This window comes from Psychrobacter vallis (assembly GCF_904846715.1).
Taxonomy (GTDB): domain Bacteria; phylum Pseudomonadota; class Gammaproteobacteria; order Pseudomonadales; family Moraxellaceae; genus Psychrobacter; species Psychrobacter vallis.
Window position 1 is genome coordinate 1 of record NZ_CAJHBU010000004.1, and the last position, 115,343, is coordinate 115,343.

Genomic DNA, 115,343 nt, shown 5'->3' on the forward strand with positions numbered 1-115,343 from the left:
ATATAAACTATTTATAAATTAATACTAATCAATATCGATAAAATGCCACTTTTCAGCCGTTGATAACTGCGTATAATCGATAACTATAACGAGAATAATCACCCCTCCCTGTAAGGATTACGATATGACTTTAGCAACTGCTGGCGCGCGTTTTCGCAGTGCCCTGAAACAAAAGAACGATAACAATCAACCCTTACAAATTGCTGGTGCGATTAACGCCTATACCGCAATGATGGCAACGCAAGTCGGTCACCAAGCGTTGTATCTCTCTGGGGCAGGCGTCGCCAATGCCTCATTTGGCCTACCTGACCTAGGTATGACCAGTTTGGACAACGTCTTAGAAGATGCATGCCGCATTACCGATGCCGTAGATACACCGCTATTAGTAGATATCGATACAGGCTTTGGTGGCGCGTTCAATATTGCCCAAACCATCAGAAAAATGGAAAAGGCAGGTGTGGCGGCGGTACATATAGAAGACCAAGTCGCGCAAAAACGCTGTGGTCATCGCCCTAATAAAGAAATCGTTAGTATCTCAGAGATGGTCGATCGCCTAAAAGCCGCGCTAGATGCCAAAACTGACCCTGATTTTGTGGTAATGGCACGTACTGATGCCTTGTCCGTTGAAGGACTAGACGCGGCGGTTGAGCGCGCTGTTGCCTTTGCTGAGGCAGGCGCAGACATGATCTTTGCCGAAGCCCTAACCGATATCGAGATGTATCGCAAGTTTACGGAAGTATTAGATATTCCCGTGTTAGCCAATATGACTGAGTTTGGTCAAACCGATTTATACACCACCGATCAATTATATGGTGTGGGTGTTGATATGGTGCTGTACCCGCTGTCAGCGTTTCGGGCGATGAACAAAGCAGCATTGAATGTCTATCAGCATTTAATAAATGATGGCACGCAAGAAAAAGTCGTTGATACCATGCAGACCCGTATGGAGCTATATGACTTCTTAAACTATCATGAGTTTGAGCAAACGCTAGACAAATTGTTTGCCGATAACAAATAAGTATTTCTCACTTCACTTTAACCAACCTCTAAAAAAGCCACCAATAAAAGGATTTTAATCATGGCAGCACAGAAAGAACTTTCAGGCGCAGGTCTTCGTGGACAAGTCGCTGGTAAAACCGCACTCTCAACCGTCGGAAAATCAGGCTCTGGTCTGACTTATCGCGGTTATGACGTGTCGGAGCTGGCGGACAAATGCATTTTTGAGGAAGTGGCCTACTTGCTACTTTATGGCAACTTGCCAACGCAAAGTGAGCTTGATGCTTATCAAGCCAAGCTAAAAACCCTGCGGGGTCTGCCGCAAGCGCTCAAAGATGTGCTTGAGCGTATTCCTGCCAGCGCCCATCCCATGGACGTATTACGTACGGGCTGCTCGATGCTTGGTAACCTTGAGACCGAGACAGACTTTGCCGAGCAAAATGATCAAACCGATCGCATGTTGGCGGTGTTCCCATCCATTATCAACTACTGGTATCGCTTTACCCATGACAACGTGCGTATCGAGACAGAAACAGACGATGAAACCATTGGCGGTCATTTCTTACATCTGCTAAAAGGTGAAAAGCCAAACGAGCTACACACCAAGGTCATGAACGTTTCACTTATCTTGTATGCTGAGCATGAGTTTAACGCCTCAACTTTCACCGCTCGCGTGTGTGCGTCTACGCTGTCTGATATCCATTCTTGTATCACAGGCGCGATTGGCTCACTGCGTGGTCACTTGCATGGCGGCGCGAATGAGGCGGCGATGGATATGATTGAAGGCTTTGGCTCAGCGGATGAAGCTGAAACCGAGATGATGGCGATGCTGGCACGTAAAGACAAAATTATGGGCTTTGGTCACGCTATCTATAGTGAATCAGATCCGCGTAACGTGGTCATCAAAGAATGGGCTGAAAAATTGGCCGCTGACGTTGGCGATACCGTGCTATACCCTGTCTCAGTGCGCTGTGAAGAAGTCATGTGGCGTGAGAAAAAATTGTTCTGTAATGCTGACTTTTTCCATGCTTCCGCCTATCACTTTATGGGTATTCCAACCAAACTGTTCACGCCAATTTTTGTGTGTTCGCGCTTGACTGGTTGGGCATCACACGTGTTTGAGCAACGTGCCAACAACCGTATCATTCGCCCAAGTGCGGAATATATCGGTGAAGAGTTGCGTTCTGTTCCTGATATGAGTGCGCGTTAAGTTGTCAGGATAGAAATATTAAAGGTGTTTTTATCATCTTGCTAAGACGAGCGATTTTTTAAAAATCGCTCAACTTGGCTGTTTTTTGGAAATAGTTCTATGAAAAATAATAAAAATAAATGCTGGGCTGGATATTTTGGTGACTGTGAAGGTGAAATTACTGCTGAACATTTAATCTCAAAATCTCTTTTTCCTGAAGGAATAGTTTTTGTAGAAGGGTTTGATTGGTGTGAAAATATTAAAAAAGTTGGAGTTAACTCACTGACTCGTAAGATTTTATGTAAAAAACATAATAATGACTTTTCGATTTTAGATTCAGAAGCAAAATATGCAATTAATTGCTTTGCAAAAGGGAAAACAGAAAGACCAATTGATGGTTTTCTATTTGAGCGATGGCTATTAAAAACTGCAATAAATTTGAGTGTTGATAGTAATTTTCATATTGGAATAGGGTTTACTGATTCAGAAAAAGGTTATCCATCACCCTATGCTGTTGCACTCGCCTTAGGTAAACAGCCTTTCGCATATAAAATGGGCATATATTTTTTAGAAAATAAAGAAGGCTACTTGAACAATCCAACTGAACAATTAATGATGCCAATAACTATGGATAATGAAATTGGGTTGTTTTTATTTGGATTACGAGGTGCAAATTTACTATTAAACCTTACTCCGGCTCATGAAGTCCCAAAATTATCAAGTATAGGTCTTTATGAAAGTTTGCCAGTAGAGGTTAAGGACAACAAACCTATTTATAGACCTCAAGGCTTTACTAATATGAATATTGAAAGTGGACTCATTCATTCTATAGAGTTTTCTTATATATAAAAATTTACTCCTTTTTTTCTTCTATTCAAATCAGCCAACCGCCAAAGGTGACTTATGGACAACGCTTTAGTACAGCCAATGAACGATGAATTTAAAAAACCCCTTCCCGATACTGACCTTTATTACTTTGACACCCGCGAAGCTGTCGAGCGTATCGAAGCGGGTGCTTATGACAAGCTACCATTCTGCTCAAAAGTACTGTGTGAAAACCTCGTACGTCGTTGTCCGCCAGAAGATCTGACGGCGGCGCTCAAGCAGCATATCGAAGGCAAACAAGATCTAGACTTTCCTTGGTATCCTGCCCGCGTGGTTTGTCATGATATCTTAGGGCAGACGGCCTTTGTTGATTTAGCAGGTCTACGTGATGCCATCGCTGAACAAGGTGGCGATCCCTCTAAAGTAAACCCTATCGTGCCAACTCAGCTCATCGTCGACCATTCACTAGCCGTTGAACATGCCGGCTTTGAAGAAGACGCGTTTGAGAAAAACCGCGCTATCGAAGAACGCCGTAATGATGACCGCTTTCACTTTATCAACTGGTGTCAGTATGCCTTTGACAATGTCAACGTCGTACCGCCCGGTAATGGCATCATGCATCAGATTAACTTAGAAAAAATGTCACCAGTCGTCCAAGTCGTACAAAATAAAGCCGGTGAACAAGTGGCCTTTGCCGATACCTTAGTCGGCACAGACAGCCACACCCCCATGGTCGATGCGCTGGGCGTGATCTCAATCGGGGTTGGTGGACTTGAGGCCGAAAGCGTCATGTTGGGCAATCCCTCGTATATGCGCCTGCCGGATTACGTTGGTGTTAAGCTAACGGGCAAATTGCAAAAAGGCATTACCGGTACTGATCTCGTACTTGCGATGACCGAGTTCCTGCGTGATGCAGGTGTGGTATCTACTTATATAGAATTCTTTGGCGAAGGCGCGCGCCAACTGAGCGTTGGTGACCGCGCTTCTATCTCCAACATGACCCCTGAATATGGCGCGACTGCCGCGATGTTCTATATCGATGAGCAAACCATCGACTATCTGCGTCTGACTGGTCGTTCTGAGCCTCAGATCAAATTGGTTGAGCAGTATGCTAAGCAAACTGGTCTATGGGCTGATGGCATGGAAAACGCTGAGTATGCACGCGTGCTTGAGTTTGATTTGTCAGCCGTTGTGCGTAATATGGCAGGCCCGTCGCGTCCACATGCACGCGTATCGACCACGGATTTGGTTGCCAAAGGCATTGCTCATGGCGCTGATGAAAAACTACCTGAACCAAAAGACGGCCTGATGCCAGATGGTGCAGTCATTATCGCTGCTATCACCAGCTGTACCAATACCTCAAACCCGCGCAACATGGTTGCCGCTGGCCTCGTCGCACGTAATGCCAATGCCAAAGGATTATTGCGCAAACCTTGGGTGAAATCCTCATTAGCGCCCGGCTCAAAAACCGTAAAAATGTACCTAGAAGAAGCAGGCCTTATGCCTGAGCTGCAAGAAATTGGCTTTGATGTGGTTGGTTTTGCCTGTACCACTTGTAATGGCATGAGCGGTGCGCTTGACCCTGATATCGAAAAAGAAATCATCGACCGTGATTTATTTACCACGGCTGTACTGTCTGGCAACCGTAACTTCGATGGTCGTATTCATCCGTATGCTAAGCAAGCATTTTTAGCGTCGCCACCACTGGTGATCGCTTATGCCATTGCAGGTAACATTCGTTTTGATATCGAAAAGGATTCATTGGGTAAAGACCACAATGGTAATGACGTGTATCTAAAAGACATCTGGTTCGATGATGACGAGGTAGATGCAATCGTCGCCAAAGCGGTGAAACCAGAGCAATTCAATGCTGTATATATCCCGATGTTCGATGAAGCCAAAAAAGACACAGGCAAAGCGTTAAGTCCTTTATATGACTGGCGTGATCAGACCACTTATATTCGCCGCCCACCGTATTGGGAAGGCAAAATGGCAGCGATGAACAAACTAAAAGGTATGCGCCCACTAGCAGTATTGGGTGACAACATTACCACTGACCACATGTCACCGTCCAATGCTATCTTAAGCGATTCAGCTGCTGGCGAGTATTTGGATACTATGGGCTTGCCTGCCGAGGACTATAACTCATATGCTACCCATCGCGGTGACCATTTAACCGCGCAACGGGCGACTTTTGCCAATCCTAAGCTGTTGAACGAAATGGTACGCGATGGCATTGATAGTAAAAGCGGCGAGATCATTCAAGGCTCGCTGGCTCGTGTGGAGCCCGAAGGTCAAGTCATGCGTATGTGGGAAGCCATCGAAACCTATATGAATCGTGAACAGCCGCTTATCATCATCGCAGGTGATGGCTATGGTCAAGGCTCAAGCCGTGACTGGGCTGCCAAAGGGGTGCGCTTGGCTGGCGTGGAAGTAGTCGTCGCAGAAGATTTTGAGCGTATTCATCGTCAAAACTTGGTGGGTATGGGTGCGCTACCGCTACAGTTTGAAAAGGGAGTCACACGCGATACGCTGCACATTGATGGTACAGAAGTGTTTGATGTCGTGGGTGAGGTTTCTGCTGGCGGGCTGATGACGCTGGTGATTAACCGTGCTGACGGTAGCAAACTTGATGTGCCTATCATTTGCCGTTTAGATACCGCAGATGAAGTAAAAATGTACAACGCGGGCGGTATGTTACAACGCTTTGCCAAAGAGTTTATCGATGGCACGTTGGATATTGCTTAGCTTTTTAGCACGATAAGATAGTAATTGTAATAGAGCCGATGTTGTATAACCTGTTTATATAACATCAGTTTTTTCGTTGATAGTAATGACTATTTGTATGATACTTTATAGAAATCATTACTAAGAGAGACTCTATGAAAATTATCAGCTTTTCTGAAGCAAAAAGAGACTTTCAAGCTGTCTTAGATACAGTTATTGACGATGCTGATCCGCTCATTATAGGTCGTCAAAATGATAGTGACGCGGTTATCATGTCGCTTGCTCATTATAACAGTTTGATGGAGACACTTTATTTGTTAAAGTCGCCTGCTAATGCCGCGCATTTGGCAGAATCTATTGCCCAATACCAAGCTGGCAAGACAACCATGCATGAGCTGGTTTATACGGAAGATGATAGTAAAAAGCCTACAGATGGCGCAACTGAAAATGCGTAATGCTCAAAAAGGATATGATAATGAGTCAGTAATTAGCATGGACGGATTACGTGTACTGGCAAACACAAGATAAAAAAACGTTAAAGCGTATCAATAAAATCATCAATGACTGTAAATGTGGCCCATTTGAAGGTATCGGTAAACCTGAACCTCTAAAAGAAAACCTATCAGGATTTTGGTCACGGCGTATTGATGAGGCCAATCGGCTCGTGTATGTCGTCGATGATAACTATCTGACAATTATCTCTTGTCGTTATCATTACTAGTTGAATGGCAATAAAGGTAAATAGCTCCATTATCTAGATTTTACTCAACATTCATCAGTAATTTATGCATAATAAGGCTTTTATTTATTATTGTAGATCGTTGAGGGATTTATGGGTTGGTTCAAACTGTTAATTGCATGTGTCGTATTATATCTGGGTCAAAGCTATTATTTATTGTCATCCAGCCATGTAGAAAAGTTCTTGTTTGATCATAATACACTGGCTATGAATGACCCAGTTGCCGCTTGTGGTAACTATAGTAATGATGTGATGGTGATGATTAATCATACGACGCCAGAGGGCACATGGGAGGTAGAAGGCGGTAAAGATGAGATGTGCGGCTATATGCGCCAAGCCCAAGCCGCGTTGGTCGTGATGCAAGCGAATACTTCGGGGCACTTTGAAAACATGTTAGTGAATACAAGCTTCCCTTGGCAAAACGCCCGTACCAGTTATGATGAAATCAGTAATGTAAGAATGGGCTCAATGGGTTCAATCAGTAGTAAAACACATGACACCCTCGAAATTAAAAGAACGCTGACTGGTTTAGAGATAGTTTCTGTCACTTCTACTGGCGGGCCGTCGAATCTAACCAGATAACGAAAGAATTTATCGAAGGCACGCTAGATATTGTTTATGAGCAGTATCGGGCGGGTCAGGTTAAGAAGATCGTGCTAAAGTATCAATTTAACGTCGCGATAGAAATTTTCGTGTGCCCCTACCATTAATAAAGTCAAAACCAATTCACCATCATCAATTTGATAAGCTAGTAGCGTTAACTGCTTGACCATTTTAAACTTATAAACACGTACAGCGGACAAGTCACCTGCCTTTTGTGTACCTAGATTAGGGTCATCAACGATGGCACGTATAGCGTCATCTAAATCAGACTTTTGATTTTTGTGTAATTTTTTAACGGCTTTTTTAAAACTATGTGATTGAACAATACTTAAAGATGGCTTCATTATTTTCCCAATATAAACTATCCAAATTCGAAAGGCTCAACCATACCAGCATCGACTTCTGCTTTGGCAATTAATAGCTGGCGCACAAATTCATAGGATAGGTCAGGATTATCTTCCATAATTTGACCGATAGTCGCCCAATGTTCAATTTGCTTTGGTGGTGTACGATGTTGAGCTTTTGCAATTGCATGCGCTTTGTCGACTAACGATCGATCGAGTCGGATACTGGCTGTTGCCATGATACTCTCCTAAATAAGTTAAAACTCAGTAAGTTATACTGTTGTGGCATTTTACCACAATTATTAGATATTACCGAATCCCATTCTGATAAACTGAAAAAGGACTTTCTATAATGACCGAATCAAATCAACCTTTCGCCCCGCAAATCTCCATCCCCGCTACCTATATGCGCGGTGGTACTTCAAAAGGCATGTTCTTTAAATTGTCTGATTTGCCAGAACGCTGTCAGAAAGCAGGCAGCGACCGTGACCATTTCTTATTGCGAGTTGTCGGTAGCCCAGATCCATATGGCAAACAAATTGACGGCTTGGGTAATGGTACGTCTAGCACGTCAAAAACGGTTATTTTGTCACCAGCAGATAGCGATGACCATGATGTCAACTATCTGTTTGGACAGGTGAATATTGCCAAGCCTATGATTGATTGGAGTGGCAATTGTGGTAATTTAACCGCTGCAGTTGGTGCTTGTGCGATCAACATGGGTCTGGTGGCAAGTGATCGTATCCCTGCTAACGGCATTTGCGCGGTACGTATTTGGCAGCAAAATATTGGCAGTACGATTATTGCTCATATTCCTGTTTATACCGATGCTCAAGGTAAGGTACAAGTACAAGAAACCGGTGATTTTGTGCTCGATGGTGTAACTTTCCCAGCGGCTGAGATCAAAGTTGAGTTTATCGATCCAGTCGATTCCTCAAGCGACATGTTCCCTACTGGTCATTTAGTCGATAATTTTGAGGTTCCTGATATTGGTCGCTTTGAGGCAACTTTTATTAGCGCAGGTATTCCTACTATTTTCTTAAGAGCTGCAGATTTAGGCTTAACGGGTACAGAAGTACAGAGCGATATTAATAGTGACACTGCTTTACTAGAAAAGCTGGAAACCATTCGTGCTCATGGCGGCGTAGCGATGGGTTTATTTGATGATATCAGTGAGGCACAAACTCGCCAGCATACGCCAAAACTGGCTTGGGTTGCACCGCCGAGCAGCTATACGGCGTCCAGTGGTAGCCAAGTGTCTGCGGAAGATATTGATTTTCTCGTACGAGCGATGAGCATGGGACAATTGCACCATGCCATGATGGGCACAGCAGCCGTCGCCATTGCCGCAGCCGCAACGACGCAAGGGACACTTGTGAATCAAGCGGCTGGTGGTAGCCAATCCAAACAACAGTTGTCTGAGGTGCGCTTTGGTCATCCATCTGGCACATTATTGGTTGGCGGGAAAACTGAGCAAGTCGATGGGCGCTGGCAAGCCAAAAAGGTATCGATGAGCCGCTCAGCACGCCGTATCATGGTGGGTGAAGTCTTTATTCCTGCTGATAGTTTTTAATCAGTAATCAGGGTATCGAGAAATGAATAGAAACCTATATAAGCAGTCATTTACCTTGAGTAATTCACCGGATTATAATTGTCCTAAGTGTAATATTGGACTTCTACGTATTCAGAAAGATAGTTTTAATAAATATACAACCTGTGACTTAGATGAGATGCAGAAACATCCCGATTTTGAACCAGAGTGGATTGAATATGTTTTTAACTGTGTCTTTGAATGTAATAATGATAGATGTGAAGGCAAGGTACTATGTACAGGACATGGAAGTGTGGGTGCCGATATAGATGTTGATGATTATGGACAACAACATCAAGAGTGGGATGATTATTATCGCCCGTTATTTTTTCATCCAAACCTCAATTTAATTACTATCCCAGAAGATACGCCTACTGATATCAAAAAAATCCTCAACCAGTCATTTGAATTGTTTTTTACTTCTCCTTCTGCAGCAGCTAATTTAGTAAGAATAGCTATTGAAGGTATTCTTACAGATCAAGGTGTAAATCTGTATTCTAAAAAAGATGGAAGTAAAAAAATATCTTTACATAGTAGGATCGAGGATCATCTACCAGATAAATATCAAACTATAAAAGAGCATTTTGAGGCTGTGAAATGGTTGGGTAACGCTGGAAGTCATTCAGGTGAGGAGTTAACTCCAAATAATACTATGGATGCTTACGAACTGATTGAATACATTCTCTCTCAGGTGTATGCGCCCCCTACCAATAATCTAGATGAATTAGCGAAAGAGATAAACGGTTCAAAGGGTCCAAAAAAGAGAGTTTTTCTCTAATTCTAAAAGTGAGCTTTATACAAAATAATATGCCAACACCTTCTCAAACACGCCCTGTACCCTTAGATAAAAAGCCTCCCGTCGAGAAAAGAGAACGGCGAGCCTTATTGTGGGATATTCTCAAAAAACTTGCCGTCTTTGCCGCACCTTACAAAACGTTGATTATTGCCACCCTCATTTTGACAGTACTTGGCTCATTTACCGCGCAAGTCAATGCCTTTGTGCTGCGTTATGCGGTCGATACCTTGACTGAAATCGCTACCTTGTCCGATCCTTGGGCGGCTGGCGTACGGATGTTAACGATCATCAGTGCGGTGTTATTAACAAAGGAGATATTGTCGATATTTATCTCTTTTGGGCAACGCTTTTTTGGTGAAAAAATTCGTATCAATCTATCGCGGGATTTATCACAAAAAATCATCGAGCGTATTTTGACGTATCGCATGGCGTTTTACACCAGTAGCGAGAATGACAGCGGCAAACTGCAAACCCGTATCGATTTGGGTGTCAGCAGTCTGACGACCTTAGTCCAAAACTTCTTTATCGACATGCTACCGCTGTTTGCCAGTGCGATTGTCTCGCTCGTTATTATGTTTTCGACCAATTTTTGGATCGGTTTGGTTGGTCTGATCATCATTCCGATTTACTTCTTTATCAGCCAAAAACAAGCCAGACGTTTGCAAGGGTTTCGTCGGCAGATGCGAGGGTTTCGAGAAGCCAAAAGCGGTTTGGTGATTTCCCTCATTAACTCTATTAGCGTGGTCAAATCCTTTGTTCGTGAGCCTATAGAGGCCGAAAAACACCTCGCCATTCAAAAAGACATGACCGACAATCAGCTGCGTATTCGTAGCATTGGTTTTATTTATGATGCAATAAAGACCTTTATTGAACAAATAGGCGTGGTGGTGATTATTTTGCTCACCTCTTATTTTGTGTTAAAAGGCGAGATGACCATCGGCATGATTTTATTTCATGTCATGCTGTTTCAGAACGTCGCTGCCCCTATCCGGCAGCTGCACCGTATCTATGATCAAATCAATAATGCGCTGACTTATGCTGAAGGGTTTTTTGATATATTGGAAGATGATGAGCAAGTTGAAAATATCAATGGCATAAAAAACCCCGATCTTAAAGGTCATATCGAGCTGAAAAATGTCGATTTTACCTATCCCAATGGCACACAAGCGCTAAAAGACGTCAGCTTCACCATCAAACCCAATCGCATTACTGCGCTAGTCGGGTTGAGCGGCGCTGGCAAGAGTACTATTATTAGCCTATTGGTAAAATTCTATGAACCAGATTCTGGCAAGATTTTGTTAGATGGACGTGACCTAGCCGACTGTGATACCCATGAGTTACGCCAGCGAATCGGTTTGGTGCTACAAAGCAATCATATTTTCTCAGGGACAATCAGTGAAAATATTCGTTATGGCAATATCGAGGCAAGTGACGAAGATATCATTGTCGCTGCCAAAAAAGCCTCGATTCATGACCAAGTCATCAAACTGGCAAACGGTTATGAGAGTACGGCAAAATCCCTGTCTGGTGGTCAGCAGCAGCGTATTGCGCTGGCAAGGATGTTCCTAAAAGATCCGCCCATTGTGTTTCTGGATGAGCCGACCGCCAGTCTCGATGCCATTGCCAGTCAACAGGTGAAAAAAAGCTTGGATTTAATCAAAAAAGACCGCACAGTGATTATGGTCTCGCATAACATTGCTCAAATCATTGACGCCGATGACTTAGTGGTAATAGAAAACGGCCAAGTGGTCGAGACTGGCACGCACGAAGAACTATATGAAAAAGGTGGGAAGTACTTTGAGATATTCAGTGCCATGTCTGATAGTTTAAACTTGGACAAGATCAGTCAAACTATCAATGGTTGATAGGCGTTTATATCGTTATAATGCCATCTGTTTGCAACATCGCAAGGTGTCACCTTTATTTACTATCAATTAATTATCAATAATTGATTTGCCAAAAGCTGCTGAATTATGACCTGTGAATTTTCTATCAAAACATTTGATGAGCTGACCTCAGTTGATCTTTACCATATCCTAAAAGCGCGCTCACAAGTATTTGTGGTCGAACAAAACTGCGCTTATCAAGACATGGATGAAGTGGACTTTGATTGTCTGCATCTTGTTGCCCATCAAAATGAGGCCTTGGTGGGTTATTGCCGCATTATTCCACCTGAATTTAATAAGTTAAAATCCAATCTGTCTGTAGCCGATCCTACTATTAAAGCGAGCAATACCGCCATGCCTGCCATCGGTAGAGTACTTGTGCTGGCAGAGCACCGAGGTGAGGGTCTAGCAAGGCAAATAATGACCCATGCCATCGCGTCTTGCCGTAAGAAATATGGCAAAAAACGCCCTATTATTCTCTCTGCGCAAGCCTATTTGCTCAGCTTTTACGAGTCTCTGGGTTTTGTGCCTGAAGGCGATCATTATCTTGAGGATAATATTGAGCATGTAAAAATGGTTCTGCACGTTGCCAAAAAAACCAAAGTGCGCAAAGAGCAAACAGGTACGGCCACCACCGCGACCAAAGTCATCAGCTTTTTGCTGTTTATTATGGCCGCTTTGTTTATTTTGGGTCTGCTGTACTTGATGATTTAAACAGTTGATGAATTAGCTGGCTCGAACGTTTTTTATGTCATCACGCCGCCACGCAGCAAACCGTTACTGTCTGCTATTATTGCCCACTACCACGGTATGGACTCACCTGCCCAATCAACGAAACTGCCTGATTGCGCGGCTGTCATACGGCTCAGCACTTCTAATAAGCATTCAGCACTATAGGCTGGCGAGAATAACTGTCCGTCAGCCACGTTGCCTTGAAACGGTGCTGACAATTGGGTATTTACCGTACCCGGCTGCATGACCACGACGCACACGTCTTTGAGTGATCTGCTCCACTCGATACTCAGATTTTTCATACCCATATTCAACGCCGCTTTACTCATGCGATAGCTGTACCAACCGCCCAGCTGATTGTCACTGATACTACCCACACGTGCCGATATCGTCGCAAAAACAGCTGGATTGTCATTACTACGGCAAGCGCTCGCCAATAGTGGTTTGATGTGTTTGGCAATGAGCAGGCTTGCCAAGGCATTTACTTGCATATTCTGCAAAAAAAACTCAGTCTCAACCTGACGCAGCGCTTTCTCTGGTTGCTGCGTTGCCGTGTGTAATAGCCCTGCACAATTGATAGCCCAGTCAATATGCGTGGTGTGCTGGCGGATGACATCGACTGCTTGTTTGATGCTCTGTTCATCGCAGATGTCCATGGGTATCCAGTGCAGATTTTCCGCAGCAAAATCAGGCACATTTTTATGATACGTCGCAAAAACTTGGCGGCTTTCTTTTTCACTAGTGCTGTCTACTAACTGTTCCACCATGGCTCTGCCGATGCCGCCCGTACCACCGATGACTAGACACGTTTTATGATTCATAACGATTCCTTTTTTTGATTATTGTTAACGGCGTCTTATGAGATTTGTCATTAATATTGTCCTGTTATGACCAATTTTGGCGTATTTTTATCAGATTTACCATGACAAAAAGGTATAAAACCTCAATTATATATACGCTACAATATTCAAAAACTGCCTACCAAATGAACGCTTTTATACGGATGTTATCGCCTATGCTATCTCCCCAAGATCAATTGACTGAGCTGGTACGCACGCTTGAGACTCAGCATCATGTCTTTGCCACTGACCCGCTGCTCATCACCGAGAAACTACAAGGCGAGGATGGCAAACCGATGCAAAAATTGCAGCGCAGGGCATCGCGTATCGACAGTAATGGCGCTATGGCACAAGTGCTGGGTAAGATTGAGGGTCGTATCAAAGGCATCATGGTTGTCATGAGCGTGGTGTGGTGTCTGTCAGGGTTTTTGGGATTATTTACGTTATTACAGACCAACGTGGTCAATTTCTTTTATGTATTGGTCTGCCTGCTGGGCTTTCATACGATCATGTTGGTAGGCTGGCTGCTACTGACATTGGTCAATCGAGGCAAACCCTCATCGAATTGGTTTGCCAGTTTTGTGAGTCCCAGTTATCTTATCCGTGGTAAAGACGATGTGACGAAGGCGGCAGTCGACTTGTATGAACGTCAATTACAGCACAGCGGTATGCGCTGGTATCTTGGAAAATTTAGTCATCAGTTATGGCTGGCCACGTTAACAGGTATGCTACTGGCGATCATATTTTTATTAGTCGTACGTCAGTATAGCTTTAGCTGGGAGTCAACCCTACTCTCCGATCAGGCGCTCATTACGTTGACTCAGATACTTGGCTGGTTACCAAGCATGGTGGGATTTGATGTACCGGACAATGCCTCCATCGTACAGAGCCGATTGGTGACCGAGGCGATGTCACTCTCTGTGGCACGGCAATGGGCGGGCTTGTTGGTGGGCAGTTTATTGCTGTACGGTATCGTGCCGCGAGCGATAGCATGGATGTTTTGTGCACTCATGTTTCGCCGTAAAAAAATGCGTTTGGACATCAAACAGCCTTATTATCAAAAAATACTAAACTTTTGGCAACGTCATGTCGTGGATGCCGATGATTTTAAGCAAGCACCAGCGCCTATCGCCCCAAAAGCCACGGTCAGCGCTGGTAAGAAACTTGTTGCCTTACTAGAATATCCGTCAGCGCAAGACAATTGGTGGCAATCTGGTGTTGGTGATGATCTGCATGACAATAGTGACATTGAGAACTTCGGTATCATTGATGATCGTGAAGACATGGCACGGTTGAAGACGTACTTAGACCATAATCCTGTACAAGTGTTGTTGGGCATTCATAGCAAAGCGCTGCCTGACCGCGGCACGCTACGTAAACTTGACCAAATCGCCAGTCATGCAAAAGATGGGTTGATTGTGCAGTTGCTTAATGAGGCTAGTTTGAGTGAAGATGAAGCGGATCAAGAAGGCGCTGAAGTTGAATTAGCGTCATCAGACCATAAGAACGTTCGTGACCAGCAGTGGCAAACCGCACTCTCCGCTCGAAAAATAGGTTTGGTCAATAGCCATGGTTAATTAGAGTTTAGCCAGATTTTTACTATCAATATAAGACGCTATTATGAATAATGACAATAAAAAAGAGTACCTCAAGCCTACTGGTCTCTTTGCAGACAAAGCTTACGAGGCAGTTCCTGATGACTCAAAACCGCCTGTGACTCAGTCAATGCCGACTCAAGATAGCACGGAGGGTAATCAAAACTTATCAACTGAGATATCAACATCAGATACAATGAAAAACATGACCAAAAAAACCATTGCCAGTGGTGAAGCGCTCAAATTGGCCGTCGTCGGTCATACCAATACTGGTAAAACCTCAATACTGCGTACTCTATTACGTGATGTCTATTTTGGTGAAGTAAAAAACGAAGCCGCAACCACGCGCCACGTCGAGCAAGCACGGTTGACAGACAGTCAAACAGGTGAAGTGTTGGTGGCATTGTATGATACTCCCGGTTTAGAAGACGCCTCAGGACTTATGGATTGGCTAGAAGACAATACCGCCAGTCGCCGTGATGGAATCGAGCGCTTGCAGCAGTTTTTGGCGTCAGATATTGCCCAAGGTGCAGCCAGTGTTGCTTCTCAGGGTTATGACTTGCAGGGCGATGACTATAGCCAAGAAGCCAAAGTGATTCGTCAGTTGTTGGCAAGTGATATGGCCATCTACGTGGTAGATGCTCGAGAGCCTGTATTGGGTAAGTATAAAGATGAGTTGGCGATTTTGTCATGGGCAGCAATACCCGTTATGCCTGTCTTTAATTTTACTGACAGTCAGGATGCCAATATCGACGAGTGGCAGACCATGCTGGCAAGACGAAATCTACATATCTCGACGCGCTTTGACTCGGTGGCTTTTGAGTTTGAAGATGAGATGCGGCTATGGAAAAACCTAGCCACTATGCTCACCCACTCTGAAATGCTGGAACAGCTTATGGCGCGGCGTACCGAAAATTGGGCACAGCTGTATGACGAAGCCCATATTATCATTGCTGATTTTTTATTAAATGTGGCGGCCTTTGTGCGCGAGATTGGTGAAGACGATGACCCGATGCCCGTTTTGCAGCAAATGCAAGAAGCCGTTCGGCAAAGTGAGCGCACGATGCAGCACGGTTTGCTCAATTTATACAAGTTCTATGACAATGCAGTGGCAGCGACCCCGCTTGAATTGCAAGCATATCAGCAAGATCCGTTTGATCCTGAACTCCTTAAAAGCTATGGCATTCGTACCACTTCTGGTGCTGCCGCCGGTGCATTATTAGGGCTAGGCATTGATGCAGCAGCATTGGGGACGACATTGGGATTGGGCGCGGCGATAGGCGGTATCGCAGGTGGTTTGTTATCTAACACCAGTAGTATTGCCGATAAGATTACTGGGGTAAAACGTTTATATATTGACCCTGCTACGTTGACCCTTTTGGCCACTCGGTCGATAGATTTACTCACGGCCTTACGCCATCGCGGTCATGCTGCTACAGATGCCACTCAGCTGTTGTATAAAGGACATCAAGGCGAGAAAAACAGCTTTGAAACTTTCAATGATGACGATGTGAGTAAGGAAAAACATCCCATTACTGTGTGGCCACCGCATAAATTACCAAGTGAGCTAAAAAAAGCCCGCGGCAAACCACAATGGTCGTCGCTCAGTAGTGGCAAATCCGAGCAAGCACAATTGCTACGAGCAGACATGGCATGGTCGCTGTCAGGTAAATTACAATCATATAAGCAAGAATCGTAATTGCAAATTGCTGTCAACGACCAGTTTAGCTTTCAGTTTAGCTTTGTGCTTTGGTTCTTTATGGCACGGAATGTAATAAAGCACTCAGTGCCTCTGTGCCGCGTACATCTGTTTGCTGTAAATAAATGGGATAGAGTGGATAATCCGTAAAATTTTGCTCGATATCTTGCATCAGTTGCTGCTGGCGCTGAGCACGATGACGCCAAAACTCATCGGACTGAGTGGGTGATATCAGCTGATTGATAACGATTGCTGCGGGGGTGAGTTTACTGTCTTCTAATTGCTCGATCGCCCGTTTGGTTTCGGCCAATGGCAACACATCAGCGGTCATCACCAATACAATCGCTGTCTGAGCTCGATCATGAAGCAGTAACCCTGCCTGACGGAACAGCTGCTTGCGTTTTTCTAGCACAGATACTGCTTGCTCCCAGCGATCCGTTTTTTTTGGGGCAAACGGATTGGCTACATCATGTTTTGGCGCGGTCTGTTTTTGGTTGTGACTGTCCAAATGCGTCGCCACCGACCGCAGTTTTGCTTGTCGTCGCTGCTGAGACAATAGACCATCTGTCCATGCACCCATCATCTCTGGCAGTACGAGTAACCGCAAGGTATGACCCGTCGGTGCTGTATCAAAAATAATATGTTCGTAATTGGCATCTGCTGCCGTGACCAAATGCTGACACATAGATTCGAGCATCGCCGCTTCTTGCGCTCCAGGTGCTGATTTTGATAGTCGTAGGTGTTCACGAATTTTGGGCATCATGTCTGGATTGGCATAAGCTTTAATCGTACGTTCAACCTGTGCAAAATGCTTGTCAACGATAACATCAGGATTTAGCTCAATGGCATCCAGATAAGGCGTTATCGCAGTTTTTTCGTTATTTAAACGTATATTCAGTACATCGCCCAAACTGTGTGCTGGATCAGTTGAGACTATCAAGGTCTTTTGCTGCTGGCTGGCATAATAGCTGGCAAGTGCAGCGGCCGTCGTGGTTTTACCTACCCCGCCTTTACCACCGATAAATATAATCGGTTGCGTGGTGAGTTGTTTCACTAATGCGTCCAGAGGATATAACGCCATACTTGTCTCTCATTTCTTCATTAAAAATTTATCTCAGTCTCATTTTGTCTCTCTCGGGACTCTTTTTTATATTGATCTGACTAACAACAGCCAACATGGTCAAAAGGACACCTGTCCATACCCATTCGTGTGTGCCATTCATGAAAATTTTCTAGAAACAATGGCTGCAACTCTAACGTATAAAAGCTGGCAGGATTGTCAATTCCCAAGCTTTCGGCAAACATCAGTAGCATAAAAAAATCCTCTTCATCACGTGCGGCACGTGCCATCGTTTGGCGATAAGGCGCATGATAAAACTCATTCAGCCCAGCCGTAAACCGTTGCCACCACGGTTGAGTGTTTTTTGTATCGTTTGATGTACTTATATTTTCCATAGCTTACTCATATTTTGCTTATTATCTATCATGCCTATATGAGACAAAAAACGCCAGCGATTGCGGCTGGCGTTTTTGATAGAAATGCAATTTGAAGGTGACTTATTTCCTGATACCTATTATGTGCTGATACTTAGGTTTTAGACATCACTCTTGCCTTTGTGCAATGACCATTCTTTACGCAGTACCGATAGACTCTCAAATGTCACTAAGACCGTTGCTATCAAAATGATGATATCCATAATGATAAGCAGCCAATTGCCATCTGTGTAAAAAGTTTTGAGCTGAATCAATAGCGCAAAGACTGTCATAACCAACAAGAACGATAATGGCGCTAAGGTATACCAGACTGGTTTACCTTTACGCAACAAGATGACCGTTACGACCATCAATGTTAAGGCTGCCATGAGCTGATTGGTCGTACCAAATAGTGGCCAAATGATCATACCACCCGCACCATCAATACCGCCAGCGCCAAACGCCAACAGTAGACAAGTTCCGACGGCAAGTAACGTTGCGACCACGCTTTTATTCAATACTGGCAGGTTATAAAACTCACCGAATTCTTGGAAAATATAACGTTGCAAGCGTACACCAGTATCCATCGTAGTCCCTGCAAACAATGCAGCCATTACAGTCAGCATCGTCTGTGCTAGTACCATATCAATGCCAACACCTGCACTTAGGATAGTAGCACCACCGTCAATAAAGGCACCAATGGAGCCGTCGCCAAATTTTTGATAAACCGCTTGCCAATCGCCAAGAGTCGCAAAACCTGCGGTGGCAGCGAGAATTGCACCAAGTGCCAGCATGCCTTCACCAAAGGCACCAAAGTAACCAACGAAACGCACATCTTCTTCTTTATCAATCTGCTTGGAAGTGGTTCCCGTCGCCACTAACCCATGAAACCCTGAGATAGCACCGCAAGCAATCGTGACAAATAGCAGTGGCATAAGTGACGGCGTACCGATAGGTAGATCATGGTTGATAGCTGGCGCGACAATGTCGGGTGTTGCGATAAAAATAGCCGCATATAATAAGATCAAACCAACAAACAACTGCAGACCATTGATATAGTCGCGCGGTTGTAACAGCATCCAAACTGGTAATAAGGAAGCGACCGCCGCATAGCCAAATAATATGAGAATCCATACTGCATTATCTGGTAAGCCAAAGACCGTCTCAGGTAACACAATAGGGAACATGGGACCCAAGTAGATAAGTCCGTATAACGCGCTTACCCCAATAATGGATACCCAAACCAAATTCATATTGTAGCGATAAATACACTGACCGATAATAAAGGCAACCACTAAAGCGCCCCAAACCGGTAATACAGCAGATGGGGTTTTTATCATCATATTGGCGATAGCAACGCCAAATACAGCATTTACCATCAGTAGTAATAAAAAGATAACAACCATCATCAAGCTGCGAACACGGGTGCCCATGACCGTACCAGCAATAGAACCAATCGACTGGCCTCTATTACGCATACTCGCCCAAATGGCTGACATGTCGTGTACACCAGCCATAAAAATAGTACCCAAGACCACCCAAATGATGGCAGGCACCCAGCCCCAAATGACCGCAATCGCAGGGCCGATAATCGGTGCTGCTCCTGCCACCGATGTGAAATGATGTCCCCATAATACATATTTATTGGTGGGGATATAATCGACCCCATCTTTCATCGTATGCGCTGGCGTGGGACGACTGTTGTCCAACGCCAAAATTTTGGTGGCGATAAATTTTGAGTAAAATACATAGCCGCAAAGCATGGCGGCAACGCCAAACACCAGTACAATAGCACTATTCATGTTATCTCTCCCTAGATAAGTAGTAGATAGCCTTATAAGTTCAAGCTTTTTAAATCAAAATATCAAAAATATGCTAAATTAGTGTGCCATGAGTGACTCATCTCATCGATTGTTAGGTAAGTCATAAAAATCCTGCAAGATAATCACTATTCAACCAAGCCTTACATTTTATAACTAAGCGGCATCACTTATTTGCATTGAGTATGGTGAGTCTTTGTTTGGTGTTCTGTTGAAATAGTAACCGATTTGACGATGGATGTAACGTTGGTGAGGCATTAAAAAAACAAATAAAGGAAGTATAATGGCACATTATTTTGGATTCGTACCTTCAGACAAGTTAGAAGCACTCATCACTGAAGCCGAACAAGTCGTTGCATCGAATGAAAAAGTAGATTATTACCCCTATCGTGACGCACTGACCCATCAAACTGCGCGTGATCTTATCGATAATTTATTGGTTGGCTTGGTTGAGATTATTCCAAACCCTGAACGCCAAGCTGCCATGCGTAAAGTGGTGATAACGGTTGAACGGGCGACAGACACGCTACTCAATATCTTACTTGGCAAAGAAAATAACGAAGAAGTGCTTCCCAGCTTTCATTTTTTAAGAGATCAGGCGACTTTTATTGATAATGACGGTATAAAACGCGTGGGCTTTAAGTTATCTGAAGGCGATGCAAAAATCATCAATGAAGGTTTTGCCGCCATCACGCCTGAGCACGTAGATACCAAGCCATTTAAAATAGCGCTTGAAACGATGAATGAAGCGACCTTGACGCATTTTATCAGTCGTTACGCCGAAACGCTTAAGCTTGGTATGATTAAACGTAAATCGGTACCCGTTGCCAAAGCCGCCATCGATAAAGGCATGAGTATGGCACTTAACAAGCTGCTGCCAGACTTACCAGATCGTTCATTGAATCGTTTAGCAAACTATTACCGTCCTTTTATCGTAGAAAAACCAGAGTAATAAATATTATTATGCTTATCAGAAACGTAATGTTGGGCAAATTTACTAAAATTTGCTAAAATAGGCAGCACTTTTATCGAAGGCGCAACTCATGACCCAAATTAGTAATCAAGAAATAGAAAAAACCCTGCGCAACTCAGAGTGCCTTATCAGCAGTATTGAAGTCGCTGCTGCTTATGAGCGTCTTGCCGCCCAGCTTAACTTGCATTATGCTGGTTTGAACCCTATTGTTATGGTCGTTATGAACGGTGGACTTATCCCAGCCGGTCAGTTATTGACTCATCTGACATTCTATCATCGTATGCATTATATCCATGCAACACGTTATCGCGATAATGAAGGTACGAATGAGCTTGATTGGAAATTCAAGCCTGATGTCAATATTGCTGGTGAGCATGTATTGCTGATTGATGATATTTTTGATGAAGGTATCACGTTAAAAGCAGTCGTCGAAGAATTGAGTAAAGAAAAGCCGTTAACAATCGAATCTTGTGTTCTACTTAATAAAGAACATGACCGCAAAGTGGCAGATTTTGAAGTTGATTTTGTCGGTATCAATGTTGCAGATCGCTATGTGTATGGTTGCGGCATGGATTTCCATGGTTACTTGCGTCATTTGCCGGGTATCTATGCGATTAAAGAAGACAAAGTTTAACGTTAATAAACTTTATCTTCTTATTATATTAAAAAGCATCCAAGTCGGATGCTTTTTTTGCGTTTGGATTTTACACTTACTGTTAGTTTTGCTACTCATACAATGCTCTTATTTTTTCTATAGGCAGTATGCTTTTATCATTAACCATGAAAAAATAATCGAGCTGCCAACTTTGGGTCTTTAAAGCAGTACTACTGGTTGGCTTATCCCAACTAGGATATACCCTTATACCCATCTTACCTTTTGTAAAATCAGACTTAAGAATATTATGTCTAAGTAGGACATTTTTTGGAAAAACAAACTGCCCAAATATATGGTTACCTTTAAATGTAGTGATTACTAATAAGTCTGGTGATGAATCATATTGAAAAGGTTGATTAATACCTTTGGAATTCTTTTCCCAAAAAGTAACAAACTGCCCTACTTTGGTAGGTGTTTTCTTAGCTACTCTGAATCTAACTGTTTTAACAGTCAATTTGTTGATTAACTCAAATGTACCAGCAGCATATTCTAGATTTTGTTTTTCCTCCTTAATTGAAGTAATAGTCAATTGGTTAGGATTATAAATAACTTTATTAATATGCTCTAGCACAGTATCAAAGGTATGCAACTTTAGTCCTCTTTTTATATTTCTTAATACTTGTCTATTAAGTTTTCAAATTGCAACGTCAAGCCAGTTTGGCGTTCAGTTGGCGTCTGAACCGCTTTTTCAAACGCGTATTTTGTACTATAGATGGTCACTTGTTTTTTAGCCCGTGTCACTGCTGTATAAATAAGCTCTTTACTGAGCAATCTGGCATGACTATTGTCAAAAGTAATGGCAACATGATCAAACTCAGATCCCTGTGACTTATGAATGGTCATCGCATATGCGGTAGCAATTACCTCTTCATTTAGCAGGTTGACAGCGATACCTTGCGCTTTATTCTCAAAAAATACTTCCAATCGACCTCTTTCGTCTCCTGTCTGCAAACAAAAACCAATATCGCCATTAAACAATCCTAGCTCATAGTTATTCTGTAGAACCATAACAGGACGACCATGAAACCATGTGTTCTGACCCAGTGGTAGCTTAAGTTCAGTAAGGTGCCATTGGGTCAGATAATTATTGATATAGTGATCACCCCATTCGCCATTATGACCAGCACTTAAAACCCTGAACTGGTTAAATACTTCCACTAGTGAGGTGACTGTTGAATTTACCAATTCTGGCACGGATTTTTCTATTGGATCTCTTAGCAGGTTTTTAATTTTTTTTATGTAGGGATTGTAGTTTTTGGCTATTTTTAAAATATTTTTTTCTTTGCTTAGGCTATTTTTTATCTTGTTATTATTAATCTCGTCTATCTGCAAGGTGTTCACGTATTGAAAGCTCAATGCATCATCTTGTTTCAACAGTTGCCAAATTTGTTGGGTATCTACCTGTGTTTGATTGATTTGATTCGCAAGTTTACCAATGCCCGATTCTGCGCTAAAACGGCGGCTTTCGAGTAGCTCTGCATGAATAGATTGCAATATCGGAATACGACACAAATCAGCCAGTACTGCTCCTGCATCTACTGCTGCTAACTGGTTGGCATCTCCCAACAGTATCAGCCTTGCACCCGGCTTTACGGCGCTAACAAGATAATTGGCCAATTCAACACCGAGCATTGACGCTTCATCGATAATAATGATGTCCTCACCCAATGGATTAGTGGCATCATAACGCGGTCTACCCGTTCGACCAATTCCCAGTAAGCGATGGATGGTTTTGGCTTCTTGTAATTGCATTTTAACGTCTGATGCATCTAGAGCCGCTTGCAAAGACTCTTGCATTCGCTGTGCTGCTTTACCAGTCGGTGCTGCGAGCGCTAGGCTTGCGCTATCTGTACTGAATCTAATGCTCTCTTGCTGCGCATCCCTACTCTTTGTGGCTTGCTGTAACGCAATAACGAGCTGGGCGACAGTATAGGTTTTGCCTGTGCCTGGACCGCCAGTAATGATACTGAATGCATTATTGTTGGCCACGTTAATGGCTTTTATTTGTTGCTCGTTTAAATGTTTAGGTATTGATAATTTTAGAGGGGTGATGGGCTGATTTAAAATAGTACTGATATGCTTTGCTAGGTTAAACTCCGCTTGCCAAGAGCGATGTAGCCAAAAAGTTATCGATACTGCTGATTCTTTTTGATTTTCAGTTTCTTCATAGACAATAGGTTGATTGCTTTTACTTAGGCTATTTTGTTTAGCAATATTATTGTCAACTTCTGCGAATAAAGCATGTTGATAGACCAAATCTAGGAAAAAATTTAAATCTGTATTTTTTAGTAGTTGGTATAAGCTGACAATCGTCGTAAAGCGCTTGTTTAGCATCTCCTTTTCGTGATTACCAAGGGCAAGTTGCGTCCAAAGCTGACCTCCCTTATCAAATAAAGTATCGAGCAAAACAAATAGTGATATGTCAGTTGCCGAATCATCTTCTACTTGCGTGTTCATCTGGGGTTGTATCAAGGCAAAGATTGGTGTTGCTAGCATTGTTAATAATGCTTGTTGCCACCCATATAGCGCAGCGATCTCATTATTGATTTGGCCTTGCAACGGTACTTCATCCGCAGCTTCCTCAATGGTTAATACCGTATGCCCCTCTTCTAAATGTGTCGCTAACATAACGAAAAAAGCAGTGAATAAATTGTTGCCTTCTGCTTTATCGATTTGATCGCTGTTGGTGTCAGCTTTGGCATGTGTTGCGTGATACGCTGCATACGTCTGCTGACGGCGCAATAGAATGTAGTCACTGATATTGCTGGCCCAGCTTTCTTGTACGCCAATCGCTGCTTTGCTTTTATTGTCATTACTCATTGTATGCTTGTCTCTATGTTGATCTGCTTCATCGATAGAATATTTTTTGGATGGCTAATTTGTATTTAGCACTTACGAATCAGGTAGGCCAAATAACGTGTCTAATTCTTTAATAAAATCAATTGGGATATCCCAAGTCACCAGTCCATAGCGGTTATCATGTGCTGTGCTACCATCAGGCTCCCTCCTATTAGATGATAAGTTATCGCCTGCTTGGGAACATGGATCGTATACGCCACGTAAAAACACATACTCTACAGGACCTAGATACTTATCTTCGTTACCTGCATAATCCTGAATTCTCATGGAGAGAAACCGATGCAACGCTACTTGATAAATGGCTGCCTGCAACCAATATCCTGCTTTTGACATGGCTTGTTTTAGCGTATTTTCATCATAATCGCTTAGGCTATTTCCTAAGAAATTACTTTTGTAATCGACCACATAATACTTGCCAGCGTGCTCATATACTAAGTCAATTTCGCCGCGCAAATAACGATAATGCGTTTTATTTTGTGGCACCAGATTGACGTGTTTGTCTATGTCATTAGGCAGATATTGTTGAAACAGCTTATTGATATCCTGTGCTTTGAACTGCTCTGACAATCCCATATTGAACTCTAATTCAGCAAACCGCTGACTGGCGCTAAGAGAACGTAAAGGTTGATTGGATGCCAATAATGGCGCATGTATCACCTCTTCAATCCAACTGATCAATGCGTCATGCTTCGTCGTATCTATCGAATCAGGTTCAATGAGGCCAACTGTTCCGCCCTCTTGTCCTTGTAATCGACGGCTTTGCTGCTCGGCACTGCTATAGACCAGCGGCAACTGATAGCTATTAACCGCTCTATCAATCACCCCAGACCACTGCGATTTATTGGTAAAATCAATTTTTTCAAATATCTCGTGCAAAAATGTACCAGCATTCGCCCCTTTAACAAAGGCAAAACGGATATCATCTTCCAACTTGAAATTTAGTTTATGGCCGTCTTCAAAAGGCTCACTGCTATTGGATAATGGCTCAGCCGAAGCGGATGTGTTTCTCAGGTCAATATCTATGGCGTCATCAATACGCTCATCCACTATCACCATCGCTTGTGTGGATTCATCCAACTGACGGGCGAGCGCGGTAAAACTGGTCTTGGCCCAGCCATAAAAGTAGTTGGTTTTCATGACCTTTGAAAAAGCATCGTACTCAATAGTCTCTGTCATGGGTTTGGTCGTAGTAAGCTGAGTCGCATCGGTTAAATCTGCTGGGTTGGCATGACTCCCATAGTTGTCATTATGGAACTCATTGACTTTATGCCCTCTGATTATGCCTATCGTGCCTTTTAGCCTATCAGGCAATTCAAAATTTGCTTCTGGCGAGTCAAACCAATAAAACACCGGTTTTAAGTGAGAATTTACATTTTTTTTCGGTTCTTGCAGCACTACATAGAGTTGCTCACTGGCGCGCGTAAATGCCACATAACCAAGCCTACGCAATTCATCAAAACCCTCATTTGTCTCGATATCAGTGTAGTAATCGTCGGTGGTGGCAGAGCCTTGTAGTGGTGAGAAGCGGCGCTGATTGCCAGTTAATTGATTTTGTAGTGATTGCTGCAGCATCGCAGAAGGGGCTTGTGCGGCATTGTATAAATACAACCCGTAACTTTCTTTATTGCCAGACTTTCTACTGGCATCACCCATACCCAGTACATAGACAATGGGGAATTCAAGTCCTTTTGACTTATGAATGGTCATAAGCTGCACACCAGACTCTGTCGGTAGCGGATACTGCTTGGCCCAATCGCTATTGGGCGCGGCATCTATGTGCTGTCTGAACCAAGCCAGCAACTCATGCTCACCCATGCCTGTGCCGTACTGCGCCAATACATCCATTAAATGGCGCAGATCCATGATATGCCGATCGCCTTCAGTGTGAGCCGCCAAAGATTGCCAAACACCTTGTGGCTGCAAAGGGCTTTTGTCCAATAGATAATGTAACGCCGACAATATGCCAAAATGCTGCCAACGCTGCGCCCCTTCTTTTAGGTAGGTAATAAAGTCTTGATAACTTTTTTTATTGTCGATTGCTGACGCATTTTTTGAATGAGCAAGTGTTGTACTGCTGGCCTCGACAATGCCTGATTCATGGTCCGTCATCATCGCTTTAACGTCTTTGATGCTAAGGCCATAGAGATGACTGGTCAATACCCGATTGATCATGTCATGGCGATACGGATATAGCATGGCGCTAAGCAGTGCTGCAACATCTTCTGCCATAATGGTTTCAAAGATACTGACATCACTGGTGGTCAAAGTCGGCACACCCAATTTCACCAATTCATCTTCAACCCGTTTTAAATCTTTTTTGGCACGTGCCAGCACACCAATATCGCTAGGCTGGATGGCTTTACCTTTTAGTGTCTGACCACTGCTTAGCAAAGTGGCAATATGACGCGCGGTGATTTCATGCTCATCGTACTCAAGCTCGACGTCTTTACCACTAGGCAAGTGCAATACGCTCACTGGCTGAGCAGAGAGTACCTCTGTCACCAAGTTATTGCCTAGTATGTCTAAATACTTAAACCAAGACAATTCATATTCTAGCTTTTCTGCTTTGATATACTGGTAATAAATACCGCTACCCAGCTGCGATAACTTATTATTATCAGTTGTTACCGTTGGCATACCAAACCAGCAGTTTAGTGCATGAATCACACCAGCATTTGAGCGACGGTTGGTATCAAGCGTCCAACGACTGCTGGTATCAAACTGGGCTTTCATATAGTTATAGTTGGCCACATCGCCACCACGAAACCCATAAATGGCCTGCTTTGGATCACCCACCAATAGCAAAAACTCACGATTGGTTTTACTAGACCCTGACGGTTTATCTTTTTCCTCTTGTGTTCGCTTATTTTTTGGCAAATAAATGCTTTCAATCATAATGGCTTGTTCACCATTGATATCTTGCGACTCGTCGATCAATGCTACTGGATAATGATGGCGAATATAACGTGCCAGCTTATGGCCTTGTCGTCCTGTTAATGCTTGATTTAAACGCACCATTTGTAAGCTAAAGGTCGTCTCCCCTCGTTCCTCTAAAATCACTGGCAATCTATCACGTACGGCAAGCACAATGAGACGGTTAAGATTGGCTAATATCAGAACAATATGCTGATTTAATCCTTCAACCATATCTAAAAGCGTCATTAACTTGCTAATGGTCTCCAATTCAAAAAGCGTCTGATGCTCTTTCTCTTTATTCTTATTGAAGTTCTTAATTTTCCCGTCTTCATCTGGATATCTAGCATCCTGTAATGAAGTCAAAATCTTACGTTCGCTCTCATTTAAATAACTATTAAATGCCAACTGATATTTTGCTATCTTTTGATGTACCTCAACGAGGGCATCAAACTGTTTAGTTAAGTTAGAACCACCACGAAATCCTTGCGACTTTCTATAATCAGGATTCAAATACGGCTGGATATCTGCCAAATCTAACTGAGTAAATTCAGCAATAAGCTGCTCATACGTATGAAAGTCAAAGTCTTTATCCAGCTTTATCTCATCAATCGGCGCGGAAATAAAATTAAGCGAACGAGAAACAAACTTTTTATGGTCGCTCACTGCTGTCAGATTGCCTTGCTGATCCATCAGTGCGTACAGTTTGGGCTGCTCATGATACAAGCGGCTTTGAAATTGGCGCAGCTCATCATGAATAATACTGTCGGTCACTTGCTCAATGCTGCTGTCTTCGATAATGGCCATGCCTTGCTGGTGACCAGTCTCGCTACTGTATTCGGTCAACCACTTTTGCGCCAAGCTATCGAGCGTACCGACGAAGAGCTTGTCCAGTGTCGTTAGTACCAGTGCAGTGCGTCGAAGCGCCTCCGCCATTGGGTAGCTATACACATGATCTAATAAATAACCGACCAAGTGTAGATTCACCGGATCTTGCATAATTTTATCTAAGCGTACATATTCGGCCTGAGTAACTAGCCACTCGTCACGCGCTTTTCTTACCTGTGCGCGCTTTTCCTTAGCCGCCTGTTGGTCATGGTCAAGATCTTGATTGAACGCATCAATGTCTGTCTGAGCGTTTAAATCAATACTTGAGTCATTATCTGCTTGTTTATCCTTGTTGTTATCGTCACTGTCAGGCGTTACCTGCAATATATTGGGATATAAGCTGTCTTTATTGTTGGTATTCGCACTCAGGTTATTAACCCATTGTAGAAGCTGATAGAACTCTACCAAACGATCATGAATACGCTGACGCATCTCCGCTGCAGCTGCTCGCGTAAAAGTCGTGGCAATGATTTGCTCTGGCGCGCGCCGTGCTTCAATCAGCAGACGCAGCACAATACCAGTTAGCGTCCACGTCTTGCCCGTCCCTGCTGAGGCTTCGATAAGGTGCTTACCCGTTAACTCGACGTCCACTGCTGGTGTCGCCTCTGCCTTAGGCTCAGCCATCGAAGTCAAATCATCAAATTCATTTGAATACTCATCAAATAAATGCGGTTGTGTAGAGATATCAGTTGTGTCACTAAAGTCTGTCATATAGGCGAATACTTTTCATTATTATCTACAAGGTCAAAATCTGTGAGGTCAAAAGAAACTAAGCGAAATAAACTAGGCGTTAGCCTTTCTAGCTAATTATCTAAACCACTTAATGCCGTAAACATCGGCTCATACAATGGTTGCGCCAAGGTGGTTAATGCCCCTGATAAAGCTTGAAAGGCATCTTGATCACGCAATACGTATTGCCAAATGGCATGCTGTGAGCAAGTATCGTATATCGTATCTGAATAATAACTGGGTCTTAGCCAATCAGAAAAATCTGCTCGTTTTGGCCAATAGCGCTCAGTTATACTCTCATTTTCTTCAGCTTTTGCGCACTTACCAAGGTAACTGAGTGCATACTCAGGCAGTAGCGTAATCGGCACTTGACCTGACAGGTTGCCAAAAATCGCCCACTTAATCAGCTCAATGACCGCATCTTCATACACAATGGGGCTTAGCTTAAATGTCATCGCATTTTTATAGGTATCCACTTGCGAGCTGGCTTTATTAAAGCGCCAAATACTGACACCATCATTCAATGCCACTTGTTCAGTAGTGGTACGTCTGGCCACTTGCCAATATAAATGCGACAACCAAAACTTGAGTAAGTGTCTGGGGCTGGCAGAGTTCGGTAAGATATTCAACCACTGCTTGGGCGATTGCTCAGCATAAGACAGGCTCAATTGGTTATGAGCATTTATATTATGGATATCTGGCGATACTGATAATGGTGCTGATATTGGCACTAATATCGGTACTGAGCCTTTTATTTTAATAGAGGCAGGCAGCAATTTACGCCATGCTTCTGTTGTTACCTGACGGTCTAAGTCTCTGTCTGAGTGATGATGGCTATCATTTAAGAGTGTTGCCACATCTCTGACTTCAATAGGCTTTTCTATCGTTGGGGTAAGCATCTGTAAACCATTACTCTCTAACCCCTCTCTATAGCCACTACCCATATCGATATCATCGAAGCCATTAGCCATCAATTGCTCTCTAAATTCGGCACATTGCTGTTGTAGCTTTTGCTTTTGGTTAGGTATGGTGGTTTGGCGAGCCACCCCTGCCGGTATCATTTTTTGATACATCATAGTGGCGTTGTTATTTTCAATAGCCGTATTGCCATTACTTGGCTCGGTTGCATCGGCAACTAATGACTGGATCAAATGCTCTTTAATCTGATAAGTCGTCAGGTTATCCAAAAATAACGGCTCTTGGTGCGCCATCGCTTCTTCGCCTTGTACCACATGCACCTTCTGAGTACGTAAAAATGCTTTGGCAGGGTGACGTACTTGATAGACCAATCCCCCTTCAATGTCTATCTCCCCAATGTTAAATACGCTATCAAACACAGTTGGGGCAGACACTTTAGTCGCGTCATTGACATCAACAGAACCCTCTAGTGCTAACATATCAGCCAATACAGACAAAGTTTGCTCATCTATTTCCCCCAATTGACCCAAGCCTTGACCAAGCATCGTAGCGATTACTTCGTATTGCGCTTTATTAGGTAAGCCAACCAATTGCGTGTGCTTGCTAGCTATCTTACCGCTTAGGGTATCAAACACGGCTTGCCATAACGGCGCGGGGGGAAATTGTTTTTTCTGTGCCAATTTGGTTTTACGCATGGCTTTATTTAATAAAGTATCTAGCTCATCAGATACCGTGACGGCGTTATTATTCTGAGCATCAGCAGTAGACTGACTCTCATTAACACTAAGATTGGATAGGTTGGTCTGTTTTTCCTGCTCAAATATGTCATCTTCAACGTCTGTCTCAAACAGACTGCGATGAAAAGGCAGTGCTGGATGTTCAGTCACCAACCACTGTTTAATCAGCTTAGGTAAATAGCGTTTGAGGCTCTCAGTCGTTGGATCGATATTTTCAGGTAAGGTTTCAAGCGAATTTACTTGCCACTGTACCTCACCTTGTAAGAATTGTAGCAACTCATTGACAGGATTGGCTGGCAAGTGCTCATGCATATCCGTCAGGCTTTGACCATTATAAAATATCCAGCACGCGCTACGTGCGCATAGCAGCGCATCCAAAAATGCGCCATTGTCATCATCTTCACTGACTCTATCACCGCGGCGAGCATTGGTGGCTTTTATCAAATCATATCGGTTATCACGGTCACGTGCAGGAAACTCCGAGAGATCCATATTAAGCATCACCACTAATTCAAAAGGCACGTTCCTAAGCGCCCCAAATCGACCAAACGTAATCACGCCTGTTGGCTCAGCACTGACTTGCTGACTTTCTAGCTCGTCTTCGATACTGTCTAGCATAAAGCTCAGTTTTAATGGCAATTGCTCAACGCCTGCCAGCCTTTGCTCAACTTCCTTATTGGCGCTATCACCGCTAGAGTACTGTCTATAATGACGATTGGCTCGCAAACTTGATTTAAAGCCATTCATAGCATTATATATGGCGCGCATCGTACGAGTTTGATCGACATCGCCAAAGTAGCGATGGATCACTTGCGTCTCAATCTGATCCAACCAGTCTTCCGCTTTCATTCGTTGGGTATGATCGTCACGTCGTTCAACCAAACCTACATAGATACGGCTAAGGGCTTCAACAATCATCGCATCATTGAGGCTCACCTGTGGTAATGGCAAACTCATCTCAGGCATTGCCGTACTCGCCCAGTCATCCTCATGCAAAGGATATAAACAATCACTCAAACTGGCCTCTGGCATCACTAATCCTAAGGCCAATCTGTCTAATGCTTGGGCAAAACTAAAGCGATAGTCGTAGTCATTAGCGTCTAAGGTTTGCTTAAGGTGTCGCTCATCAAAACTGCGGATAAAGCCCGCCTCTACCAACAAATCGCAACCACGGCTCATTTGCTCATGAGTCAGACCAAAGCTTTCAAACAAAGGAGGCAACATCAGCCAGTCTAAGACCTCAGCTGCTTCAAAACGGGCGCTATGACTGCCTAACAATTTGTAAAACCCAATAATCGCTTCCCATAACTGACGAATATCAGTATCGACAACACCCGTTACCTTTGCAGGTAGAGTCAGACCATCTTGACCTTTACCACTGACAAAAATAGAGCCAATGAGCGCATGATGGCGCTCAACATCAGGTAGCAAAACCACAATGTCGGATATATGGTGTTTTTTCTGACCGGTTTTGATAGGTTCATTTAGCCAACGTCCAATCATGATACGCAATACTTCAAGCTGGCGTTGTAAATTGTGGCACGAATGAATGCTTAGGCTATTATCTTGCGATGATATCGCCCAAAAACGATCCTTTTCAAAGCGTTTATTTTCTAGCACCTCATCGTCGTACCATGGCGTGTCTGACGCTTCTTGTTCAAAGCTCAACTCGATTTGCTGGCTAACTGCCTCTGACACTTTTCCCGCTGTTGCCTGTTGTGTCGACTGCTCATCCAGCATCAACACATCGTTTTGCAAACGTCGCAATAAGCTTGGGCTATTTTGCGTATGCTGATAAGTATTGTCATCAATATCGTAGGCATTATGAACAACACCTTCACCTGCCTCATCACCAAACCCATCATCAAAATTATCTTGCCACTCTACAAGTGCCTCTTGGTACTGCTCATTACCTGATAGATTGGCAAGCATGGCAAAGGTATCGCGAGATTGTTTTCCCAAACGTGACAGCAAACTGTGACCATAATCACGTAAAAATACGCTTTCAGGATTGATGATTTGTTGACGCTGTAACCACGATTTGTCGACAATATCTGCCCAAAACAGCTTCGAGGGATTATAGTGTAATAAGGTGATGTCCATGTATTGCGATAAGCGCTGTAAAAAATCAAGCTCGGTCTGAGGCAATTGTTGAATGGTAAAAATGCGCAATACCTTGGGCAATTGCTCACGCTCATTTGCTTTATTGTGCTTCAAAGCTGACCAAAAGTTGTCCTCAATGCTCACACGGTGCTGATGAACATCGGCAAACAAGTGCGACCACAAGAATCGCTGCGCAGCTTCCAGCTCCACATAATGTTCTACCAACCATTCAGGCGTAGCGCGCGCATACTTATCAAAGCGCAGAGACAACGCGTCTTTATCTGCTATCAAAGCATCTACGTTAAGCGGCTGATGATGTGACCATAATGCCAGCCAATCCTCACGGTGAGTCAAGTAGCGGTTAAATACTCTGGCCAAATCACTTGCCAGCTGCCAAATACGCGCATCTTGTTGCGGCTTATCTAGTTGTGCCGTGTCTGATTGTAGAACGTCTTGCCTCACCCCTTCTTGTGGCTCATCAATCAAAGAGGCCAGTAGTGGATATACTGGATGTGCCTCATTTTTGACAATCAACTCTTGATAATAAGTCAGATATCCAAACAGTCGCCACTGCATCACTGTTGGTGATAATACGGCAACTTCAGGCACATTCAAAACGGCTATCTCAGGGTTATGCTCTAACAAATAGGCATTGTGACGGCTTAGCACGTCCTGCATCAGCGTCCACTGATACTGACCCCAAAATTTGGTACGCACCAACGTACTGATGCCAGCACGACTGGCAATCGTCTTGTCCAACCAGTCACCCAATACCATTGAGGGCACAATGACAATAAAAGGCTCGAACACAGATTGATTCTTTGACTTATATTGCACAAGCAATTGATCAACGAGTTTTTCGGTACGGTGCGACTGAATAATGGTAAACATAGCGGATAATCTGATTAAGGTAATAGAAATTGAAGTAACAGCATAGGAAGTTGGATAAGCACGCGCTAAATGAAATCGGTTGATCAGTTAAAAGCATCTGTGCTTGATGGCCTTGATAAACGTAAAAATCAAGCTGCTTACGACACTCACCAATACATGTTTGCCAGTCGTCACTAGGCTACATTTCTGCTAATATAATGACAACTTTGAAGAACAGTATAGGGCGTGTCCTCAATTCAATCGATGTAAAAAATTGATAACGCTGACAAGGCGCGCTGGTTATCAGTGTGCCATTGAAAGTGAACGTTTACTAGTAGAGACGCCAGTATTATAATACCTTGCGACAGTCAGTGTCGCTTTGTGCCATGATTATATCGCCACCATGATTACATTGTGATGCTATCCATATTAAAAAAAGAGAGGATAAGGTGGGCGTTTTTGATAAATCAACGCTTACCCTTTATCGTTAGCACCTCACTTTTTTGCCAACGAGATGACTTAATACTATGCCTTTTCGCCCCATTGATGCCATTTTTATTCATCCTGAACAACGTTTATATGTTGTTTACTATCGCGGTGAATTATGGCAATTGCCGCGTATGAAAATTGATGATAGATCATGGCAGAACAGGCGGCTCTATACTGGTGAGAGCAGTGCGCTTTACCTTAGTAGTCGCCAAACCATTAAAGACCCTGTATTAGCACAAAAATTACGAACGTTAAATTTCCCTGTTGCCTTACGTGGCAGTCCATTACCACGCTTTGAGGCATGGTGGGAAACACATGGTTTTAAATGGCTTAAAGACAAACTTACGACAGGTCAATCCCCACTGGCAGCGCATCAAGCGACCGCCTCCGCGAAAGCCATTGACAATCTGCCCACTTCCCCTTCAAACTATCAACCTGACGCACCCAATGCTAACGAAAATGCGGGTCAAAAAAGTAGTGAGCAGCCAATGACGCCATCTACAGAAACCGATGTCTTTGCAAAAATGCTAGCAGATTTGGCCGATGAAGTGCTGCATCAAAAGCTTTAAGCTTAAGCTTAGTATCACTGTAGAATTAGACTCAGTCACATAAAGCATTTTATTTCACTCTTAAAATAAACGAACTAACAGAAGATCGGTAATATATGAAAGACTACAAGCTGCTACTGGCTGGGTTAGCTTTACTACTGCTACTAATCGTCATTGCTGTCTTTACTTGGTTATGGATTCACAATCGTAAAAATATAGATCCTCTGCCTATCATGGCAAACCAAAACGAGCCCACGGCCATGACCGAGGGCGATGCCGAAAAAACCGTCTCCAAAAGTGTCTTATATGTGCAAATCGAAGAAAACTTACAAGCGCCATTAGATGAAGTCATCGTCAGCTTTGAGTCTCGCTATCCTAACGTACAAGTAATGGCCAACTACGTCCCTGCTACTACGCTTTTAACCTTGCCAAATAACACTGCTAGCAAGAGTGAGCACTCAAACGTTGGGGTGGGCACAGACATGATTGTCGCTAATGACACTCTAACCACAGAACGTCTTGCGCCATTACAAGCAGAACTAAAAAATTCTCAAAAAGCAGTTGGTCAAAAAGAAGCAGATACCAATAACGCTGATGGCAACACTATAGACAATGAAGCCGGAAAAGCTAAAAACAGTAGTACAGAGACACGCACACTGAATTCTTTTAGCTATGCATTAAAAGATGAGCAAGCGCTTGAAGGCGTAATTTTGACAGACAATACAGCGGCGATCAATTTCCGCAATTTTTTGGTTTCAAGCGTAGGCCAAGATATATTAAAAAAATACGATTACGATAATATCGAGGGTTATAAAAACAGCGTAAACGACTTGTTTAATCCCACATCACAAGCAAAACAAGTATCGGGCGATACTTCTGTAGATGTTGCTGACGCCCTTAGCAACGGCGAGTGAGCATAAATTGTTTTTATTTAGATTTTGCTGATTGCTTTTATAGCGGGTTTTTTCTACAATGTCACTCCATAATGCGCCTATAGCTCAACAGGATAGAGCAGTTGCCTCCTAAGCGATCGATCCGAGTTCGAGTCTTGGTGGGCGCACCATATAATATACTTTTAGCTTACTTTAGAACCCTATAGCCCTTTGGTTGTAGGGTTTTTTGTTGTTTAGCTTATTATAGCTTTCTTTAGTTGTCTTTATCTATCTGTTAAATGACGGTATCATAGACGGTATCACTCAATGCCGTCAAACAGGATACCGTCAAAATGTCAATATCAGTTAAGCCGCTTACAGATTCACAAGTCAAGCAAGCCAAACCAAAAGACAAGCCTTATAAGTTGGCAGACGGTGGGCGCTTGTATTTATATGTCAGCAAGCTAGGCGCTAAGTCATGGCGCATAGATTATATTAGACCAATCAGCAAAAAGAGAGCAACTATCACGCTTGGGCTTTACCCTGACATATCACTTGCGCAAGCACGGCAGCAACGATCAGAAATACGCGCTTTATTGGCTGAAGGTGTTGATCCCCAGCAACAAAGGGTAGATGACGAGCGCGAGCAATTGCTGCAGTCAAACAATACTTTTTCAGCGATAGCAGAAGAATATATGAGCCGAAAAACGCACATAGCCAAGTCAACGACAGCCAATAACCACAGGCAGTTGAAGCGATTAAATAAGTTTATTGGCGATACACCTATTAGAGATATCAAGCCTATCGATGTGCTGGACGCTTGCCGAAGTGCTGAAGCGCAAGGTTACTTAGAGACGGCTATTAAGATGCGTACTATGGCTGGTCAAGTATTCAGGTATGGTGTACAGACTGCTAGATGTGAGCGCGATATTACTCAAGACTTGATAGGCGCGTTACAAGTGCCAGTGACAAAACACCACCCTACCACTATCGATCCAAAAGAGTTGGGTGTACTGCTAAATGCTATCGATGACTACCAAGGATCGTTTGAAGTTAGGACTGCTATCAAGTTAATGCCTATGCTGTTTGTGAGGGCTGGCGAGCTACGTTATGCTCTATGGAATGACTTTTGTTTAGACGAGGGTACTTGGACGTTTACGCCTCGAAAAACGCAACGTAGGACAGGCTTATCTCTTATTGTGCCACTACCAAGACAAGCAATTGAGCTGATACGCGAGCTGTCTCTACATACTCGCAGTAAATATCTATTCCCTGCTGTGCATACGACTGTACAACCTATGTCAGAAAACACAATGAACCAAGCTTTAAAGCGCCTTGGTTATGATGGTACTAAGCAGACTATACACGGTTTTCGTGCGACTGCCAGAACTTTGATTGTAGAGAAGCTTAAATTCCCCGAAAGCCTGGTTGAGATGCAACTTGGCCATAATGTTCGTGATATGCACGGACGTGCCTACAATAGAACTATATTTTTAGATGAAAGGCGTGAAATGTTGCAGGCATGGGCAGACTATCTATATGAATTAAAACTTTCAAGTTAAATTGTTATGTTATACTATTCTGTATTACCTGATATATTCCTTGAGGTGTAAACCCTAGTCGCTAGGGCTGTTTACAGATAGAGCGGACATTGCCAGCCAGCGGTGTGATGACATGATGAACACTGGCAGATGATATGCGATTCCTTATACGTTATTACCTCCTCGCATGAGTCATCCGATTGATACCCGTAAATCTCTATCAAGGTATTGCACCACAATCGCCGCCGATATTACTCCTATCGGCGGCGTTTTTACGTCTTGCTTTTGGCGTGGTTTAGACGTGTTTAGAGCAACTACCGAGGATTCCTAGAAGTTCAGTTACAATGTAAGTCTCTCTCATTCTTTCTCTCACTTCTCTCAAATTTTGCGTTCTTTTGCGTTCATTTGCGTTCATGAACGCAAATGAAAAAGCTCGCTTCTGCGAGCTTTTTCTATTTTATTGTTTGGGCTTTATTCGCGAGGTTCTATGGATAGTCTGAATTTCTCATCATTGGCATACATAAAGTTTGATACAACCATTGCCATACATCGAGCCACAGCATTTCTACCGATATCGTCTGTTTGTGACAGCATAACTTCATTCATTTCCTTTAGTATGACTTTATTGTTATCCATAATTAAATCGCAGTCAGTCACACTTAATACTAACTTGTAATTGATTTTAGCCATAAACAACTCCTTATTTAATAGAATTATTATAACATCTTGCTATTTTTCGTGAACGCAAAAAAGCCCATCTAAGTTAATAGATGGGCGTTCCGACTATGGTGGGATTTGAACCTACGACCTTGTCACTCTTAGTACAGTGTTGCTCTACCATGCTGAGCTACATAGTCTAGTTGAGTTTACGCCTCATACGAACGCTTTGTTAGTCATCTGTTATATTGCTGTGCACATAAAGCAAGGCCTTTGCTTTTTTATACAATCTAACAGTAATGGTATTATGGCAGCTAAATCTAGCTAAATCAATTACACCCAAACCGTGTACAAGTCTTACTATAGTAATTCCCTTTCGAGTCGGTGCCAGAATACGTTGTCCCAATAGCGCCATTATCCTGAATCGTCTGATTCCATGTATTACCGTTTGAGCTACTGCCGCTTTGATACGTCGTACTGCCATAAGTATTTGATGTTTGGCTCCATGTGCTACCAGTTCGCGGATTATTACCCGTCATATAAGTGGTATTGCCCATCTTATTAATCTGATAGTTATTACCAGATTGCGGATCATTGCACGAATAAAGAGTATCAGACCCAAAGCATGAGGCGTTAGCGTTACCTGCAAACAAGCCTATTAGTAATAATGCGGCCAACCTAACCATATATTTCTCCTTGTTTAGTTTTCTTTACTATAACCAAACTAATGCCGCTAAGCAATTCAAATAAGCATGCTACCGCCATTGATGACGGTAGCATATAACGAGGTTTACCCTGTTACGTGCCAGCCAAATCCTCTTGTCTTAATGCTAAGCTGTCTTGTATGTTTTGACGCTCAGCGCTGCCGAAGTCTTTGCGCTCGACCCGCTTATCAGCTGATTTCTCGATCTTCTCGATATCAACATTAAAGTGCTCAGCATTACGCTCATTCCATGCGTCCATCTCGTTATACAGCTCATCGACGCGCTCATCATTCTCTTGATACATGGCTTCTGCCAAACCCTTAGAGAAGTAATCAGTCTTAGCTTTTAACATATTTTTCATGTTATAGGCATTACTGCGATCACGTCCGGGTCTTGCATTATTGGCGGGGTTAAATTGTAGCGCCTTGATAGCAGCATCGGTTTTATCTAAGTCCATAATCTTGTCGCCCTTGGTATTGCGATACGAACCGGTTGCTGCAATCTCTGCACCTGATGCCAAGTCACGAACAAATCTAGGTGAGGCGGTAACAACTGCATCTTTATACTGACCATCTGCCGCCATGGACGCTGCTGAAAAGAAGCTCTCGTAAAACCCTGATGACGCACCAAGTATTTCTGCCCAGTCCGTTGGCCCCGGTCGAACAACATCAGTGCCGGGGATGATATTGCCCAAGCTTGAACGCCCGTATAAATCAATGCGCCCTTTCTCGCTGGCAAGTCCGTACATGAGCGCATCTGCATTACTTTTGCCAAGCAAGCCTTCTAGGTAATCAGGAAGGTTAAAGGCTTTGCCGAATATACGGTACGCAAGTCCCTCAAAGATATCGCGTAAATCATCGGCAAATGGTAACCCTAACATGCCAGCCAAGCCGAACTGCCACGCCAAGGCGACTGCTAATGACTTAGCCTCTTTGTCTCTACCATGTCGAATCATTTGCTCAGCATAGTTAATCGTGAATTGCTTAAACACTAGGATTAATGGCCCATACTGCCCAAGCTTACCGTTGCCACGTGCCAGCCCTGACCGATTGGCTTTATTGTAGATACCTTGCGTCTGCTGAATGATTGATACGGCAAAGTCATATTTACTATCAAAACCTTTTGCCTTTAGCTTAGCGTCACCCATGTCTTTAGCGACTCGCATTGCTGCAATCATGGTACTGCGACGGTTGATAGACTCCGATACTTCAGCGAACCAGCCAGCGCTTGCTTGGATATTACCCCACACGCCACTTGCCACCCCACCTTTGCCGCGCTCCAAACCTTTGATCATATAAATATTTTGCGGATCAAGGTGTCCTTCACGCGCCATACGCAAGTAATCTTCTTTTTTAACCCATGCTGGCAAGTTGTCTTCAAAGCCTGTCCAGTTAGGCGTTGGCATACCTACCGCTTTTTTACCCATGTTAATGGCAGACTTGCCCATGTGCTTACCAATGATACCCATCGCTTGTGCCATGTACGCATGACCTTTTGCGACGCCTGCATAAGCGGTTAGTTTAGGTATTGTCTGCGTGAATGGCTGCGTTAGGTTTAAGAAAAAGAACGCTGGCGAGAAGCCCATGAAGTAGAAGAACATCATGCTACGTTGCTGGGCAAATTCCTCCTGCGGATTTTCCATATTTTCAAAGACTTTCTGCGCCTCGTTTTGTAGGTTGCCGTCCTCAATATTTTGAATAGACCTTTCAATCTCGCCATTATAAAGACTGCGACCACTGTACCGCGCATTACTCATAACAAACGATGACAGCACCCGTGGCATATCTTCACTATAACCCGGCACCTTCTTACGATGGATGAGGCGTTTTAGCGCACTGCGGTCACTGACAGCAATTTTTAAATAAGCTTGATACGCACCATCTTCATCCAGCCCTAATTCAGCGGCAAACAGTTGCACCGTTTCAGGCGATAAACCTTTATCTTTAAACTGCTTAAACCCTTCCGGATTGAGTGTACCTGTGCCAATAGTGAATTTAGTCTCATCGTATCTCTGCTTAAGGTCTTTGATCGCCTTGCGCTGCTGACCCTTGGTTTCGTATAGCTCAAACAAGTCCAAGTCATTGGTGGTTTTATCGCGCACCTCTACCGCATAGTTGCCAAAACGCATCAGTGGGGCATAGCCTTGCTCAACCAGCTTGTCATACTTGCCAGCAATGCCGCCCATTACATCAAACACGTCAGTCAATTGCTTTTGCAAGCGTGCTTCTGCTTTTGGTGTGATTAGACCGCCTTTAGCCAGTTTCTCAAGCTCATCGGTCATGTGCTTTTGCAGCATAACATTGTGGCCAACTGGCGTGAGTCCTGCTAGTTTTAGCTTTTGCACAGTAGGAAGGCTAACCAGCTTTGTGCCTTTAGCTAATGATGATAGCGTATCGACTGTCATATTAAGCACAGAATCATCGATTGCCTGACGCGCGCGTCGATAGAAACTGATATCTTCAGGCGTTAGATTAAACTTTGTTTCAAGCTCGTCGTCAGTCCAAACTTTATCAGCCATCGTGCCATCAAAGATTGATTTTGATACACGATCCATGGCTGCTTTTTTCTTACCGACAATCAAACGGGTGTCCCATATCTCAGGTAAGTACGTTTGCACCAAGCCTGCCTCATTGTTCTCATAGGCAATACGTGCTTGCACGTTGTCTGTAAATACCTTAAAGATGGGATTCAGTAAAGCGACATGCTGCGGGGTTGCTAAGTGGCGTCTAAGTAGCAGATTCACCCCGAACTTAGAGGACATGGTAGTCGCTTGCGCCAGCGCGACTCTATCGCGTGCGCGTTCTTTGGCGGTGGTAGGTTTACCATCACTACCAAGGCTTGAATAGCGACGACTGAACTGCGGTTGACTATATCTAATATCAGGATGACTGCTATTAAACATGCCTACATTATCAGTAGCAGATTTGATTTGCGTAGGACTATAGACAGCTGTACTGATATGCCACTTGCCTTCATCGGCAGTATAACTGTCATAACCTAATTTCTTTATTTCCGCCTGTGTGTAAGGCTTCTCCATAATCACCCAGTTACTACCATCTTCCCCGATCATATATTCTAACGTCTCTTTATCTCTAAGGGTTTTTTTGCCATCAATAACCATGGCTGGCGTGCCATTACCATCGAGATAAGTCTCATTATTCGCAAGAATTAAATCAACGACCTCACCAACCTGATCCTTGTTGCGGATATCAAACTGATTTCTGACGTTTAAAAACACCTCAAACATTTTTTTGTCTTCGGCTGTTTCGCCCTCCCACCACTTCACCCTATCCATAAAATCTTTAGAGTAGTCTTTGCTGTCAGCGAAATACATAGCGCCATTTCGGTCGCCTTTGAAGGCATTAAACGTCTGACCTAAAGGACTGCCATGATACATAATCTTAGGCTCGCCATTAGCATTAACTGCGGTACTAGCATTAGCAGCGTCGTTTTCCCAGTCACCAAACCACGCTTTAAAGTGAGGCGTGCGTACTTGCAACCACTGCTTTTCATTTAACTTGGTTGGCTCACCGTTTGGCGCTTTCATCCATTGGTCAGTACCCTCGTACTTCTTGCGGACAGTGGATAGCTGCTGGCTTGGCACGTTACTACTGCTGAACTGCTGTGCTGGTGCATTAGTCACGCCAGCGATAGTGATATCACTTGCGCTCTGCTCAGCCAAGCGTTTGACCATGCGTTCAGCCAGTTGCGTAATATCATTGGGCGTTATTTTTAATTGAACGCCAGTATTATCACGTACCCATGCACGCACGCCAGCGACGACACGATCAAGGAATCGTTTAATGACTGCGAGTGGCCCACCTCGTTCATTAGCCTGCGCGTACTCAGTGATTAAGTACGGGATATATTCGTCACGTGCTTCGCTATCACTACCAGTCATCGCTTCGGCTCGCTCTTTGGCTGCCACTGCGTACTTGTTGCCAGACTCTACCAATTTTTCAAAGTTACCCATCAAATTGGCGTAAGCTGTCGGTGATAGTAAGTTTTGAATGCCAGCATGACCGCCCATTTCATGTAGCAGTGTAGCGACTACTGTATCGGGCGTAAGATTATCGGCAATCAGCACAACTTTACCGTCATGATAAAAGCCTTCTGCATCACTTGGGATAAGCAGCTCGCCATCAGCGTTCACAAAATCGTTGAGGCTGCGCACTCGTAACTTGCCTGATTTAATTAGACTGGCGACCACCTCTTTACCAAAACGCTTTTGCAGCACATCAATGACTTGCTGGCTAGTGGTGCCAGTTGCGCCTTTGGCTGGGTTGGTTTTAGAGAATTTAGGCTGCTCGTCTTTGGCTGGCACGCGGTCAGCGTCGGTCAGTGGCGCACCTTGCGGGGCGTTTGACATGCCAGCCTGCGCTTTTAATGCCTCAGCCTCAAGTTTTAACGCTTCCTCAAGATCAGCGAGGGCTTTACGCTTCTCATTCAGCTCAATCTCACTATCAAACGATTGGCTGGCGCGACGCCTAAAATTCTCTGCATCCTTTTTAAAGATACCGACACTAGCTTCAATTTGTCGCTGGTACTCTGCAAGCTTATTGACACGGTTTACTATACTGGTGGCTAATCCTGTGCCGCTTAGATCGCCATCATTGCTATCAAATAACACCTTGTCGTTTGACTTGGGGATATCGACATCAGCATCAGCGATAAAGTTATTGCCTGATAACATAACCCCGTTATACACCACGTTATAGCCTGACGCTGTGCCTAGTACGTGCTCGCCTAGCGTGTAGCTGTCTGCCAATTTTTTAAAGGCTTTGATAATAGCGTTGCCGTAGTCTTCCCGTTTATCAAACGCTTTGCTACCGACCTGACCGATAATGCCGCCTGTTTCAATATCCTTGTGGCTGGCTAGTAAATCATTGATTGTAGCGAGGTCACGTTCAGCACGCGCCACACTTTGCTCTGACCGTTTAGCGCTGCGCTCATTATCAAACTTAGCATTTTGATAAGCAGAATAATAACGATCAAGTGCCTCAACATCTTGGCGTAGTCCTGCCAGCTCAAGAGCGCGAGGATCACCACTCGATAGGGCGCTGGCTTGCTCAAAGGCGCTAGCCTCACTGATATCATCCATATTACGGATAGTGGTATCGCCATTCATGGCTTGTGCGATAAACCTCGCCTTACGTGCCACCATGCCCCACATCGTACTATCATAGCTACCTTTAGTGGCATAAGCCCTGATAACGACATTTTTGTTCTGATTGCCCTGACGAATAATACGACCTTCGCGCTGTTCGACTGACGCTGGGAACCACGGTGCATCTAAATGGAATAAGTGGGTTAGTCGTTTCTGTACGTTAACCCCTGTCTCCATGTCCTTGCCGCCAATTAATATATGCTTGCGACCTTGGCGCATATCATCAAACAACTTGCCTTTTTTAGCGTGCGACTTATTATCGCGCATAAAGGCGATATGATCTGGGTTAACGCCTTGACGGATAAGCTCGCTATTAATCCATGCTTTCATGTCAAAGCCGCGACTGGCTGCCGACTGTTCACCTAGTCCTATGTCGGTGAACATCATCAGCGCACCGCCATTTATATCATCGATATTGCCGTCTGTAACATACTCGTTATCAGCAGTGGCGTGATAGGCCTCTACTATATCTGTAATAGCGCGGTTAAGCTTACTGTTTGGATCGCTTGGCAGTTCAGGATCAACAAAGCGCGGATCGATTGCCCCAAAACGACCATCAGTAATAACACTGAGGATAATATCAGCGCCTTTCTCTGCCTTGCCGCTACGATTACGAATAGCAGTAATGCGGTCAGCAAGACTTTTTTGAAAATCAGCAAACCCTTCTGTTGCTGGTATCGTCACAATTTCACGACCCCCACCAATAACATCAGGGCGCTTAACCACATCACCTAACTGATCACTGGTCAATACATCCATAAACCAGCGAACGCGGCTCATGAGTTCTGGCACGTTAACGAATTTAGCAAAGCGCGGTACCACCTCGTAGTTACCAGCGGCATTTTGCTCAAGTCCTTTTACTACCTCACCAAATTGATTGGCCCACCCATCAAAATGATGTAAGCCATCTTTCTTTAGCTGCTTTGGCTGAAAGTATTGCTGGATAGAAAACAGCTCGCCCATTGTGTTGGTCACTGGCGTACCGGACGCGCCTACGATTGAGCGTGTCGGATTCTTCTTTCTGATAAGCTCAATCTTCATTTGTAGATCGCTGGCCATTTGTGATCCAGTAGCGGTAATACCCTTTATGTTGCCCTGCTTAGTGGCGTAGCTTAGCTTTCTAAACTCGTGCATTTCATCGACGATGAGCTTATCAACGCCCATATCTTCAAAATAGACGGCTGTGTCTTTGTCTTCGGTGTTAAGTAGCGCCTCAAGCTTAGTGTTCATTGCCTCAATGTTGCGCTCAAGCTGGCGAACTGAGGTGCTTCGTGCATCACCGTCAGCGTCTTTAGCGCTGGCAAGTGCGTCTTGCCACTCTTTCAGCGTCTCTTTTAAGAAGGCTTGCTGGGTTTCCGGCTTAACGCCTATTTTTTTAAATGAGGAATGCGTCACGATAATAGCATCAGGGTTGTTGACGGCTGCTTGTGCCATGAACGCCTTGCGATTATGAGTGTGGAAGTTTTGATCGTCAGCGACCACGATATTAGCAGCGGGGTATAACATTAAAAACTCTTGGCTAAACTGCGCGAGCATGTGATTAGGTACGACGAACATCGGCTTGTTGATAAGCCCTAGTCGCTTCTCTTCCATCGCTGCCGAAATCATGGTAAAGGTCTTGCCAGCTCCGACCGCGTGGTTAAGGTAAACATCGCCCTGACTAATAACGCGATAGATACCACGCTTTTGGTGCGGTCTAAGCTTAATCATATTAGACATGCCAGCCAGCGTTAAGTGATCGCCATTAAAGGTTGGCGGCACGATGTTGTTATACGTCTTGTTGTAATACTCAGCTAGCGTCTGCGCTCGTTCACTGTCACGCCATAACCAGTCCTTAAAGGCGGTCTTTATTTTATCAGCAGCGCGATTAGCAAGGTCGGTGGCTGGCACATCAACGACGGTTTTATCATCTACCTTATAAGTCACTTCAATTTTTTTACTGTTGAGGATGGACTCCATTAGCGATACTGTGGTTCTGTCGGGTGTCTGATAGTCTGAGTTGCGCGAGTAACCGCCCACGTCCCACAGTCCTGCGGCAGTTGAGTATTTAGCATTGATTGTAGCGTCCAACACTTCGTTGGCAAACTCTTTAATAGTAGCGGTTGGAATCCAGCCTGCGCCTAAGTTGCTTGCAATATCATTCGGTGCGATAGGTTTTGGTTGTACCTCTTGCAGCGCTTTGACGTTACGCGCATAGGACTTATCATTTTTAGCGATAGCCTCAGCACGTTGTAGTTTTTCTAGCACATTACCTGATAGATAGGTTTCAGCCATTTCAGTGAGGCCGTTATCAGGGTTAGTAAATACCTGATCGCCTAGTTCTTCGGTTACTGCTTGCTCGGTTTTATTGGCAAGCTCTGCGATACGCTTGATATCTGGTGTGCCGGTACTATCGAGCACATAGACTAGGGCGTCTTGCGTGGTATTAATCTTTGGTACTTTAGGCTTGTTAAGACTACGACCCTTTAGGTAGCTGCCTTTTTCAACGGTGCCCTGTCCATCATCGACGATGTTTTCAAGGGCGCTTGCCATGACGCTATCAACATCTAAGAATAGAATAGCTTTATTAGTAAAGGTGCTGGTTACAGTAACGGTGCCGTCGCTATTCTCGCGCTCCTTTACTTTGTGCGCCATAAGCGTGCCGTGTTTTTTAACAAAGCTGTCATAGGTTTTATTGAGATCATCAAGCGACTGTTGCCAGTTAGGGCTATCGTCTAGCTGATCGCGCTGTGACTGCTTAAAAGCATCGCGTATTTTGGTATAGTCGGATAAAAAGGCAATATCTTTAGGTTTTAGTTCAATCTTTTGGCCCTTGCCGCCATAACGATGAGTTAGCGGCTTGCCGACGCCATCGATCACCTTCATCAGCTTACCGTCTTTTAGATAAACGCCACCCTCTTTAGTCTCTGAGCTTTTAGCGCCATAGTCCATATCAGCGACTTTAGCGGCCTCGGCCTTACTGCCGCGAGAAGGGTTGTAGATATCTTTTGGTAACTGAGCGATAGCAGTTTCAATCTGACTGCCTAGGTTGTCGCTGTCTGAATTAACGGTATAGGTGTCACCAAACTGACCGCTAGTGATTGCATGGCGACCTAGTACCATATTGGGGTTGTCAATAAAGTATTCGTTGATTGTCGCTGGCGTGCCATCAATATCGATTGTCTTGGTGTTTGTCCATGCAGTAGCGCTTGGTGTGTCACCTTCAACACGCTTACGCAAGAAGATGATATCGGTCACTACGCCTGTGCCAGCATCTTTAAACGCGGTATTAGGCAGACGGATAGCGCCTACTAAATCAGCACGACTAGCCAGCCAATCACGCGCCTTGCTATCGTTTTTATCCATCGTGCCTTTCGAGGTGACAAACGCCATGACACCACCGGGCTTTAGCTTATCCAGCGTTTTAGCAAAGAAGTAATCATGTAGCTGGAACGATTGTTTTGCCTTGCCCTTGCCATAGTCATAAGTAATGTTAGCAAATGGCGGGTTACCAACTGCCACATCAAAGTGATTATCAGGTAGTTTGGCTTTGACATAGTCGCCCATCTTCATGTCGGACTGTGGATAGAGTAGCTGCGCGATACGTCCAGTCATTGGGTCAAGCTCAAGACCAACGTAACTACTAGCATTAGATAGGTTGCTTGGCATCAAGCCGTTAAAGATACCGATACCACTAGCAGGCTCTAGCACCTGACCACCTTTAAAGCCGAACTGCTCAAGGGCGTTGTAGATACCGCTGACGACTGACGCTGGCGTGTAATGGGCGTACTGTGTGGTACGACGGGCAGTGGCGTATTCATCAGGTGTTAGTAAGGTTTCAAGCTTCTCACCTAATGCTTGCCAGCTTTTAGAGTCGTAGCCTTTTTCGGGGTGAGGGAATATCTTAATACCTGACGCGCCCCATCCAGCATATTCAGCAAGCGTCTGCTGCTCGCTCTCAGTAGCAGCGCGGTTTTCAGCATTGATCTGCTGCACCAATTCAATGATAGCCACATTGCGCTCAGCGACTTTCTGCCAGCCACCGCGCAAGGGGTTAAAATCAGGACTGACCGTGTAGTTTTTGGCTTTTAGCGCTGGCGTCTTTGTAGCGATTTGATTTGATCCATCACTTGATCTAGGGCTTCGCGCTCCGCTATCGCTGTCATCTGTAGCTGTTCGCTCATTCGTAGCTGTGGATCGTTTATCTTCATTACGTCCGTCAGTATTTTGTCCGTCGCTTCGTCCATCGACGTTAGGTATGTCGCTAGCAAGTTCTGCTTCACCTCGTCCAGCGTTCCGGCTTTCTCCATTCGCTTGGTCTGCGTTGGATAGTCCTCGGTCAGTACCTGATTGATTGTCTTGATTACTTGTTCCGGTGTCATTGTTATTCTCGCTTAATTCTTCCGTGGTGGTTGTCTCAGCCTTTAAACGGTCATACTCGCGCTTACTATCCGCTACGCTGGTCATGCCCTCAGTATCAAGTCCGTCCCAGTTTCTAGCGCCTTCCCAAAAAGAGAGTAACTGAGGTTTGATGTTATCACCAAAGTCCTCAATCATTAATTTAGCATAATCCCCAAACTTGCGTACACCACTTTCGATGTAAGCACCTGCTAGCGTCATACCATCAATCGCCATTTCAGGATCAAAGCCTGAGTTAACCTGACCCATTTTAGACTTTAGGCGAGCGCGTGCGGCTGCCACCTTGTCTGAGGTGAATAACTTATTGTCTGCAAAGCGGTCTTTGGTTTCTGCTGTCACATCATTCTGTGTTTTCTCAGTGGTAGTGAGGACTGCATCAAGATTACTAGGCTTGGGACTTACGAGGTCTGGATTACTTGCGGTTGACTCAACACGCTTAATAGTTTGGTCTATCTCCGCTTGGCTCATGCCAGCATCTTTAGCTTTGTTTACTGCGACTTGCTGCGCTGGAGCATCTTTATTAGCATAAGCTTGTGCTGCTTCGTTATATAAGTCAGCAGTATTGTAAGGTTTAGCGCTAGAATCATCTGCACGCGGCTTAGTTGCAATATCGCTTACTGGTGCTTTCGGCTGTATCTCAAAGCGGCTCTTGCCAGCGCTAACAACTTCATGCGTATCAGACAAGCCTTTCTTGCTAATAAACGCCTGTGCTTTATCGCTACTACCGAACCATTTAGCCTGACCATCTTTGCCAATGGCAACATCAGTGATTGCTTGCGCTTGTGTGTTCGGCACAATTTTAAAACCACCACCTTTGACTTGCTCAATAGTCACGTTATTAGGATCAAGCTTTTGTTTCTTGATAGCAGCTTTCGCGGCTGGCTTGCTCTTATAGATACCTTCTTCAGTAGTTGGCGCTGGCGTTTCCGTTTTGGCCTGTGTAGGCGCTGGAATATTGATGACTGGGTTTTCATCGGTTAGCTGTGTGGCTGCTGGCGTGCTAACTTCTGCAACTGGCATAGTCAAACCACTAGCAGTAGGCGCGACTTCTTGCGGCTGCTCAGTCATTGGCACTGGCTGCTCGCTCTGTACCTCGCCACCTTCACGACTTTGACGCAACGTATCGAGTTGTCCGGTCATCCATTGATGTAATTGTTTTTGCACACCTTCAGGCATGGTTGCCCAGTCGGACTTGGCAACATTCTGCTCAACCTGTCCATCAAAAGCATTGGCAATCGCCTTGGCTTTCATAGCCGCTGGCATGGTGCTATCCCAAAAACGAGCTAGATTGAATGGCGCACCATCAGCGCCCACGACTGTGGTATCAAACGTCTCGTTCTCGTAAGGCTGTGCTAGGCTGGCGCGTCTTTCGAGCAACGCATCTTCCTGTGCTCGGTCAATCTCACGTTGCTGTGCTCGCTGCTCAACCTCGCGTTTCTCGCGTTCTGTTTTGGCTGCCACGGCATCACGGGCTAATTCGTCGTCAATCTGCTGCTGCTTTGCACGCTCACTGGCGATGTAATCATTAATGCTTGCGGTAGCCCCTTTGATAGCTTCTTGCTGCTGTGCGAACGCTGTGTCCTGTTCTGTGGCTGCGGCACGACGTACCACACCGCCCAAGCCTTTTGTGCCTTCTCCGCGCTGCTGGTCATACCAACTCTGTGCGGCTGCAATCGATTTCTCTAGCGGCTTGTCATTGCTACCATCTTCAATCACTTCATCAAGCGCTTCTTGCTCAGCGATAAGCTCCGCTATCTGTGCATCTTGGGCGTCAAGCTCTTGTTCACTTAGCTCAACGTCAATCACTGGCTCGGCTTGCGGGGCTGGCGTGCCAGCTGGGTTTAAGGCGTCCTCAAAACTTTGACCGTCTATTTCTGTGGCACCATCGACTTGACCATTAAAATCTTGGCCAGTGCTATTGGTTGGGTCAATACGTGGGGCACGTCGTGCCAGCGAGGTGCGAGGAATGCCAGCCTTACTTGCTTGCTCTGCCATGGCATCAAGCGCGGCTTTGGTTTCGTTTAATCGTCCAGTTAATGCCTGACCTTCTTCGGATCGTGGTGATACTATTTCAATCTGCTGCTGTAACTGCGGTATTTGCCCTGCAACTTCGGCATAGGCTTGTTGCGCGGTCACTAAGTCATCTTGCGCCTGATGTAGTTTTGAGTTGCGAGTACCTACATAAGTACCACCGCCCATCAAACCACCTAAGATACCACCCATCAGGACGGCTTCTGTGTTCTGCGCTCTATCAATCTTGTCTTTTACGCCTACATCGACACCAGCTTTCTGTGCCACATAGTCGGTGTAACCTTCCTGTAAGCCTTCTTCTGCCACATTAAGACCAACAATACCTGTACCGACGGCAGTCGGGATGGCGTATTTCGCTACCTTACCTGAGTCTGCGCGTACTGCCAACTTGTTAAATATCTTTTGTCCAAACTTACTGACCGCCCCGCCAGCCACTTGGTTGGCTGAATAACTACCGACACCCGGTGCTAACATGCTAAGTGCTAACGTTGCTAACCCGACATTCTCACCAGACTCTTCCGCGATTTCGCTGATAGTCTGGTCGCGTGCTTTGACGTGGGCCTCATCCTCGGACATGCCAGCCTTGATATTTTTATCGAACATGCCTTTGTAGGTATCTTGCGAGCGTTCCGCGCTGGCTAGCTGCTCGGGCGTGGCATTTTCTAATTCGTCCTTCGTGCTATCGCTACCATCAAGATAGGCTTGCGGGTACATTGATGCACCAGCGGCACCGTAAGAAGTGGCTGCCGCCAGTTTGGTTCCTGCCCCTAATAACTGCGCACCTTTAACGGCTGCCCCTGCTGTGCCAAAACTTGCCGCCAGTGCTGGTACTTGCTCAACGGCTGATAGTGCAAGCTTTTGTGAGAAGCTGCCATTCTGCTGGATATCACCATAGGACTGGTAAACATTGTCTTTTATATTATCTTCATAGCCCTCTAGTGCTTTAGCGCCACGATCAAAGATACCACCATCGTCATTCTCACCCACGTCAGCGGCTAATTGTAATGGCGCACGCAATAACCGTGAAGTACCAGTGGCAAGCGCACCGCCCACTGCTGATACGGTATCTCTTGCTGCATGTGCTGCCGCTTGTGTGCCAACGGTATCATTACGGATAGACTCGTTGGTTCGGTATTCGTTATCAAGCTCTCGCTGTGATTGCTGTGGTTTGCGTAGCGTGCCTATCTGCTGCTGCGCTTTGGCCTTGGCTGATTGCAAGTCTTTATAGTTTTTATTGAACAAGCTGTCGTAGGTTTGCTGATAAGCCTGAGTACCGGGCTTTAAGTGTGGCGCTCTAGTCTTTATCTCTTGTTTGAGCTTAGCTGCTACTTTAGGCTTCCAAGTGCTGTTCTCCCACTCGCGCAATGCTGCGGCTGCCACTTTCTTATCGTCGTTGGCGTAGCTCTTATTGGTCGCTACATCAAAGCCTTTCGATACGGGATTTCGACCGTCACGCGCCTTACGCTGCTTCTCGACGGCTGAACTAGCAATGCTGAATAGTTTATCGTTTAAGCTCATATTATTTCTACCAGTCGATGTTGTCGTTTAGGTTGCCAAGATAGTTAAGGTTTTCTTGTGCTTGTGGGTCGGTCTTTGGTGCTGGCAAGCCGCGTGCATACAGTCCTTGCAACTTACTGGTTTGCGGGGTCTGTCTTGCTGGCGCTTGCGGCTGTTGACCGGGCAGTGTTAACCCGCCAGCGGTCACGCTACCGCCATTCTTAGCAGACGGATTGATTTTATAGACAATATCTTTGAGGTTGCCAAGGGATGATGCGCCCACCATAGACAGAAGAACTTTATGGCCTAAAGCGTTTTTATCAGCCTTACTCATTTTCTTGCTGTCTCGTTCTGGTACCGCACCGATGACTAAATCAAACGCCTCTTGATAAAGGTCTAAAAACTCGCGCTCACTCTTGGCCTTGCCCATCTCTTTTAGTTTCGTGCCAGCACGTGCAAATGTCGCTGTGGTGGCTGCATCTGATTTAACGCCCAACTGCTTAGCGCCCTTGATGGCAGTGTTGACACCTTTGTCGATATTGGCGTTATAGTCCTGCGCGGTTACAATGCCTTTGCCTGAATCGGCTTGTTTGGTTTTGCTACTACCTTTGGCGGCTTTTGGTATGCCCGGCACTGAGCGCTGCACTTGTACACCGCCACCCGATCTGTGTTTCGATAAGTAGTCTGTAAGAGAGGTACCTAGTTGATCTTTAGGGTTGTACCGGCCATTGGTCTGTACAAACTTATTCATACCACCTTTGCCACCAAGATGAGCCACAGCAACCAAACCACCTATCGTAACTGGTGTGCCGTTAATAACCTTACCTACCGCGCCAGTTGCTTGTGCTGCCTTGATTAGGTCGTTAATATGCCACTCATTGACTGCGCGCTGCTGTGCGGCCGGCAAATTCTTAAACTGATTTGCTGAGATAGGTCTTGAGCCCGTTACTTTGGCATAGTCTTTTAGGCGATCATCGCCCATTTGAATCAAACCGCCATAACTTTTGCCGTTGGCATTGGTTCTAAATGCTCCGCTGTTACCACTGCTTTCTGTGCCAGTAAGCGACTGAATGATAGAGCCTACTGTTGCCGGACCACCCACGATAGGTGTGCCACCAGCATCAATATCTGAGCGCCCAACATATTCGCCAATTCTGTTTTGGCTGTTTACGTTGGCAAGGATTACAGCATTTCCGTGTTTAACACCTTCTAGGTCAATGGTGTAACCATGCTTCACGCCCAGCTCGTCAATGGTGTAACCATACTTAATACCCATCTCATCGACTTTATAGATATGGTCGCGCTGAGACTTGTTAGCATCCTTAGCATCATCGATCACCGCCTCACCTCTTTTTAAGGTTAGCTTGTCATCTATCTCCTGAACTTTAGCGGCGCGCGCTGCTTGTGCCGACGCAATTTCATCTTCAAGCGCGCCAGCGTGCTGCAACTTGGTATAGTTACCAGTCGCTTCATCAAACGTCGTGCCCTTACGTCCTAACTCTTGACCAGTTTCTTTATCAATGATGGTTTGAAAGTAGAACGGTTTGCCGTCTGGACCTTGGCGCTGAATAATCTTGCCAGCTTGATCGCGCTCAAACTCGACGGTATATGGTAGCTTCTCATTACTGTTGACTGCTTTGGCTAATACGTCAATCGATTGCTGCTCGTCGGCACCAATGCCTTTTAGATAGGCTAGCTGGTTGCGTGTATTTTCATACGTCGTGGTATCGTTAAACTCCTTATTCCTAATCTTGTTCTGGCTAAGTGTTATCTGATTGCCTTCATAGGTGACATCGTGGTTTTGCTGCGTGCGTATATCTTGCTGATCTTGACGGTTGCGGTCGTACTGCTTATCTGCGACGCGCTCCGCTTCTACCTTCTTACCTTCTTCATAGCCCATGATGTTCTGAGCAAAGCGATTGGTAAACTGTGCAATTCCGGTTAAGCTACTCATGCCTATCTCCTAGTTACATCCACACGCCAGTGCCGACTGTGGTTTTTGCTGGCTTGTTTTTGTACTGATCCCATGCTTTATAGACGGTGCTACCTAAGTCTGCCCAGCCATTAGAGGCCGCATTACCCTGTGCTTGCGCTTGACTTGCTCTATTGGCGTAAGTTTGCGATAGGGCTGTTGCGGCACTTGCAGACGACGCTTGTGCATTATTGAGTTTATTAATACCTGTATTAAGCGCGTCTTGCTGGCGTGCAAAGGTGATATCTTCAGCTCGGCTTTTCTCTTGACGGCGTGCGCCATTGATACTGCCGGACAATGCCAGCGCCCTAGATAGTGATAGCTGCCGACCTGTTGCGTCTGCGCGACCACTGTTGGGATTGATACCCATACGCTGCATCTGCCGTAAACGTGCCGCTTCTGATCCTTCGAGTTGTGAGTTGACATCACCAATAGCATCTTGCGTCACCCTTTCATAATCAGGTCTAACGCCTTTTTGGACCAAGGAGAGGTAGCTATTTTCAATTGGCTTGTAGGATTTGTCGTAATCTGCCTCACGTTTTTTGGCGATATCCAACTGCTGTTGCTGCAAAGCTAATGATTGACCATTGGCTGCGTCTGCTGATTTCTGCGCTTTCTTTTTGGCGCTACCACTTGCCAAGCCACTGATACCGCCAATGACAGCACCAGCTGGACCACCCGTTAAAAACCCAGTTGCCGCGCCTAAAATTCCACTTAAAAAGCCCATGATACCCTCACTTATTTTTACTATTGATATGTTGTTTATGAATTTTAGACACGCAAAAAACCCAATCATCTGTTAATGACTAGGTATCTGTTTGCTGTGAGGTGGCTATGATAAGCCTAATTACTACAAGTATTACAAAGTTTGCTATATAAGTATAGCAAACTAAGCGGCAGGTGGTGGATGTTGCGCAGCTATTTTTGCATCAATCATTGCTTCTATATCCGCCATGAGACTGGTGTTGTTGTCCGTGATAGCTTGGTTGATTTCGGCAGTTATCGCTATATTGTTGTCCGTGATAGCGCTGCCTATCTCTTGAGTGACCTCAGTCCTTGTCGCGCTTAAATTATTGGCAGTCTTAGCTTCTGATATCTGTATGCTGTTGACAATACTGTTTTCGAGCTTATTATCAAGCGTTATCAAAACATCATTAATCTGATCAATGATGTTTTTGCGACTCTTACTATTCAGTCGCAACGAATAATCACGCGAGTCTGAAGTAACACCATTCCTGCCAGCATTGCCAGACAAGTCGGTTACTGCACGCTTCATCGCCTCCAAAAACATAATCATATCTCTGTCTATGTTTTTGGGTATGCCCGGTAAACCCGTTACTTGACGGCTCATATTAATCCTTATGCAATCATATCGCGCATGGTTTCGCCTAGCGCCACTTCGCGCACTGGTACGCTGGCTTCAATCTCGATGGACACGTCGCGCTTGGTGCTGTGATTTGCCACTCTAAATGGTCTGGCGTCTTTAACGACCGCCTCATGAATAAGCACCCCATCGCCGTACAATCTAAAGGTGACAGCGTTATTAGCGTAGCTATCAGCCACGACTTGACCAGCTAAGAAGCGCTTAGGTGTATCGAGATTAAATTCCTTTGATCGCCAAACGAATGTTTTATTAACTCGGTTCTGCCCGTAGTCTGGATTGAATTGGCGATAAACTGAGTGCTCAACACCAGCGCCAACCTCCCTAGCAATCAGATGAATCAATCCCTCATCTTCAAAAGTATTGATAGCATAGTCATCAAACCATACCACGCCCTTGTTTGTCGAATTAAGGTCTATGTAACCACAACCTCTTTTAGTGCCATCATCCCAAAAGAATAGATAGCCACCCTTATATGAGCAGGCATGTATGCTTGATGGGTTGATTGCTTGCCAGTCCTCCGCTGTGAATAGCCCTTCTGTTAGCAGCTTGGCGCTACTTGTGGTCACTAGCACCAGTCCGTTATTGCTGGCATACATGCAGCCATAAGTAAGATTAACCATGCTCCTAGTAGCAATACAGCCTTCATACAATGGTAAGCTGATAACGCCCATAGATTCAGGGCTAAGCCCGTTTAAAAGTATGGGGTTGCCTGTGGTGACAATCACAATGGTGTTGTCATAGTGCCCCATGCCCATAATCTTATGTTGCGAGCTGATTTCATAGTAGCGCGGCCACGCATACAGAATGTACGGCTCAGACAAGCAAACAGTCTTGTCGATGTAAGCATAACCTACCCCGTAATCTGTCACGCCTAAGCCTTTCAAATTATCTCTAGGGGGGTCGAAATTAATCGTAGGTATGTTTTCACCTACCAGCAATGAATCTTTTGGCAGATCATCAATGATGACCAGATTGCCATCTGTCAAAGCAAAAGGCATTTCTTTAACAAACAGCATGGTTGAGCGACCTAATGAATCAGTCAGTGACCGATAAAGACGCACTCTATCAACACCATAACTGCCTGTCAGTAGTGACGACTGACTTGCGGTATAAGATAGGGTTAACACGGGCTTGTCACCCGTTTTGATATACAATATTTCATCGTGAACACTTGGTGCCGACTCGTCACCAAACTTGTTGACGTAGGTTAAGGCATATACCCTAGCCTCTTCATCTTCAGCGACGTTCAATAGCTCATCAGTTATCGTGTCCTTAACTTCTGTGTCGTTCTTGCTCGTTTCGCTATTAGTCGTCGTCACAACGCGTCTCTTGAACAAGTCAACAAACCTTCTTCTTTTTACAAGCACAGTAACTTCGCTGGTGGTAGCTGGCGCTGGAGGTTGATCGGGCACTGGATCAGGACTAGGCGCTGGCGCGGCTATAATACCTGTCACTTCTACATTATCGGTATCTGGCGGCGGCATACCAGCGATATAAGCGATACCATCTGTTGTCAATGTATTGATACCCGGCACGATATCCCAGTCCATAAACATCATGGGCGCGTCAGCATCTTCCGTTGTCCAGTACAAGCGATAGGCGTCGTTGACTGGAGAGAACGAAAACCTAGCAATAGCGTTGCTGTAATGTCTGTACGTGCCCGTGTTGTGCTTGAAAAATATAGCGCTTTTGAAGTCTGCATAACCTTCCGCTTGGCTTGACATGCCAGCATTGCTGCTTGGCGATAATATATCGCGCTCAATAAAAACATTTAAGCAAGACTGCGCCGCATACTCCGGCAACTTCGTTGGGTGTAGGCGTGGGAAAGTGCCAGCAAAATCATTGATCCGTATGTGCATTGCAGTCAGCCTTTTTTATGCTTCGTTGGTTGATACTTTTAAGCTGTTATCGTACTTAGGCAGGTTGTATCTATCAGGATAAGGAGAGGACGCCACACCACCCTCATAAGTGGGCCATACAAAAGCGGTGAAGCGCGACTTCTCAAACTTCATCAGATTGACGGCATTGGATTGATTGCCGCCAAGACCTACTAAGTATTTACCATCTTGAGTCTCGCCAACGATGAATGTCACATGACCACCACCAGTACGCCCCATCACACCAATACTTCCGTAAGCTGGTTTTGCTAATCGCGTACCATAGTCAGCGTAAGCCAGTGCGCGATACCAGTGCTTAGGATAGCCGCGACCTGCCTGCTTCAAGCACTGAGCGACAAACGTGCCACACCATGGCGTCTCATCATCGGTAAACCATCCGCTTAGGTTTTTAATCCAAGATAAGATGGTAAGGTTATGCTTGGGTCCTACTATCTCTTTTAAACCAATGTGCTTTAAAGCCTCAAGCACCCACGCTGGCGCGACTGATTGCGCTTTGCTAGGCGAGCCTTGAACAACTTGTGCTGGCACGTAACCTGCTTTGACCAATGCTTGTTGCACCGCCTTTAATGACTCTTCTCCAAAATCACCATCAATATCTTCTGTGTAAAACCCTGCTTGCTTTAGTTTGGCTTGGGCGATCTCAATAAATGCCTTACTCATACTTTTCTCCAGACGTAAAAAAGCCCCGCTAGACGCGAGGCGTGAATTGAGCTGATAGTTAGGGTGTCTTGTCGATTAGTGCGCCCCAAACTTTGGCAATTCTATCGATAGCGCCGCCACCTAGATGACCACTTATAGCGACCAGCACAGCTGTGAGGAGTTGATTAAAGCCCCAATACTCGCAAAGGTAAAACGTCAGCACACCCGCAAATCCACTGATAATCAGCTCGCCGATCAATCGCACGAATACCTCGGTCAATGGTAGCGGCTTGCGTGAGCGATTAAGTTGCCTGATAAATGCGACGAGTCCGCCCGTCACTGCTAATAAGAACACCCACATATACGTCAGTAGACTATATGTTGTCGGGTCTTTGTCGAGCATAACCTCTCCTCAAATTTTAGATAAAATAAAACCCCAATGAAGGGGCTATCGCCAGTAGAATAAAAATCTGTTTTTTGTGCCCATGCCTATCCGCCATAATATGCGCATGTTGGTATTGGTCGCGAGTACATGCTCAATAGTGAATCGCTCACGCTGCAACCGATAACACAGCGTATCGCCTTTTTGATAGGCAAAGATAATATCGCTATTAGCAACATTAAATCTGCGCTTGTCATCAAGTGATACGCGCGGACTGGTTATCAGAGGAAACTCAGTAATGACTTGCATGGCTTGTTGCGTATCGTACCAGTACAGCTTGCTAATACCGTTTGCCACATATGCGATACACGGGCGCATGTTCTGATCAAACGTGAGGTCTACATCAGTGACATTACTATCCATCAGTACGACTTGATAAGTTTCTAAGTCATCGCGCTGGACTTTGATTGTGCTGCCATCTGTCCATGCGCGCCATACATATTTATCTAGGTCTTCACTTGAGTCTGACAATGCAACACCGCCCAACTCCCATGACTCAGACGGTAGGTAGGATTTTGAGCGTGGGTATAAGAAAGGTGTGGTCACTGTGTTGGTTATAAGTAGCGGTTCAGGGAGAGGTAACATTACAGCACCCCTTCGTAGCGTCCCCAGCTAATTTCAAATGGTATTCCTAATGTGTCATTACTGGTTTTTACTATCGGGGAGTTATTTAGTAATGAACCGAAACGTAGCTGAAAAGCTGCCATTGAAGCAGGTATAGTCATAGTTCTAATGTTGCCAGAACCTTCGTTCAGTGTTAGGTTAAGAGAAAAAGATTTTTTATAACTACCTATGACGTATGAAAACTCCTGAACTGCTTTATTCATAGGAGATAACTGACCTGAAGGATATACTGATGTATTATTTGTTAATTCGCCAGAGGAAACAGTAGTGCCACCATACTCAGCATATGTTGACATATGTACATGGGAGGAGGCTAGAAAACCCTGAGCACCACCCCCGATGTTAACTGGTCTTGCAATAATATTGTAAGGAACATCACTGCCATTACCATCTAACACATTGACTGCAAAAGATTTATCAGTCGTATCAATCACCTTATGTATCTTGTAGTAAACATCTAACGTTTCGCCTGTTTTAACGCTGATAGACGTAGGTGACCCTGAGCTGTCTTTAATTAATGCGCGAGTGGTTAAGTAGTAGTTTGTAGACGTTGTACCTGTGCTCACCAATCCGACTTCACTGATATTCACATTATTAAGTCCAGTAAACCTATAAATTCTTTGCTGCCATGTGCGGTATAGGTTGTCACCTGTGTTAGTATAAGCAGAGCTTGATGTGATGCCTGTACTTGATGCTATCGCAATAAACGCATCAAGCCCCGTTTGTGTGATAGCAGGTGCGCTGTTACCGCTACCAATCGCGCAACTGACATTGATTGAAGTACCTTTACCTCCACCAAAAAAATCCAGCCCTTGATTTAAAATCAGGTTCTTCTGATAGCCTGTATCGGCTTTGATTGTGCCATCTTCTTTAGTGACAACGCAGCGAAATTCACCTGCGATACCTATATTCCCTGTTTGCATAACCTATACTCCTACTTTTAATGTAATATCTAGTGGTTTAACTGACGGCATATAAGCATCTTTGTCATATACGTTGTGTGTGATTAATACGCGCTTGAGCGTTATATCAAGGGGTTTGACACTTGGTGTATAAGCATCTTTATCGTCTACGTTTTTACTTTTAAGCAATGAGCGTAGCGTTATATCTAGTGGTTTAACCGATGGCATATAAGCATCGTTATCATCAATGAATTTACTGTTGAGCAATGGGCGTAGCGTGATATCTAATGGCGTGACTGATGACATGTATGCATCACCATCTAACACTAAATTTACTAAAATTCGTTTAAGCGTAATATCGAGTGGTATGACACTAGCTGTGTAAGCATCTTCATTTTCAATAAGTACAGGATAAGGATGACTCGCATACTTACTAGGCGGCTTTTGATGCGGTACAGCAAGTGGCATCTCCTTTCTAAGGAACTTAGAGTAGTCCATTAGGGCAGCTCGCCGTATAGATCCCACACATCAAGCTCAGCATATATCAGTGTAACGGTGCTACCAATACGCCTGAGTATCGCACCGTCTGCTGGCGAGACTACCGCACCCAAGCCAGCCACCGTTACGATAACGTCATTAACATTGCGTATTGTCAAACTACGACCAGTAAAATCAGGAGGTGCAATGCCGCCGGGCACTGTTATCGTGCAAGGCGTATCACTTGCGACGCGCACGATGGTTTTACCGTCACAATCCTCTGGCTTCAACTGGTAGTTACCATAGACCGTTATCATGCGGTACGTTAGGTTAGCGAATACCTCACGCCAAAACCAAGAGTTAGGCATTTTTGGTGGGTACGCTGAATAAAACTCCAACTCAGATAGCAATTTGTTTGATGGTGGCATCATAAAGTAAGCATCAAGCATGACCTCACCACGGCTCATCAACACCACTTGGTAGATACTACCGGGCGTGGTTGCAATCATATCGACCACTGCCGACTGATCTACTAATACGACAAACTTATCGATAGGCGCTGTAATACTCATGCTGTCGTTAATATCGACATACTGATTAACGATACGCGCATGAGTGATAGGCTTTTGCAGATTTAGGCCTGCCGCATCTAGCGTTAATTTAAACGTCTGGTCGCTCATAATCTATCCAAAGTTAGCCGGTATTGAGTTGGGCGCTTGGCGCTTCTTAAAACCTTTATCAACGGCGCGACGTGCCAGCGCAATCGCTTGCATGAATTTTTGTTGATGGTTTTCTGCAAAGTTTGGCATTGCCCATTCGCGGTTTGGCATGGCCTGCAAATAAGCGATAATGCCGGACAATATACCGTCGTAGTATTGATGGAAGATATAATCAGGACACTCAAGCGCGTGCTGATCAACTGACAGCGACACCACGACGTTGCTTGTATCAGCATGGTTATCATACAAATTGACCATATTAGGGTAGTCGTAAATCACGTCCAGCTCATCGTTAGGCTGGCACGTACAGTCTGCTAACTGCCATACCTTTATGATATGCGTATTACGAGGTAGCGCTAATCGACACTGCTTATCAATACGACTCATATAAATACTGGTAGAGGTTGGTTGACGCTCTGTATTCTTATCATCGGTTGGATCAAACGCATGAACGATATAAGACAAGCTCTCATCACAAAACTGCTTAACGACCTGTCTTGCGGCAAAAATAATCGCTATTCTCGGTACAGTAGACGTGCCAGCATTGCCTAAATGAATACTGACACCATCGACGAACTCATCAAGCTGTATCATTATCTATCCTTATGCCGAAGTACGTCGGGCTGACGATACACGCTCATCAGCGGTGTCTTTTACGCCTAGCAATTCCATAGCCACGCGTAAGTGATCAGTGCCACTACTGCCGTTGGTTGAGTCACCTGATAGTAGTTTGTATAACATCAGCTCTTGCAATGGCTGGGAGAATATCTCCGACACTGGTATCGCGCTTGCGACATTCATTTCATCGATAAGTGGCGCATGAGCACTGTATTCAATCTCTATCTTTGTGCCTGGTGTTACGGATGGGTAGATATAAAAGTATTTGGGTGTACGAGCATCAAACATATACTCTTTGACAAGGTAGCCTTGTGTGGTGTGCCAGCTCGGTGACATGCTATCCATATCTTCTTGCTGAACCAATCGCACTGCTTGACCAATCGTGTCATCAGCATTGATGTTGCGTACCACTCGTAGTAATCGTATGCCGTCATCAGGGATGAATTGGCGTGACCCCTCTAGCGCTATGATGGTGGCAAACTTTAAGCTAACATCAGGACGCACCAATACCAATATGCGCAGCGCTTCATTCAGCGCAACAATGAGTGTTGAATCCGGCCATGTGGTAGCGTCGGGATCGTTTAGCTGCGTCATGCGCACGCCAGTTAATAAGTCTTGACTACTAAACATAGTGGTATCGTCCTAATGTGAGTGACTAAGCAGTGGTTACTACTTGTCTTTGCTGGCTTGTTCGCTCGCGGCTCGCTCTTCTTCTTGCATTGCCGCACCAATCTTGCGCAAGATTTCATTCATGTTGTCACCTTTTGCCACCGTGACATTGAGGCTAGCTGCTTTCTCACGAATCTTAGCGCTGTGAGACGGTGATAGTGCCAGCACTTCTTTTGCCCAATCAGCAACGGTATTGTTTTCGGCCGTCTCAAAATCGATTGATAAGATATCGTCAAAGCGATTAATGAACGCGCCTTCATCGACGTTCGCGCCGCTGGTGACTTCAATCTTATCGACGTAACCTGAGTCGCCGCGGTACAAGCGGTAGGCTTCACGGATTGATAGCAGTTGGTCTGCGTGCTCTTCGTTATCTACCGTACAAATATGCGGTGAGTTTTCATCGTCCGCATCAATCGCCTTAAAGTGATAAGTCTTTTGCGTGACACGGTTATTACCAAACGTGACCTTGGTGCCACCTTTGCGGCGTAGCAAACATTGGATCGTCTCACCATTTTTATTAGCCGCGTCTGCCACATTGGTCACTCGCTTGGCAGCGGCTTCTAGTTTATCCGTCGCTTTTTCTTTCGCTTCAGCCGCAGCAAGTTTTTCTTCTAGCTCTTCGATACGTTTTTGTTGCTCGTCCGCTTTTTTGCTTTCTTCTGCGCTCTGCTTAATCGCATCATCAGCCTGTTTTTTAGTGGCAAGCGCTTTGTCATCAGCTTGCTTGTCTGTCTTGTCGTCAGCCATGGTCATGGATCCTGTTCAATAATAAGTAGATGAAATGAAAAAGCTCATAACGATTAACGCTATGAGCCTTATTACTTACTGATAGATGGTTTACTCGTCGTTGTTGGCATGACGGTAGTAAGGCGTCACATGAATGACCGCATCTTTTGGAATCGTGCCAGCGACTTTGAACTCAATAGCGATAGTCGTTGGAAGGTCATTCACTTTTACTAAGCGACCTTCAATGACGTTATCAGCAACCTTGAACCACTTAGCGACTGCCAAGCTTGCACCGGTTAAGAACTTACCAGTGATTGCCGTCTCTTCTTGGTTCATCGTACCAACGTCAGCGCTCATCGTGCCACCAAGGGCACTACATACCACTTCAACGTGCAAGATAGCAGCACGTTCAGGGAGTTTTGCGAGTAATAGGAAATCACCGATTGCCACGGTAGTTGCTGCCGCGAACTTATAGGTAATGGTTGGTGCGTTAATCACACCACTAATCATTGAGCTTTGGATTTGCGTGTTATGCAAATAGCGCTCAGACTGGAACTTAGCCATCGTCTTTTGTCCTTTTATAAAGATACTGTATAAAAAATTGGGTAAATAAAAAGCAAGCTGGCATGACCAACTTGCTTTTAAGTTAAGCGCTTAGATTAAGTGCGTGACTTACTGACCCCGGTATAGACTGCCATAGAGTTGACGACCTTGCCGTCGAACGCTGGTAGCTTAGTGCCATATACCATGCCAGCAGAGATACCGACTTGATTGCCGTAATCTTTTTCTGTCTCTTCCCAGTTAGCACGCATGTTCTTATCACTTGCGCTACCAAAGGCGACCACAGCGGCTTGACGGCCCATGAATACACCGGTATGCGCCTTCACGTTATTACCAGCACCAAAGTCGTTATAGGTCACAACACTATTCACTTCTTTAATGTGAGTCTTGTTGTACTCGCCAGCTGAGCCTTTGAAGATATGGTTTTGATAACCGTTAGCAGCAGCAGCGGCTTTTTGGATATCGAGCCAGCCACCAACACCAGTGTCTTTACGCAAGTCGTGAATCTGCTCAGGCGATAGCGTCAGCATGTAATACTCTTCTGCCGACTCTTCTAATGGCTCCATACGGAACTCGCCATCTGCTTTACCGCCGCGCTTAGCCTTCAAGATAAGCTCGTCGATGGTATCAAGCGACATGGTATCGGTAGTCGTCATGCTTGCTTTAGACGTTGCTGAACCACCATAGACGATACTGTCTGCATCGTACTGAGTGTAATCCATGGTGCCACGGATAGGCGCTGTTGCACCTAGCGGAATGTACAAGTCTTTTGCATGACCACGACCACCGCCCAATGTTGTCATTACCACATCATCAAAATGGTTGGCGTGCCAGCGCTCAAGCTTGACCTTGGCGATTGCTCGCAAATCATTGATGGTACGCTTCTGGTTCATCTTGCCACCAGGCGTCACACCGTGACGAACTTGGTTGATTTTAACTTCGTCCGTGAACGCAGTTAAATCTTCCTCGTTGCCCTCTAACACGTCATCGCCATAAGTACCGCGACCTTTAAGCTGGACGAACATATCGAATGATACGTTATCACCAGCACCGCTTTCCAAGTCGTTGATAACACCGATAGGCGCGTTCGCCATTTGACCGGCTTTACCGATGAGTTTGGTTGACGCCATCAGCTTACTACCGTAAAAAGACTTTACGAAAGCTGCACCGAATAACGCGCCTGCCCATTTTTTGACAGCCTGGCTGTCATTAATCTTAGTCTGTGCCATGATATTAGTCTCCTTTAGTCAGACTATTTTTGGTATCACAGCACGTATGCGCTTGCTCACCCGTTAAAAAACTCACATCGCTATCGTGACCAGTTATCACTTTAAGTCTTGGTGATCGCCCACTCTTGCTTTCAACAACAATGGTACAAGGGCCAGTGACTTCGATAACATCGCCTATGCGACAATCACGATAGCGTATTTTATTCATAAATAAGTATTAGCCTATTGTGCTAAGTATTCGTTTTGCTGTGCTTCACTCATGTCTGAGATTGCACGCTCTAATGCTGGACCATCAAGTTTATCTAAGTGACCAAACTTGTTGCCATCATTACTGTTCGCTACGACGGCTGGCATGTTTGATATGCTTGGCATCGTCTCAGGATCAGACTTAATCGCTTTATCGACCGGCTTGTCTTGCGTGCCAGCATTAGGCAATGTCATGTAAGAAGATACTGCAAGGCGTGCTTTATCGAGTAGCACATCAAACGGCGTGCCAGGCGGCATACTTTGCGCGATAACGCCAAGCTGTTGATCCAATGCGGCAAACTCAGGGCTGCCTTCAACGAATGATTTATTCTCAGGTCGAGCCATAAAGCCAGTGACTGCTTTAGAGAAGTCTGTCTGAAACTGCTCTTGCTTACTTGTTTCGCGTTCTGCAATCGCATCTTCTTTAGTGACAAGCTCAGCTTCACGCGCTTCAATGCGTTTAAGATCGCGGTCAATGCGTGTCTTGGCAGTGTTGTAAGCGCCATCCATGATATCGCCGTTGTCGTATTGCTCGCCCAATGCATTAAGCTCAGCAAGTTTGGTATCATACTCATCGTCAATAGCGGCACGTTTATCTGCTACTGTGGCGTCGGCTTTCCAGTCGTCTTGATTAGCAGCAGTATCGTCATCAGCGCTGTTAGGCGCAGGTTCGTCGGCTGTATCATCATTGCCAGCATCTTCATCTTGCTCATCATCATCACCTTCGTCCGCATTGATGGCTGAAATCTCGTCATCGGTCAAGCCAGCAAAATCAAAGTCTTCATCGAGCGAGTCGTCAGTATCTTCTACCGCATCGGCTGGCAAGTCTAAGTCTGTGGTATCGACTTCAAAGTCGTCGGTCATATCATCTGGCATCTTATTGATCCTTATGGATTGGGTTGTTTTTCTTGCGGCGCTTGGTATAAGTCACGAGCGCAATATCTAATAATATTAAAACGACTTCAAATAACTTTGACTTCTTGCTCATGCGTCCGGTTCTCCTGACTGCTGTCCCATGACTTGCTCCATCATCAAGGCTTCTTCCTCACTCATTGGCGGTTGTCTGTCCTCGCCAGCCTGCGCTTCACCTTCTGGCATTGCTGGTTGTTCTTGCGTTGGCATAGGTGGCTGCTCTTGCTGCGGCTGTGCTGGCACGCCTGTTTGCATTGGCACTGGTGCTTGCTCAACTGGTTGACCTTGTGCTTCTAACTGCTCAGCATTAGCTTGTGTTGGCTGCGTACCATTCATGATGTTATCCATATTGTTGATAAGGTCGTCAGCAATATTAGAGAGATTAGCGTTAGCGGTGACAATTCCAGCGGCTTCAAGATACTTGACCAATGCTTCAGCTTGCGCACGACGGGCATTGGCTTTCTCACGCTCGCCTTCGCGGTTGTACTGATTGGCACGCGAGTTATCAAGGTTGATTGAGCTGCGCTGTTTGGCAATCTCAAGCTCGAACGCTTGTTCTTGCATCGCTTGTTGCTTCGCTTGTTCTTGTTGCTGTGCTTCTTCACGCGCTTTCTTAGCATCTTCGTTCTCATCAATCGGTGGCAGATTGGCAGCTTCACGTAACTTGCTAGACAAGCGCTCTTTATTCGGCAAGTCTTGTAGGTCAATCGCCATTTCAATAAAGGCAATCGATAACGACGGATCACCGGTGGCTTGGGTCATCTGTGCTGATACATTCATTAGCTGCTCAGACAATGCTTGGCGCATGGTCTGTCTGTAGTCACGTTCTGATATCACAAAGTCCGCTTGTGTGGCGGTTATGTCAGTCTCAGGTGTGGCATTCAATACTACAAAATCCTTCTCATTAGGGTTCTTGATATCGCTTGTGACACGGAACTGCATTTCACGATTGATATACTGCTCGCACAATGACAGTACAAGCTCACCTTCAATCTGGTGTGCCAGTTGATGGTTGTCTATGATGGGCGTGGTAATGACCGTTCCTTGCTCTTGCAAGGATTGAATAGCGATACCTGATAAGGCGCTGTTGCCCATGCCTCGGTTTTCACTGGTCACGCCGCTAATCTGTTTTAAATACGCACTATCCATTTCAGCGAACTGCGCATGCGGTCCTGCCAGCGATTGATTGTCGCGTATCTCAAACTGCTTACCGCGCTTAATCTCAATATAGCCATTGACCTTGGCGACCTGCTTGATTGCCTCGTCCTTATCTACTACTGCATCTTCCTCTGCAATCACCTGACGGGTTGCCATCAGGTAGAGTGCTTGGTTTTTGCGCTGATTAAGGTCTGACTGAGGATCAACAATTTGACGAACGACGCCATAAGGTGACTTGGTTGTTTTGTCAATGAAGGCTAAGCGGCGGACAAACGGATAGCGGTTGTGCTTATAGATTGATTTGCCATGATACAAAACCGTTGTGGCTGTATAGATAGCCATGTACATTTGCTCGCGCACTGTCTCGCGCTTCTTAGCACCTTCCTCTAATGCCAGTAAATGCTTTTCGTTTTTACTGTTAAAGATTTGCCCAGTCAATCCACCAGCATTAGCCAATAGCTCAACGCGCTCAGTCTTGCGGTACCACATTTCCCACACGCGAACTGCACGACGGGTTGATGAGTAGTGACCGCCCGTGATACTCATGCTGCCTGAACGAACGACGTTAATAGCAGTATCGCTACATCCACTTGAGCGACGTGAGTTGCTGTATAAGTTATTACCGTCATCGCCTGTCTGATCAAACTTCAAATCATCATCAAGCTCTTGATACTCGCCAGCGTCCTGCTCAATATCAGCTTTCTTTTTCGGGAACCACTGCTCAAGCGTTTCAATGTCGATAATCTTAGACGCCCATAAATAGCGTGAGTCCGATAAATCTGCTTTGACTGACTGACCATCGACCAATATGTTCTGCCAGTTTTCGTAGTTAAGCTGAATCATCAGCTCGCCATCTTCGTTTGGCTCGACGCTAACCCGTGTCCAGCCTTCGCCGGTCTTAACGCAATCCTCAAACGCTGTACTGCGCTGCCACTTGGCTTTATTGATATCGTCAATGTACTTAATGAGCTTGGTCTTTAGTTGGGCTGGCTCGACATCATCCTGTGTGCGCGGTAGTACATTCCAATCACTACGTGCGCGGCGCTCGCTACCGATAATCCAATCGACCGCTGGCTTGATCTCGTTATACGTGCGCGGCTTTTGATTGCGCTCTGCATAAACCTGCTTTTCTTCATCGCTGAATTGATGACCGTCATAGAATCGCTCGTCACGTGCGCGTAGTGCGCGGCCTTCCGCTTGTGCTTCGCGCTCGTACTCATACATATCATGCGCCCACACAAGAAACTTGCCATCTGGCGTCGTCTTAAAGTCGTCATCTAGTCCGTGTGTCGCTTGATTGCTCATGAGTTGGCGATATCCATTAATCCAGTGGTAAAGGTTTCTTCGCCTTCAAAGTATTTGTCTAGCGCCTTACGGTTTAAATCTTCACCTTCAGGCTTGTGCATGACCAGCTGATCGATGTTCTCAAGTAAGCAGTCCATGACGATATGCTTATCGCGGTCTGTTGAATGACCGTTCCATAAGTATTGAGCACAATCTTCTGCCGTGTCTGAGAGGAACTGACCGTCTTTGTCGCGTAACTGGTACGCCTGATTGCGACGTACAGCGATATAAGACTTACCAATGCCAAACGCACGACGACAAAGTATCAATGCCGCATCATTGGCGGTTGCGCCCTCGTCTGCTTCAAAGAATACGTTTGAGACAAACGCCTGCAAGCCATAGCCTTTTTTAACATTGGCTGGGGCTGGCACGCCGTATCGTATGGTTAGTGACATTATTTCGCCTTCTTCTTTTTATTCAAATGTGTGTGACTTGCCAGCTCTCTCGCCTCACTGCTACCCATAGCGCCTCGCTTGCGTAGCGTGTCAGCGTAGTAATCGCGCATTACTGGGTTGCGTGAGTCAATGTAGGCTTTATACATCTGCTTGTTAGTCATGCTTATTCTTCCCACAAAAAAACCACCTGCATGAGGTGGTTTTTAATGTTTGGTGTTATTACGACAAGTAAGAGCGCTTGCACTCACTACACGTGGCGTTATCTTCGTAACTATTACCTTCTTTCGCTTTGCTGGCAAGTTCAGCACGATAGCGATCATTAGCCAGCAAGTAACCTTCAAGCGGCCATAATGCGTTTACAGCTTTCTTACGTGCAATTTCTCGCCCTAACTCTTCATTGTAATTAGCTGGATCAACACATGCTGATTCGCCAGTGACCGAAAACCCACACGGCAATGTGATTGTGCAATGCGTCAACGTGCCAGCTAAGTGGTTGTATTCTGTGTGACCGCTATCTGCTAATGCGATTAATGCTTCTAGTGTTACTTTGTTCGGTAAGTCTGACATATCTTCGTCCTTTAATTAAATAACCGTTGTATTATTCTTAATCTTCTTACCGCCATGTCTCGGCTTAACCTGAGCGAATCTAAGCATCATCACACCGTAGCGTGTGGCATCCATCAAGTCATCGTATAACTTCTTGATCTTGCCTTTGTCACGATGATAGGTGCGGCGTTCGTCCTGCCACTCAGTACAATCATGGAACACTAGCAATCTACCGGTCTCCATACGTGTGAGTATGTCCATCAAGCCAGCCTCAACGCCGTTGCTGCCATCATCATGCGTCGCGTTCTCATCGAGCATGTTGACGCCTTCGTCGCGGTACTGCTCTGACAGTGTTAAGCCGCTGCCTTTGTCATGCTGATAACCATCATGCGGCCATGCAACCGGCTGCCATGATCCGTTATCGTTAAAGTGTGGCGCGTGCTCGCGTGGTGTGCGCTCACGTGCTGAGTATTCATCCGTGACATAAACAATATCGTTGTCTCTGTCCCATGCCAGCGTAACGCACGTTGTTGGGTGATCCCACCCAAAGTCCATACCTTTGATTTGTGGCCAGTGTTCTGGTATATCAAAACGATCAACGATGATTTCATCTTCATCAATCGGATATATCAAGCCACTACCAGCGTAAGGTATGCCTTCCATCCGCGCTTTGTGCTCATGCTTAGGGAATAACGCGAGATAGTTTGCTTTATCATCGTCTGATAAATGCGGTGCGTCGTTCCAAGTCGCGCGCGTAACACTGGTAATTCCCTCATCGGCTTTCTCAATGAAGTTCTTGACCATCGGTGTTACGCCCATCAGCGGCGTAAACGTAATGTAAATTAGACCGCGTGTCGTTGCTGTACGCGTCAAACACTCGGTGTAAACCTCTTCGGGCGGCTCTTCATCCAGATGGATGTAGTGCATTGCCGTCCCTTCAAAGCTTCCTCGTCCTTGTTGATACGACTTCAGGCCAATGTATGACCAACCACCGCTGGCATGTTTGACCTTGACTGTATCGATTAAGTCAGCGACGCCAGACTTCCACCTGATTGACTTCTGATCAATCAAGTGGATAGGGATAATGCCGCTACCGTCTACCGTCTTTTTCTTACCGCCATCCTTGAATACGACATTACCAAACAATTCAACTTGCAGAATATCGCGTGTCGTTTCATTCGTCTTGCCAGCAATCCAGCCTTTCGTTGGATGATCAAAGCGTCTGCCTTCCCACCAGTCCGGATAAAGACCAGTAGCGTGCAACGTGTCTTCATACGTGCCAGCAATCGTTTTGCCAACTCGGTTACCAGCCATGAAAAGCCGCGAACCGTAGAACAAGCCATCTTTGAAGAACGATAAGTGCTTCGTGTAACCATGCCGGGCAAAGTCGCCAGTATCGGGGAAGTAGCTGTATAGCTTGTATTCTTCACGCTTCTGACGCTCTTTAAGTATTGCGATGAGCTTAATTTTATTTTGTGTACTTAGGTGTGGTAGATAACTCTCAAGACTTTCTTCTGATAAGTTTAAGAAGTTGCTCATCTATCTCACCATCCGTCATCTCATCGTATTTCTTGCCTTCTCCTTCGCCTATCTTGCTGACTCGTTCCACTTCCTTCTTCTTCTGTTCTAGCTCAACAACACTGATCTGCTGCTTAACCAATTGCATTTCTAACTTAGCAATGAGGTTTATCAGCCGGGCTTCTTCGTTCGCCCAGTCGCGTGCTCGATAAACACGAGTACGCTTTAGCGGCTCAGACTCCTGACCGCCGTAATCATCCTCATCGGGATCATAGTATTCACCGCAGCGCTGAGCATCTTTAGCGCGAGCCTTCTTAACAACGTCCTCATCTTCTTCATCTGCTAAGGTTTCGTCTTTGATTTCATCAAGCTGTGGCGTATCGCCTTGCGCCTTACGATGATTAAGACAGTTGACTAGCTGTATGCGTGCAATCGCCAGCTCACGACTTACATCACCTTGCATTGCCTGAGCTTCGTCTAACTGCTCGTCTGTGAAGATACGGCTATACATGCCATGCTTTAAGTTGTTCTTGCTGCCCTTTGATGGCCCAGTCGATAAACCACCATGCAAACGGCAACGTTTCTTGCCAGCGATTGGTTTATTATTACAAGGCTTTCCAGCGCGTGTCTTAGCACCGCAAATATTATCTGCCATGCTTACCTCGCTGGTTTACCTCGCATGTAAAAAAGACTCACGGCAAACAGATACCTGCAAGTCAAAACGGCATAAAAAAAGCCCACACCGATTAAGGTATGAGCTTTTTAGAATTTGGATGAACTGCGTTTGACGAATAGTAATTGCTTATCCATTAACCTATGCGTTCACGATAACACAAATTTACCTCATGTCGTGCCAAGAATCAAGCTATTTTAATTCTGAAACGTAAATTAACGCGATTACACTTGCACTTTGTTTGCATGGGGTTAAATTGCTGGCTGGCGTGTGGGCTGTGGGTGTACATTAAGGGACACATAATAAAAAACCTGTTATTTAATCGCTAATTTATCAATCACTTGATTATAATTTCGCTTAGCTTTTTCTATTTTTGACTCCCTGCGGTTAGGGTCAGCATAACTAAAAACAAAATCCCTTCTGAATACATGCTCTGTTTCCATCTGGTAATCACCAAGCCAGCCTACGCCTTTCATGCCAGCCCTGAATATAACAAAACCACATGAGTCGTCAGTGTAGCCGAATATTACCACTCCAAGCGCACCCTTATTCCAAGTATCACCAACCTCAATTTTACGATCATCCATCACCCCAGCTCCAAAATAGCATCATAAATATGTCGTTCAGCATTACTTAGATGCTCCTGCACCTTCCTCACATGACTCTGCTTCGTCGTGCCAGCCCCATGCTCATACTTACTCACTACAGACTTACTCAATCGAGTATAAGACATGCCGTAGAGATAATAACGACGTATGATACTTGCCCACATCATAAGCTCTTTATCACCTGACTGTCTCATGCCAGCCAATTCACGGTCTATCAGCGTGTAGTACGCCTGATCGTCCATATTCCACAGCACCGGGCGAATACTCGCGCTCTGCTGCTCTACATTGTCACGCATGATAATCGCGCAAGGCGACTGATACCCTAAATGACCACCTACTGTCTCACGACTATTATAATCGCCCCACCCAGTTAGCCAGCTTTGCACCTCTAATAAATCAATTATTGCAATTGCTTTCTCTAGTTGTTCAAAAACGTCAGTCATTTAGTTTCTCACAAATTTAAGTTCGTCCGGTACTGTTAAAAGTACGCCCTGTTCATAGCAATATCGGTAAATCTTGTCTAAATACTCTGTCATCTGCGCTGTGCTTGCATCTGTCGTGCTTGTTTGTCTAATCACATGAGCTGCAATCTGGTCGTATGACTGCCGGTCGATAGACTTCAAAACCTTAACCGCATCACACATGCCAGCGTATTTCGCGTCGGCTTGGTAAAAAATCATGATCAAAAATTTGTACTTAAAGAAGTGGTGCGTGTAATCATCCTCCCAGCTAAGCGCTTTTAACCACTCATGCACCCAGCCCCAATAAAGCCTGTTCTGTGCGTGTGACCGCTTGTTCTTCGCTGGCTGGATAATGACCTCTAGTAAGTCGTTACCCTCAGACTGAGCTGTAAAAAGGGCTTTGACGCAATTGGCACGCACCTCATCACTCGTTAATCTAAAATATAGAGGTTTCGCCTTTTGCTTGGTCATCTAAAACCTCGTTGATAAAGTTAAGCTTGTCGTTAAACCAGTCAAGCGACTGCTGGCGTGTCATACCCATGTTGTACTGGTCCAGCTTGCCGTGACAGTTAGCGCATAGCGGTATAGTGTAAGCATCATCTGACTTGATACCACGACCTTTGCCATGCTCACTAAAATTACTATGCGCTGCTTGGCTGCGTGGACTTGCTCCGCAATGACAGCAAGGTAGCGACCTGATCTGGTCAAGTCGCTTGCTATCGCGCTTATCCAATGACAATAAAATCCGCTAACACCGCATTACCATCAACCTGCCCATGCAACCAAGCCAAATCACGCGAGTTATCAATCACAATATCGCCAGGCTTAAACTCAATAGCGTTTTCTGACACATGATTGCCTTCAATGCCGCCACGTCCTACCAAGTGAATCAATACGCCATTAGCGCGCACTAAATCAGCTTCATTCTCAAAACGTACGTCTGGCACGATAATCTGCTTGCCAGCATTTAAGTACGCAAATGCTTTTACCCAAATGTCTTTATCAATCGTATGACGACCCCATTCGGTACCTAACGTCTGCATCATGTGCCGTGGCGTTACCCTAAAACAAATATCAAGCTCAGCTTTAGCCTTGTCGCTACAATCTACGCCAATCACTGTCAGCATCGCTTTAAGCGGATCAGCAAACGATGAGCGCGACCAGTTATCAGTTAGCTTGTTGAGTAAGTAGCTGGCGAGCGTGTCCTTGCCTGCGCGAGCTTGTCCTGCGATACCGATGAGGCGCATCTTGCCAGCATTAGAATCTGCGCGGCTATATCTTGTGTCAATATCACCAAACGTCTGCGCTGGCGTGTCATCATCGAATGTGTCGTCAACTGCTAACTTTGGCTCAAATGTTTCTAAAAAATCATGCCTAAGCATGGCGTTTTGCCCATATCTGTCAACATTCCTATAAACAACCTGAGTTGTTGATGATGAAATTACCTCGAAAGTCTGATTAATGGTTTTGCATCTATGAATCCACTTGCTTTTAGCTTTAATATCACTCATCGCCCTGCTCCTCAAAATCCTGCATGAATATAAATTTACGCATTGGTATAGGTGTCTTGCTACTACCTTGGCAAGTGACTAGCTCATCACTCACCCATAGCACTAAAAATCGCTCTTTCGTTTCTTTGTTACGCCATATCTGACCAGCTATTACTTCACTCATAACTCACCTGCCATATATTTTTTAATCGTAGTAGCGGCGCTATCAAACCCCTTGCAAAATACAGCGTAATAACCCTCATCATTCAGCCTTTCAATACGCCTCTTCTGCTTAGCGCTGGCATGACCTCCCTTTAATTTTTTAAGCTCAATACGCAAGCCGTGGTAGGGCGCTATGGCTATATCAAGCATAAGATCGGGGTAGCCTGCCTGCACACCCATAGCTTTGTTTTTATTGCCTTGTGGTGAATAGCGCTTACCGTTACTGCCAATCTTTGATATCAGCTCACCGCCATTAGGTATGTGAGTTAGGTAATCAAATAGCGTGCTTTGCTTGTAATGTTGCAGTTTTGACCAGTTGATTATTGATATCTGGACCTCGTCTTCAGACTTCGCTGGCATGACAATAACGCTCTTACCATCTTTGACCACTACCCTTGCCTTTCTATACTGTGTTAATCGTGCCAAATCGCCACCCTCCTTGTCTTTAAATTGTTCTTACACCCACTTGCACCGAACCCATAACTAAATCACTTAAATCAGCGTCTAGCGCCTTCCCATCTTTCGACCGTCGACACGGATCATTAAACCGAACCCCGTCAATCTCGATAGCGCTACATGAGTAACGCTGTAATTCCTATATCGGCATTAAATCAACATCACCAAACTCGTGCTTAAATGCTGACCCATCGCTATTAAACTGTACATGCTCATCATAAAATGGGTCACCCTCTACAGGTCTAATCCTTGCTGTGTACCCTTGATAAGTATTCGTTTTAGGGTGATAGTATTTTTGTATATACACAACTACACACCCCTTTGAAGTCTTCATATAACATTCTCAGGAGCAAGGCTCCAACTCATAAGAGCTTTAAATACATCCCACTCAATACGATTAGCCCACTCTAGCGCCTTATTCTTGACGTAACGCTCTTTGGCTATCTTGTAGGCTCGGTAAGCTTCGTCAGGAGTGTTAAAACGACCTAGATATTTTGACCTTCCATTAATCTTGAGTTGCGCTTGAAACTTGCACCTAGATTTATCAAAACAAACCCCTTGAGGGTATTGACCTCTGGCTGCGGCAGAATCCAATAGTAATATATTTAACTGTTGGGGCACGAAGCAGCATGTTTCGTGGTTATATATTTTGTTGCCAGGAAACAGGATGTCTTTATCTAACTGATACCCTTTATCCCAATAGTCGTTACTGTAAAACCAATCAGCAAAACTCTGAAAGTCATGCCATTCATCGTAAACAGTGCATCCGATATATGTAGAGTTTGTTTCTTGAAACTTCGTGCTGTAGCAGCGCTTCAACATATCCTGCCAAGTCTTATATGCCGGTGTTACTTTGCAGCTATCTTGGGTTTTATGCTTACCGCCCGTACTGAAGCCAATGCCATACAGTAGTCCAGCCATATTCTTACTCGCTCTATAATTGTTATTTGGGCTTGCCAGCCTTGACCGCTTGCTTGCGAGCTGCGTACTTAGCTTCGCCTGCGGTGTAATCGGATGGGGATTTTTTCATGATCGATACTTCTCAAACCAAAACACCACATCAATATCCGTCTCAACAACTAGCCCGTAACGCTTTGCTTTTTGATAAATAGGATGGCTATTATTTAGCGTGAATACTTTGTGCTTGATAGCTTCCCGCCAATCTTCCAGAGATAAGCTGCTTTTATCGTTATTACATGGTCCACAAGAAGGCATCATATTTTCTATGCAATCGTTTTCAGGATTTACACAATCGGTATAAAGCTTTTTCCCATTGAGGGTTATCCAGTTTCTGACTATCGGCACAAAGTGATCGGCTTGCCAGCGCGTGCTTAGCTCAACACCGCAATACGAGCATCTGCCGTCATATTTATTTTTAAGCTCAGCACGTTGCGCCTTGGTTAAACTCATACCGCCAATCTCCTTAAACCTGCCAACCGCTCATTGATTTTCTTATCTGCTTCACTACCTGCCTGCACTGGCTCGTGACTGTGAGCTAAGCGATGTGACTTCGGTATCACAAAACTGGTGCCGCTGGCGTGTTCTGCGCAGACTTGCTTGTACGTGGCTGTAAAGGTTTTTAAGAAGAAGTCAGTCGCACTTGCCAGCACACCGAACCCGATTCTATTGGCTGTCTCATAAACCACTTCATGCTTCCACTTGCGTTCTACATCGCCTTTCATACCGCAATTACTGCAAGCTGTGACAAAAGCGTCATTGGCTATGGGGTATGGGCTAGCTTGTTGCGTTCTTGCCAGCGCTAAAAAGTCGGCTGGTGCTGTTGGTGGCCATTCAAGTGCCATCGATTTTCTTTGTGCTAAGTTCAGCTCTTTACCTGTTATCCGTAGGTCTGTCAGTGCTATTGCCCAAACTTCTGCGGTATCTAGCATCCAATCCTCATCTTTCATCTTTGATCTAAACAGTCGCTTCCATGTCATAAACGTTTGCTCTATCGCATCCTGTAGCTGTTGCGTCGGCTCTTTGATCGCGCTGTCTGCGTTGCTCATTAAGTTTGGCTGCGTAGATATCTGCTTGCGATTGCTTTGGCTGATGTTGGCTGTTAGCTGGCTGATTGTTTGCATTGGTGTTCCCCTGAAAAGTATTTGTTGGCTGATTGCTTTTCTCTAGTACCTTCGCGCATCTTTCGTCACTATCGATAATGTTCTTGATGAGCACCTGACTGTTGGATTGATACCATTGGCTGTTAATCACAAACAACATTGCTTGCTGTACTTCATCAACCGTAAAAGTCTTTAACCGTGTTTTAACTTCCTTTACCCAAACAGAGGTTTTTACCTGAGCGTTTGATGGTCTGCTTTCGTTCCAAAAGCTCACCAGCTTTTCAGCTTCACACGTAATAGGTTTACTATCTGTGTTTATATCTGTGTTTATATCTGGTATAGGTGCGTCATTCTTGGTGAATCCATTCGTCAAATTTGGTGAATCCATTCGCTGTTTTTGGTGAATAGCGTCTTTACTGGGGTTACAGCCATTCGCCAAATTTGGTGAATGAGTGATATCAAGGGTTGTAGCGAAATAGGCTGGCATGGAATACCACTTAGTACGGTCATAGCCTTTTTTGTTGTAATTACCGACCAATAGCAAGCCGTCTTCTTCCATGTTTTTTAATAACCGCTGAATGATTCCTTTGGATTTTAGGTATGGGAATAACTCAAGGAAGGCGTCAACACTGTTGTAGGTCCAGTAATAGCCATCATGCAAGTTAGTGCCATTGGCTTTGTTTTTATCCAGCCAAAAGCGCATGTTCTGCAATATCACAGCCTTTTCCATGCCGTACTTCACTGCATCATCTACATCGAACACATGGACTGTCATTACATTGGCTCCAATTCTTTGTTGCAGCTAAACAAGCCAATGACGTAAATCTGACCTGCCTGCGTCAGTAGGTTGCGATCACGACCGTCTGCCGTTAATTTCATTGCGCCATAGCCTTTACTGATAAAGCTGTGGCTAAACACCTTCTTAGGTAGTCTGCGTTTGTCGTATGCGCCAATATCGATAAGCTTCACGTTAAGCACCTGTGCCGTCATTTCCATCTTCTTAGCCACGTCTGATACAGTCATCAATGAGCTACTAGCGGCAACCGTGTTGTAGAAGTTAACCTTTGGCTGTGCCAGTGCTAATTGCTCTTGTGCTAGCTGCTCGCTCTTTTTAGTAATCAAAAGCTCTTCTAAGGCTGATATATAATCATGCGGCAATGAAACTACTGGCTGGCTAGCACTGGCTTCTAGTTCCTGCCAGCGATCAATAACTACAGCCATAAATTCAGGCGATAATCGAGCGACGATAACAAGGCTGTCTCTTTTATCTGATATATATTCAATATATTGCTGACCGTTCTGCGCGTGGGTGTAGTATTGGGGTCTACTATTTTCTAGGAGACCCCTATTTTCCAAATCCCTTATAACTAGCAGCGTATTGTCGTGGCGTTTTTTGCATAGCGCCGCCATTTCGCGGCTACTCATGGTTTTGCTAATATGGTTTACTTGCATAATGTCATTCATGGATATATACTCCAATTTCAGGTTAGGTTTGTTAAACGCCCTTCGAGTTCACAGCTCGAAGGGTTTTTTATTAACTTGCTTTTGCTTTCTCTTCTTTTAAGTGATCCATCGCTTGCAACATATCGCCAAGCTTTTGAATCTTCGCCTTGCGCTTCTCTTCATTTACGATAAATATCCAGCCATCTGTTTTAGAGTCGTTAAACACTGTATAAACATCTAAGTCATGCTTACGCATCAGTCTCAATACTGATTTAGACGCTACTTTAGCTTCGACAGGCATACTACTTGCCGGCACCAATTGCTTACTGAGCAAGGCGGTTAGCAACTCATCCTTATCATCACGCGTGCCACTTACAGTGATAGGCAGCGGATAACGCGCAAAAGTATCGATAGTGTAAAAAGACTGCCCAGTTTGATTGCAATAAACACGCGCTACTTTTAATCCCTGCTTATGTCTAATGCTCGCAATATCAGCGTACTGCTGGTGATATCCGTTTATTTCTGTTTCACCCTTTTTTTGACTAATCAGCCTTACAGACTTGCCGGCTTTTAATTCTGCGACTAGGATGGCGCGACGATCTTTAGCAGCTTTATATTCTGAGTTGGACTTGCCGCGTGCTGGCCTTTTGACTTGCTTGCCGACCCCTTTTGCGCTCCGCAATGGCGTGCGGTCTTTTTTCTGACGATGAATAGCCGTACCGCCTTCGAGATTAAGCAAAGCGTCGATATATTCACTTCTTGCCTTTGCTTCACGCGCCTTTTTAGCTTCATGACGTGCCAGCTCAGACTCATTCACATCATCAATGATGGTTCTGACCTTTGCGCCAGGCTTATCTAAATCGGTAATGCCTTTGTTTTTAGCGAACCATTCAACCGCGTCGATTGGTGTTGCTGTGTCGCTAACCGTTGCGTAGCGGTTGATATCTGAAAATACCTGTTCTCTTAACATTATTGCTGCCCCCACATTCTGTATAAGGTGCCAAGCACCAGTAAAGCTGCTACTACATGAATAAAGATATAAAACGCTCTCCAAAATGCCGCATCATCAGAGCGCTTATCTGACTTTTCTTGCGCACACTCATTGATAACTTGTCTTGCTAGCCTTGCCTTGTGTGCGTAGTCCTGCTCATGCCTTAACTGCGCGCTGGCACGTTCGGCATTGAATTGCTCGCAAGGGTTTGGGTTTTTATTCGTTGATTTCACTACTTGACTCCTTTCGGTGACCGAAAATCACCTTATTTGATTATTTTTGGTGCCTTTGGGTTGTAGATGCGCTTTCGAGCATCTTCCTTGATGTTTTTGACGAGTCTGTTTGTTGCATGACTAACAAATTCTTCCACTGTCAATCCCTGCAACTCAGCCGCTTCTTTGATCGTCTCCCATTCATCGTCTCGAAAAGACGTTGATATATCGGGCATAACTACTCCTTCGGTTCCCTAAAAACGCCTAACTTGCGTCTTTAATACTTGTTAGATTTCGTTCAAACTCCTCTCTAAGTTCTTCGACCAGTCTTAATGTGGCTTTGCGAACTAGCGTGCTTTTCTGCAAACCAGTGAGTCCAGCTACATGAGTAATGGCTGCGATTTCATCATCATTAAAACGAGCATTAACACGGTTGTCTTTAATGTGCTTAGGGTTGTCGTACATGGGTTATGCCTCCTCTGGTTGTTCATTGATTTCTGCTAGCTCAGGGCATAGCTCATCTGCTTTGATAGCGCCACTGGTGAGCCTCTCTGCTCGCATAGCATTTATGCTACTAACGCCATGAGCAAAATTTAGCCATCCGCTTACGGTGCCTTGCTCGACCTTTAGAGCTTTAGCGGTAGCGACTTGACCGCCAAAATGTTTGATTAATCGAGCCGCTGGTTCAAATTTTTTCTTGGCTTGTGAGTTCATAATTGGCTACCTCTATTATTTAAACCAATAATAAAGGTTTGCCTTTATTTAGTCAATGATTAATACCGGTAGACCTGTTTGAGTAAGTATAGGAACACCTATAAAATACAAGAGATGTAAAATGGAGGGTTTTATGGAACTAAAAGACAGATTGAAGAAAGCCCGAAACTACGCTGGGCTTACTCAAAAAGAAATCGAAAGTCGAATCAAAGGACTTAAACAATCTAGTTATAGTGAATTAGAGAGGGGTGAAAGCAAGAGTTCCACCAAGTTGATAGATCTGGCAACATTATTCAAAGTTGATCCGGTGTGGCTAGCTACTGGTGACGGCGAGATGCTAACTAAACCCACTCCTTCTGAGTTAATGCAAAGAATAAGAGATATCGAGAATGGCGGCGCGAGAGATAGCAAGATTGCACCAAAAGGTACTGTAAACATACCTATGGCTGACAACTCAGACGAAGTACCTATTTTGAGCTGGGTAGCTGCTGGCAGTTGGTCTAACGTAGAAGCGGTTACTTTTGATGACGCTATAGGTAGAGTATCAAGACCAAAAAATCTATCAAAAAATGGTTTTGCTTTAATTGTACGAGGGCAAAGTATGATGCCGGAATTTAAACCAGAAGATATTATCTATGTTGAACCAATGGTAGGACTATTCAGCCTAAAAGATAGTGATCTAGTAGTAGTTCAATGCAACGACGACACGGAAGCTACGTTTAAGCAGTTGGTGCTTGGTGAGAAATTAAATGATATGTATTTGCGACCGCTCAATCCAGATTGGCACGAACAAAGAATGATGCCAATGGGTGACTGCAACTTAGTAGGTAAGGTGGTGGGTAAATATGTCGAATACTAATGATTGGTCTTATTTATGGGTGTGCCATTTTTTGAAGCACGCTAAACCAGTCAGCACTCTACCGGCTGGCTGGTGCGTTTACCGCGAAGCTTTAGATTGGGATTAGTTTTTACGCGTACACGCCAGCACGCTTGAGACTGGCTATTAAGGATTGATATGATTGAAGTAAAATTTATACCAAATATATATTATGCTCAATGCCCAATAGGAATAATGGCTTCATCGAATGAAGTGCAAGCTGATTTCACTGTTACTGTTGATGCTGTCGATTCCAACGCTGAGATGCAAAAGCAAGCGAAGGAGAAACTATTGACGTTTTTAGATTCTTTGATAACCGACTTAAGGGATTCTTAGCAACATTGGAAATATGGTTTTCCACTTCTTCGATGGTTAGCTTATTTCTCTTGTTGTCGATAAGAAGGTAAGCAAGAGCGATCATTACTGATAACTTAAAAATATTGTCCATAACACACCTTTAACAATTAATTTCACATTACTTTATCACCAAACCGCCCTCGTTGGCGGTTTTTTATTGCCTAAAATAAAGGTATGTAGGTATTTATTTATACATTTACCTTTATTTACCTATATTGAACTTGACATACAATATCGGCATACCTATAATTAACCACATAGAAACGGCAAACGCCTTGCGAGCAATCGCTAAAACTATTTAAAAACTTTGAATACATAGAACCATCTTGAAGCGCGTTCAACCAGATTGGGCGCAGGAATGGATGGCTATCGTAAGTGATGTAAATCGCATTGCTTACCATAGTCATTAAATAAGGATAAGAGGTATGAAATTAATACACATAGTGCATGTTCAAAAATTCAACAAGCGCCATATGCCTGAGCAATTGCATTACGTAGGAACCGTAAGAGAGTTAGCCAAAAAGCTAGTCGGTTATCAGCAAAGAGGTGATTTTGAGACTGTGCAAGAGCTGCTAGGTCATTTACGCAAAAGCGATGTCGATAAGGATTTTGACTTGGTGCATAGCTATGAAGTTAAAGCAGAAAGCGCTGTGATGCGAAGTCAGATTAGTGGTTGAACAAGAAGTTATTACAACATAGCCGATTGCTCGCAGTCGTCTATCTCGTAACAACTTTTGCAAGGCTAGGGGTTGCTCCCGAATGACAGCTATTTACACCCTTATGCTGTCACTGCCTTGCTCCTTTTTACCTCAATCAAATAAGGAGCCAATCTTGGTAAATAAAGCAGAACCATTAAGCCGACGCGACCAATTAGCGGCCTCGATTATGCAAGGCATTATCACTGCTAATGCTGGCAAGCGTGTAGGTAGCTATGAAATGGCAGAAACAGCAGTTAAGCATGCCGACGCTTTAATCAAAGCTCTTAGCAAAATTCAGGCATAAAAAAACCCAATCAGCAACGAACTGATCGGGATACTTCTTACAACGGAGATTCATTATGACACGCTACTTAAAGCAAATCAATATTCAGCTGGCAAGTAAGCTCGCAATATCCGCCCTTCTCGCCAGCGCAGTAGTCGCAACTGGTGCCAATGCGTTAGCAACCGGCATCGAAGCGCAAGACCAGGTGCATTTAGAGCACAAGGTTTATCTCGATGAAAACAGCAGTCGTGACCATGACGACGATATGAGCTGGGAAGAGTACGAGGCTAGCCAGCAGGCTAAGACGGCAGCTCATGCAAATTCAGTGATAGCGAAAGCGTATGGGAGGCAACTATGAGTACCAAGTACAAGGTAATGACCGACGCCGAGCTTATCGATGAAGGTCTTGATTGCGATGTTGATAGCCTGGCTTATGAATTGGCTGTCACGCTAGACGCTTTACCGATTAAGCATGGCGATATTCAAGCCAGCGACGATAAGCCATGTGGCGGTTGCGAAGACCTCCAGCGCGAGATAAATAGTCTTGAATGGGATGTGTCTCAGTTGCAAAACGATATCGATAATTTAGATATGGATCGTTTGATTGCTGGCGTGAAAGCAGCTAAGCAGGCAGTTAAGTCAGCCCACAATCGCGTTAACTTTATCTTAGGGTTGGGAGGCGATAATGAGTGACCACCAACAGCAGCAAGCCGGTTTTGAATGGCGAGATCAGGAAGAAGAACGCTGGCACGCTGAGAATATCAGTGGCGATCTTCAGCTTAGTATGAGCGAGCTTGCAACAGCTCAACCAATTATCGACCAGATGTTAGAGCAGTTTGATAGCGTGTTTGGTCAAAGCAAGGAGAGTATCTGATGCAGTTTATTAAAGCAGAACGTAAAAAATCCAAGCTACGCTTAGCGATAGCAGGTGTAAGTGGTAGTGGTAAGACCACTGCTGCATTGCAGATAGCCAAAGGTCTTGGCGGAAAGGTGGCTGTGATTGATACTGAAAATGGTTCATCCAGCTTGTACTCAGACCGTTTTGATTTTGATGTGTTAGAGCTTGAGGCACCCTATACGCCTGAACGATTCATCCAAGCGATTGAAGTCGCAGAAAACGCAGGTTATGACACAGTTATCATCGATAGCATGTCGCATGAGTGGATTGGCTCTGGTGGTTGCTTGGAGATAAACGATACGTTAGCTAAAACCAAGTTTAAAGGCAACTCATTTGGTGCATGGGGCGAGGTTGGCACAAGGCATCGCGGTTTCTTAGAGAAAATTGTCACTAGCAAAATTCATATAATTGCTACGGTCAGAATGAAGTCTGAGTACGTCCAAGAAGGTAAAAAGGTGTTCAAGGTTGGCATGAAGTACGAAATGCGAGATAACTTTGAGTACGAATTTACCACTGTTTTTGACTTATCGCACGAAGGTCATTACGCAGTTGTTAGTAAAGACAGAACATCAATCTTTGATGACTGCCCTTTTCTTATAGCGCCTGAGACTGGTGCCAAGCTAGATAGTTGGCTTAATAGCGGTAAAAATTACTATATGTCTGACGAGCAGGTTGCAGAGTTAAATCGCTTAGTAGGCGCCCTTCCTTCTGAAACTCAGCTAAAGATACATAGCAAGTACCCCAATTTTGCAGAAGAACCGGATGCAAGATTTGATGAGATAGAAGCCGGTCTTAAAGGAATGATTGAAAAAATGGTTATCGCTAGACAGCAGCAATCTGATATTCAAGAAAACCAACAACAAACGGCGTAAGCCATAAAAGGAGCGCTGTTATGCGTGGAGTTAATAAAGTGATAATCGACGAAACGGACTGGGATGAGTTTGATATGTACTTATCAGGCATGTCGATACCAGAGGTAAGCGAACGTACAGAAATACCTTTATCAACACTACGTTTTCGCTTTAAAAAAGCAGGAATACTGAGAAGCCGTGCAGATGGAGTTAGAGGCGCGGCTGATAAGGGTAGATTATCTAGCAACAAAGGCGTTAGTCGTGAATTTACCCAAGAATGGTGTGACAACTTATCTAAAGCGAAACTAGCTTCTGGTGAAAAAAACAGTACCGGGATAGACACCTCTAAAGGTTATCCAAGATTTACGCGTGGTAAGAACAAGGGTGTTTTCGTTCATAAGTTTGTAATGGAAACATGGTTAGGCCGCAAGTTAGTTGATGGTGAATGCGTGCATCACATTGACGGTAGTAGAACAAATAACGATATAAATAACCTTTGCTTAATGACGCTTTCAGGTCATGCAAAATTGCACAGACTGCAAGATGAGCTTGAAGGCAAACAAAGACAACGTAACGAAAATGGAGAGTTTTTATGAGAGGCGTTAATCGAGTAATCATCATTGGCAACCTTGGCGCTGATCCTGAAGCGCGCCAATTCGATGGTGGCGGTAGCGTCACCAATATCTCAGTAGCAACTTCTGAGCAATGGACCGATAAAAACTCGGGTGAGAAGCGCGAAGCCACGGAATGGCATAGGGTGAGTTTGTTCAATCGCCTTGGTGAAGTTGCAGCGCAGTACCTTCGCAAAGGCAGCAAGGTGTATATCGAAGGTAGTTTGCGTACTCGTAAGTATCAAGATCCGCAAGGTCAAGACCGTTATGTTACTGAGATTCGTGCTGATCAAATGCAGATGCTAGATGGTGCTGGCGATAACAACCAGCAAGGTGGTTATAGCAAACCAGCGCAACAAGGCTATCAGAACAACCAACAGCAGAATAATCAGCAGCAAGGCTATCAGAACAACATGAGCAATCAAGGTCGCCCAGCTCAGCAGAATCAGCAAGGCGACAATCAGCAGCAGAACAACGGTCACATGCCAGCCAACAACCACCCACCCTTAGATGACGACTCAGACATACCGTTCTAGGAGATAATCATGATTAATTGCCAATACTGTAAAAACTCCAAGCCGACGGATGACTTTTATCAGTCATCTATCCGCAAGGACGGAAAGAATGGTAGCTGCAAAGAATGTGTACGCGCCAAAGTAAGAGCCAATCGAGCTAAGAATATCGATCATTACTTAGAGTTTGATCGTAAACGTGCCAACAATCCTGACCGTGTGCAAGCGCGTAAGGATTATCAGCTTACTGAACGCGGACAACAAAAGGCAAGCGCTGCCAAACGCGCTTACGCTGAGCGCAATCCATTGATACGCCAAGCACACAATGCAGTTAATAACGCCTTACGTGACGGCAAGCTAGCAAGAGCGTCTTGTTGCGAGACTTGCCAAAGCGAGGCTGAACTACACGGTCATCACTGCGACTACAACAAGCCGCTGGATGTTATGTGGCTGTGCGATCCGTGTCATAAAGCTTGGCATAAAGACAACACGCCTATTTATTGTGACGAGCTAAAGCTGGCTTGACGGTCAGTTTTAACTTTTTGGAATAACCAGTTTGGCAGCAGCACAGGCCTGTAGGTCAAAACACCGACCACTCCCTAGAATGCTTTAGAGATATGAGGACTGCTAACTATCTCTCGACATACCGTAATAGTAAGAGGCAGACAAGCCGAAAGCGAATCTCGTATGTGAGTAAATTCTAAATCCGACTAGCAGCCGTAAGTTGCTACCTATTTAACTTACAACGGAATGAATACCATGGGAATTAATATCAAAAACGAAAGTCAGCAGCTTATCAATAATTTTAACGAAGTGACCAGTGACGACAAAAACAAAGCAATGGTCGTTATATCAACGGATGTTGATAGTGGGCAGCTATTGTTGGCATGTGCTGGTACTGGATCAATGATATTGGACGTACAAGCCAGCGCGCTGGTGCAGTCCTTTAGTTACCTGGTAAGAAACGGTACTCTTAAACAGCCATACCTAGCTGTGGTTGAGCTACTGGCTGAGCTGAATAAAAACCTTATGGATGCCGCCAAAGAAGCACCTATTAACCCTCACTCGGATAGCAAGCATTAGGAGCTACCAATGGCAAAGATTAAGAATCGCTCCAGCCGTAAGAAGGCGCAAGCAAAAATCGATAATAAAAAGCAGCAGGAAAACAGATGGTACGACGGATATATGTTTATTCCGTTCGACCAGTCGCTTGATGAACACCAAATAAGAAATAAGTGTGAATTTTTTGGTGAAATGGATGATAGCAAAGTCATAAACGAGGTTTTTAACTTGCCTCATATCTACAAAACAACGGCGCACGTTTTTGACAGAGGCACGGGCAAGGCAGTTGCAACCGTAAACAGCACTGAGATAAGCGAGCGCAAAACAGTACCAGAAATGGCGCAGCTTGCATTTGATGAAGCGCGTGAAGGTGAAACCAAGCTCAATCTAAAATCATCTTACGCGATACTGAGAGCGCGAAAGCTGACAGAGCGAGATAAGTTAGCAATCAAAGCCGAACGACTGCTAGAGCGTAAATCATCAGCATTTGCTGTACTAAATTATAGCGCAATGATTAAAGGATTAAGCCAATGAACACACCAGCAATGATCATAGATTTTGAAGCGACTGACGTTAGCAAGGAAGCTGAAGCGACGCAGCTTGGGTATCGCAATGTATTTTTTGATGAACGCGGTATGTTATGGGGCGACCCATTACCCTTGGACCGTGAAGCACCTTATAGTAACTACGTGTTTTGTAAGCCTGATAGAGCTATTAGTTATGGCGCTATGGCTGTCAGTCATATATTGCCAGTAGATGTGCATAACGAACTTAGCCATACAGAGGTTGCTGACCTACTACTGCCAAAAGGTGAAGCTTACATCATAGGTCATAACGTGGATTATGACATTCAGGTTGCTGCTAACGCTGGTGTTAATGTTAGTCAGTACAAGCGAATTTGTACGCAAGCAATGGCGAGAAGCTTAATGCCCGATATGGATAGCCACTCATTAGGCGCACTCACTTATTTTATCCATATCAATCGTGGTCGCAACCACCTACGCAATACTCATAACGCTGGTTATGACGTGACGTTCACGCTTTGGTTGCTAGAGCACTTATGCGAGCTTGGTAATATCACCAGCATGGAGCAGTTATATCTTGCCAGCGAGGAAGCTCGCATACCTAAGATTATGCCGATTGGTGAGGAGCAGGGGCATAAAGGCAAGCTTATCGCTGATATGGCTAGAAATACGAATGATCGTGGATTCTTGCGCTGGGTAGTTAAGACTATTAAGAATAGACCTTACTTGGTGCAAGCTTGTGAGAAGGCGCTGGAGGTGAAAGGTGGATAAAAGCCTCGTTGAACAGCTAGCCTTTGCCAGCGGCCTTGAACATAAGCAGCTTGAGGATGGTTCGATGGGGTTTCGCCCGTACATTCATGATTTTGCTAACGCTATCGAGGCTGAGGTTTACCGAGATATTGAGCTGCATCAAAGAAAAGACTGGCAAGACATCATGGCCTTACGGTTAAAAGTAACTGAACAAGCCAGCGAGATGGTTAACTTGCGCAGACTGATTGGTGGTGCGCGTGACATATTAAATAAGGAGATTCTTGATGGGTGATGCTAATTGTCCTGAGTGTGGTGGTGGGTTTACTTGTGAAGATTTAGTTATGGATGGTGAGATCGTAACTGCCACTTGCCGAGAATGCCAAACTGAATTTGATGTTGAAGCAAGTGTTTCTTTTAATATGGCTTAGATGGAGAATAAATCATGACAGGCATTTATTACACAACACAGCAAATCATGGATATATTTTGCTTTGGAAGTAATACCGCATTGCAAAGGGCGATTAACGAAGGGTTTTTACCTGAGCCTGACTTGCAAGGTCGTCCTAATAAGTGGCTCAAAGTTAAGATTGATGACATAGTGGCAGAGCTAAACGATTACCAAAAAGAGGGAGTTTGGACCTAACAGTTAGGATTCTAACTTACCACCAAAAACCTTAATGACGGTATCAATGACGGTATCAGCCAACGATATATTAACTAAAACTATAAATATCAATGGCTTATATTATCAATTTGGTATCTGGTGGGCGCACCAATCATTGTATTTAGACCTCACCTCTCAATTCCTCACAAGCCCTTATATACATGCCTATTTTTTTCTTTCTTGATTACTTGTTAGTAACTCTATGAGGTTCGCTCTTAAAACACAAAAAAGCCTTTCAAGCTTTATTCATATCCTAAAAGGCTTTTCCAATCACGAAATTTTATATAGGTGAGCGTTTCAAAGTTGGGGTTTGAATATTCACGAATAGACACTGCTGATCGCTAAAACTGTTTCAGACAAGGCACAAGTCGACGATAATGTTAGTAACTTAGCGAGGCTTGCAACACAGTATGGGGCGGTTTTAGCATCAGCCTGAAAAGACAGGACTCTTTTTTGCCACTTCATTGTTAAAAACAGCCTCTGTCAGTGCCATGGTTGAATATCAAACACACCCTAGTATTAACTTAGCCAAATAGTTTGTCAGGTCTGGGCTTTGACAATATAGGAATGTAAGTAGTACAGAATAAGGCAAAGCATAGTATCCATGAGGTTTGCGCTATCATTAGCCAAATTAAATAATAGTCCATAGCGATAAGTGGCATAATTACTCGGAATACGAACACCCCAATCATCAAAATGAACATCACTGGCACTGACTTTGATGGCTGATGAATACTACGACCAGTATGACCTAAAGAGACGCGATCCATCATAGATAAAGTCATCATGCCGATGCCTGATAATGCTAGAGCATGTACAGCAATACTATGACTGAACCCAAACCAAGGCTGTAAGGTAAACAGGATAAAACTGCTACACATTCCCAAAAATGCTAAATATAGTGACCATAATAGTGGTTTTTTCCAAATACCATGATGATACCAGCCTAATAAACGAACGCCATTCACTAAAGCCACACTAAGCGCGCTGATGCTCAACAAGTATTTATCAGGATAAAAAATATCGCTAATCATAAAGATTAGAAAAGTAACTAAACTTAAGATATCAAGAGTTTTGCTGTTTTTAACTTTTATGGGTTCTGCATTAGCAGAGCTGATGCCACGCTCAATAAAGAACGGCACTACACGACGACCAATAGTAAGCACAAGCGCTATGATGAGATAAAGCCCTAAATAAATACCGACACGTACATAGTTCATGTCCCCGCTATAAATTCCCCAGTAGCATAGGCCATTGCCTACAGTTAACAGTCCTAACTTAGAAATAATACCCATTTGCTTGTATTGTTTGACAGCCAACACGGCTTTAGTTATGACCCAAGTCATCGATACCATAAAAGCTAAGTCCCCTACTGCTGCCAACGCTAGCCAAAGATTTGAGCTACCCACACCCATTCCAACTAGCGCCCAGCCTATGCGAGCAAATCCCCAACATAGAAATATACCCAGTAGCCGATAGCCATACGGCATCATCATTCCTGTCCAAGTCTTGACCGCAGTCAATAAAAATCCAGCAATGACTGCTATCGTATAGCCATACAGCATCTCATGACCGTGCCAATACAGCGGATTGATAGCATTAACGTCGATATCAGTCTTACCTGTAAACACGAATACCCATAGCAGCATTGTTAGTACTGCAAAGACGCCAGCTGCACTAAAAAATAGACGAAAAGCAAGATTCAAAATAGCATGAGGTGAGGATGGTCGGTCTGCAGGTAATTGAATTTGGAGCATAGCAAGCGCCTTATGACAGGGTAAATTATAGATATCTGTTAACTATTTTTATTTCAAAGATAGCGCTTACCATGAACTTAAAGAGCTACCTAACATTATCAGTGAGTATATAAGGCCAACTACTTACTGACTACAACCTCAAAGACCTGAATAATAGTCTGATTTGGCTAAGTTTCACATTATGGTTGAACACAAAATAGGCTTGATCAAGTTGTTCAAAATTGTCGCCAATAAATATCGCAATCGTCGTCAGTGCTATGATCTTAGAATGAAGATGTTTGCTGGTGTTGTTAATTTCGAACTTAGTCTATGACTTTTGCAAGAGGCCTATTGGAGACTGTTGTATTCGAGTTAAGAAGCTAGACCTAACAGGGTTAACTTCAAAGGTCAGTACACAACCATTCGTACTATATGTACGCTTAAATTAAATAACTACTACTCGATTGGTTTATCAAACAGTTTTGCAATAGGTTTGCTATGAATAGTAGAGCTATTAAACATAGACTTATTACCTGTATCCCCTTCTGTCCAAAAGTTGATATTGAACTGGGCATCATCACTCAACTCCACACGGTGCCAATATTGAGGCGGGCTGACAGCAAACTGTCCTGCTTTGATCACGATGGTTTTTTCTGGCTCAGTAGCGGCCTCATTAGCAAAGCCATAAAAGGTGACCATGCCTTGCATGACGCAAATTTGGCCAAACACACCTTCTGCCGTGTTGTGATGGGTCAATAATGCTTTGGGAACTTTGTCCTTGGTAAAAAAATGAGTAGAACGTTTTATTTTCCAGTGACTTGGGATTATTGATTGACTCATGGTATTTCCTTAGCTAATTATATTCGTTCATTTTAGTCTTCGACTTAAGAGTGTCTTGCGACTCTCCTGCAACTATAAGTATCAATCAATATATCAAATTGAGTCTACTTTTTAATCCTCATTAAGTAGTATGTAAAACAGGATCTATACTGCTTTCGCCTAATAGTAGCGTCTCCTACTTGTTGCTACATTGTCTCCATTTAAACTAGCCAGTTTTATGGTGGAGGACACTTGTCATGCATGCAAAAGAGCTACTTGAGGTTGAACGTCGTGATATAAGAGCACTTCACTACACGTGGATTGCTTTTTTTCTTACCTTTTATGTCTGGTTCAATATGGCACCGCTCGCAACGTCGATGCTACAGACGGAAAGCTATTTAACCCCTGATCATATCAAATTATTTTTAATTGCCAACGTTGCCTTGACGATTCCTGGTCGTGTGGTGGTAGGAATGGCATTAGACCGTTTTGGCCCTCGACGCGTGTTTTCCATACTCATGGTGGTGATGGCGATACCGACGTGGTTTTTCGCTTTCGGTAACTCCGCCATGCAGCTATTCGTCGCGCGGTTGTTTATGTCTATCGTTGGTGCAGGTTTTGTGGTCGGTATACATATGACCGCATTGTGGTTTAAGCCCAAAGACATCGGCTTTGCCGAAGGGTTTTATGCTGGCTGGGGCAACTTTGGCTCCGCCGCCGCAGCAATTACCATCCCCACCGTTGCGCTACAGTTTTTTGGTGGTGAAGATGGGTGGCGTTGGGCCATTGCATTATCTGGCTTACTCATGGCCGCATATGGCGTTGCCTATTGGTTTTTGATAACCGATGGCCCTACAGAAGATACTCATAAAAAAGCCCGTAAGGCAGGCGCCTTAGAGGTGTCAAGTTGGCGAGATCTTTTACTATATTGCCTGTTTATCATTCCTTTATATGGCGTATTAGGCGTATTGGTTTACCGCACTCAAAACATGGGATTTCTGAGTGAGACAGGTGCGTGGGCTTTTTATATTCTGATCGCTGTTGTGGTTATCTACCAAATTTATAAGGCCATTAGCGTCAACGTGCCCATGCTCAAAGCGGGTATTCCTGAAGACGACAAATACCCCTTTACCTCTGTGGCTGCCCTCAATGTCACTTATTTCGCTAACTTTGGGGCAGAGCTGGCCGTGGTCTCCATGTTACCGATGTTTTTTGCGGCAACATGGAAGCTTGATCCTACCGTAGCAGGTCTCGTGGCTTCGACGTTTGCTTTTGTTAATTTATGGGCACGACCATTGGGCGGCTATATCTCTGACCGCGTTGGTAATCGCCGTTTGGTTATGTTGGTATATATGTTTGGCATTGGTATCGGCTTTGGGCTGATGGGGTTACTGAATGCAGAGTGGCCATTATTTATCGCTGTGGTTTTCACCATTCTATGCTCAGTGTTTGTGCAAGGAGCAGAAGGCGCAACTTTCGGTATTATTCCGTCAATTAAGCGACGCCTAACGGGACAAATATCTGGTATGGCAGGGGCTTACGGTAATGTTGGAGCGGTATTTTACCTGTTTATATTTACTTTGGTTGAACCAAGCCAGTTCTTCTTTATTATTGCTGTCGGTGCCTTTATTGCTTGGATACTTTGTTTCTTCTGGCTAAAAGAACCTGAAGGTGCTTTTGATGACGAATACAAAATGTCATCGGTAGATCGACAGATTGCCGCCGAAGAAGGTTAATCTGATTACCTTATACAAAAAAACCACCCAGCTTAGAGGCTAGGTGGTTTTTTGGCATAGATAGAGGTATATCGTTGCAAGTACGGACATTACCTAAAAGACCAATCTTTTATAACTGCTGGCTGGGTCATCTATGATTGCTTAGACAAATGATTCACTGTCCATACCGCCGCTTCTACCCGTGTGCGCAGCCCTGTTTTATTGAGAATGTGCTTAACATGAACCTTGACGGTGGATTCTGCGATATTCAATTTATTGGCAATCATTTTGTTACTGAGTCCTTCAGCAATCATTTGAATCACCTGTAGTTCTCTACTCGTTAGATTGCCTGCAATATCCTCAATACTGGGTGTACGCAACGTTTGTGCCAATATCGATGCAAGATTGGGACTGATGACCAGCTCTCCTCGCAACACTTTTCGAATATCAACGATAATTAACTCAGGTTCCATGTCCTTTAATAAGTAGCCATCGACGCCCAACTTTAAGGCCTCTTGTACATCTTCACCGCTGTCAGAAACCGTGAACAGGACGGTCTTGATATTGATATTTCTTGCTTTGATTTCTCTTAATGTTTCGATACCAGTGAGTACTGGCATTTTATGGTCAAGTATCACCAAATCCACTTCATTTTTTTCTAAAAAGGTCAATGCTTCTTGACCATTGCTGGCTTCACCAACGACTTTGACATCGCTCTCAAGACTTAATAGTTCAAATATACCGCGGCGTAGCATAGGATGGTCGTCCACCAATAACAACCGAGCAGGAGAAGTGCTGGTATAAACTTTAGTACTCATAACATACTCACAAATTAAAAAATGGTGTAAAAATTTCATTATTCAAAATCAGACCACAACACACTTAAAAATAACAAGCCAATCATCCAAAATTATTGTTTTGTTAGGGGCTGTATAGAATTCACAAATAAGCATCTTTGTTGCTATCTTCATCAAAAAATTTGGGTTCAAATCTGACCGTGATGATGGTGCCTCGCGGTTGATTTTCAGTCACGATTAGCTCGCCACCGATGTTATGAGCGCGCTCATTCATAATCATTAAACCGTGGTGCTGTGTTTGATCGACACTACCTGACATGCCGATACCATCATCAATGATGCTCATAGCGATGTGCTTATCGTCCTCTTCATAACCGAGATGAATCTCTACGTGTTGTGCTTGGGCATGGCGGCTGATATTTGACAGGGCTTCTCTGGCAATTTGAATCAAATCTATCTGTTCAGTGGCACTCAGATTGAGCGTCATAATGTGATTGTGTACCGCCATATCAAAGTTACCCTTCAAGGCAAACTCGCTGGCGGCGTCATGTAATGCTTCATCAAAACTGTCGGTATCAATAGTCAGGCGAAAAGTGACCAATAAATCTCTTAACTGCTGATAAGCTGATCCCAGTCCCGTTTTTATCTGCTCAATATTTTGATAGATAGGCGCTTGTACTGGCTCGCTGCCAGCATTTTTAAGATGCCTTTCTAAAACACTCACTTGGATTTTTAGATAAGACAACGACTGCGCTAAAGAGTCATGCAATTCTCTAGCAATGGTCGAGCGCTCTTCGAGCAAAATAAGCTGATGCTCTTGCTGTCTTTGCTTGCGCAGCGATAGTGCGGCACTGATTAAATTGGTCAATGCAACGATTAATTCGTTGTTTTGTGCATCTAATTCCGTACTCAAAAACAGAAAAGCACTTTCCTCTTCTGTCATTTTAATGCGCTGTGATGGCGATATGTCACTCTTGTTATCGGATATAAAAGAGCTACTCATCGCTAGGGCTGACTTCGGTCTGACGCGCAACTCACCAAATTCTTCTTGTTGATGGCTAATAGGATAAGACTTGGTGAGCTCACCATTTTTGGTTACACAGTTATCGCAATTGAGCTTTTTGCATAGCTCTTTCATTTTTTCGCCATGAAGAACGATGGCGTTTTTTTGGGTGATATATTTATTCTGTATACACAGCGTAAATTCTAAATGTGGAAAGGTTTTGCTGAAATCGGCAATCAACGCATCGAGCCGATATAAGCTCACTTGATTGGTAGTGATAGATTTTGAAAAGTCATAAAACAGTGACAGTACTTGATTGGCTTTTACCAAATGCTGGGTTTTTATCTGTACCTCATTTTCAAGCGAGCGCTGAGAAGTCTCAATCGTACTCGCCATTTCATTAAAAGAGCTGCCAAGCGTCTCAAACTCTCTATAACCGGTAATAAATACTCTGGTGTCGCACTTGCCTTCCTTAAATCGATTATTGGCTTTAATCAGTTGCTGAATAGGCATTAGTACCGATTGATGTAATCTACGCATGCCAATGAGCATAATAATGATGGTTAGTATCAATGAGAGCATTTGCAAATTTTGCTGCCATGTCTGCCGCTGCTCATTTCTGTACTGTAGGTCACCAACAAAGCGATTTACATCTTCGATATACTGCGCTGAGACGCCATAAAATCCTTGCTTGTCTTGTGCTAATAACGCAGGCTTTAGGTCGCGAAACCACTGGGATTTGATTTGACTCAGCTCATGGTTAATAAGTGTATGTCTATTGGCACTCGTTAGCTGATACGCCTGTAACTCTTCAAGCCGGCTTTCCATGTCTTCAATAAGAATATCTACTTTTTCAGCGGTGTCTTTATCAGAAAAGTCTAATCTGTCTTGTTGTCCTGCCTGCTTGTCACTTTGATTCTCTAAACCACTCTGTTTAATACTGAGGTTTGAGCTAAAAGGATCATCTGCCTCAAAATCAGTCGCTATCTGAAGGCTAATACGATATGTCGCCATTCGAATCGAGCCTGCAATATTAATCGCTTCGGCATCTGATTTTGCTATCCAAGCGAGTACCCCACTACCAACCGCTGACACAAAACATAAAACAAAGATTATGAGAATCGTAATCAAAGCATGAAGGAACAAAGATCGTCTTCGTAGACTATACATAATTAATCACGTTCACCCATCAAAAACTCGTTTTTGAAAACCTCACACTTAAAACTTTGAAGACCATGGTTTTGAGTATAAAGGGATTGAAACATCAACCCATCACTAATAAATCTGCCTGCCATATACTCCTTTTAGTCATCAGTATACCACTATGTATTAATACTACTCATGACGTTAACAAAGTACTGTAAATCATTATTTGTTATGCATCCATCAAGTGATGCTTAGCATTAATTCGTAATCGTAGGCGCGCTTTTTTATCATTTGTAATAAAAGCGACGGCGTACCGCAATTTTTATAGCTGCTTAACGATATAAAAATATCAATAATAACTAAGCACAAACGATATTAAGTGAGGAATAGTATGGGCAATGATTACAACTTCAAAGGTGGTAAGCTCATTACTGACTGGCGTCCTGAAATAAAAGAGTTCTGGGAAGGTGGCGGCAAAAAAGTCGCTACCCGAAATTTATGGATATCTATCCCATCATTATTACTGGCATTTGCAGTATGGATGGTATGGAGCGCGGTCATCGTTCGCCTACCAGAGGTCGGCTTTGACTTTGATGCCGGACAGCTATTTTGGTTGGCAGCGTTGCCAGGTCTATCGGGGGCAACACTGCGGATTTTTTATTCCTTTATGGTGCCTATTTTTGGTGGACGTCGTTGGACAGCGATTTCTACGGCATCGTTACTCATCCCAGCACTATGGATGGGGTTTGCTGTACAAAATCCTGATACGCCGTTTATGATATTTGCCATTATTGCGCTACTTTGCGGCTTTGGTGGGGGAAATTTTGCGTCATCCATGTCTAACATCTCTTTTTTCTATCCCAAAGCGGAGCAAGGCACTGCGCTTGGCCTGAATGCAGGTCTTGGCAATCTAGGTGTATCTGTGATGCAGTTCGTCGTTCCAGTCATCATACTGGTGGCGGCATTTGGTAGTTTGGGCGGCGATCCACAGGTATCAGATACTGGTAAATTGTTTTATCTACAAAACGCCGGCTTTATCTGGGTGCCATTTATCTTATTATTTTCAGTGCTGGCTTGGTTTGGGATGAATGACATCTCCACTGCTAAAGCTTCTTTTAAAGATCAGTCGGTTATCTTTAAACGCAAACACAACTGGATCATGTGTATTCTTTACATGGCAACGTTTGGCTCATTTATTGGATTTTCAGCGGCGTTTCCAATGTTGATTAAAAACTCATTCCCAGCCATTGATGCCCTCAAATTTGCTTTTTTAGGGCCGCTGGTTGGGGCGTTATTTCGTCCAATAGGAGGCTGGATTTCTGATAAAGTTGGCGGTGCTAAAGTGACGCTTTGGAACTATGTGGTGATGGTATTAGCAGTCTTGGCTGTGATGTACTTCTTGCCAAGTGAAACCAGTGAAGGCAGTTTCGTTGGTTACTTTATCTCCTTTATGGTGTTATTTATCACCACGGGTATCGGTAACGGCTCTACCTTTACCATGATTCCAGTTATTTTTAGAACCTTTCACGAACGCCTTGAGCCTGAAAAAGCAGGGACAGAGCCGCTATTTATTGAAATACGTAAAGAGTCAGCGGCGGTGGTTGGATTCACCTCAGCAATCGCCGCTTATGGCGCGTTCTTTGTACCAAAAATGTTCGGCTCAGGACTGGGTATTGACGGTACTTTTATCACTTTGATTATCTTTTATGTGCTCTGCATTGTGTTGACTTGGTGGTATTACAGCCGTTCTAACGCTGAGATTCCTTGTTAATACACTTCTTTTAAATAAACCGTCACTCATCCTTTTAACCGTGCTACTTGCTGATGTAAGTAGCACTTTTTTTGTCTTAAATATTATTTTAAATATTGGGTGCTGCTTTTTTGCTTATTAATTATTAGTACTCATTGGCTCTTAACAATGTTTTTAAGAAGATTTGAGTTTTAGCAGCTACTACTAAGGTGGTAGTGCTCTGCTCATGTTAGCTAATAGTAAGAGCATGATGGCTTACTTAAAATGACACCATCGAAAAATATTTACAGCTCAGCTTTAGATACACCATAGGCAATAATACAGAGGATAGCGAAATGAGCCATTTACTCGACCAATTCCGTTTTTTTAAGCGTAAACAGGGCGAATTCTCCGACGGGCATGGCGAGACGCGCGATGAGTCTCGTGATTGGGAAAATGTTTATCGCAGCCGTTGGCAGTATGACAAGGTCGTGCGTTCAACGCATGGTGTCAACTGTACCGGCTCTTGTTCATGGAAAATCTACGTAAAAAACGGTTTGGTCACGTGGGAAACTCAGCAAACCGACTATCCAGAAACACGCCCAGACCTACCAAACCACGAACCGCGTGGCTGCCCTCGTGGCGCAAGCTATAGCTGGTATATGTACTCTGCTAACCGTGTGAAATATCCTAAGGTTCGTAAGCCGCTACTCAAATTATGGCGTGAAGCCAAAGCTCAGTATCCTGATCCAGTCGATGCTTGGGGCAGCATTGTCCAAGATCCTATCAAAGCGGATCAATACAAATCTAAACGCGGTTTGGGTGGTTTTATTCGCTCAACGTGGGCGGAAGTGAATGAAATTATCGCTGCCAGTAACGTGTATACCGCCAAAACCTTTGGTCCTGATCGCATTATTGGTTTCTCTCCGATTCCTGCGATGTCGATGGTCAGTTACGCTGCTGGTAGTCGCTATTTATCGTTGATTGGTGGTGTTTGCTTGTCATTCTATGACTGGTATTGTGACTTACCGCCAGCCTCACCGATGGTTTGGGGCGAGCAGACTGACGTACCAGAATCAGCTGATTGGTACAACTCTGATTATATTATTGCATGGGGTTCAAACGTTCCGCAAACGCGTACACCTGATGCACATTTCTTTACCGAAGTTCGTTATAAAGGTACCAAAACTGTCTCTATCACCCCTGACTATGCTGAAGTATCCAAACTAACCGACTTATGGCTCAACCCTAAGCAAGGGACTGACGCTGCTGTTGCGCAAGCATTTTGTCATGTCATTATCAAAGAATTTTATCTCAAGCAGCCAAGCGATTACTTCTTAGACTATGCCAAACGCTACACCGATTTACCCGTTCTAGTTATGCTAGAAGGCGAAGACGGCGCGCGCCATGCCGGTCGCTATCTGCGTGCTTCTGACTTAATCGATAATTTAGGTCAAGAAAACAACCCTGAATGGAAAACTATCGGACTGAACAGTGATGGCGAACTGGTTTCTCCACTCGGTTCTATTGGTTATCGTTGGGGCGAAAAAGGCAAATGGAATCTTGAGCAAAAAAATGGTACGACAGGCGCAGACATTGACTTGACATTGACTTTAAAAGACAGCAATGAAACCTGCCTAGTCGGCTTTGATTATTTTGGTCATGTTGAACACCCACATTTTGCGTCAGTACCAGGCGAAGCCGTACAACAAAAAACTGTACCTTGTAAAACCATCACCCTTGCCGATGGCACAACCGCTATCGTCGCCACTGTATTTGATTTAACCGTTGCTAACCTTGGCGTGGATAATGGTGTTGGCGGCGAGCATGTCACCGATGACTATGACGATGCTACTGTACCAGGCACGCCTGCATGGCAAGAAGTGATTACTGGTCTGAGCCGTGAGCGTGTCATCCAAGTAGCTCGTGAATTTGCAGAAAACGCCCATAAAACCCATGGTAAATCGATGATTATCATCGGCGCTGGTATGAATCACTGGTATCACCTCGATATGAACTATCGCGGTGTTATCAACATGCTCATGCTGTGCGGTTGTATCGGTAAATCTGGTGGCGGCTGGGCGCATTATGTTGGTCAAGAAAAACTGCGTCCACAAACAGGCTGGTTGCCCCTTGCCTTTGCACTCGACTGGATGCGTCCACCACGCCAGATGGCTGGTACTAGCTTTTTCTATGCGCACAGCTCACAGTGGCGTCATGAGACTATTTCTGCCCATGAAATACTCTCACCACTTGTCAATAAGAAATTTTTCCCAGAGCATATGCTTGACTACAACATTCAGGCAGAGCGCGCAGGCTGGCTTCCTTCTGCTCCGCAATTAAACTGCAACCCATTAACTATCGCTGCTAAAGCCAAAGCAAATGGTAAAGACGTGGAAGAGTATGTCGTCGATTCTCTCGAAGATGGCAGCATCCGCTTTGCTTGTGAATCTCCAGACAACCCAGACAACTTCCCACGCAATATGTTTATCTGGCGCTCAAACCTATTGGGCTCATCAGGTAAAGGTCATGAATATATGCTCAAGTACTTCTTGGGTACCAAAAATGGCTTGCTCAATGAAGAAAATGCCGCAGGTCAACTGCAACCAAAAGAAGTGGATTGGGTAGAAAAAGGCCCTACTGGTAAATTGGACTTGGTTGTCACGTTAGACTTCCGTATGTCTTCTACCTGCATGTATTCAGATATCGTGCTACCGACAGCGACATGGTATGAAAAAGATGATATGAATACATCAGACATGCATCCCTTTATCCATCCACTCACTGCCGCGACCGACCCTGCATGGGAATCTAAAACGGATTGGGAAATTTATAAAGGCATTGCCAAGAGCTTCTCTGAAATCTCAAAAGGTCACCTCGGTGTTGAGACTGATGTCGTCACCTTGCCGATGCAACATGATACCCCAGGAGAATTGGCGCAGCCATTCGGTGGCACTGACTGGAAAACGGCTGGCGAAAAACCAGTACCCGGCAAAAACTGCCCGATGATCTTGACCGTTGAGCGCGACTACCCGAACACTTATGCCAAATTCACCTCCCTTGGTCCTGCTCTAGAAAAACTGGGCAACGGCTCCAAAGGCTTGAACTGGGATATGAAAACCGAGGTCAAACAACTGGGTGATTTAAACCACCGTGTGACTGAGCCGGGTATCTCTGAAGGCAGGCCGCGTCTAAATACTGCTATTAATGCGTCTGAAATGATTTTGATGCTAGCCCCTGAAACCAATGGTCATGTCGCGGTAAAAGGGTGGGAAGCATTGTCTGAATTTACTGGACGCGAGCATGCCCATCTTGCCAAATCTAGCGAACACGAAAAAATTCGTTTTAAAGACATCGTGGCGCAGCCTCGCAAAATTATTTCAAGCCCAACATGGTCAGGGATTGAGTCTGATAAAGTGAGTTATAACGCCGGTTATACCAACGTCCATGAGCTCATTCCTTGGCGTACGCTGACTGGTCGTCAGCAGTTTTATCAAGATCATCCTTGGATGCAAGCGTTTGGTGAGCAGATGCAGCAGTATCGTCCACCTATTGATACCAAAACCACGGCGATGGTAAAAGATGCCAAGCCGAACGGTAATAAAGAGATTGTACTGAATTTTTTAACACCGCACCAAAAATGGGGTATCCACAGTACCTACTCTGAAAACTTATTGATGCTGACTCTGAGCCGCGGTGGACCTTGTGTGTGGATGTCAGAAGTTGATGCTGCAAAAGCAGGTATCGTTGATAACGACTGGATTGAGCTATTTAATGCTAACGGTGCTCTCACCGCTCGCGCCATCGTCAGCCAGCGGGTCAAAGAAGGCATGACCATGATGTATCACGCTCAAGAAAAACTGGTCAATATTCCAGGCTCTGAGCAAACCGGTACACGTGGCGGTATTCATAACTCAATGACCCGGACTATCTTGAAACCGACGCATATGATTGGCAGCTATGCTCAGCAATCTTATGGCTTTAATTACTATGGCACTGTGGGTTGTAACCGTGATGAATTTGTCGTGATTCGTAAGATGTCAAAAATCGACTGGCTAGAAGATAAGCCAGATAACGAATTACCTCGTCCATTACCAACCACCATTGAGGATTAAAGCGCTTTCTTCTCATGAAAATACGTCGTTTTAGAATTTATTTTTTTAAACAATATCTTTTAAAACGACCTCGATGAAGAACAAAGAGCTGCTTTTTCTACTAATATTTGGAGCACAGATCCATGAAAATTCGTTCGCAAGTCGGCATGGTGCTTAACCTTGATAAATGTATCGGTTGTCACACCTGCTCAGTCACCTGTAAAAACGTCTGGACCAGCCGTGAAGGCATGGAATACGCGTGGTTCAACAACGTTGAGTCGAAGCCCGGTATTGGCTATCCCAAAGAGTGGGAAAACCAAGCCAAATGGAAAGGCGGTTGGATACGTAACGCTAATGGCACCATAAATCCACGCATCGGTGGTAAATTCAGAGTACTAGCAAATATTTTTGCCAACCCTGACTTGCCAGAGATTGATGATTATTACGAACCGTTTGATTTTGATTATCAGCATCTTCATACCGCGCCTATCAGTACCCATCAGCCTATCGCCCGCCCGCGTTCAGCCATCACTGGCAAGCGGATGCAAAAGATTGAATGGGGTCCTAACTGGGAAGAGATTCTAGGAACGGAGTTTGAAAAGCGTCGTAAAGATAAAAACTTTGACAACATTCAAGCGGATATCTACGGAGAGTACGAAAACACCTTCATGATGTATTTGCCGCGTCTGTGCGAGCATTGCTTGAACCCTACTTGCGTAGCGTCTTGTCCTAGTGGCGCTATCTACAAGCGTGAAGAGGACGGCATTGTCTTGATTGATCAGGAAAAATGTCGTGGTTGGCGGATGTGTATCTCAGGCTGCCCTTATAAAAAGATTTACTACAACTGGAAATCCGGCAAATCTGAAAAATGTATCTTCTGTTATCCACGTATCGAAGCTGGCTTACCGACTGTCTGCTCAGAAACCTGTGTTGGCCGTATCCGTTACTTAGGCGTATTACTATATGACGCTGACAAAATCGCCGAAGCAGCGAGTACGCCAAATGAAAAAGATATTTATCACGCGCAATTAGACTTATTTTTAGATCCTAATGATCCTGTCGTTATTGCTCAAGCATTAAAAGACGGCGTACCGCAGTCAGTCATTGATTCTGCTCAGCGCTCGCCAGTATATAAGCTAGCGGTGGATTGGAAACTTGCGCTACCGCTACATCCTGAATACCGTACGCTACCAATGGTTTGGTATGTACCACCATTATCACCGATTCAAAATGCTGCTGAAGCGGGCAAAGTCGGTATGGATGGTCTCATTCCAGATGTCGACAGCTTGCGTATTCCGCTACGTTATTTAGCCAATCTCTTAACCGCAGGTGATGAAGAGCCCGTTCGTCTTGCGCTAAAACGTCTGCTGGCGATGCGTAGCTACAAGCGTATGCAACTGGTGGAAAAGCAAGAAGTTCAAAGCATTTTAGATGACGTCGGTTTGACCAAGCTTCAGGTTGAAGAGATGTATCGTTATCTCGCTATCGCCAACTACGAAGATCGTTTTGTCATTCCAACTGCCCATCGTGAAGAAGCCTTGAGTGATGCTTTTGCTGAGCGTGGCGGCTGCGGCTTTACCTTTGGTGAAGGCTGTTCAGGCACTTCTGATAATAGTATGTTCGGACAACGCAAAACCAATCGCCGCGATTTCATTGATACCGTACAAAAGTGGGAGTCTTAACATGCAAACTACTCAACTTGATCATAACCATTCAGTAGATGAGTCTATTGCCCCACCCCTCATTGGCGCATCGGACTTAAAGCTTCTAAAGGTACTGAGCTTACTCATTGACTATCCAGATAATGAGCTGTTTTTGGGTGATACCTTTGCGGATTGTACAGAGATTGTCGCTAGATCAACCATTATCAGCCCAGCAGTGCGTCAACAAATCATCGACTTGATTGAAGACTTAATCGATACCGGATCGCTTGAGGCGCAAGCTCGTTATGACGGGCTGTTTGAGCGTGGTCGGTCTTTATCGCTGTGGTTGTTTGAACATGTGCATGGCGAGTCACGTGATCGCGGTCAAGCCATGGTTGATTTGATGGGTCAGTATGAAGAAGCTGGCTTTGAGATTAGCGTGAAAGAGCTGCCCGACTATTTGCCTTTATATCTTGAGTTTTTAGCGTATCAAGCAACGGTTATCGACGATGATATTCAGATTCGTATGGATATCGCTGATGTCAGCCACATCATTGCATTACTTGCTGCCAGACTCGAACACCGCGGCAGTATGTATAAAGGCTGCTTTAATGCGCTATTGCAGATTGCTGGTAAGCCTCTTGATATGGTCGAAGAGTATCAAGAAAAAATCAGCAAAGAAAAACCTGATGACAGCTTTGAAGCATTGGACAAAGAGTGGGAAGAAGAAGTGGTCACGTTCTTGGATGCGCAACAAGAAGAGCGTTGCTCGTCTCAGACTAGCACCCAAAATCTGGCGGCAAAAGCGGGCGTTAGAGCCAATCCAAACGCTGTCGACGCTCCTGTGCACTGGGTAGATTTTAAAACCAATATAGCGGTTAAACAATCATAAGGAGAGATGATATGAATATTGCAGATCCTAGTGTACAGTCTTTAGCCAATCTAAATTGGCTGCAAATCTTTCTTTTTGGCGTTTATCCGTATGTGGCATTAACCATCGCTATCATTGGCACTTGGGTACGTTTTGATTTATCTCAGTATTCGTGGAAAACCGGCTCAACGCAGATGCTAAGAACCAAAAATATGCGTCTTGCCAGCAATTTATTCCATGTTGGAATTATCGTGGTATTACTTGGGCATTTATTCGGTATGTTGACGCCGCATTTTCTCTATGATCGATTTATTAGCGCCGGCCATAAGCAGATTTTGGCAGTGGTCGTCGGTGGTATCGCAGGGGTATTTTGTTGGTTCGGCTTAGTCATGCTCATGTGGCGGCGCTTTACTGATGATCGTATCTCCAATACCTCATCGTTTTCAGACAAGCTGATACTGGTGCTGTTATTTATTCAACTCAATCTAGGTCTGTTGTCTATTTTTACCTCAGTGAAGCATTTAGATGGTTTAACCATGCTGAACTTAGCAGGTTGGGCTCAAGACATTACTATCTTAAGACCTTGGCATGCAGCAGCGCGTATCGAACAGACCGACTTGATTTATCAATTGCACATGGCGCTAGGCATCACCCTTGTGATGATCTTCCCTTTCACTCGACTGATACATATCATTAGCGCGCCTATTTGGTATCTTGGTCGCCGTTATCAGATTGTGAGACAAAAGCAGTCTCAATAAAGAATGTAATACTGCTTATTTTTTTAATTCATAAACTTACTCAAAAGGACCTTCTAATGGCTTCTACTCAAACAATAGAAATTATAAAAGCAACCGTTCCAGTTCTTGAAGAACATGGTACTGCAATCACCAAAGTATTCTACAAAAATATGTTCATTGAACATCCTGAACTGCTAGATATTTTTAATGAAACCAACCAAAAGCTAGGACGTCAACAAAACGCACTGGCCTCGACGGTATTAGCAGCGGCTAAAAATATCGAACACTTAGCCGTTCTACTACCACAAGTGACTGGCATCAGTCATAAACATCGCGCGCTACAAATCCTACCCGAGCATTATCCTATCGTTGGTAAGCACCTGATTGGCGCTATAAAACAAGTGCTTGGCGAAGCGGCAAATGATGACATCATCAATGCGTGGACTGAAGCTTATGATGAGATTGCGAATGTTTTTATTCAACTTGAAAAGGATATGTATAAAGAGGAGATGTGGCAAGGTTTTGCCGCGTTTAAAGTCATCGAAAAAGTAGCCGCCGCTACCGACATTGCTGCCTTTACGGTGGTGCCAGTAGACAGTAGCCAAAACATTGATTTGAGCACACTTAATTTAACCGCTGGTCAATATATCACTGTAAAAACAAATCCCAAAAATAGCGAGCATTTAGCATTACGTCATTACTCTTTATACTCAGCGCGTACCGATAATGGTATTCAGTTTGCAGTAAGACGTGACAATCGTGACGAGCATCGTGGATTGGTCTCTAATTATTTGCATGATGACTTGCAAGTTGGCGATACGGTTTCATTATCGGCACCAGCGGGTGATTTTGCTTTGAATAAAGCCCTGATTATACAAAATGACATTCCATTAGTGCTTATCAGTGCGGGGGTTGGGGTAACGCCTATATTATCGATGTTAGAGGCGCAAGTAGCAGCCAATCCAAAGCGCCCTATCATTTGGGTGTATGCGTGCCAAAATAAGGATCATCATGCCTTCAATGATAAGACTCATGAGCTATTAGCGTCAGCTGCCAATGTCGAAAAACATATCTTTTATTTTGAAGATGGGCAGCTGTTAGATAACGCGTGGTTAGCTACCTTGCCAAAGCCTGCCGATGTGTATGTATGCGGATCTATGCCGTTTATGGAAAGTATTATTGATGGATTAATGACTTTAGAGCATGGTGTTGATAGCGTTCACTATGAACCATTTGGCCCTAAGATGAGTTTGCAAGCCTCTTAATCTGATAACCAAAATATTAATAGACGTTTAGGAATAGCTCTTTTGAACGTTTATTACCTGAATTTTTAGCGGAGCAGCAACGATGACTGTCAGTACTTATAATCCAGCCGACCATGCTACTAATAATAACGCCAGTAGTCATATTAACAGTGATAACCATGCCGCTCATGCTTCTACTAGTGCTGATAACACACATAGCGGTCATGATTGTGGCCATGACCACAGCCACGATCATAGCCATGAGCACAATCATAGTCATGGTGATGATATCGTGCATCTAATGCCAACCTTGACGGATCTGCAAAAACCGCATTCTGACCAAGAATTTATCGAAAAAGCAATGGCAGAAGAACGCAGCAACCATAAAAATCTAATCGCCTCTAGCCGTGATGAATTACCTTCTGTGCTGGTAAATGGCGTGATGATAGACAGAATGGCTATCGCGCAAGAGCTACAATACCATCCGGCAGAAAACAAAGAGGACGCTGTCTTTTTGGCGACTCAGGCTTTAGTCGTTCGCGAACTGCTTAAACTTGCCGTTTTAGATGAGCCAAGCCTCGGTGAGGCTGCATGGTTAGATGACGAAGAAAAAGCAATCTCTGTTTTAATAGACACTAATGTACAAGCGACGATTCCTGATATGGCAACGTGTGAGCGTTACTATAAGCAAAATATCACTGATTTTATGACCGATCCTATTATGACAGTGCGCCATATCTTGCTGGCGTGTTTGCCTGAAGATGGCGATGAGCGCTTAAATCTTAAAAAGACCGCTTACGAATTTATCGAACAAATCAAAAATAATGCCAACTCTGATGCAGAATTTATCCAATTGGCACGCCAGCATTCTGCTTGTCCGTCAAAAGAACAAGGTGGTGAACTGGGTATCATTAGTAAAGGACAAACCGTGCCAGAATTTGAAGGGACGTTATTCAAATTAAAGGCAGGTCTAGCGGCGAGCCCCATCGAAAGCAGGTATGGTTTTCACATTGTTGAGGTGCTTAATAAAGAGTCAGGGATACAAATGACGTATGAGCAAGTCAGCCCAGCCATCCATAACAAGCTGAGCCAACAAGCATTTCACCAATCATTATGCGATTACCTGTTTACCTTAGCCAATGCCGCAAATATAGAAGGCATTGAGATGACCCTTGAGCAAGAAAACGTCTTTCGGGGTTAGTTCATTATTTCCAAGGTGTCTCTGGTGAGATGCGAATGCTTATGGTTAGTAAAAAGGGTATAAAGTTATGATTACGGTTGAAGCGTTACAGTCAGCAATCAAACAGCGAGTAAACAGCTACAATCAAAACGACTGGCCACTATGTAAAAGACCAGTCAGTACCTGTTCTCTGTCAGACAGCCTTAACCAAATATTGGCTGAGTATGTTATCTCATCATTTGCGGTGCCCAGGCAGAATGTATCTGCGATGGATGGTTATGCTATTGCTCACAATAGTGACCTTTCTAAAGGCGTTATCATCGAAATTATTGGAGAGTCTCAAGCGGGTGCACCTTACATAGGTAAGGTAAAGAAGGGTCAAGGCATTCGTATCTTTACTGGTGCAGTAGTGCCGAATAGGTGCAATACGGTTATTATGCAAGAAAACACCAATTTTGCTCATATAAAAGACAATATCGATAAAACTCAGCCTTACAACATCATTTTATCAAAAGCGGCAGAGGTAGATGCCAATATTCGTAAGCAAGGAGAGGAGATTCAGAAAAATGAGCTGGTCTTACAGCAAGGGAAGCGTATCAACCCTGCTGATATCAGCTTACTGGCCAATTTGGGTATCGGCAAAGTAAAAGTATTTAAACCGCTCACTGTAGGACTGCTGGCGACTGGTGACGAACTTATCGCACTTAGCGGTAAGCTAAAAACGTTAGCACAAATATACAATTCCAACACCCCAACCCTCAAAAGCCTATTAGACCCTTTACCTATCGTTATTCATGACTATGGAATCGTCCCTGATAATATGGCTCAGCTCACTAAAGTCATTAATAAAGCCATGCAAAAGTGTGATGTGTTAATTTCTACTGCTGGAGTATCGGTGGGTGACTATGATTTTTTGACGCCAGTCATTGAGCATTTGGGTCAAATTAATCATTACAAAGTAGCGATGAAGCCGGGCAAACCTTTCGTGTTCGGCGAATTAACAAAAAAAGTTGATAAGCCAGTATTATACTTTGGCCTACCGGGCAATCCGCTATCAACAGTGGTCAGCACATTACAGTTTGTGATTCCAGCATTGTGGCAGCTATCAGGCGCTAGCTTGTCAGAGCAACCCAAGCAGTTAAACGTCCAAGCTCTACTAATGAATGACATCTTAAAATCAACCGGACGTACTGACTTTCAGAGCGCGATACTAACGCAAAACGAGACAGGCAGCTATCAAGTTGACTGTTTCTCAACTCAGCAATCGCACCGTATTAAGCAACTTAGTCGCGCCAATTGCTTTATCGTGTTGCCTCAAGACGCAGGCAACATCTCCGCTGGTGAACAAGTTCGCGTTCAGCCCTTCCCTTGGGTTTTTCATTCATAATCATTTCAATTTCATTCACCCTAAGACAGCCAATCACTACTACTTTGGTGGTAGAAGATAGCCGCCTTAGGGTGAATGGTTATTTGCTTGCAATTTGTCATAATAAGACTTGAATACAGCATAAGATGCAAATACAACGCTCCCACTCACAACCTGAGGCAATGCCTAAAAGTACACCACATACTTAATATGAATGGTAATCATCTATGAACCATCTTGTCCCCATCGTAGGAAATACTCAAGGGTATTCGCCTACCGCTGCACCCGATGTTCTTGCTCGTCACGCATTAGCAACCTCTGCTATCTCGTCATCTCACTTCCCTACAACGCCTTCTCAACCACTGACAGATAGTTTTGCAAGACGTCTGACTTATTTGCGACTGTCAATCACGGATTTTTGTAATTTCCGCTGTGAGTATTGCTTGCCAAATGGCTATCAAGGCAAACCGCCACAGAATGAGCTTAGTGTCACTGAAATCGCCACTTTAGTTCGTGGTTTTGCCCAAGTAGGTACTAAAAAAGTAAGGATCACGGGCGGTGAGCCGTCTATACGCCGTGATGTCGTTGATATCATTAAAACCATCAAACAAACCAAAGGTATTGAAACGGTCGCTATGACCAGTAATGGTTATAAGCTTGGTAAGCACTTGGCGGATTGGCAAAAGGCTGGACTAGACCAAATCAATATCAGTGTAGACAGCTTTGACGCCGCGACTTTTTATAAAATGACTGGCTTTGATATATTGCCGCAGTTGCTAAAGGATATGGATACATTGTTAGCGACTACAAACATTAAGCTTAAAATAAACAGTATTTTGATGGCCGAAACAGCCTTTGAAAATCTAATGAGTGCCATCGACTATGTCAAAGACAGACCGGTCACTTATCGATTTATTGAGTTTATGCAAACCAGTGACAACCGCGACTTGTTTTTTGCTCAGCATGCGCATTCCGATATTATTACCGATTATTTACTAAAGCACGGCTGGCAGACTCTGAAGCGTGGCAGCAGTGACGGTCCAGCGATAGAGTATGGCCATCCTGATTATCAAGGACGCATCGGTATGATTGCGCCTTATGCTCCCCATTTTTGTGACAGCTGTAATCGTCTGCGGGTCAGCAGCCAAGGCAAAGTACATCTGTGTTTGTTTGACCAAGGTAATTACGACATTCGTAAGCATCTACAGCAAAATGATGTCGCAGGATTGGTCAATACTTTACATAGCTTTATGCCGATTAAACCTGAGCATCACCAGCTTCATGACTCGAACAGCGGCATCATGCACAATCTGTCTTTAATCGGTGGTTAGTTGATGCATAATCAAATTTCTTCTCTACCTTTATTGAACATTATAGTTATTAAGGAACATTTATGAGTAAGCCACAAGCACCATTTACCGCGCTTAATATCGCCATCTTGACGGTCTCTGACAGTCGCACACTTGCAGAAGATACCTCGGGACAGTATTTGGTTGATCAGCTAAAAACAGCAGGGCATCAATTGGCTGATCGTCAGCTAATCATTGACGATATTTATCAGATTAGAGCCGTTATTAGCGGGTGGATTGCAAACCCCAACATCCATGCTGTGATCACGACTGGTGGCACAGGATTTTATATCCGTGACAGTATGCCGGAAGCGGTTAATATCTTGTTTGATAAATCCATTGATGGTTTTGGTGAGATGTTCCGTCTTATCTCAAAAGATGAGATCGGTATGTCAACGGTGCAGTCGCGTGCGATTGCAGGAATGGCAAATGGTACGGGGATTTTTTGTTTGCCCGGCTCGTCAGGTGCTTGTCGCACTGGTTGGGAAGGTATCTTAAAAGAACAGTTTGATAGCCGCACTCGCCCTTGTAACTTTGTACCGCATTTTATGCGCACCAATCCTAGTCATTCGTGATAGACCTACCGTTAGATACTTAACAAACCATGGAAGCTGCTATGAGCATTTTGGTAGAAAAGAGTACAGACACCGCCATGAACATCAATGTTCTATATTTTGCCAGCTTGGCGGATGAGGCCAACTGCTATGAAGAAAACGTCACTGTACAACAGTCGACTTTATTGACCGAGTTGTATGAACAGCTGCGCCAAAAGCATCGCTTTAATCGTCCACAGTCGGAGCTACGCGTGGCAGTGAATGATTATTTTGCTAAGTGGACAGATCAAATTTATGATGGCGACAGTGTGGTTTTTATCACACCCGTGGCGGGCGGTTAATTTAAATAAGCCCTTGCATTAAGCGAAGTGTCGATGATGCTTACCTGATATAGGAGATTTAATTTAGAAAACACCGTGCGACTGAGATTAATGTTTCAAAGCCTCTATCTGCGACGGTGCAGCAAACGTGGCGACAGATTTCCCTGATTATCTGCGCGCCCTATTTGAAAATCTGTAAATGACGGCCTTTTAGCGATGCTCGTCTGGGCGTTTGATACTATTTGGGCTAGCATCATAAATGGCATCTAGCGCTTCTTTTGTTAGATAGCTCTCAACCATGGGAAACAGCTCACGTTCTTCAAAACGAATATGGTCGTATAGTAAAGTGCCCAGTTTTCTGACTTGTATCATCGTGACGGGATTGCTTTGAGACTGTGTAGATTCTTGAATCTCTTCCATGAGTGCATGCAGGGATTTATGTTGCTCATCGAGGGTATTCAGCGCCGATGCCACTGCTGGTTTGGCGTTACAATACGGCTGTAAAGCGTTGGCGATTAGGTTATCTTCAATCTGAAAATGGTTTTGCATCTCGTTAATATAAGACGTTAGATTCAGCCAATGCTTGGCAATTTCTTTAGGTTCATCAGTACATTCTTTTGCATGTCGAGATATATTCAGGCCAAGGTGATGTTGACGGGATAATGGCTGTAATTGTGCGGCGCGTTTCATGATTAACTCCCTCAGACAATCAAAATAAAGTCATGTTTTATGGATTTTAAGAATATCCATTTATGCTTAACTACATACTCATACTACACCTATTAGAGGCAACTATCTGGACAGGCGGACATTTAATTTTGACCTTGCTGGTCTTACCAAAAGCGCTGTCATCACGTAATACTGACCGTCAAAAGGCTTAAAATGTAACCAGCTATATCTATTCTCAAAACACTTGCATATATAGACTCACTATTTTTATGGTGAATCTATATATCGAACAGTTATTGATTACAAATATTTTTTGCTAATTATTTATTCTAGAAAAACAAGCATTCATATTTGAATGACTAAGTGCTAAAATAGTGGTTTAACACTCTTATATGATTGATTAAATTATGACTATAAGGTTTGATTTCTATACGCCAAGTGAGATTGCCGAGACTTTAGGTCAACGCTTAAGAACGCAGCGGTTATCATTGAATCTCACCCAAGCGGCTTTAGCAGAAAGGTCTGGGATTGGTATCAGTACTGTGGCTCGCATTGAATCAGGTCAAGGCGGTACACTAGACAATATCATCAGGCTTGCTATAGCACTTGGTATGGTCAATCATTTTGCTGAATTGTTTGATGTGGCACCTACCAGCATAGAAGATGTTATCGCTAAGCAAAATCCACGCCTGCGTGCCTCAAATAAAAGCGGTGAGTAAATCTATGTATCAACCGATATCAATTGTTAATGTTTACTATCGAGGCTTTGGTGCAAAGCGTCTTATCGGTAAATTAACGATGGATGGACGACGCCCTACCTTTGGCTATGATGCAGCGTGGCTGGCTGATGGACTGGAGCTGTCACCCATTGAGATGCCATTACGAGCAGCACCGTATTATGGTACTCATGCGTCGAGCCATTACTTATGCGGATTATTATCGGATAGCTTGCCCGATGGCTGGGGTATGCTACTCATGGATAGATTTTTTCGCAAATTTATGGACAGCTCTGCACAACAAGTGAGTGTTTTGGATCGTTTGGCTTATATTGGCGATTCTGCAATGGGCGCACTTAGCTTTGAGCCTGAGCACGATTTATCTGACACTATTGATACAGGTGAGCTGACTTTAGCCAAACTGGCGGCTGCCAATCAATCGATTTTATCAGGTCAAGACAGTGATATATTAGCCGAACTTATAGTCATCGGTGGCTCACCACAAGGCGCAAGACCAAAAGCGCTGGTTTTATACGATAAATCAAGTGACTTTATTACCACGGATTTAACACGTGACTACTCATCCGCAACGCCATGGCTGATTAAGTTCCCGGCTCAGTCTGAGCATAAAAGTGTTTGTTTATTAGAATCGCTTTATGCTGATATGGCAAAGCAATCTGGACTAAATATGCCAGCTCATCATTATTTTGATATCGGTGAAAAATCTGCAGCCTTTGGAGTTGAACGCTTTGATCGTATCGGTAGTCAACGCGTTCATATACATACATTGGCGGGTTTGTTAGATATCGACTTTCGAATTCCTTCAATAGATTATTTGCAGTATTTGCGCTGCGTGCGTATGTTGACCCAATCACAAGTTGCCGTAGAGGCAGCCTTTAGACATGCGGTATTTAATGTCATCTTTAATAATAAAGACGATCATAGCAAGAACTTCTCTTTTATGATGGACGAGACTGGCAGATGGTCGTTATCGCCCGTCTATGATATCGCCTATAATTCAGGTATGAATGGTTACCATCAGATGGATGTGGCAGGTGAAGCTCGACATCCCACCCTCTCACACTTACTAAAATTGGCTAAACTTGCTGACATTAAGCAAAATAAGGCACAGGCTATTATTGAACAAGTAACATCAGTGGCCAAAGATTTTCTGACAATGATTAACGACCATGATATCGAGAAAGAATTATCAAATCGGGTCATTCATGATATAGAAGCCAATATCAATCGGATGGCAAGTTGATAGTGCTATACAAGTTGTTAAATTTGTTGTTAAAAATAATATGTACAGCCCTAAAACCCTTACATTAAAACACTTCTAATAAGTTATTCTTTGCGTGGTGGGCGCACCATCAAACATTACGATAGTTACCGATAAACCCTTGTAAGCCACGCGCTGCAAGGGTTTTTTATTTTTATTCTCAGTAAGGCGTGATTTTAGCGTATTGATACTATTTAACATGCGCCCTACAAGCCAGCGCCTTTTGATCGGCAATTGGAATAACGCCAAAGTGTGCTGCAAGTCTTAGGTTGTTTTAAGTGCGGCCACCAATGAGGCGTTGCACTGCCGTACTATTTTCCAGAAACCCCATCATGTCCGAATAGGGCTCAGGAGCGACAGACGCCAAAAAATTTTGAATAAGATAAGCGATACCAGTTTCTACGTTCTGATTATAGTATTCCATCAAAAACCTTATCAATAAATAGTATTTTGCATAACCTTATTTATCTGAGCATGCCTCACCCATTACAAGTAACCTCAATATAAGTTGAGTCCATCAAAGAAGTTTTTTCTTACCAAAATATAAAGATTCCTTCCAAAATATAAATTATATGTATACTTAGGTAATGTTATATTATAACATAACAATTAATCCTATTATTGATTTGCATTCACCTAACTTTTAATTTTGGTACTCTCATGTCTAAAAATTTTCATATCAATAGGTTAAAAGAGCATTATTACGCTCCTATTTCTTCCTTTAACTTCAGTGTTAAACAAGCTACAGTTATATTTTCAGTAGCTGCTGCTCTAGGTATGGCAAGCCTACCCGTCATGGCGGCAGAAACTCAGTTAAAAGACACTGAGCTTACGATATCTATTGATAATGGGTTATCCGATATGACGGTGCCCTCAACCACTTTAGACACGATTATTGTTACCTCAAACCCTTTACTCCCACAAGCAAACGAGATGGCGACAGCAACCAGCATTGTTACTGGTGAGGCGCTAGATTCTCAAGTCAACAGTACGCTTGGTGATGCATTGGCAAACGAGGTAGGCGTATCTACCGACAGTTTTGGACAAGGCGCGAGTCGACCAATTATTCGCGGACAGAGTGCACCACGTGTTCAGGTGATGCAAAATGGCTTGACGGTTCAAGATGCATCACAGATTTCTCCAGACCATCAAATATCTGTACCTATATTGGGTGCCAGACAAATTGAGGTTATCAAAGGTACATCGGCGTTGATGTACGGTGGCGGTGCTATAGGCGGGGTGGTCAATATTGTTGACAACACCATTCCAAACCAATCGTCTCAGAAAAACCTGAATGGTAGAGTGTCGCTAATCGGTCAACAAGCCACCGATGGTTATCTTGGTTATGCGGAGCTTAATGGCGGTATTGGTGATAATTGGCTTTGGAGTGGACGTTATCAAAAGACGGACAAAGGCAATATTCAAGTACCTCATTGGGACACGGATGAGATTAGCAACAGTTGGTATACCCAAGAGAATGGCAGTATTGGGTTGTCGTATGTGACTGATTTGGGGTATATCGGCGGCTCGTACCAACGTCAGTCCTCAGAATATGGTCTGCCATTCCATGTTCATAGCGAGTGCTCGCCTAACAGCAACAATCCCAATAGTCTTAGCTGCGCAGGTGAGCACGACCATGAACATGACCACGATCATGGTGAAGCGCCTTATGTGGATTTGACTTCAGACGTCTATCAGCTCTATGCCGAGCGGCAAATACCTATGATTGGAGTTGATAATATCAATGCCAAGATTAGTTATACGGATTATCGCCATGATGAGATAGATGAAGGCGTGGCTGGCACTACTTTCAAAAATAGGGCCATCAGTGCGCGTACCCAAGCAACGCATGCAACTCATAAAACGGGCAATTTAGGTTTTATGAAAGGGGTGGTTGGCATAGATTATACCAATAGCGAGTTTTCAGCGGTAGGACTAGAAGGTTACCTTCCAAAAACGGATCGTACTCAAGTGGGACTATTTTTTATTGAGCGACTCACGCCAAATTACCTTGGTGCAAAAATAGAAAATGTCGATAAGTTCGCCGACAATACGTTTTCATCAGCTGATGAACATGCGGGGCACAATCACGGTGGTCATGCGGACACTACTGATGAAAGCACTAACACCAATGCCATCGTAAGCAAACAAGGAAGAAGTCCTTGGTATATTGAATTTGGCGGTCGTCAAGATTTCCAAAACCTGACCGATACCGAAAACAACATCGACAAAGCACATACTGGTACTTCTGTCAGCTTAGAAGGGGGTAAGTACCTTACGCCCAACACACAACTGTCTGCAAGAATAAGTCATTCTGAAAGACTGCCCTCCTCACAAGAGTTGTTCTCTAATGGTGCCCATCTAGCGACCAATACTTGGGAGCGCGGTAATGGCCAGTTAAAAGAAGAGTCCACTAATAGTGTAGAACTTACATTACGCTTTGACAATGGCGATAGCTTTGAGACCAGTATTTCTGCTTTTTATAATGACAGCAAAGACTATATCTACGCTAAAACGCAAGATGTCGTTACAGAAGGAGAGTCAGCAGGTTTTAGATTGGTTGACTACGTTCAA

Annotated in this window: 107 protein-coding genes, 2 tRNA genes and 1 pseudogene (1 of these 110 running past the window's edge); 51 read left to right on the forward strand and 59 right to left on the reverse strand. The window is 44.3% G+C overall.

Annotated features, from left to right (window positions below; all coding sequences use genetic code 11):
* Positions 1–124 precede the first annotated feature (124 nt).
* The 7 genes and pseudogenes from prpB to JMY02_RS03590 all read left to right on the forward strand — a co-directional run bounded on the left by prpB (position 125) and on the right by JMY02_RS03590 (position 7,058).
* Positions 125–1,018, forward strand: a complete 894-nt coding sequence (gene prpB, locus JMY02_RS03560) for a methylisocitrate lyase (protein WP_201595247.1) — start codon at positions 125–127, stop codon at positions 1,016–1,018.
* 60 nt (positions 1,019–1,078) lie between these two features.
* Entirely contained in the window at positions 1,079–2,206 is a 1,128-nt protein-coding gene (gene prpC, locus JMY02_RS03565) for a bifunctional 2-methylcitrate synthase/citrate synthase (protein ID WP_201595249.1), read from the forward strand.
* A 99-nt stretch (positions 2,207–2,305) separates the two neighbouring features.
* Complete coding sequence (locus tag JMY02_RS03570; protein WP_201595251.1) at positions 2,306–3,034, forward strand: hypothetical protein; 729 nt, start codon at positions 2,306–2,308, stop codon at positions 3,032–3,034.
* Positions 3,035–3,112: 78 nt separating this feature from the next.
* On the forward strand, positions 3,113–5,758 hold the full coding sequence (gene acnD / locus JMY02_RS03575) for a Fe/S-dependent 2-methylisocitrate dehydratase AcnD (RefSeq protein ID WP_201595684.1): 2,646 nt from the start codon (positions 3,113–3,115) through the stop codon (positions 5,756–5,758).
* Between the two features lie 134 nt (positions 5,759–5,892).
* Entirely contained in the window at positions 5,893–6,192 is a 300-nt protein-coding gene (locus JMY02_RS03580) for a type II toxin-antitoxin system Phd/YefM family antitoxin (RefSeq protein WP_201595253.1), read from the forward strand.
* Positions 6,193–6,227: 35 nt separating this feature from the next.
* Positions 6,228–6,458, forward strand: a pseudogene (locus JMY02_RS03585) (Txe/YoeB family addiction module toxin); the annotation flags it as partial.
* 111 nt (positions 6,459–6,569) lie between these two features.
* On the forward strand, positions 6,570–7,058 hold the full coding sequence (locus JMY02_RS03590; RefSeq protein ID WP_201595257.1) for a hypothetical protein: 489 nt from the start codon (positions 6,570–6,572) through the stop codon (positions 7,056–7,058).
* Positions 7,059–7,132: 74 nt separating this feature from the next.
* On the opposite strand, the gene JMY02_RS03595 is transcribed toward JMY02_RS03590, so the two are convergent.
* Together JMY02_RS03595 and JMY02_RS03600 are read right to left on the reverse strand one after the other, a co-directional pair.
* Positions 7,133–7,423: a type II toxin-antitoxin system RelE/ParE family toxin gene (locus JMY02_RS03595; protein ID WP_021815392.1), complete on the reverse strand. Its 291-nt coding sequence runs from the start codon at positions 7,421–7,423 to the stop codon at positions 7,133–7,135.
* 17 nt (positions 7,424–7,440) lie between these two features.
* Positions 7,441–7,662: a TA system antitoxin ParD family protein gene (locus JMY02_RS03600; protein ID WP_021815393.1), complete on the reverse strand. Its 222-nt coding sequence runs from the start codon at positions 7,660–7,662 to the stop codon at positions 7,441–7,443.
* 113 nt (positions 7,663–7,775) lie between these two features.
* On the opposite strand from JMY02_RS03600, the gene prpF reads away from it, so the two are divergent.
* The 4 genes from prpF to JMY02_RS03620 all read left to right on the forward strand — a co-directional run bounded on the left by prpF (position 7,776) and on the right by JMY02_RS03620 (position 12,410).
* A complete protein-coding gene (prpF, locus tag JMY02_RS03605) occupies positions 7,776–8,996 on the forward strand; it encodes a 2-methylaconitate cis-trans isomerase PrpF (RefSeq protein ID WP_201595259.1) in 1,221 nt (406 codons plus the stop codon).
* A 55-nt stretch (positions 8,997–9,051) separates the two neighbouring features.
* The gene (locus JMY02_RS03610; protein WP_201595261.1) at positions 9,052–9,792 is read left to right on the forward strand and encodes a DUF4145 domain-containing protein; all 741 of its coding nucleotides are present in this window, start codon (positions 9,052–9,054) and stop codon (positions 9,790–9,792) included.
* A 29-nt stretch (positions 9,793–9,821) separates the two neighbouring features.
* Positions 9,822–11,675: an ABC transporter ATP-binding protein gene (locus tag JMY02_RS03615; protein ID WP_227678405.1), complete on the forward strand. Its 1,854-nt coding sequence runs from the start codon at positions 9,822–9,824 to the stop codon at positions 11,673–11,675.
* Positions 11,676–11,783: 108 nt separating this feature from the next.
* Positions 11,784–12,410 carry a GNAT family N-acetyltransferase gene (locus tag JMY02_RS03620; RefSeq protein WP_201595263.1) on the forward strand — a complete coding sequence of 209 codons (627 nt, stop codon included), beginning with the start codon at positions 11,784–11,786 and terminating at the stop codon, positions 12,408–12,410.
* An 86-nt stretch (positions 12,411–12,496) separates the two neighbouring features.
* On the opposite strand, the gene JMY02_RS03625 is transcribed toward JMY02_RS03620, so the two are convergent.
* Positions 12,497–13,249, reverse strand: a complete 753-nt coding sequence (locus tag JMY02_RS03625) for an SDR family oxidoreductase (protein ID WP_201595265.1) — start codon at positions 13,247–13,249, stop codon at positions 12,497–12,499.
* Between the two features lie 194 nt (positions 13,250–13,443).
* On the opposite strand from JMY02_RS03625, the gene JMY02_RS03630 reads away from it, so the two are divergent.
* Together JMY02_RS03630 and JMY02_RS03635 are read left to right on the forward strand one after the other, a co-directional pair.
* Complete coding sequence (locus JMY02_RS03630; protein ID WP_201595267.1) at positions 13,444–14,844, forward strand: DUF2868 domain-containing protein; 1,401 nt, start codon at positions 13,444–13,446, stop codon at positions 14,842–14,844.
* A 214-nt stretch (positions 14,845–15,058) separates the two neighbouring features.
* Positions 15,059–16,561 carry a DUF3482 domain-containing protein gene (locus tag JMY02_RS03635; protein WP_406947723.1) on the forward strand — a complete coding sequence of 501 codons (1,503 nt, stop codon included), beginning with the start codon at positions 15,059–15,061 and terminating at the stop codon, positions 16,559–16,561.
* 58 nt (positions 16,562–16,619) lie between these two features.
* On the opposite strand, the gene JMY02_RS03640 is transcribed toward JMY02_RS03635, so the two are convergent.
* The 3 genes from JMY02_RS03640 to JMY02_RS03650 all read right to left on the reverse strand — a co-directional run bounded on the left by JMY02_RS03640 (position 16,620) and on the right by JMY02_RS03650 (position 19,836).
* Entirely contained in the window at positions 16,620–17,642 is a 1,023-nt protein-coding gene (locus JMY02_RS03640; protein ID WP_201595271.1) for an ArsA family ATPase, read from the reverse strand.
* Positions 17,643–17,722: 80 nt separating this feature from the next.
* Entirely contained in the window at positions 17,723–18,016 is a 294-nt protein-coding gene (locus JMY02_RS03645) for a cory-CC-star protein (RefSeq protein ID WP_201595273.1), read from the reverse strand.
* Positions 18,017–18,156: 140 nt separating this feature from the next.
* Positions 18,157–19,836 carry a carbon starvation CstA family protein gene (locus JMY02_RS03650; RefSeq protein WP_201595275.1) on the reverse strand — a complete coding sequence of 560 codons (1,680 nt, stop codon included), beginning with the start codon at positions 19,834–19,836 and terminating at the stop codon, positions 18,157–18,159.
* 301 nt (positions 19,837–20,137) lie between these two features.
* Between JMY02_RS03650 and JMY02_RS03655 the strand changes: the two genes are divergently transcribed.
* Both JMY02_RS03655 and JMY02_RS03660 read left to right on the forward strand, forming a co-directional pair.
* A complete protein-coding gene (locus JMY02_RS03655) occupies positions 20,138–20,806 on the forward strand; it encodes a hypothetical protein (RefSeq protein WP_201595277.1) in 669 nt (222 codons plus the stop codon).
* Positions 20,807–20,897: 91 nt separating this feature from the next.
* Positions 20,898–21,461 carry a hypoxanthine-guanine phosphoribosyltransferase gene (locus JMY02_RS03660; protein WP_201595279.1) on the forward strand — a complete coding sequence of 188 codons (564 nt, stop codon included), beginning with the start codon at positions 20,898–20,900 and terminating at the stop codon, positions 21,459–21,461.
* 91 nt (positions 21,462–21,552) lie between these two features.
* Here the strand turns inward: JMY02_RS03660 and JMY02_RS03665 are convergent, their stop codons facing one another.
* The 4 genes from JMY02_RS03665 to JMY02_RS03680 all read right to left on the reverse strand — a co-directional run bounded on the left by JMY02_RS03665 (position 21,553) and on the right by JMY02_RS03680 (position 33,520).
* Positions 21,553–22,071, reverse strand: a complete 519-nt coding sequence (locus tag JMY02_RS03665) for a MepB family protein (protein WP_201595281.1) — start codon at positions 22,069–22,071, stop codon at positions 21,553–21,555.
* Positions 22,072–22,094: 23 nt separating this feature from the next.
* Entirely contained in the window at positions 22,095–24,302 is a 2,208-nt protein-coding gene (gene recD / locus JMY02_RS03670) for an exodeoxyribonuclease V subunit alpha (RefSeq protein WP_201595283.1), read from the reverse strand.
* Positions 24,303–24,374: 72 nt separating this feature from the next.
* The gene (locus JMY02_RS03675; RefSeq protein ID WP_201595284.1) at positions 24,375–28,853 is read right to left on the reverse strand and encodes a UvrD-helicase domain-containing protein; all 4,479 of its coding nucleotides are present in this window, start codon (positions 28,851–28,853) and stop codon (positions 24,375–24,377) included.
* 92 nt (positions 28,854–28,945) lie between these two features.
* A complete protein-coding gene (locus tag JMY02_RS03680) occupies positions 28,946–33,520 on the reverse strand; it encodes an exodeoxyribonuclease V subunit gamma (RefSeq protein WP_201595286.1) in 4,575 nt (1,524 codons plus the stop codon).
* A gap of 506 nt (positions 33,521–34,026) precedes the next feature.
* Here JMY02_RS03680 and JMY02_RS03685 point away from each other — a divergent pair.
* The 4 genes from JMY02_RS03685 (at position 34,027) to JMY02_RS03700 (ending at position 36,970) form a co-directional block, all read left to right on the forward strand.
* A complete protein-coding gene (locus tag JMY02_RS03685; protein WP_201595288.1) occupies positions 34,027–34,557 on the forward strand; it encodes a hypothetical protein in 531 nt (176 codons plus the stop codon).
* Between the two features lie 95 nt (positions 34,558–34,652).
* Positions 34,653–35,450, forward strand: coding sequence for a hypothetical protein (locus tag JMY02_RS03690; RefSeq protein WP_201595290.1), 798 nt, complete (start codon positions 34,653–34,655; stop codon positions 35,448–35,450).
* Positions 35,451–35,523: 73 nt separating this feature from the next.
* Positions 35,524–35,599, forward strand: a tRNA-Arg gene (locus tag JMY02_RS03695).
* 162 nt (positions 35,600–35,761) lie between these two features.
* A complete protein-coding gene (locus JMY02_RS03700; RefSeq protein WP_201595292.1) occupies positions 35,762–36,970 on the forward strand; it encodes a tyrosine-type recombinase/integrase in 1,209 nt (402 codons plus the stop codon).
* A 450-nt stretch (positions 36,971–37,420) separates the two neighbouring features.
* Here the strand turns inward: JMY02_RS03700 and JMY02_RS03705 are convergent, their stop codons facing one another.
* The 44 genes from JMY02_RS03705 to JMY02_RS03920 form a co-directional block, all read right to left on the reverse strand.
* The gene (locus JMY02_RS03705) at positions 37,421–37,639 is read right to left on the reverse strand and encodes a hypothetical protein (protein WP_201595294.1); all 219 of its coding nucleotides are present in this window, start codon (positions 37,637–37,639) and stop codon (positions 37,421–37,423) included.
* A gap of 90 nt (positions 37,640–37,729) precedes the next feature.
* Positions 37,730–37,806, reverse strand: a tRNA-OTHER gene (locus JMY02_RS03710).
* Between the two features lie 129 nt (positions 37,807–37,935).
* Positions 37,936–38,292, reverse strand: coding sequence for a hypothetical protein (locus JMY02_RS03715; RefSeq protein WP_201595296.1), 357 nt, complete (start codon positions 38,290–38,292; stop codon positions 37,936–37,938).
* A 112-nt stretch (positions 38,293–38,404) separates the two neighbouring features.
* Positions 38,405–51,424 (reverse strand): PLxRFG domain-containing protein, encoded by a 13,020-nt coding sequence (locus tag JMY02_RS03720; RefSeq protein ID WP_201595298.1) that lies wholly within the window; start codon positions 51,422–51,424, stop codon positions 38,405–38,407.
* 7 nt (positions 51,425–51,431) lie between these two features.
* Entirely contained in the window at positions 51,432–53,357 is a 1,926-nt protein-coding gene (locus JMY02_RS03725; RefSeq protein ID WP_201595300.1) for a hypothetical protein, read from the reverse strand.
* Between the two features lie 13 nt (positions 53,358–53,370).
* Positions 53,371–54,102 carry a hypothetical protein gene (locus JMY02_RS03730; protein ID WP_201595302.1) on the reverse strand — a complete coding sequence of 244 codons (732 nt, stop codon included), beginning with the start codon at positions 54,100–54,102 and terminating at the stop codon, positions 53,371–53,373.
* Positions 54,103–54,264: 162 nt separating this feature from the next.
* Positions 54,265–54,726, reverse strand: a complete 462-nt coding sequence (locus tag JMY02_RS03735) for a hypothetical protein (protein WP_201595304.1) — start codon at positions 54,724–54,726, stop codon at positions 54,265–54,267.
* Positions 54,727–54,734: 8 nt separating this feature from the next.
* Positions 54,735–56,618, reverse strand: a complete 1,884-nt coding sequence (locus JMY02_RS03740; RefSeq protein WP_201595306.1) for a hypothetical protein — start codon at positions 56,616–56,618, stop codon at positions 54,735–54,737.
* Between the two features lie 15 nt (positions 56,619–56,633).
* On the reverse strand, positions 56,634–57,317 hold the full coding sequence (locus JMY02_RS03745) for a TIGR02594 family protein (protein ID WP_201595308.1): 684 nt from the start codon (positions 57,315–57,317) through the stop codon (positions 56,634–56,636).
* A gap of 58 nt (positions 57,318–57,375) precedes the next feature.
* Complete coding sequence (locus JMY02_RS03750) at positions 57,376–57,699, reverse strand: phage holin family protein (RefSeq protein ID WP_201595310.1); 324 nt, start codon at positions 57,697–57,699, stop codon at positions 57,376–57,378.
* Between the two features lie 45 nt (positions 57,700–57,744).
* Positions 57,745–58,323, reverse strand: coding sequence for a hypothetical protein (locus JMY02_RS03755; protein ID WP_201595312.1), 579 nt, complete (start codon positions 58,321–58,323; stop codon positions 57,745–57,747).
* A complete protein-coding gene (locus JMY02_RS03760) occupies positions 58,323–59,285 on the reverse strand; it encodes a hypothetical protein (protein WP_201595314.1) in 963 nt (320 codons plus the stop codon). Before JMY02_RS03760 ends, JMY02_RS03755 begins: the two co-directional genes overlap by 1 nt.
* Before the next feature lie 3 nt (positions 59,286–59,288).
* The gene (locus tag JMY02_RS03765; RefSeq protein WP_201595316.1) at positions 59,289–59,762 is read right to left on the reverse strand and encodes a hypothetical protein; all 474 of its coding nucleotides are present in this window, start codon (positions 59,760–59,762) and stop codon (positions 59,289–59,291) included.
* Complete coding sequence (locus tag JMY02_RS03770) at positions 59,762–60,421, reverse strand: hypothetical protein (RefSeq protein WP_201595318.1); 660 nt, start codon at positions 60,419–60,421, stop codon at positions 59,762–59,764. The genes JMY02_RS03765 and JMY02_RS03770 overlap by 1 nt, the downstream gene beginning before the upstream one ends.
* A 3-nt stretch (positions 60,422–60,424) precedes the next feature.
* Entirely contained in the window at positions 60,425–61,054 is a 630-nt protein-coding gene (locus JMY02_RS03775) for a hypothetical protein (protein ID WP_201595320.1), read from the reverse strand.
* A 9-nt stretch (positions 61,055–61,063) separates the two neighbouring features.
* A complete protein-coding gene (locus JMY02_RS03780; protein ID WP_201595322.1) occupies positions 61,064–61,708 on the reverse strand; it encodes a phage adaptor protein in 645 nt (214 codons plus the stop codon).
* A gap of 39 nt (positions 61,709–61,747) precedes the next feature.
* Positions 61,748–62,494: a hypothetical protein gene (locus JMY02_RS03785; RefSeq protein ID WP_201595324.1), complete on the reverse strand. Its 747-nt coding sequence runs from the start codon at positions 62,492–62,494 to the stop codon at positions 61,748–61,750.
* A gap of 90 nt (positions 62,495–62,584) precedes the next feature.
* Positions 62,585–63,037: a hypothetical protein gene (locus tag JMY02_RS03790; RefSeq protein WP_201595326.1), complete on the reverse strand. Its 453-nt coding sequence runs from the start codon at positions 63,035–63,037 to the stop codon at positions 62,585–62,587.
* Positions 63,038–63,132: 95 nt separating this feature from the next.
* On the reverse strand, positions 63,133–64,263 hold the full coding sequence (locus JMY02_RS03795) for a N4-gp56 family major capsid protein (protein ID WP_201595328.1): 1,131 nt from the start codon (positions 64,261–64,263) through the stop codon (positions 63,133–63,135).
* Between the two features lie 4 nt (positions 64,264–64,267).
* Positions 64,268–64,471, reverse strand: a complete 204-nt coding sequence (locus tag JMY02_RS03800) for a hypothetical protein (protein ID WP_201595330.1) — start codon at positions 64,469–64,471, stop codon at positions 64,268–64,270.
* Between the two features lie 14 nt (positions 64,472–64,485).
* Positions 64,486–65,385: a hypothetical protein gene (locus JMY02_RS03805; RefSeq protein ID WP_201595332.1), complete on the reverse strand. Its 900-nt coding sequence runs from the start codon at positions 65,383–65,385 to the stop codon at positions 64,486–64,488.
* Between the two features lie 108 nt (positions 65,386–65,493).
* Entirely contained in the window at positions 65,494–67,884 is a 2,391-nt protein-coding gene (locus JMY02_RS03810) for a portal protein (protein ID WP_201595334.1), read from the reverse strand.
* A complete protein-coding gene (locus JMY02_RS03815; protein WP_201595336.1) occupies positions 67,881–68,318 on the reverse strand; it encodes a hypothetical protein in 438 nt (145 codons plus the stop codon). Before JMY02_RS03815 ends, JMY02_RS03810 begins: the two co-directional genes overlap by 4 nt.
* Positions 68,318–68,479 (reverse strand): hypothetical protein, encoded by a 162-nt coding sequence (locus tag JMY02_RS03820; protein WP_201595338.1) that lies wholly within the window; start codon positions 68,477–68,479, stop codon positions 68,318–68,320. Before JMY02_RS03820 ends, JMY02_RS03815 begins: the two co-directional genes overlap by 1 nt.
* Before the next feature lie 58 nt (positions 68,480–68,537).
* Positions 68,538–68,885, reverse strand: a complete 348-nt coding sequence (locus JMY02_RS03825) for a Gp49 family protein (protein WP_201595340.1) — start codon at positions 68,883–68,885, stop codon at positions 68,538–68,540.
* A 15-nt stretch (positions 68,886–68,900) separates the two neighbouring features.
* Positions 68,901–70,403 (reverse strand): terminase large subunit domain-containing protein, encoded by a 1,503-nt coding sequence (locus tag JMY02_RS03830; protein ID WP_201595342.1) that lies wholly within the window; start codon positions 70,401–70,403, stop codon positions 68,901–68,903.
* Complete coding sequence (locus JMY02_RS03835) at positions 70,366–71,037, reverse strand: HGGxSTG domain-containing protein (protein ID WP_201595344.1); 672 nt, start codon at positions 71,035–71,037, stop codon at positions 70,366–70,368. The genes JMY02_RS03830 and JMY02_RS03835 overlap by 38 nt, the downstream gene beginning before the upstream one ends.
* A gap of 332 nt (positions 71,038–71,369) precedes the next feature.
* Positions 71,370–71,642, reverse strand: a complete 273-nt coding sequence (locus tag JMY02_RS03840) for a hypothetical protein (RefSeq protein WP_201595346.1) — start codon at positions 71,640–71,642, stop codon at positions 71,370–71,372.
* On the reverse strand, positions 71,642–72,106 hold the full coding sequence (locus JMY02_RS03845; RefSeq protein WP_201595348.1) for a hypothetical protein: 465 nt from the start codon (positions 72,104–72,106) through the stop codon (positions 71,642–71,644). Before JMY02_RS03845 ends, JMY02_RS03840 begins: the two co-directional genes overlap by 1 nt.
* Positions 72,107–72,595, reverse strand: coding sequence for a recombination protein NinB (locus JMY02_RS03850; protein WP_201595350.1), 489 nt, complete (start codon positions 72,593–72,595; stop codon positions 72,107–72,109). It lies immediately after the preceding gene.
* Complete coding sequence (locus tag JMY02_RS03855; protein ID WP_201595352.1) at positions 72,561–72,857, reverse strand: DUF968 domain-containing protein; 297 nt, start codon at positions 72,855–72,857, stop codon at positions 72,561–72,563. Before JMY02_RS03855 ends, JMY02_RS03850 begins: the two co-directional genes overlap by 35 nt.
* The gene (locus JMY02_RS03860) at positions 72,850–73,506 is read right to left on the reverse strand and encodes a deoxynucleotide monophosphate kinase family protein (protein WP_201595354.1); all 657 of its coding nucleotides are present in this window, start codon (positions 73,504–73,506) and stop codon (positions 72,850–72,852) included. Before JMY02_RS03860 ends, JMY02_RS03855 begins: the two co-directional genes overlap by 8 nt.
* A gap of 121 nt (positions 73,507–73,627) precedes the next feature.
* Positions 73,628–73,798 (reverse strand): hypothetical protein, encoded by a 171-nt coding sequence (locus JMY02_RS03865; RefSeq protein WP_201595356.1) that lies wholly within the window; start codon positions 73,796–73,798, stop codon positions 73,628–73,630.
* Positions 73,795–74,262, reverse strand: coding sequence for a PDDEXK family nuclease (locus tag JMY02_RS03870; RefSeq protein WP_227678406.1), 468 nt, complete (start codon positions 74,260–74,262; stop codon positions 73,795–73,797). Before JMY02_RS03870 ends, JMY02_RS03865 begins: the two co-directional genes overlap by 4 nt.
* 360 nt (positions 74,263–74,622) lie before the next feature.
* Positions 74,623–75,213, reverse strand: coding sequence for an AP2 domain-containing protein (locus JMY02_RS03875; protein WP_201595358.1), 591 nt, complete (start codon positions 75,211–75,213; stop codon positions 74,623–74,625).
* A gap of 105 nt (positions 75,214–75,318) precedes the next feature.
* Positions 75,319–75,702 carry an HNH endonuclease gene (locus JMY02_RS03880; RefSeq protein ID WP_201595360.1) on the reverse strand — a complete coding sequence of 128 codons (384 nt, stop codon included), beginning with the start codon at positions 75,700–75,702 and terminating at the stop codon, positions 75,319–75,321.
* On the reverse strand, positions 75,699–76,298 hold the full coding sequence (locus tag JMY02_RS03885) for a hypothetical protein (protein ID WP_201595362.1): 600 nt from the start codon (positions 76,296–76,298) through the stop codon (positions 75,699–75,701). Before JMY02_RS03885 ends, JMY02_RS03880 begins: the two co-directional genes overlap by 4 nt.
* Positions 76,207–77,127 carry a hypothetical protein gene (locus JMY02_RS03890; protein WP_201595364.1) on the reverse strand — a complete coding sequence of 307 codons (921 nt, stop codon included), beginning with the start codon at positions 77,125–77,127 and terminating at the stop codon, positions 76,207–76,209. The genes JMY02_RS03885 and JMY02_RS03890 overlap by 92 nt, the downstream gene beginning before the upstream one ends.
* The gene (locus JMY02_RS03895) at positions 77,127–77,816 is read right to left on the reverse strand and encodes a Rha family transcriptional regulator (protein WP_201595366.1); all 690 of its coding nucleotides are present in this window, start codon (positions 77,814–77,816) and stop codon (positions 77,127–77,129) included. Before JMY02_RS03895 ends, JMY02_RS03890 begins: the two co-directional genes overlap by 1 nt.
* 70 nt (positions 77,817–77,886) lie before the next feature.
* Positions 77,887–78,765, reverse strand: coding sequence for a hypothetical protein (locus tag JMY02_RS03900; RefSeq protein WP_201595368.1), 879 nt, complete (start codon positions 78,763–78,765; stop codon positions 77,887–77,889).
* Complete coding sequence (locus tag JMY02_RS03905) at positions 78,765–79,019, reverse strand: hypothetical protein (protein ID WP_201595370.1); 255 nt, start codon at positions 79,017–79,019, stop codon at positions 78,765–78,767. The genes JMY02_RS03900 and JMY02_RS03905 overlap by 1 nt, the downstream gene beginning before the upstream one ends.
* 32 nt (positions 79,020–79,051) lie before the next feature.
* Complete coding sequence (locus JMY02_RS03910; RefSeq protein WP_201595372.1) at positions 79,052–79,234, reverse strand: hypothetical protein; 183 nt, start codon at positions 79,232–79,234, stop codon at positions 79,052–79,054.
* Positions 79,235–79,262: 28 nt separating this feature from the next.
* Positions 79,263–79,463, reverse strand: a complete 201-nt coding sequence (locus JMY02_RS03915; protein WP_201595374.1) for a hypothetical protein — start codon at positions 79,461–79,463, stop codon at positions 79,263–79,265.
* Positions 79,464–79,466: 3 nt separating this feature from the next.
* Positions 79,467–79,712 (reverse strand): Cro/CI family transcriptional regulator, encoded by a 246-nt coding sequence (locus JMY02_RS03920; RefSeq protein ID WP_201595376.1) that lies wholly within the window; start codon positions 79,710–79,712, stop codon positions 79,467–79,469.
* 133 nt (positions 79,713–79,845) lie between these two features.
* Between JMY02_RS03920 and JMY02_RS03925 the strand changes: the two genes are divergently transcribed.
* The 17 genes from JMY02_RS03925 to JMY02_RS04005 all read left to right on the forward strand — a co-directional run bounded on the left by JMY02_RS03925 (position 79,846) and on the right by JMY02_RS04005 (position 87,778).
* Positions 79,846–80,571 (forward strand): helix-turn-helix domain-containing protein, encoded by a 726-nt coding sequence (locus tag JMY02_RS03925; RefSeq protein WP_201595378.1) that lies wholly within the window; start codon positions 79,846–79,848, stop codon positions 80,569–80,571.
* Between the two features lie 156 nt (positions 80,572–80,727).
* Positions 80,728–80,925: a hypothetical protein gene (locus tag JMY02_RS03930; protein WP_201595380.1), complete on the forward strand. Its 198-nt coding sequence runs from the start codon at positions 80,728–80,730 to the stop codon at positions 80,923–80,925.
* A gap of 446 nt (positions 80,926–81,371) precedes the next feature.
* Positions 81,372–81,623, forward strand: coding sequence for a hypothetical protein (locus JMY02_RS03935; protein ID WP_201595382.1), 252 nt, complete (start codon positions 81,372–81,374; stop codon positions 81,621–81,623).
* 154 nt (positions 81,624–81,777) lie between these two features.
* Positions 81,778–81,948 carry a hypothetical protein gene (locus JMY02_RS03940; RefSeq protein ID WP_201595384.1) on the forward strand — a complete coding sequence of 57 codons (171 nt, stop codon included), beginning with the start codon at positions 81,778–81,780 and terminating at the stop codon, positions 81,946–81,948.
* Positions 81,949–82,003: 55 nt separating this feature from the next.
* Complete coding sequence (locus JMY02_RS03945) at positions 82,004–82,285, forward strand: hypothetical protein (RefSeq protein ID WP_201595386.1); 282 nt, start codon at positions 82,004–82,006, stop codon at positions 82,283–82,285.
* The gene (locus JMY02_RS03950; protein WP_201595388.1) at positions 82,282–82,620 is read left to right on the forward strand and encodes a hypothetical protein; all 339 of its coding nucleotides are present in this window, start codon (positions 82,282–82,284) and stop codon (positions 82,618–82,620) included. Before JMY02_RS03945 ends, JMY02_RS03950 begins: the two co-directional genes overlap by 4 nt.
* Positions 82,613–82,801, forward strand: coding sequence for a hypothetical protein (locus JMY02_RS03955; protein WP_201595390.1), 189 nt, complete (start codon positions 82,613–82,615; stop codon positions 82,799–82,801). Before JMY02_RS03950 ends, JMY02_RS03955 begins: the two co-directional genes overlap by 8 nt.
* A complete protein-coding gene (locus JMY02_RS03960) occupies positions 82,801–83,697 on the forward strand; it encodes an ATP-binding protein (RefSeq protein ID WP_201595392.1) in 897 nt (298 codons plus the stop codon). Before JMY02_RS03955 ends, JMY02_RS03960 begins: the two co-directional genes overlap by 1 nt.
* Positions 83,698–83,717: 20 nt before the next feature.
* Positions 83,718–84,272, forward strand: a complete 555-nt coding sequence (locus tag JMY02_RS03965) for an HNH endonuclease (protein WP_201595394.1) — start codon at positions 83,718–83,720, stop codon at positions 84,270–84,272.
* On the forward strand, positions 84,269–84,823 hold the full coding sequence (gene ssb, locus JMY02_RS03970) for a single-stranded DNA-binding protein (RefSeq protein ID WP_201595396.1): 555 nt from the start codon (positions 84,269–84,271) through the stop codon (positions 84,821–84,823). The genes JMY02_RS03965 and ssb overlap by 4 nt, the downstream gene beginning before the upstream one ends.
* A 9-nt stretch (positions 84,824–84,832) precedes the next feature.
* Complete coding sequence (locus JMY02_RS03975; protein WP_201595398.1) at positions 84,833–85,324, forward strand: hypothetical protein; 492 nt, start codon at positions 84,833–84,835, stop codon at positions 85,322–85,324.
* A 234-nt stretch (positions 85,325–85,558) separates the two neighbouring features.
* Positions 85,559–85,882 carry a hypothetical protein gene (locus tag JMY02_RS03980; protein WP_201595400.1) on the forward strand — a complete coding sequence of 108 codons (324 nt, stop codon included), beginning with the start codon at positions 85,559–85,561 and terminating at the stop codon, positions 85,880–85,882.
* Between the two features lie 9 nt (positions 85,883–85,891).
* Positions 85,892–86,395 carry a hypothetical protein gene (locus tag JMY02_RS03985; protein WP_201595402.1) on the forward strand — a complete coding sequence of 168 codons (504 nt, stop codon included), beginning with the start codon at positions 85,892–85,894 and terminating at the stop codon, positions 86,393–86,395.
* The gene (locus JMY02_RS03990; protein ID WP_201595404.1) at positions 86,392–87,156 is read left to right on the forward strand and encodes a 3'-5' exonuclease; all 765 of its coding nucleotides are present in this window, start codon (positions 86,392–86,394) and stop codon (positions 87,154–87,156) included. The genes JMY02_RS03985 and JMY02_RS03990 overlap by 4 nt, the downstream gene beginning before the upstream one ends.
* On the forward strand, positions 87,149–87,427 hold the full coding sequence (locus JMY02_RS03995) for a hypothetical protein (RefSeq protein WP_201595406.1): 279 nt from the start codon (positions 87,149–87,151) through the stop codon (positions 87,425–87,427). Before JMY02_RS03990 ends, JMY02_RS03995 begins: the two co-directional genes overlap by 8 nt.
* Complete coding sequence (locus tag JMY02_RS04000; protein WP_201595408.1) at positions 87,420–87,563, forward strand: hypothetical protein; 144 nt, start codon at positions 87,420–87,422, stop codon at positions 87,561–87,563. Before JMY02_RS03995 ends, JMY02_RS04000 begins: the two co-directional genes overlap by 8 nt.
* A gap of 14 nt (positions 87,564–87,577) precedes the next feature.
* Positions 87,578–87,778, forward strand: coding sequence for a hypothetical protein (locus JMY02_RS04005; protein ID WP_201595410.1), 201 nt, complete (start codon positions 87,578–87,580; stop codon positions 87,776–87,778).
* 545 nt (positions 87,779–88,323) lie between these two features.
* Here JMY02_RS04005 and JMY02_RS04010 read toward each other — a convergent pair.
* Together JMY02_RS04010 and JMY02_RS04015 are read right to left on the reverse strand one after the other, a co-directional pair.
* Positions 88,324–89,556, reverse strand: coding sequence for an NnrS family protein (locus JMY02_RS04010; protein WP_201595411.1), 1,233 nt, complete (start codon positions 89,554–89,556; stop codon positions 88,324–88,326).
* Between the two features lie 435 nt (positions 89,557–89,991).
* On the reverse strand, positions 89,992–90,375 hold the full coding sequence (locus JMY02_RS04015) for a DUF1971 domain-containing protein (protein WP_201595413.1): 384 nt from the start codon (positions 90,373–90,375) through the stop codon (positions 89,992–89,994).
* A gap of 236 nt (positions 90,376–90,611) precedes the next feature.
* Between JMY02_RS04015 and JMY02_RS04020 the strand changes: the two genes are divergently transcribed.
* Positions 90,612–92,090: an MFS transporter gene (locus JMY02_RS04020; protein WP_201595415.1), complete on the forward strand. Its 1,479-nt coding sequence runs from the start codon at positions 90,612–90,614 to the stop codon at positions 92,088–92,090.
* Positions 92,091–92,221: 131 nt separating this feature from the next.
* Here the strand turns inward: JMY02_RS04020 and narL are convergent, their stop codons facing one another.
* Positions 92,222–92,887, reverse strand: a complete 666-nt coding sequence (gene narL, locus JMY02_RS04025; RefSeq protein ID WP_201595417.1) for a two-component system response regulator NarL — start codon at positions 92,885–92,887, stop codon at positions 92,222–92,224.
* Positions 92,888–93,008: 121 nt separating this feature from the next.
* Positions 93,009–94,964, reverse strand: coding sequence for a histidine kinase (locus JMY02_RS04030; protein WP_227678407.1), 1,956 nt, complete (start codon positions 94,962–94,964; stop codon positions 93,009–93,011).
* Between the two features lie 442 nt (positions 94,965–95,406).
* Between JMY02_RS04030 and JMY02_RS04035 the strand changes: the two genes are divergently transcribed.
* The 11 genes from JMY02_RS04035 (at position 95,407) to JMY02_RS04085 (ending at position 110,123) form a co-directional block, all read left to right on the forward strand.
* Positions 95,407–96,786: a NarK family nitrate/nitrite MFS transporter gene (locus JMY02_RS04035; protein ID WP_021814591.1), complete on the forward strand. Its 1,380-nt coding sequence runs from the start codon at positions 95,407–95,409 to the stop codon at positions 96,784–96,786.
* Between the two features lie 314 nt (positions 96,787–97,100).
* Entirely contained in the window at positions 97,101–100,859 is a 3,759-nt protein-coding gene (locus JMY02_RS04040) for a nitrate reductase subunit alpha (protein WP_201595421.1), read from the forward strand.
* 122 nt (positions 100,860–100,981) lie between these two features.
* Positions 100,982–102,520, forward strand: a complete 1,539-nt coding sequence (narH, locus tag JMY02_RS04045) for a nitrate reductase subunit beta (RefSeq protein ID WP_201595423.1) — start codon at positions 100,982–100,984, stop codon at positions 102,518–102,520.
* A gap of 1 nt (position 102,521) precedes the next feature.
* Entirely contained in the window at positions 102,522–103,373 is an 852-nt protein-coding gene (gene narJ, locus JMY02_RS04050; RefSeq protein WP_201595425.1) for a nitrate reductase molybdenum cofactor assembly chaperone, read from the forward strand.
* 11 nt (positions 103,374–103,384) lie between these two features.
* Positions 103,385–104,110, forward strand: a complete 726-nt coding sequence (narI, locus tag JMY02_RS04055) for a respiratory nitrate reductase subunit gamma (RefSeq protein ID WP_021814587.1) — start codon at positions 103,385–103,387, stop codon at positions 104,108–104,110.
* Positions 104,111–104,166: 56 nt separating this feature from the next.
* Positions 104,167–105,354, forward strand: coding sequence for a globin domain-containing protein (locus JMY02_RS04060; protein ID WP_201595427.1), 1,188 nt, complete (start codon positions 104,167–104,169; stop codon positions 105,352–105,354).
* Positions 105,355–105,436: 82 nt separating this feature from the next.
* A complete protein-coding gene (locus tag JMY02_RS04065) occupies positions 105,437–106,534 on the forward strand; it encodes a peptidylprolyl isomerase (protein ID WP_201595429.1) in 1,098 nt (365 codons plus the stop codon).
* A 67-nt stretch (positions 106,535–106,601) separates the two neighbouring features.
* Positions 106,602–107,900: a molybdopterin molybdotransferase MoeA gene (locus JMY02_RS04070; RefSeq protein WP_201595431.1), complete on the forward strand. Its 1,299-nt coding sequence runs from the start codon at positions 106,602–106,604 to the stop codon at positions 107,898–107,900.
* Between the two features lie 206 nt (positions 107,901–108,106).
* On the forward strand, positions 108,107–109,210 hold the full coding sequence (moaA, locus tag JMY02_RS04075; RefSeq protein WP_201595434.1) for a GTP 3',8-cyclase MoaA: 1,104 nt from the start codon (positions 108,107–108,109) through the stop codon (positions 109,208–109,210).
* A 62-nt stretch (positions 109,211–109,272) separates the two neighbouring features.
* On the forward strand, positions 109,273–109,803 hold the full coding sequence (gene moaB, locus JMY02_RS04080) for a molybdenum cofactor biosynthesis protein B (protein ID WP_201595437.1): 531 nt from the start codon (positions 109,273–109,275) through the stop codon (positions 109,801–109,803).
* A gap of 41 nt (positions 109,804–109,844) precedes the next feature.
* Positions 109,845–110,123: a MoaD/ThiS family protein gene (locus JMY02_RS04085; protein WP_201595440.1), complete on the forward strand. Its 279-nt coding sequence runs from the start codon at positions 109,845–109,847 to the stop codon at positions 110,121–110,123.
* Positions 110,124–110,312: 189 nt separating this feature from the next.
* Here JMY02_RS04085 and JMY02_RS04090 read toward each other — a convergent pair whose 3' ends face one another.
* Positions 110,313–110,792, reverse strand: a complete 480-nt coding sequence (locus JMY02_RS04090; protein WP_201595443.1) for a hemerythrin domain-containing protein — start codon at positions 110,790–110,792, stop codon at positions 110,313–110,315.
* Positions 110,793–111,178: 386 nt separating this feature from the next.
* On the opposite strand from JMY02_RS04090, the gene JMY02_RS04095 reads away from it, so the two are divergent.
* The 3 genes from JMY02_RS04095 to JMY02_RS04105 form a co-directional block, all read left to right on the forward strand.
* Positions 111,179–111,490 carry a helix-turn-helix domain-containing protein gene (locus JMY02_RS04095; RefSeq protein ID WP_201595446.1) on the forward strand — a complete coding sequence of 104 codons (312 nt, stop codon included), beginning with the start codon at positions 111,179–111,181 and terminating at the stop codon, positions 111,488–111,490.
* A 4-nt stretch (positions 111,491–111,494) separates the two neighbouring features.
* On the forward strand, positions 111,495–112,751 hold the full coding sequence (locus JMY02_RS04100) for a type II toxin-antitoxin system HipA family toxin (protein WP_201595449.1): 1,257 nt from the start codon (positions 111,495–111,497) through the stop codon (positions 112,749–112,751).
* A gap of 678 nt (positions 112,752–113,429) precedes the next feature.
* A protein-coding gene (locus JMY02_RS04105; RefSeq protein ID WP_201595452.1) for a TonB-dependent receptor crosses the window boundary here: on the forward strand, positions 113,430–115,343 show its 5' portion. Its footprint extends 435 nt past the window's final position; only the first 1,914 of its 2,349 coding nucleotides appear in the window; the start codon lies at positions 113,430–113,432; its stop codon lies beyond the right edge, outside the window.

Coding starts and splice junctions, on each gene's coding strand:
- prpB (WP_201595247.1), top strand. CDS start 125: ATGACTTTAGCAACTGCTGGCGCGCGTTTTCGCAGTGCCCTGAAACAA.
- prpC (WP_201595249.1), top strand. CDS start 1,079: ATGGCAGCACAGAAAGAACTTTCAGGCGCAGGTCTTCGTGGACAAGTC.
- JMY02_RS03570 (WP_201595251.1), top strand. CDS start 2,306: ATGAAAAATAATAAAAATAAATGCTGGGCTGGATATTTTGGTGACTGT.
- acnD (WP_201595684.1), top strand. CDS start 3,113: ATGAACGATGAATTTAAAAAACCCCTTCCCGATACTGACCTTTATTAC.
- JMY02_RS03580 (WP_201595253.1), top strand. CDS start 5,893: ATGAAAATTATCAGCTTTTCTGAAGCAAAAAGAGACTTTCAAGCTGTC.
- JMY02_RS03590 (WP_201595257.1), top strand. CDS start 6,570: ATGGGTTGGTTCAAACTGTTAATTGCATGTGTCGTATTATATCTGGGT.
- JMY02_RS03595 (WP_021815392.1), bottom strand. CDS start 7,423: ATGAAGCCATCTTTAAGTATTGTTCAATCACATAGTTTTAAAAAAGCC.
- JMY02_RS03600 (WP_021815393.1), bottom strand. CDS start 7,662: ATGGCAACAGCCAGTATCCGACTCGATCGATCGTTAGTCGACAAAGCG.
- prpF (WP_201595259.1), top strand. CDS start 7,776: ATGACCGAATCAAATCAACCTTTCGCCCCGCAAATCTCCATCCCCGCT.
- JMY02_RS03615 (WP_227678405.1), top strand. CDS start 9,822: ATGCCAACACCTTCTCAAACACGCCCTGTACCCTTAGATAAAAAGCCT.
- JMY02_RS03620 (WP_201595263.1), top strand. CDS start 11,784: ATGACCTGTGAATTTTCTATCAAAACATTTGATGAGCTGACCTCAGTT.
- JMY02_RS03625 (WP_201595265.1), bottom strand. CDS start 13,249: ATGAATCATAAAACGTGTCTAGTCATCGGTGGTACGGGCGGCATCGGC.
- JMY02_RS03630 (WP_201595267.1), top strand. CDS start 13,444: ATGCTATCTCCCCAAGATCAATTGACTGAGCTGGTACGCACGCTTGAG.
- JMY02_RS03635 (WP_406947723.1), top strand. CDS start 15,059: ATGAAAAACATGACCAAAAAAACCATTGCCAGTGGTGAAGCGCTCAAA.
- JMY02_RS03640 (WP_201595271.1), bottom strand. CDS start 17,642: ATGGCGTTATATCCTCTGGACGCATTAGTGAAACAACTCACCACGCAA.
- JMY02_RS03645 (WP_201595273.1), bottom strand. CDS start 18,016: ATGGAAAATATAAGTACATCAAACGATACAAAAAACACTCAACCGTGG.
- JMY02_RS03650 (WP_201595275.1), bottom strand. CDS start 19,836: ATGAATAGTGCTATTGTACTGGTGTTTGGCGTTGCCGCCATGCTTTGC.
- JMY02_RS03655 (WP_201595277.1), top strand. CDS start 20,138: ATGGCACATTATTTTGGATTCGTACCTTCAGACAAGTTAGAAGCACTC.
- JMY02_RS03660 (WP_201595279.1), top strand. CDS start 20,898: ATGACCCAAATTAGTAATCAAGAAATAGAAAAAACCCTGCGCAACTCA.
- recD (WP_201595283.1), bottom strand. CDS start 24,302: ATGAGTAATGACAATAAAAGCAAAGCAGCGATTGGCGTACAAGAAAGC.
- JMY02_RS03675 (WP_201595284.1), bottom strand. CDS start 28,853: ATGACAGACTTTAGTGACACAACTGATATCTCTACACAACCGCATTTA.
- JMY02_RS03680 (WP_201595286.1), bottom strand. CDS start 33,520: ATGTTTACCATTATTCAGTCGCACCGTACCGAAAAACTCGTTGATCAA.
- JMY02_RS03685 (WP_201595288.1), top strand. CDS start 34,027: ATGCCTTTTCGCCCCATTGATGCCATTTTTATTCATCCTGAACAACGT.
- JMY02_RS03690 (WP_201595290.1), top strand. CDS start 34,653: ATGAAAGACTACAAGCTGCTACTGGCTGGGTTAGCTTTACTACTGCTA.
- JMY02_RS03700 (WP_201595292.1), top strand. CDS start 35,762: ATGTCAATATCAGTTAAGCCGCTTACAGATTCACAAGTCAAGCAAGCC.
- JMY02_RS03705 (WP_201595294.1), bottom strand. CDS start 37,639: ATGGCTAAAATCAATTACAAGTTAGTATTAAGTGTGACTGACTGCGAT.
- JMY02_RS03715 (WP_201595296.1), bottom strand. CDS start 38,292: ATGGTTAGGTTGGCCGCATTATTACTAATAGGCTTGTTTGCAGGTAAC.
- JMY02_RS03720 (WP_201595298.1), bottom strand. CDS start 51,424: ATGAGCTTAAACGATAAACTATTCAGCATTGCTAGTTCAGCCGTCGAG.
- JMY02_RS03725 (WP_201595300.1), bottom strand. CDS start 53,357: ATGAGTAGCTTAACCGGAATTGCACAGTTTACCAATCGCTTTGCTCAG.
- JMY02_RS03730 (WP_201595302.1), bottom strand. CDS start 54,102: ATGGGCTTTTTAAGTGGAATTTTAGGCGCGGCAACTGGGTTTTTAACG.
- JMY02_RS03735 (WP_201595304.1), bottom strand. CDS start 54,726: ATGAGCCGTCAAGTAACGGGTTTACCGGGCATACCCAAAAACATAGAC.
- JMY02_RS03740 (WP_201595306.1), bottom strand. CDS start 56,618: ATGCACATACGGATCAATGATTTTGCTGGCACTTTCCCACGCCTACAC.
- JMY02_RS03745 (WP_201595308.1), bottom strand. CDS start 57,317: ATGAGTAAGGCATTTATTGAGATCGCCCAAGCCAAACTAAAGCAAGCA.
- JMY02_RS03750 (WP_201595310.1), bottom strand. CDS start 57,699: ATGCTCGACAAAGACCCGACAACATATAGTCTACTGACGTATATGTGG.
- JMY02_RS03755 (WP_201595312.1), bottom strand. CDS start 58,323: ATGTTACCTCTCCCTGAACCGCTACTTATAACCAACACAGTGACCACA.
- JMY02_RS03760 (WP_201595314.1), bottom strand. CDS start 59,285: ATGCAAACAGGGAATATAGGTATCGCAGGTGAATTTCGCTGCGTTGTC.
- JMY02_RS03765 (WP_201595316.1), bottom strand. CDS start 59,762: ATGGACTACTCTAAGTTCCTTAGAAAGGAGATGCCACTTGCTGTACCG.
- JMY02_RS03770 (WP_201595318.1), bottom strand. CDS start 60,421: ATGAGCGACCAGACGTTTAAATTAACGCTAGATGCGGCAGGCCTAAAT.
- JMY02_RS03775 (WP_201595320.1), bottom strand. CDS start 61,054: ATGATACAGCTTGATGAGTTCGTCGATGGTGTCAGTATTCATTTAGGC.
- JMY02_RS03780 (WP_201595322.1), bottom strand. CDS start 61,708: ATGTTTAGTAGTCAAGACTTATTAACTGGCGTGCGCATGACGCAGCTA.
- JMY02_RS03785 (WP_201595324.1), bottom strand. CDS start 62,494: ATGGCTGACGACAAGACAGACAAGCAAGCTGATGACAAAGCGCTTGCC.
- JMY02_RS03790 (WP_201595326.1), bottom strand. CDS start 63,037: ATGGCTAAGTTCCAGTCTGAGCGCTATTTGCATAACACGCAAATCCAA.
- JMY02_RS03795 (WP_201595328.1), bottom strand. CDS start 64,263: ATGGCACAGACTAAGATTAATGACAGCCAGGCTGTCAAAAAATGGGCA.
- JMY02_RS03800 (WP_201595330.1), bottom strand. CDS start 64,471: ATGAATAAAATACGCTATCGTGATTGTCGCATAGGCGATGTTATCGAA.
- JMY02_RS03805 (WP_201595332.1), bottom strand. CDS start 65,385: ATGCCAGATGATATGACCGACGACTTTGAAGTCGATACCACAGACTTA.
- JMY02_RS03810 (WP_201595334.1), bottom strand. CDS start 67,884: ATGAGCAATCAAGCGACACACGGACTAGATGACGACTTTAAGACGACG.
- JMY02_RS03815 (WP_201595336.1), bottom strand. CDS start 68,318: ATGTCACTAACCATACGATACGGCGTGCCAGCCCCAGCCAATGTTAAA.
- JMY02_RS03820 (WP_201595338.1), bottom strand. CDS start 68,479: ATGACTAACAAGCAGATGTATAAAGCCTACATTGACTCACGCAACCCA.
- JMY02_RS03825 (WP_201595340.1), bottom strand. CDS start 68,885: ATGTCAGACTTACCGAACAAAGTAACACTAGAAGCATTAATCGCATTA.
- JMY02_RS03830 (WP_201595342.1), bottom strand. CDS start 70,403: ATGAGCAACTTCTTAAACTTATCAGAAGAAAGTCTTGAGAGTTATCTA.
- JMY02_RS03835 (WP_201595344.1), bottom strand. CDS start 71,037: ATGGCAGATAATATTTGCGGTGCTAAGACACGCGCTGGAAAGCCTTGT.
- JMY02_RS03840 (WP_201595346.1), bottom strand. CDS start 71,642: ATGGATGATCGTAAAATTGAGGTTGGTGATACTTGGAATAAGGGTGCG.
- JMY02_RS03845 (WP_201595348.1), bottom strand. CDS start 72,106: ATGACTGACGTTTTTGAACAACTAGAGAAAGCAATTGCAATAATTGAT.
- JMY02_RS03850 (WP_201595350.1), bottom strand. CDS start 72,595: ATGACCAAGCAAAAGGCGAAACCTCTATATTTTAGATTAACGAGTGAT.
- JMY02_RS03860 (WP_201595354.1), bottom strand. CDS start 73,506: ATGCTTAGGCATGATTTTTTAGAAACATTTGAGCCAAAGTTAGCAGTT.
- JMY02_RS03865 (WP_201595356.1), bottom strand. CDS start 73,798: ATGAGTGAAGTAATAGCTGGTCAGATATGGCGTAACAAAGAAACGAAA.
- JMY02_RS03875 (WP_201595358.1), bottom strand. CDS start 75,213: ATGGCTGGACTACTGTATGGCATTGGCTTCAGTACGGGCGGTAAGCAT.
- JMY02_RS03880 (WP_201595360.1), bottom strand. CDS start 75,702: ATGAGTTTAACCAAGGCGCAACGTGCTGAGCTTAAAAATAAATATGAC.
- JMY02_RS03885 (WP_201595362.1), bottom strand. CDS start 76,298: ATGAGCAACGCAGACAGCGCGATCAAAGAGCCGACGCAACAGCTACAG.
- JMY02_RS03890 (WP_201595364.1), bottom strand. CDS start 77,127: ATGACAGTCCATGTGTTCGATGTAGATGATGCAGTGAAGTACGGCATG.
- JMY02_RS03895 (WP_201595366.1), bottom strand. CDS start 77,816: ATGAATGACATTATGCAAGTAAACCATATTAGCAAAACCATGAGTAGC.
- JMY02_RS03900 (WP_201595368.1), bottom strand. CDS start 78,765: ATGTTAAGAGAACAGGTATTTTCAGATATCAACCGCTACGCAACGGTT.
- JMY02_RS03910 (WP_201595372.1), bottom strand. CDS start 79,234: ATGCCCGATATATCAACGTCTTTTCGAGACGATGAATGGGAGACGATC.
- JMY02_RS03915 (WP_201595374.1), bottom strand. CDS start 79,463: ATGTACGACAACCCTAAGCACATTAAAGACAACCGTGTTAATGCTCGT.
- JMY02_RS03920 (WP_201595376.1), bottom strand. CDS start 79,712: ATGAACTCACAAGCCAAGAAAAAATTTGAACCAGCGGCTCGATTAATC.
- JMY02_RS03925 (WP_201595378.1), top strand. CDS start 79,846: ATGGAACTAAAAGACAGATTGAAGAAAGCCCGAAACTACGCTGGGCTT.
- JMY02_RS03930 (WP_201595380.1), top strand. CDS start 80,728: ATGATTGAAGTAAAATTTATACCAAATATATATTATGCTCAATGCCCA.
- JMY02_RS03935 (WP_201595382.1), top strand. CDS start 81,372: ATGAAATTAATACACATAGTGCATGTTCAAAAATTCAACAAGCGCCAT.
- JMY02_RS03945 (WP_201595386.1), top strand. CDS start 82,004: ATGACACGCTACTTAAAGCAAATCAATATTCAGCTGGCAAGTAAGCTC.
- JMY02_RS03950 (WP_201595388.1), top strand. CDS start 82,282: ATGAGTACCAAGTACAAGGTAATGACCGACGCCGAGCTTATCGATGAA.
- JMY02_RS03955 (WP_201595390.1), top strand. CDS start 82,613: ATGAGTGACCACCAACAGCAGCAAGCCGGTTTTGAATGGCGAGATCAG.
- JMY02_RS03960 (WP_201595392.1), top strand. CDS start 82,801: ATGCAGTTTATTAAAGCAGAACGTAAAAAATCCAAGCTACGCTTAGCG.
- JMY02_RS03965 (WP_201595394.1), top strand. CDS start 83,718: ATGCGTGGAGTTAATAAAGTGATAATCGACGAAACGGACTGGGATGAG.
- ssb (WP_201595396.1), top strand. CDS start 84,269: ATGAGAGGCGTTAATCGAGTAATCATCATTGGCAACCTTGGCGCTGAT.
- JMY02_RS03975 (WP_201595398.1), top strand. CDS start 84,833: ATGATTAATTGCCAATACTGTAAAAACTCCAAGCCGACGGATGACTTT.
- JMY02_RS03980 (WP_201595400.1), top strand. CDS start 85,559: ATGGGAATTAATATCAAAAACGAAAGTCAGCAGCTTATCAATAATTTT.
- JMY02_RS03985 (WP_201595402.1), top strand. CDS start 85,892: ATGGCAAAGATTAAGAATCGCTCCAGCCGTAAGAAGGCGCAAGCAAAA.
- JMY02_RS03990 (WP_201595404.1), top strand. CDS start 86,392: ATGAACACACCAGCAATGATCATAGATTTTGAAGCGACTGACGTTAGC.
- JMY02_RS04000 (WP_201595408.1), top strand. CDS start 87,420: ATGGGTGATGCTAATTGTCCTGAGTGTGGTGGTGGGTTTACTTGTGAA.
- JMY02_RS04005 (WP_201595410.1), top strand. CDS start 87,578: ATGACAGGCATTTATTACACAACACAGCAAATCATGGATATATTTTGC.
- JMY02_RS04010 (WP_201595411.1), bottom strand. CDS start 89,556: ATGCTCCAAATTCAATTACCTGCAGACCGACCATCCTCACCTCATGCT.
- JMY02_RS04015 (WP_201595413.1), bottom strand. CDS start 90,375: ATGAGTCAATCAATAATCCCAAGTCACTGGAAAATAAAACGTTCTACT.
- JMY02_RS04020 (WP_201595415.1), top strand. CDS start 90,612: ATGCATGCAAAAGAGCTACTTGAGGTTGAACGTCGTGATATAAGAGCA.
- narL (WP_201595417.1), bottom strand. CDS start 92,887: ATGAGTACTAAAGTTTATACCAGCACTTCTCCTGCTCGGTTGTTATTG.
- JMY02_RS04035 (WP_021814591.1), top strand. CDS start 95,407: ATGGGCAATGATTACAACTTCAAAGGTGGTAAGCTCATTACTGACTGG.
- JMY02_RS04040 (WP_201595421.1), top strand. CDS start 97,101: ATGAGCCATTTACTCGACCAATTCCGTTTTTTTAAGCGTAAACAGGGC.
- narH (WP_201595423.1), top strand. CDS start 100,982: ATGAAAATTCGTTCGCAAGTCGGCATGGTGCTTAACCTTGATAAATGT.
- narJ (WP_201595425.1), top strand. CDS start 102,522: ATGCAAACTACTCAACTTGATCATAACCATTCAGTAGATGAGTCTATT.
- narI (WP_021814587.1), top strand. CDS start 103,385: ATGAATATTGCAGATCCTAGTGTACAGTCTTTAGCCAATCTAAATTGG.
- JMY02_RS04060 (WP_201595427.1), top strand. CDS start 104,167: ATGGCTTCTACTCAAACAATAGAAATTATAAAAGCAACCGTTCCAGTT.
- JMY02_RS04065 (WP_201595429.1), top strand. CDS start 105,437: ATGACTGTCAGTACTTATAATCCAGCCGACCATGCTACTAATAATAAC.
- JMY02_RS04070 (WP_201595431.1), top strand. CDS start 106,602: ATGATTACGGTTGAAGCGTTACAGTCAGCAATCAAACAGCGAGTAAAC.
- moaA (WP_201595434.1), top strand. CDS start 108,107: ATGAACCATCTTGTCCCCATCGTAGGAAATACTCAAGGGTATTCGCCT.
- moaB (WP_201595437.1), top strand. CDS start 109,273: ATGAGTAAGCCACAAGCACCATTTACCGCGCTTAATATCGCCATCTTG.
- JMY02_RS04085 (WP_201595440.1), top strand. CDS start 109,845: ATGAGCATTTTGGTAGAAAAGAGTACAGACACCGCCATGAACATCAAT.
- JMY02_RS04090 (WP_201595443.1), bottom strand. CDS start 110,792: ATGAAACGCGCCGCACAATTACAGCCATTATCCCGTCAACATCACCTT.
- JMY02_RS04095 (WP_201595446.1), top strand. CDS start 111,179: ATGACTATAAGGTTTGATTTCTATACGCCAAGTGAGATTGCCGAGACT.
- JMY02_RS04100 (WP_201595449.1), top strand. CDS start 111,495: ATGTATCAACCGATATCAATTGTTAATGTTTACTATCGAGGCTTTGGT.